The following is a 115,343-nucleotide window of genomic DNA, read 5'->3' on the forward strand; positions in this document are numbered from 1 at the left end:
CCCGCGAGCTGGCGCAGGCGCTCGCGGAAGGGCTCTGGCTCGGCGCGTACCGCATGCCGAGCTATGCCGCCGCCGGCGGGGCGCAGCCGCCCGCGCTGCGGGAAGTCGCCCTGCTGCACGGCAGGGCGGAGGCCCCGGAGACGCTCGCGGGACTCGAGCGTGCGGTCTTCGCCGCGGAAGCGCTGGCGCTGGCGACGAACTATGCCCGCGACCTCACGAACCTGCCCGGCAACTATTTGGTGCCGGAGACGCTCGCGCGGGAAGCGCAGACCTTGGCCGCCCGGTACGGGATGGAATGCACGGTGCTCGACGAGCACGGCATTCGCGAGCAGGGCATGGGCGGCCTGGAGGCCGTCGGCAAGGGCAGCGTGAACCCGCCGCGCATGATTGCCGTCCACTATCGGGGGACGGCGGAGGAGAACGCCGAAGTGATCGGCCTTGTCGGTAAAGGCATCACCTTCGATACCGGCGGCATCTCGCTCAAGAAGCCGGAAGGGATGGAAGAGATGATCAGCGACATGGGCGGAGCCGCCGTGCTGCTCGGTCTGATCCATGCGCTCGGCCGGCTCAAGCCATCGGTCAATGCGGTGATCGTCATTCCGGCGGCCGAGAACATGCCTTCCGGCTCGGCCTTTAAGCCTGGCGACGTCATTACGGCGATGAACGGCCAGACGATCGAAGTGCTCAACACGGACGCCGAAGGGCGGATCGTATTAGCGGACGGTGTGCTGTATACGAAATCGCTCGGGGCGACGCGCCTGATCGATATCGCGACGCTGACCGGCGCGGTGCTGGTTTGCTTCGGCGACGTGGCGACCGGAGCCGTTGCGAATGACGAGCCAATGCTGCAGGAGCTGCTGTCCGCCGCCAAGCGGGCGGGGGAAAAGGTGTGGCCTTTGCCGAACTATCCGGAATATCACGACATGCTGAAGAGCCAAGTGGCCGATATCCGGAACTCTACCTCGCGCGACCGCTGGGCCGGCAGTATTACGGGCGGGCTGTTCATCGGCTTTTTCGCCGGGGAGACGCCTTGGGTGCATTTGGATACGGGCGGCACGGCATGGCTGTGGAGCGAACGGGGGACGGAGCCGCTGGGCGGCACGGGGGCGATGGTGCGCACGTTAAGCGGCTATCTGTGCCATTCCGTATTGAACGGGTAGATCCAGGCGAAACGCAAAAAAGCGGATTCCGCAGCGGCGCTGTTGCGTACGCTTGGAAATCCGCTTTTTTGCGATCCAATAAAGCAGAGACTGCGGTCGCTCCGGCAATTAAGCCTGAAGCTGTTTGCCCTCGTTCGCCGTTACCGCGCCGGGCGTAACCATCACCTTCATCGCCGCTTCCTCCAGATCGGCCATCCGAATGAGCAGCCGCGACACTTCGTCGGTCGTATAAGACAGGCTGCGGGTCCGCTCGGCCAATTGCGGGAGGTCGATGCCGATCCACCCCTGCTTGCGGGGATGGAGGGACAGGTCAAAGGGAAGTACGGCCAGCGCCGCTTCGGTGCTGTCGGAGCCGCCCGCCGCTTTGGCTTCCGGCGCTCCGGTAGATTCACTACTCCCCATACTGTTTAAGTGAAAATACAGCTTGCGGCTATGATTCCAACGAATAAACCCGGGCTTGAACGCGATGGTCAGCACCGGATCGCCGCCGATGGTTTGTTTTACGAACCGGACCCCGGCTTTCGGCTTCAAGCGAATGTATTGAATCCGTCCCAAGTCTGGCAAAAATATGACGATCGCGACCGGCAGCGCGCTGGCCGCATACAAGTAGACGATGGATTCATAGTAAACCGAGAGCCCAAGCAGACCGATAAATACAATAACGGATAATACGAGCAACCACTTGTTTGATTTAAACATGAATGTAAATCCCCCAGATGATCAGGCATTTTCAAAAAAACAGCCGACACTCCTATTCTACCATAACCTTTACAGCCTTTGAAAGCGATCAGCCTGTTCGCGGATTGTCAATTTTTTGTAAGGATCGCGTCGGCACTCCGGTTCATTGCTGTACCGCCGGAGATCAATTGTAACATCAACCAACCATATATCGGGGGGACATCCGAATGAAACGCAAAATCGGCATCATCGGGCTGGGAGATATCGCCCAAAAAGTATATTTGCCGCTATTATCCGCGAGCGAGAAAGTCGATATCGTGGGGCTGTCCAGCCGTTCGATGTCGACTGTAGACCGAATCGGCGAACAGTACCGGATCTCCGGAAGATACGCTTCCCTCGCGGAAATGCTGCGTCAGGCCAAACCGGAGGCGGTATTCGTCCACAGTCCGACAGAAACGCACGATACGATCGTGACGACATGCTTAAAGGAGGGAATTCACGTCTACGTCGATAAGCCTCTCGCTTACGACATCGAAGCTTCGGAACGGATGGCGGCCTATGCCGCCGAACGCGGGCTGCTGCTTGCCGTCGGGTTCAACCGCCGCTTTGCGCCGCTGTATGTGCACGCCAAGCGATGGATGGAGGAAGGGGGCGGCTTCGATCTGGTGACGGCGGCGAAACACCGGACGAAGCTGCAAAGCCACAGCGCCAAGCACACGCTGTACGACGACTTGATTCACATGCTCGATTTATTGCTGTGGCTTGGCGGAGACGCTTTTGACATGGCGTCGTACCGGCAGCGCACCGATCAGGAAGGACGGCTTTTGTTCGGAGCGGGAACCTTGACTTTCGGCCATGGCGCATCCGCATCCTCCTCGCCGGACTCGGCAGTTGCGCAGTTCAGCATGGTACGCCAAGCGGGAGCCGATCTGGAACAGTTGGAGCTGCACGGAAGCGGCCGGTCCGCCGAAGTGCTGAACATGGAAACCGCCGTATGGAGAACAGCGGGCGCTTCCCCTCAAGAGCAAACGTTCGGAAGCTGGGATTCGATCTTGCGCCGCCGGGGGTTTGCCGATGCGGTGGATCATTTCCTGGAATGCATAGCTGACCCTTCGCGCTGCACGATTCGCGCCGACCGGACGTTACCGGCTCACCGCCTGGTGGAAAAGCTTTTCCCGGAATGAAATGAAGCGGGGACTACGTCAGGTTGACATGTCGAAGGAGGTGTCTGCTTTTTATGGAGCAAGAGTCCCTGATCAAGCACTGCTTTACCTATGCCCCCGGCGGTATTGCAATCATTTCGGCGGAGGGATATTTTATCAGGGTCAACCCCGCGTTCGGCCGCCTGCTGGGCTACGCCGAAGACGAGCTGGCGAACCGGCTGGAGAAGCAGTTTACTTATCCGAAGGACCCCGGCGTTAAGGAGGCAGCCGCCCCGCTGCTTGAGTCTGGCGCCGCATCCGGGATAGCGGTGGTCAAACGCTACCTGCGCAAGGACGGCGGTACGGTCCGGGTAAAACTCGACGTCATCCTCATCCGCGATCAAAACGGGTCGTATGCCGGTTTCTGCGCCTATGCCTCGGAATGGCCGGAAGCTGAGGAACCGAAGATGCTCCAAGCGGCGGAGCTGTACGAGATGGTCTCGGAGCATACCCGCGACGTCGTCTCTTACGGGATTGACGGTGTGCTGCAGTTCGTTTCCCCGGCTTCGCTCAAGCATCAGCTTGGCTTCGAACCGGAGGAACTGATCGGAAAGCACGCCTCCGAATTCATCCATCCGGACGATCTTGAGTCTTTGGGAGAACAAACCTTTCGGGAATCCGATTCGTTCATCTGCCGGATTCGCCACAAGCAGGGGTATTACGTCTGGTTTGAAGTTTCCGTGAAGCGGGTCGCCGACCCGGAAGGACTCCAAGTGAAAGAAATCTATATCGGCCGGGACGTTACGGAACGGGAGCGGGCGCAGGCAGCGCTTCGCCATAGCGAGCAGAATCTGGCGCAATCGCAGCGCATCGCCCGTTTGGGCAGCTTTGAATGGGACGAGCTATCCGGCAAAATGCTGTTGTCGGGCGAGCTGCGCCGCATTTTACAAACCGATCTGCATGCAAACATAACGTGCGAGGAGCTGATGGCCCGCATTCACCCGAATGACCGGGAGGCGGCGCGGCAGTCGATGCGGCGAGCGTTGACCGGACGCGAAGTTGAAGTCGAATGCAGAATTGTTCTGAACGACGGGACGGTCAAGTTCATTCGGATTCAAAGCGCTACGACATTGACCTCGAAAGGAAGACCGCTTCGGATCAGCGGGACGATCCAGGATATTACGGGCCAGAAGCTGATGCTGCAAATGCTTGAAGAAAGCGTAGACCGGTATACGTCGCTCAAAAAATATAATTTGGACGCGATCGTCTCGCTCAATAAGAGCGGGATCATCACGTCGGCCAACCCTGCGGCCGAAACCATTACCGGCTACTCCGTACTGGAGCTGATTGGCATGCCTTTTGCCGATTTGCTGGCACCGGAAGAAGAGGAAGCGCATACGCTGCTTCATAAAATCATGCACGAAGGCGCCTTGTCCGGCATGGAAATGCAGATCGTCCGCAAGTCGGGTGAGCCAGTCTATCTGGTTGCAACGCCGGCCCCGATCTACGTCAACCGAAAGCAGGTCGGCTGTTACCTTATCGCCAAGGATATTACGGAGCAGAAGCGGAAGGACGAGCTCCTGCTCAAGTCCGAGAAGCTGACGATTGCCGGGCAGCTTGCCGCAGGGGTCGCTCACGAAATCCGCAATCCGCTGACGGCGCTCAAAGGCTTCGTTCAGCTGATGGGCCGCTCGGAGCACAGCTATTCGCAATATTTGCCGGTTATGAAGGAGGAGCTGGAGCGGATCGAGATGATTATCAGCGAGCTGCTGATGCTGGCCAAGCCGCAAGCCGTGCAAATGAAAATCACCGACCTCGCCGTGCTCGTTCAAGAGGTCGTGATGCTGACGGGCGCGCAGGCGACGCTTCTTAACATCGAGATCCGCTTCTTTCCAACCTGCGAGCCGCTGCCGATTCGCTGCGATCCGAATCAGATCAAGCAGGTGTTCGTCAACTTTTTGAAAAATGCATTCGAGTCGATGCCGCGAGGGGGGACGATTGACGTAAGTATGGAGGCCGTGGGGCAGGGACTTGCCTTGGTTCGCATTGCCGATCAGGGCTGCGGCATTTCGCAGGAGCAGCTGCGGCAGATCGGCGAGCCGTTCTATTCGACCAAAGAAGCGGGGACGGGACTCGGCCTGCTCGTCAGCCACAAAATTATCGAGCATCACAAGGGCCGAATTCACATCGCCAGCGAGGTGGGCGTTGGCACGACGATTCAGGTCACGCTGCCAATCCACCGTTAGCAGTCGGCAGGTGCACTTTAAGGTGAAGCCGGTTGAGCCACCACAATGTGCAGCCCCCCTTTTACGGGTATACTAGAAGGAGAAGACGCAGCGTGAAAAGGAGGCGTAGTTTATGACGACGGATAATAAGATAGCGCAGCCGGAAGCGGGAGGACCTGCGCCGGAGCGTGTGCCTCCCGGCCAGAAGGTGACGGAAGGCTTTCCCGTGCTGCATTATGGCGAAATTCCTTACTACAACGACATGGGCAAATGGAGTCTGCGCCTGTTCGGGCTGGTGGACGAGGAGCTGACGCTGAGCTATAAACAGTTTTTGGCGCTGCCGCGCCGGGAGTTCCGCAACGACATCCACTGCGTCACGACCTGGTCCAAGCTGGACAATGTCTGGGAAGGCGTGGCCGTAGCGACGCTGATGGAGCGGATCAAGCTGAAGCCGGAAGCGCAGTACGTGATGCTGCACGCCGAGCACGGGTGGAGCACGAACCTGCCTTTGGCGGATTTCCTGCGCGACACGACGTTTCTCGGTATTCGGCATAACGGCGTGCTGCTGTCGCCGGAGCACGGCTATCCCGTGCGCGCGGTCGTCCCGCACCTGTACTTCTGGAAAAGCGCCAAATGGCTGCGCGGCATCGAATTTATGGAGAAGGACAAGCCGGGCTTTTGGGAACGGAACGGGTATCATATGTATGGCGATCCTTGGGCCGAGGAAAGGTACGATTTTGATTGACGGAGCACAAAGCTCCGAAAAGACCGGCATCTGTAACGACAGGTGCCGGTTTTACGTTTGGCTTCCTGGCTTCATCCGCGCTCTGTAATGTCTCTCATTAATCAGGCATGTACCCCTGTTGGGACAAAATTGCTATCCTTTAAAATAATCGTAAATCGTGTTCATTAAGGGATAAGTCTTTTAAGGGAGACATTTTACGATTGGCGGTGGACGGGAAAGTATGAGGAAAAAATCAATTCTGTACAAACCGATCATTGCGGTCACCGGCAGCTCCGGTAAAACGACAACCAAAGAAATGATTGCCGCGGTATTGAAGAAACGTTGGAGAATCTTCAAATCGCCCCAAAATCGAAATGCCGTGTCGGCTACCAAAAGGCATGCAAAATTGCTCCGTTCTGTTCACCGGGCCGTTGTATTGGAATATGGCATGCAATATTACGGAAATATCAAACGCCACTGCCACTATATTCGTCCTAATATAGGCGTTATCACCAACATTGGAAAGGCCCATATCGGCAATTTTGGCGGCCGAATTCAAGGTGTGGCCAAGGCAAAGTCGGAATTAATCCGTTACATGAAATCGACAGGGACCTTATGGTTGAACGCCGATGACCAGTATTCCAAACTGCTGCGAACGAAGGGATTCAAGGGCCGCATCGTGCGAATCGGAATCCGCAACAAAGCTGTTTACCGGGCGTCTCAAATCCATAACGGTAAACGTGGAATGACATTCCGGGTGAAGCTTGACGGGAAAGAACACCGTTTTTATATCCCTATTTTAGGTAGGCATAATATTTATAACGCGTTGTTTGCCATTGGCATTTCTCATCGTTTAGGTTTTACACCGAAGCAGATCCAGAACGGCCTCAAAAGCTATGAAAAGCCAAAAAGACGGCTGTACGTCTACAACTTGAGAAGAGGCATAAGATTAATCGATGATTCTTACAGCGCAAATCCGGACGCGGTAAAAGCCGCCCTTGATGTATTGTACGTTACCGGCAAAAACAAAAAAATTGCCGTACTGGGTTCCATGTCGGAATTAGGCGCATATGCAGTTAAAGGCCATAACGAAATAGGAAGATATGCAGCGCGAAAAAACATCACCCATATATTCGCAATCGGAAAACATGCCTCACAGATTATCGCTGGAGCCAAGCTAGCAGGCTTTCCCGCCAAAAGCTTGCACAGCTTCGTCTCCAGGGCGCAGCTTCACAAGGCATTGGCTCGTGTTATACAACCGGGCACGACTATTCTTGTAAAAGGGTCAAATCAGATGAGGATGGACAAAACAGTAGCGTATTTGAAGCAAATTTATTTCAGAAGCAGATAGAATGCATGAATCGTGAAATGACCGGCGTTCGTATCGGACGCCGGTTTTTGTATGGTCACATTTGGCGCACCTTATTTCTATTTTTTTCGTATGGTTGTGTTTACATTTGTATTTCCCCGTGTTGCCGCAATACTGTGATCAATGTCATTCCGATCGGGGTGGAAGAACGGTAACATAAATGATAATAGATCTCAGGGAAAGGGATGTTTTTCATGCCATATCAAAACATATTAACCGCATTCGACGGCTCGGCATTATCGGTAAAAGCGTTGGAAAAGGCCATAAAATTTGCTCAAGATCATGCCGCGAGGCTTGAAGTAATTCATGTCTGTCACATTCCCGTTCCCGTGTTCGGAGGGCCGCTGTATGCCGCACCGTTCAACGAGGAGAAAGATTACTTGCTCGCCGCCCAAGCTATGATCGATGAAGCCAAACGCTTAACCTCGCCGCTGCCTGAGGTCAACGTGATCCTGAAGCAGGGAGAGCCGGCTCTTGCCATTCTGGAATACGCCGAAGAAAGCGGAAGCGACCTGATCATTATGGGAAGCAGAGGACTAAGCGGCCTGCGCGAGTTTGTTCTTGGCAGCGTCAGCCATCATGTGGTTCAGCACTCCAAAGTTCCGGTGCTGATTGTCAAGTAGCTCGGTTCAACGCACCTGCAAGGTGCTTTTTTTATCTCTAAAAGCAGGGCCGCAGTCGATCCAAAAAGTTTACTCTCCCATGCTCATTTCCGGGTATAATGGGGATAACTAGCCAAGAAACGGGGGATGCGGATGCAGCACTTAACCTTGCTGCTCATGGAGCGGATGGGCTTGCTATTGTTGATCACGTTCATCCTTACCCGAATCCCGCAGTTCCGTTACCTGCTCGACCGGAGGCCGGATTGGAAGACCGGATTGACGTTTTCGCTCGTTTTCGGTCTGGTCAGCATCGGAGGCACGTACGCCGGGGTGACGATTACCGGAGAGAGGGTCGACTCTTCCTTTTTGGTGGCTTCCCTTCAGCCGGAGGAGGCGATGGCGGATTCGGCGCTGATCGGGGTGATGGTGGCCGGTCTGCTTGGCGGGGTCGCTGTAGGCACGGGGGCAGGTCTCATCTCCGGCATTCACGCTTACAGCCTGGGCGGAATTACTGGCATAGCCGATGCGGTGTCTACGCCGATTCTGGGGCTCTTGGCCGGACTGGTCGCCCGCTTCTTTGCCGAAGAAAGAGTCATCGCGCCGGTGAAGGCGCTGTTTATTAGCGTATTCGCTCCCATCCTGCAAATGGGCGTTGTACTGATCGTGAACGAATCTTCGCCTGCCGCGATCCGTACAGTGGATCTCATCGGAATACCGATGGTGGCGGCCACCAGCGTAGGGGTCGGCATTTTGGTCGCGATGATTCAGGCGGCGATGAAGGAGGAGGAGCGGGCTGCCGCCTCCGAGACGCAGCGGGCGCTGCATATCGCGGAAATGGCGCTTCCGTTTCTTAAGCAGGGGCTGACCTTCGAGACCGCCGAAGCGGCGGCCAATGTGCTGCGCCGCGAGCTTCGCGCCAGTGCGGTCGCCATTACGGATACGAAGCAAATCTTGGCGCATGCAGGCACAGGGATGATGCCGGGCATCCAGGGAACGCCGATCGCTTCGGAGTTGTCGAGGAAGGCGGTCCAAACCGGGGAGATTCAGATTGCCCGAACGAAGGAGCAGATTCAGCCGCATCACCCGGCGATCGGCGCGGCGATTATCGTTCCGATTCGAAGCGGGGGTCAAGTCGCGGGATTAATTAAATTGTATTATCCCGGCGTCAGGCAGATCCGCCCGGTGGAGGAGGCTTTTGCCCAGGGGCTGAGCAAGCTGATCTCGATTCAGCTCGATATCGCGATGGCGGAGCAGCTGAGAAGCTTGATGAAGGATGCAGAGTTGAAAGCGCTTCAAGCGCAAATTAACCCGCACTTTTTGTTCAATACGCTTAATGCGATCGTCACGCTGATTCGGATCAAGCCCGAAGCGGCCAGACGGGTTACCGTGCAGCTCGGGCATTACATGCGCATGAACCTGACGATGACCCAAGCGCCGCTGGTCCCGCTGTATAAGGAATTGGAGCATCTTCATACGTACCTCGGTATCGTGAATATCCGGTTCGAGGACCAGCTTTCCGTCGATTGTCAGTGCGATCCCGGCCTGGAGTCCGTATCCATCCCGCCCTCCACGCTTCAGCCGCTGGTCGAAAACAGCATCCATCACGGCTTTCAAGGGCGGACGGACAGGGGCGACATTCATGTCGAGCTCCGTCGCGTAGCGGACGGGGTTCGCATTGTGGTCAAGGACAACGGCAATGGTTTTCCGGCGGACGTATTGGAGACGCTGGGGGCTTCCCCAGTCACGGGCGGCGGGAGCGGGAGCACGGGCATCGGAGTCTATAACGTGAACCGGCGGCTGATCCACCTGTTCGGCCCGGAGGCCGGGCTGAAATTTTCCAATCCGCCCGAGGGAGGGGCGCGCATCGAATGTACGATACCTTATCAAGCGGAGGAAAGGCGTGAAGCGACAGATGAAAGTAATGATCGCAGAGGATGAGCGGCTGGCGCGGGAGGAGCTGACTTATTTATTGTCCCGGGAGCGGGATGTCGAGCTGCTGCCTTTTGCTGCGAGCGGGGTCCAACTGCTGGAGCTGGCAGCGGTGCACAAGCCGGATGTCGTCTTTCTCGACATTCACATGCCTGGTCTGGATGGGGTGCAGACCGCACACAAGCTGATGGATGTCGAGCCGCGGCCGCATATTGTTTTTGCTACGGCTTACGAGCAGTATGCCGTGGAAGCGTTCCGTCTGGAAGCGGTGGATTATTTGTTAAAGCCTTACGACGAGGAACGTCTTCGTCAAACGCTGCAAAAAATACGCAAAATGCGGACTCCCTCCGAAGGAACGGCGATCCCGCCCGCTGCCGCGACGGCTTCACTGGCTTCGGATGGGGCGATCCGGTCCCGGAGTGCATTCAAGCCGAAGTTGCTCATCGATGACGGCAGCCGTATGGTAGTGGTCGAGCCTGCGAAGATCAGCTATGCGGTCAAGGAAGAGAAGCTGACGCAAATTCATATGGCCGACGGGCAGGTGCATGCGACCCGGCAAACGCTTCAGGAGCTCGAGGAGAAGCTGACCGGGTATGCTTTTTTCCGGACGCACCGCAGCTACTTGGTGAACGTGGACCGCATCGATGAAATCGAGCCGTGGTTTAACGGCGCTTACAACGTCGTCTTGAAGGATGCCGGGCGGAGTAAAGTGCCTTTGTCCAGAGTGGCGGCCAAGGAATTGATCAAGCGGCTGCAGGGAGACTAGCAGACCGGGAAAGGCCGCCGTTCAGGACGGCTTTTATCCGTTTGAGGGACGTTTTTTGACATTTCGCGCCGAAGTTCAAGTGATCCGTACATTCCTATGCTACAATTATAAAGCGCTTACAAGTAAATTACTGGGATCTGGGACCGATGAATAAAGCATCCCGGTTCCGATAGCGCGGCGGCCGGTACTTCCGGCAGACGTTAGACCAAGAGCGACGATCAATCTTTGCAGGAGGGAAAACTAATGAAAGAACAATCCCGAAGGAATGCTTACAGCGAAATCGTACGCTCCGATACGTTTCGCAGGCTGATGGTCCAGAAGAAACGTTTTATCCTGCCGATGTCGATCTTTTTCCTCGTGTTCTACTTCGTTCTTCCGGTCCTGACCTCGTATTCTCAAGTGCTGAACACCAAAGCGGTCGGTTCGATCACGTGGGCATGGATTTTCGCTTTCGCGCAATTTATTATGACCTGGGTGCTGTGTTCGCTGTATACCCGCAAGGCGGTCGAGTTCGACGCCTTGGCCGAACAGATCAAAGACGAATCCAAAACGAGCCTGCGGAAGGTGGGGTAGCCGATGATGAATACGGCCTTTCTCTTGTTTCTGATCATCGTGGCGGGAACGCTGGTCATTACGTATTATGCGGCCAAAAAAACAAAGACCGCCAGCGAATTTTACACCGCCGGGGGCGGGTTAACGGGTTGGCAGAACGGTCTGGCCATAGCGGGCGACTACATGTCTGCGGCTTCGTTCCTGGGGATCGCCGGCATGGTGGCGCTGTTCGGCTTCGACGGCTTCTTTTACAGCATCGGCTTTCTGGTTGCGTACCTTGTCGTGCTATATTTGGTCGCGGAACCGCTGCGCAATCTGGGAAAATATACGATGGCGGATATGATCGCGGCCCGTTTCGACAACAAGAAAGTACGGGGCGTGGCGGCGTTGAATTCGATCACGATCTCGATCTTTTATATGATCGCCCAATTGGTCGGCGCCGGAGCCTTGATCAAACTGCTGCTTGGTCTCGAATATTCGACCTCGGTCTTGATCGTCGGCGCGCTGATGACCGTCTACGTCGTCTTCGGCGGGATGACAGCCACGAGCTGGGTACAGATCATCAAGTGCGTGCTGCTGATGGCGGGAACGTTCATCATATCGCTGATTGTGTTTGCCAAATTCGATTTTAATCTCCTTCATATGTTTGATGCGATGGCCACGGCCACGCCGCTGAAAGAAGCTTTCCTGAATCCGGGCAACAAGTTTACGAACGGGCTGGATACGATCTCGCTCAATCTGGCGCTCGTGCTCGGCACCGCGGGCCTGCCGCATATTTTGATCCGCTTTTTTACGGTAAAAGACGCCCCGACCGCAAGGAAGTCCGTGGTTGTCGCGACTTGGGTTATCGGGCTGTTCTATGTCATGACGATTTTCCTCGGCTTCGGCGCGGCTGCTTTTGTCGGGAAGGATGTGATCGTGCAGGCGAACGCGGCCGGCAACATGGCGGCCCCGCTGCTGGCTAAGGCACTCGGAGGAGACTTCCTGTTCGCTTTCGTCTCGGCGGTAGCGTTCGCTACGATTCTGGCGGTCGTCGCCGGTCTCGTGCTCTCGGCAGCCTCGGCCTTCGCGCACGACTTCTACAGCCATATTTTGCGTAAGGGGAAGGCGACGGAAAAGGAGCAGGTAAGGTCTGCGAAGCTGGCCTCTGTCGGGGTCGCGATTATTTCGATTATACTGGCGCTGTTTGCCCAGAAGCTGAACGTTGCTTTTCTGGTCTCGTTGGCCTTCGCCGTCGCTGCAAGCGCCAATCTGCCGGTCCTTGTGTTCACCGTGTTCTGGCGCAGATTCAATACCGCCGGCGCCGTGACGGGAATGCTCGTAGGCTTGATCAGCTCGTTGATTCTGGTGTTGGTCAGCCCCAACGTGTTTGACCCGGTCGCAGGGAAAGCAATACTCGTCGGAGAGCCGCTGATTTCGCTGACGAATCCGGGCATCATCTCGATCCCGATCGGATTCGTGGGCGCCATCGCCGGAACCTTGCTGTCCTCCAAGCGCAACGACGAGAAGTACGATGAGATTCTGGTAAAAGCGAATACGGGCATGCAAGAGGTCGTGTGAGTTGAAGAGAATAAGGTGGTTCGGGAGTCGTGCGGGCGCACGGCTCCTTTTTCTCGTTGTCCGGTTGACTGTTATACCCCTATGGGTATATTATATACCCCACAGGGTATTTAATATTTTATAGAAAAGGACTGATGATTACCGTGCCTAAAAATATTGTCATCGTTGGCGGAGTGGCGGGCGGCGCTACGGCGGCGGCCCGATTAAGACGTTTGAACGAGCACGATTCGATCACGATGTTCGAACGCGGGGAGCATATTTCGTTTGCCAATTGCGGGCTGCCTTATTATATCGGGGGGACGATTGCATCCCGCGACAAGCTGCTGCTTCAATCGCCGCGGGGGATGAAAGACCGGTTTGGCATCGACGTTAAGGTGCGAACGGAAGTGACGGCGATCGACCGGGCGGGCAAAAAAGTCCGGGTGAAGCAGCTGGATACCGGAGAAGAAACGGAATATCCTTACGATGTTCTCGTCTTATCGCCGGGGGCGAAGCCCATCGTGCCGGAAATTCCCGGCTTAACTGAGGCGGAAGCGGTGTTCACGCTGCGCAATATTCCCGATACGGATCGGATTCACGGCTGGCTTGACGAGCACAAGCCGGGTCATGCCGCCATTATCGGCGGAGGGTTTATCGGCGTCGAAATGGCCGAAAACCTGCGCCATCGCGGTCTTGAAGTGACGCTGGTGGAGCGGAACGGACAGGTGCTGGGGCCGCTTGACCCCGAGATGGCCAAGCCGGTGGAACGGCACATGCGTCTCCAAGGAGTCGATCTTGTGCTTGGTGCGTCCGTCGTCGCGATCGAAGATCGCGGGAAAACGCTGCGCCTGTCCTCGGGGCAAGTTCTCCGGACGGACATGCTGCTGCTGGCGATCGGCGTGACGCCGGAGAGTGGATTGGCCCGTGAAGCGGGGCTTGAGCTTGGTGTAAGAGGAGCCATCCGTGTAAACGAGCGGCTGCAAACGAGCGATCCGTCCATCTACGCGGTCGGCGATGCGATCGAAGTCAAAGACCGGACGCTCGGCTTCGAAACGGTGGTGCCGCTTGCTTGGGGGGCCAACCGTCAAGGGCGGCTGGTTGCAGACGCGATTCAAGGGCGGAAAGCGTCTTACCCCGGGGCTTACGGAACGGCGATTGTCCGAGCGTTCGACCTGACCGCGGCCGTCACCGGGGTGAATGAGAAGACGTTGAACAAGCTGGGGGTTCCGTATGAGGCTATCCATATCCATCCGGCCTCCCACGCCGGGTATTATCCCGGAGCTGCGCCGCTGTCGCTCAAGCTGCTGTTCGATAAAGCAAGCGGTGCGATTTATGGCGCGCAAGCTGTCGGGCAGGATGGGGTAGACAAGCGGATCGACGTGATTTCCGCGGCGATGCGCGGAGGGCTGACGGCAACCGAGCTGGCCGATCTGGAGCTGGCGTATGCGCCGCCGTATTCGTCGGCCAAGGACCCGGTTAACATGGCCGGATACGTCGCATCCAACGTGATGGAAGGCTTGGTCGAGACGATGCAGTGGCACGAGGTGGATGCGTATGTCGAGGGCGGCGGACTGCTCGTCGACGTCCGGGACGACGCCGAACGGATGGCGGGCTACATTCCGGGTTCGGTCTGCATTCCGCTGAACGATTTGCGCAACCGGCTGCACGAGCTGCCGCTCCAGCATCCGGTTGTCGTCTCGTGTCAGGTCGGTCTGCGGGGTTATGTCGCGGCCCGCCTTCTTCAGCAGCACGGGTACCGGGTGCGCAATTTGGACGGGGGCTACAGAACGTACGCCGCGATGGCTGACGAGCCGCCGCATCCCGCTCCCGAGACGGGCAGCGCTCCGTCGGAGGTACCGGCCGCATCCCCGGCCCCTCCTGTTCAACCTCAGGTTCAGGTCGACGCTTGCGGATTGCAGTGTCCAGGCCCTATTATGAAAGTATACGAAGCGGTCCGGCAGATGGCGCCGGGAGAACGGCTCGAAGTGAAGGCCACCGATTTCGGATTCGCCGCGGATATTGCCAAATGGTGCGAAAAAACAGGCAATCCGCTGGAGACGGTCGAATCTTCGCCCGAAGGCGTGCGGGCGGTGCTCGTGAAAGGGGCCGGTGCCTCACCGCAGCAATCCGTCTCGGCCTCGCCCAAAAACGGCGCGACCATGGTCGTGTTCAGCGGCGACCTGGACAAAACGATCGCCGCCTTCATCATCGCCTCGGGGGCCGCGGCGATGGGCAAGCCGGTCACGATGTTTTTCACCTTCTGGGGCTTGAACGTGCTGCGCAAGGCCGAAGCCCCGGCCATCAAGAAGGAAGGCTTGGAGGCAATGTTCGGGATGATGATGCCCAAAGGCGCGGCCGCCCTTCCTTTGTCCAAAATGAACATGGGAGGTCTTGGCGCCAAAATGATTCGCCGCGTCATGCAGCGCAAACATGTCGATTCGCTGGAAGCCTTGATGGGCAATGCGATCCGTTCCGGTGTCAAGCTGGTCGCTTGTACGATGAGCATGGATATTATGGGTATCCGCAAGGAAGAATTAATCGACGGTATCGATTATGCCGGCGTAGCGACTTATTTGGGCGATGCCGAGGATTCGGGGTTGAATTTGTTTATTTAGAAGAGGTGAGTCGGTGTGGAATATGATAATGCGGTTAAAAACCGGCTGAAGCGGATCGAAGGCCAAATCCGCGGAGTGCTCGGCATGCTGGAAGAAGGAAAAGATTGCAGAGACATCGTAACGCAGCTGTCTGCGATAAGGACGGCCGTGGACCGGACGATCGGCACGGTCATCGGGGCGAATCTGGAGCATTGTATCCGGGAGGAGCTGGAAAAAGGCAACTCGCCCGATCAAGTGATCCAAGAGGCCGTGCAGCTGCTGGTTAAGAGCCGATAGAGGGGGCCTGCGGCCTGCGCCGCACGGCACGATGGCGGGTGATCGGACGATTGGAACCATCATGTTAGGATAAGGAGGGAGAAGCCCAGGGAGGGAACCATCCCTCCGCTGCCTTATTTTCCCGAAGCGTGCTTATAGGTGCCCAGCAATTGCTCAATATGCTTCATCGCATAGCCGACATGCTTGTTGTCCCGGGTCAACCGGCTCGCCATAATGCCGCCTTCGATCGAGGAGAAGACGAAGGAAGCCACCGATTCGGTATCCAGATCGGCCCGGAATTCCCCGTCGGCAATACCCTGCTGTAAAATGCTTTGCAGAAACGACAGCATCCCGTTATAAGCCGCCAGCGCGTGCTCGCGCATGCTGGGGTACGAATGATCGCTTTCTATGGCGGTATTTAGAAAGGGACATCCGCCTTGGAGCGGAGGATGATGCACCGCGTCGCGGTATACGCCGCACATCGCCAATATTTTCTCCGTAGCGGTCTCGGAGCCTTGCATCGCCGCCGAGAAATGCTCCCACAGCACCTTCCCCGCATATTCGAACGCGGCAAAAGCAATTTCGTCTTTATTGGAGAAGTTGCGGTAAATCCCTCCTTTGGTCAAACCGGTCGCTTCCATAATATCTTGTATTGTTGATCCGGAGTATCCCTTTAGATTAAACAGCTCCGCGGATTTTTTAATGATATGGGCCTTCGTTTGTTCGCCTTTACGCATGGACAGATTCCTTTCTCGCCTTATCGTTGTGCGGATTTCAAGGGCTCGCTTGCTCGTACATATATTGTAACATTTTATGGGTGAGGTATAGTACTTGGTAATATATAATAAAAAAGAAACCGGACGGTCCGGTCTCTGAAATGGAAAGGGGATAGTTCGCATGAGAAGGCTGCAAAGCAGGAGCAAGTCGCTATATCTGCTGATGATCGTCGTTGCCGTCGTTTATATGCTTTACGTGACGTACGTTAATTTCATTCATGACCCGCAGGCAGCTGAATTTCTGAGTCATAAAACCGGCTTGAAACGTCCCGTCGTTGTCCCGGTCTGGTTAAATGTGATGTATGTTCATATTGTGTTCGCCTGCTTGGCCATGATCGCGGGGGCCATTAACTTTTCGACGAAAATATTAAGCAAGCACTGGAAGCTGCACCGGGTAAACGGCTACGTATACCTCCTGTCCGTTGCGGTTGTCGTTCTCACTTCCGGCTATATGGCCCCTTACTCGACGGGAGGAAAAATCAACAGCATCGCGTTTAATGTGATGAATCTTATTTTTATGGGATTGACCGTCGCGGCAATTGTGCAAATCAAGCGAAAACAGGTCGACGGCCATCGGAAATGGATGGTTCGCAGCTACGCTTTTTGCTTCACGAATCTATTCATCCATATGTTCACGTTTGTGTTTCATAACGGCTTCGGCATCGAATATGCGCTCGGCTATACGCTGGGAGTCTACGGCGCGTTGGTGCTGAACTTCGCACTGGCCGAATTCGTCATCCGCTTTATTTATACCAGACCTGCGGCCATCATGCCGACAGGAAATAAGAAAAATAAGGTCATTGCCTGACATTCGGCTATTTTGCCGGAAAAAAAGCACCATCCAACGGACGGTGCTTTTTTCGCTACTCGCTATTCAAGCCGGATGAATCCTGCCGGTCAAAAAGCCCCAGCTCCTGCGCCCGCAGCAGCGCTTGGGTGCGGGAGGAGACGCCCAGCTTGCCGTAGATGCGCGACAGGTATACCTTCACCGTGCCTTCGCTTAATGCATGCTCCAGGGCGATCTGCTTGTTTGTGGCGCCTTGCCGGATGCCGTTCAGCATTCTCCATTCGCTTGGCGTCAGCCCCTCCACGAGCCCGGCGGAAGAAGGGACGGCAGGCGGATCGTCCGGCTGCGGGAACCATCCGAGAAGCTTGCCCGCATAAGCGGTCAAGCGCGTTTCCGGCTCCAATGCGGCTCGCTGAGCGACGTATTGCTGAAGCAGCCGCGCCATCGCCGGGCCTTCGTCCACAAAGCTGCGGATGTACGTATAAGGCTCGGCGACGCTGAGCGCTTCGTGCAGAAAGTCGAGCGCTTGACCCGACTGTCCGCGCCGCTGCTCCATCAGCGCCTGCTGGATCGGAATCTCGATCATGCTGATCAAGCAGCCTTCCCTGCGGCCTTGCGGCTTTAGCTGCTCCAGCAGACGAAGGGCTTCGTCTTCCTTGCCCATGGCTCCCAGCAAGCGGGTAGCGCTCAGAACCTCCATTTCCCGATTATACGTCGGCTTTCGGTCTAGCGGCAGCTGCAGCAGGGCGATCTGCCCGGCGGCCTCATCGATCTGGTCCTGCAATAAATGAATTCGCGCCCGGAACGCTCGGAGCGGGCGAACCCAATAGTATTCGGCATGGCGGGACGCGAAGTCGATCGCTTCATCCATCGTTTCTCCGGCGAGCGAAAGACGGCCCTCGGCGATATCGATGCGGGCCTGCGTAATGCGGTTCGGCACGAACAAGCCAGGAATCCGTTTCGCCCGGGACACTTTCTCCACCTGCTCCGACAATTGACGGCTTTCCTCCAAGCAGTTCCACTCATACATGGACTCGGCCAACGTCTGCACGACATATTGATTGATCAGCGAATCTTTCCAGCCGCGGGCTTCGAGCATTTGCACGAACTGTCTGCCGATCTTCCCTGCTTCGTCGGACAGCACGCCCTTCAAACCGAAGGCGGTGCGGCGGACCAGAGGCTCCGATTCGTTGAAATTGAAATTGTAGAAGACCGGGTCTTCCGGCAGCAGTTCGTTCATCCGCTCGGCAAATGCATACCATTGCTCATACCGGCCGCTAGAAAACATCAGATTCGCTTTGACGAAAAACAATCCGCTGCGCACGCTGTCCCGGATTTCGGGAGCATATTCGCCGTTGGCGAGCCGAATCTCAACGGTTCGCATCTCGTCCTCGGCGCGTTCGAATTGTCCGGTCACGATCAGCAGAAAAGCATACAGCAAATGCAGCTGAGGCGGCCAAGCCGTACGGGCAGGGAAGCAGGCGAACCAGCTCAGCAGGGTGGCGAACTCTCCCCGCAGCAGCATCGTCAAGATGTGCTTGTCAAGGAGGCCCGAGGCGAGCGCATAATCTTCGGCGGCGATCGCATGGTCGATTGCGTCGTCGAACAGCCCCCGCTCGGCAAAGCCAAGGCTTGCCATCCGGTTTAACCGGGTCCATTGCTGCGGCTGCTCGTGCCTCAGACGAGTGCGCAGAAATTCCGAGAAGACATGGTGATACCGGAACCACGTATGATGGTCATCCAGCGCAACGATGAACAGATTGCGGCTGCGAAGCCGTTCCAGAAGAAGCCGGCTGTCGCCGCGAAGCATCACCGTGTCGCAGATCGAAGTGTCCATACGCTGCAGCACGGACGTTTGCAGCACGAACTCATACAGCTCAGCCGGCAACCGGGACAGCACCTCGTGAAACAAATAATCCGCGATGTTAAGATCGGTGCCGGAGAAATCTTGCACCAGCCGTTCGTAATCCGGGCGCTCTTGGAGCGAGAGGGACACGAGCTGCAAGCCGGCGGCCCAACCCTCCGTCACTCCAAGCACCTTGGCGATGTGATCGGAAGACAATGGAAGGTTCACGACTTCCCGGTAAAAAATTTCCGCCTCCTCGCTGGTAAACAGCATATGGGGCGCCGGAATATCCGTCCGTTCATCCCGCACCAGCCACTTGGCTGTCGAGAAGGGAAGCTCCGTCCGGCTCGCGATCAGCAAATGCATGTTGTCCGGCAAAATATCGATCATGTAGCTGACGCTTTCATGAATGCTTTTGTCGTACACGCAGTGGTAGTCGTCCAGAATCAAGGCCGCAGGACGGCCCAGCGAATGCAGCTCGTTTGCCATGACATCGATCATGGTATCGACGGAGCCCTGCGGAAGCGTGTGCAGCACAGGCGCCATCAATTCGGCGAATCCGGGGGCAACGGCGACGTCCACAGCGTGAACGACATAACGCCAGAAGCGGGCCAGATCGTTGTCCCTCTCGTCCAGCGATACCCAAGCGGCCGCTTGTTCGTTATGACGAACCCATTGGCAGAGAAGGGTCGTCTTGCCGAACCCCGGAGGGGCGCAGACGGTTGTGAGTCTTCCCTTCATGCCTTTGGAAATTTTGTGCAAAAGACGATCCCGCGCTACAAGCGTTTCGCGGGTAAGGGGCGGTGAAATTTTGCTTTTTAGCACGACGGGCTCTGAGTAGCGAATCATAATTCCTCCGCAGAACGGTTAAGTTGATCTCTTTTCCATTATACTTGATTCGCTATATTCAGTTCTATCCCCTGCCTCACGAAGTGCGCGCCACCGTCTGCGTTCTCCGGTACTCGCCGGGCGATAGGCCGGTACGGTTTTTGAACATCCGGTTAAACGAGGAAATATTGCGGTAGCCGACCTGCTCGGCGATTTCCTGAATGTTCGTGCCGGTTTCGAGCAGCAGCTCCTGCGCCTTCCGGACGCGGATGTCATGCAGATGGTCGGTAAAATTGACCCCGGTTTTCTCCTTAATATAAGTGGAGACGTAGGCCGGCGTCAGGTTCAGCGACCCCGCCAGCGCCTCCAGCGAGAGGTCCTCCGCATAATGCCCTTGTAGTACCCCGAGCACGTGCTCGACGATCGGATCGGAAGCTTCCTTTTTCTCCTTGATGAATACGGTGACGGCGTTCAGGAACGATTGCAGCGTGTTGCGGTATTCCTCCAGCGTGCAGCATTCCCCGAGCTGCTGGATCATCGGCTTCAGCCGCCAGGAGGTGCTTGCCTCCACCTTGTAATGCTCCACGATTTTTTGCGCCTGCGCCGAGACGGAGGAGGCGAACAGCCGGAACCGCCGGACGCTCGCTTCATCCCGGTCCAGCTCGTCCAGCCATTGCCCGACAAGGCGGACAGCTTCGGCTGCGTTGGCCGCCTGCAGCGCGGCGTTCAGCTCCTGCTCCTGCGTCAGCGTCAGCGCATAGACGGACGAATCGGTGCGGCACTCCAGCACGATCTGCATCTCCTCAAGCAGTCTCGCTTGCCGGGCCATCTCCTGCACCTGCTTGTAGGCGTGCCCGAGCTGGGCGGAATGCCCGAACCACGAGCTGACGGCCGCCGTGACAAGACAATGGCGCCGGTCGCGGTCGAGCATCGGCTTCAGCTCCTCCAGCATCGCCACCAAGCGGTCCCGTTCGTTGCCCGGCACGACGGACAGGAATTGATGCGCCTCCATCCGGAACGTATAGGAGCCGCGGAAACGCTCGTCCGTCACCAGCTTGAGGTGTTCGCCGATCGATTGGGTCGCGAGCTCCCGGTTGACCGGCATATCGACAAAAGCGGCGGAGCGGAAGCGAAGCTCGTAGAGCACGATGGTGAACGTCTCCGCATCATGCGGAATGCTGTGCCAGTCGCTCAGCTCGTGATTGATATTTTTCAATTTGGCGATATAGTCGTAGCCGTTCAACACGGATTGCTGCTGCCGCAGCTCGCCGAGGATCTCGTCTTTCTCCTTGAGCAGCGTCTGGATTTTATGGCCGATCAGGTCGAATTCGTGGATCTGGCTGTCCAGCGCCGTCTCGCCGGGGTTCGAGATGGACGAGAGCAGCTCCCGGACCGGCTTATGGATTCGTTTGCTGAACAGGACCGACAGCACGAGACTGACGATGACCGCCGCCGCCATCACAAGCAGCATAAGCTTGTTCAGCCGGTTCGCCTCTTCCGCGAAGCTTAGGCCCGGAACGGTCAGGATATACTGCAAGCCGTCCGCATCTTGTTGGCTGAAGTAGTAGTTTCCGTCCAGCACCGTGTAATCCGGCCCGCCGCCGGCTGCCGGCAGCGCGGACAGCAGCCCGTCCGGCAACTCGGGTCCGCCGGTATCCGTCCGGTACAGGACGCGCCCGTCCGGCTCCAGAATGGTCAGGTTGTGAGGGGAGCGCTCCCCGGCAATCGCTTGTCGCAGCCGTTCGGCGTCGATCATCGCGACGACCAGGTAGCTTGCCGTCGGCGGCTTGATGGAATACGGAATGAGCGTTTTTTCCTCCGGATGCTCCGCCGGGTTAAAGAACGAAGCTGCCGGATGAATGACATAGTTCGGCTCACGTTCGAACTGCGCTTTCCAATACGAAAGAGAATATGTTTCGCTTGTGAAGATTTCGGAGAACAGCCGTTCCTCTTCGGTAGCGCCCTTCTTGTCCACCAGCAGCGGAACCGGCTTGAACAGCAGCATCATATTGTCCAAATACAGCTCCGGCTCCCGTACGATCACTTGAATGTCATCCACAATCGCGCCGGTTTTGAACGAATCCTTCTGCGTCATCGAGATGATGAGGCGGTTCAGCCGAGTCACATCCTTGTCCGTGTACTGCTTGTACAGGGCGTTCTTCACCCGCTCGAACTGGGAGTGGTACCGGTCCGCCGCATGGCGCAGCGTCAACCGGTTCTGCTCGATCCGTTCGCCGTGAAGGCGATTTTTGACGAGCGAGAAGATCGCGACATCGACCAATGCGAAGATGACGATCAGGATCATAAAGCTCGTTAATATTTTGCGGAATAAAGATTGGCGAACAAGCAAAGAAATCATGAAGGGGGGCTCCTTTATCGTCTGGATGCTTCCTTTATTGTAGCGCAATACCGGCTTCCAAAGGTATGGGCACTTTTTTGGATCCTGCGCTTTTTTTACGATTTGACGCTTCACAAAAGCTTAACGGGCGGAGGCCAAGCGGTGCAAAGGATCGAAGAAGATGTGTATAGGCAGCCGGGACGCTCCCGGGTATAGTTCGGTGTGGAAGATAGATCCACCTACAAGACCAGACGGGAGTGTGCAAAGCGTGTTTAACAGGAAGTGGAAATCATGGGTTTCGGCGCTGACGGTGGGCGGTCTGCTGCTTGGACTGCTGCCTCCGGGCGGATGGGGAACGCCGGCAGCGGAGGCGGCCGGTACGCCGGATTATGGCAAAGTGCCGAAGCTGCTTATTACGGAGCTTGTCCCCGACAGCTCGAATGTGGCGGGAAAAGCCGTCGATGCGTTCGAGTTCATCGAGGTATACAACAATTCGAAGCAGACGGTCAACTTCAAGGACTACACGCTGGCCTATCTGGCCGGATCGAACGAGACGGTGTGGTCGGCGGTCTATAATAACGATATGGCGATTGCGCCGCAGCAGACGATCGTGCTGTGGGTCATGAACGCCGACAATACGAATGAGCCGACGACGGCCTTCAATGCGAATTACGGCACGTCGCTGCAGGAAAACGTCAATCTGTTCCGCGTGAACGGCGGCGGAGGCATGTCGAACAGCGCGCCACGGAGCCTGCTGGTGAAGGATAAGAGCGGCAGCGTCATTTCTTCCGCATCTTATCAGAACGACGCCCAAACCGTTCAGGATATGGGCATTGTGTATCAGTATCCAACGGACGGCAGCGTCAACATGACGATGAGCAGCGCCGGAACGACGGCGGCGTCGCCGGGCCGGGTCGAGGCCTTTCAGGTACCGGCGCTGACGCCGGACGACGTGCCGTCGGGCCCTAACCTGCAAATCAGCCATACACCTCCTGCGGAAGCGTCGAATGCGGACGATTTGCCGATTTCGGCCGTGTTTACCGGGAATCAGCAGACGGTAACGGCAGCGGTCTATTACAAAACCGGGTCGCAGTCGGCGTTCTCGTCGCTGCCGATGGCTCCGGCTCCGGGCGGCGGCTATACGGCGAAAATTCCGCGGGAATCGCTGGCCGAATCCGTGCTGCAGTATTTCATTCAAGCGAAGGACGGGAGCCGGACGGTTACTTCGGAGACATATACGGTAACGGTGAAGCTGCCCGACTTCGATTATTCGAAGCTGCCGCCGATCCTCGTAACCGAATTGCTGCCGAACAGTACGAATGTCGGAGGAGCGGACGGCTACGAATTTATCGAGATTTACAACAATACGGACAAGCCGATTAACTTCAAGGACTACAAGCTGTTCTACCGGTATACCGATTCGGGGCCGGAGGACGACGTCATCTGGCCGACGGACCGGGAAGACTTGATTCTTCCGCCGAAAAAGCCGTTCGTATTCTGGATCATCAACAGCCAAAATACGGCCAAAACCGTAGCGGATTTTAACGCGGCCTACCAGACGAATCTGGTGGAAAATACGGACATCGTCAAAGTATACAGCGACGGGATGGCCAATGGCTCCAAGCGGGGCGTTTCCATCGGAACGAATACGCACGTCGACGTGTCCGTTGCGTATTATGACGGCTCACTGCCGAACGAAACGAAAGAAAATTACGGCATTGTCTACAAGTACCCGATGGACGGTACAGGCACGATGATCAAGGCGAGCGCCGGATTGAAGACGGCTAGTCCGGGAAGCCTGGAGCCGTGGCAAGTGCCTGCGCAATCGCTGATTGTTACCCCCGATACATCGGCTCCGACGGTAGCGAACCTGACCCAGACGTCGCAAGTGGAGCAGTGGAGCAACCTGGAGCTGGTCGCCGATGCCAAGGACGACCGTCAGGTGCTGACGACGGCGCTGTATTTCCGCTCCGACAACCAGGCGGAGTACACGAAACGGTACCTGTACCAGAACTACAACGATAAAAAGTATCATTATACGGTGTATTCGCCCGATCTGATCGGTAAAACGTATATCGAGTATTATTTCAAGGTATCCGACGGAACGAACGAGACGACGTCTCCCGTATACCGGTCGAACGTAACCGGGGGAATGAATAAAGACAGCCTTCGGCTGAACCTGAAGGACGGGGAGCTCGTATCCGGCCAGCGTATCGTCAAAGCGGCTGCAGGGCAGTCCGGCCCGGATGCGGTGAAGCTGGCCATCGACGGTCAGGACCTGTCTTCCCAGACGTATGCCGCCATGGAGAGCGATGCCTATTTTGCTTTCGAGGCGGCCTCGGTCGATTATTATTTCAAAAATGCCGTGACGATCGGCAAAGAAATTATCTATACGTTCCAAGACCCGATCCCGACGTACCAGACCCTTTCGGTGCCAATCGGTGCAGACCGACTGCGGGCAGGCAGCAACGTATTTTCGATCCGGGCGGGTTCGAAGTCTTCTCCGTTCGACGATCGTCCGGAGGAGAACAAGGACGATTTCAACGTGAAAAACGTGCGGCTGGTGCTCGCCGACGGAACGGCTCTGTATGACCCCAAGTATGCCAATAAGGAAAAAGAAATTAAGATGGGCGACAGCGACGGCCGTTTCGAGGCGCTCGATTTCCAATTCAATCTGGATGCCGGGCAATTGAGAGCCAAAGCGTACGCTTGGGATACGAAGCAGCTGAGTGACGGCGTCCACCAAGTGACGGCCGCCAGCGCGGTGTACGGTACGGTGACGGCCAACGTGACGGTTGACAACACCGCTCCGGTCATCGAGCCTTCGGTTGAAAGCGGCAAGGTGTACCGGGGAGCAATCACCCTCGATGCGAAGGTAACGGATGCGCTGACGGGCGTGAAAGCCGTGGAGGCGGCGTTGAACGGCAAGCCGGTGAAGCTGCCGTATGTTACAACCTCCTCGCAGCTTGGCAAGGGGACGTATACGCTCGTGATCCGGGCGGCGGACAATGTGGGCAACAAGGCAGAGAGCACGGTCAGCTTCGAGGTGCCGGAGGAAGATCCGCATAAGCCGACGGTTGTGGCGCCTGTCGACGGGCAGACCGGTGTCGATCCGAACGCTGTGCTGAAAGTACAGGTCGAGGACCCGAACAACGACGCGATGAACGTGGCGTTCTATCGCGGGTTCCATTATGGCGGTAGCCATCGGGGCGGTTTGACCGCCAAGCGGGGCGCGGCGGATATCGAGCCGCCGAAGCAGCTGGAGCTCGCCGGGGAGAAGGCGTTCACCGAGGAAGACTACCGGAAGATCGGCGCTGTGGACGGCGACTATCTGGTCGACGACTCGGTCGGTCAATTCCCGTACCACCGTTTCGAAGCGCAGCTGGACCCGTCCGTTCAAGCAACGGATCGCGTGAAGGTGGAATGGAAGGGCAAGTCGCTCGAAGGCCGCAAGGTCAGCCTGTACGGCTGGAGCCCGAAGGCGCAGCAGTGGACGATGCTCGACAGCAAGGTGGCAGGCGCGGAAGATTTTGCCTTGACCGCTACAGTGACCGCCGGAGAGTACAATACGAACGGCACGATCCAGTTGATCGTGCAGGACGAGCTCCCGGTATCGCAGCAGCCGTATGATTTTTCGTTCTTGTGGATGTCCGACACGCAGTATTACTCGGAAAGCTACCCGGAAATTTACCGGCGCAACGTGCAGTGGATTGCCGAGAATCAGGACGCGATGAAAATCAAATACGTCGTCCATACCGGCGATATTGTGGATGAAGCGGACAAAGAGTACCAGTGGATCGAAGCGGACCGGAATATGAAGGTGCTGGAGGATGCGAAAGTTCCTTACGGCGTGCTTGCGGGCAATCATGACGTGTCCCATCAGCTGTCGGACTATACGCAGTATTGGAAATATTTTGGCGAGGACCGATTCAAGAAGCAGCCGACCTTCGGCGGGTCCTATCAGAACAATCGCGGGCATTACGACCTGGTATCTGCGGGCGGCAACGATTTTATTTTCGTCTATATGGGTTGGAACATCGGCGATGCCGAAATTCAGTGGATGGACGAGGTGCTGAAGCAGTATCCGGACCGCAGAGCGATTTTGAACTTCCATGAATTTTTGCTCGTCTCCGGCAACCGGGCCCCGATTGCGGACAAAATTTACGAGAAGGTCGTCGTGCCGAACAAAAACGTTATTGCCGTCTTGAGCGGCCACTATCACGATGCGGAAACGAAGATCGATCCGATCGATGACGACGGCGACGGCAAGCCGGACCGCACCGTCTACCAGATGCTGGCGGATTATCAAGGAGCCGAAAAAGGCGGGCTCGGCTACATTCGCCTGCTGCAATTCGATGTAAACAAGAACAAAATTTACGTTAAAACGTATTCGCCGTATTTGGATGACTACAACTACTACGATCCGAAGGAGTATCCGGGCAAGGACGAGCTCGAGCTGGACGTGAACCTGACACCGATGCAGAAGCGCGTGGCGACGGACTACATGAGCATCAGCGTGTATACGGACCAAGCGATCGGTCAGGCGGCTCAGGTAGCCGGAGGCCAGGAGGCTTCCGTCGTTTGGAGCGGTCTGCAGCCGCAAAGCTACTACCAATGGTACGTGCGGGCGGCGGACAACAACAGCGGGCAAACGCTGTCGGACATCTGGGGCTTCACGACGGGCGATTTACCGCCGACGGACGGTACGGACAAAGCGGCTCCGGTATGGCCGGAGGGAAGCGCGCTGAAGGCGTCGGATGTGACGGATACGGCGGTTACTTTGAGCTGGAGCGCCGCGACGGACAATGTGGCGGTTACCGGCTACCGGATCAAGAGCGGGGACAAAGAGCTGGTCAAGCTGTCTGGCGATAAACTGTCGTACCGCGTGACGGGTCTGAGCAGCGACACCCGCTATACGTTCCAAGTCGAGGCGGTGGATGCCGCGGGGAATTGGACGGCTGGACCGAGCGTCACTGTGCGGACGGAAAGCTCGTCTTCGAGCAGCGAAGACAACAGCGGTAGCAGCAGCAACGGAAACGGCACCGGGGCCAATCCGGGAACTACGGCTAAACCGGAGCAGCCGAAGCCGGAGCAGCCGGCATCTCCGAAGCCGGGTAAGGAAACGCCAACGGCTCCGACGCCTGCACCGGCAGCAAATCCGTTCCGCGACGTGACGGAGAGCTACTCGTGGGCCAGCGAAGCGATCGCCGTGCTGGCTTCCAAAGGAATTATTCAAGGCACCTCCGACACGACGTTTGAGCCGGGCCAAAACATAACGAGAGCCGATTTTATCACCTTGCTGGTGCGCGCTCTTGGCTTGAAAGGCGATTTCGATTCCAATTTCAGCGATGTGAATCCTGGCGATTATTATTATCAGGGCATTGGCATTGCGAAGAAGCTGGGCATTACCGACGGGGTGGGAGACAATAAATTCAACCCGAAAGAAAAAATATCGAGACAAGATTTGATGGTGCTCACGGCAAGAGCGCTGGACGTATCCAAAAAGCTCGAAATCCGGGGAGCTGCGGCAGATCTGGCTTCCTATAGCGACCAAGCCGCCGTTGCTTCGTACGCAACGAACAGCGTGGCCGCTATGGTCAAAGCCGGAATCGTGGAAGGCAACGGCAGCGGGCTGAATCCGCAAGGACAGGCGACAAGAGCCGAGACGGCCGTTATTCTGTACCGGATCTTCAAGAAGCTGTAATTCATCCTGTTAAAAAACTATATTAAATAAGGGGTTTCGCATACTAGATATATCTAATATGTGAAACCCCTTATTGTTAAATTATCGTTCTCCGTTTATTTTCGTTGATCTTCAAACTTCTTTCTCTCCCACTACTCCTTAAGTTGCCGAATCCCTTGAATAATCTGCTCCTTGACGCTCTTCCGTATCGTGTAAACCACCGGTGCCGAAGGGATATCAAACTTCAAATGAGAGTGAGGAATATCTGTCAGTAAAGCTCCAATCGGTTGACCTTGCTTATTTCGGACAACGTTCCAGAATACACGCGATCTGTTGTCTTCCGGTCCCCATTTTTCAAGTGAGTTTCGAAAAATCAAGCTTTTGCCGATGACAAAATCGTCCTCTTCAAGGGTCTCCGATACTTCGAATCCAGCCTCTTCCAGCCTCTCAAATACAACGGGCATCAATTGATCCAAGAAAAGACCGTACGCTGCATCCTCGATTTCAAGAAAAGCATCGGTCAATTGGACATACATCGAATCGTACAAGGCCCTCCATTCAGATGCAATGTATCGGTTGCCTTCCGCACCGATTTCTTCGATCGTCATGTCACAATGGTAGGTTGGAAATGGTTTACTCATCATCATACACCTCTTTCTCAAATCTACTTTCATTCTATAACATACAAGCCAATTGAGAGGTTTACCGCAAAATGAGAAGGAAAATCAAATGTAATTCCAGAAAATCTTACAACTGACTTTAATCCTGATCTTTTTAGGGGAGAGATCGCGAGTTGACAATGCGTCCCAAAAAAATGGCGGCCACATTCATGATTAGCGCCAGCACCTTACGGAATTACGAGGCCAAAGGCCTCATTCCTCCAGCAGAACGATCCGTCAATGGCTATCGTATTTATACGGACCTGCACGCAGCATATTTGGCATGTATTCAAGCTATGGCTCCGGCTTTTGGGATGGAAGTGACAACCGAAGCGCTTCATTATCTGCGGCAGGACAAGACGCATGATGCTTTGTGGGTCATTAGGGAAAAGGAAGTCGCTTTATACGAGGACAAAGAGAAATTAGAGAAGTTGATCGAGGATATTCGACGACAATTGAACGAAAATACATCTCCATATCCAATGGAACGCTTCACCATCAATAAAGTATCCGAGCTGACTCGTGTACCTAAATCGACGATTCGCTACTGGGAGCAAGCAGGTTATGTAATAGTGAACCGAGACCCTGAAAACCGTTATCGTTGTTACGATGGAGCTCATCTGCTAAAAATCAGATTGATCCAAATGCTTCAAAACACCGTTTATTCAGAGGAAACCGTAAAATTTAAACAATCAATCGCCACTGCCGAACATACGGATCTGCAGATGCTGATGAAGATAGCCGAGAAAATCCGAACTTACCAGGATAAGAGGATCGAGTCCCAAATGTGCGGGATATCTTGTTTATACAAGTTAATTCAATTGGCAAAAGCACCGATTTAACTCGGACGGAATCAAACGTTAATGGGGCCACCCGATTACATCCGCGGCGGCCCCGTGATTTGTTTTAGCACGCTTCAATTGCGGCTTCTCTCCTCATTCCATTGCTGTTCCGTACCGACGAAAAAAACATTGACTGAGAGTTCTTCCTCGGTTCCGTTTGAGCTAAGAACGTATTTCGTTTTCATCGCCTGGGTGCGGATCATGTCAAGTTCAATTTTTTTACGGTTCCCTTGCTCGTCAAGATAATAAAATTTCATTTCGCCTGCTGTTGGCGAATCCGACGTATTCAAAATCCCCGTGCGCGGAATGAGATGGACATATTCCTTCCCCTCGCGAATTAGCGGAGGACTGCCTTCCTGCTCATATCTGATTTCGACCCATCCCGTATAGCCGTCCGGTAATACATAAATGTGGCTTTTCTGATCGTTAATTCCGTAATTCCCGATAACAATTGCACCGATGGAGATTGCAAAAAAGACGACAAGATAGACCACATATAATTTTTTCAACAAACGGGCTCACCGCCAGCCGTGCCGGAGGTTTGCTCGACGAACCGGAGAAATTCGCGCATCGCGTAGGAAACGTAGCGTTCCTTGTTCCAAATGACGACGAGATTCCACGGAATCGCCGGATTCGTCATCGGCAGCACCCGAACGTCCGGGTTCACGACTTTGGAGCAGATCGCTTCGGGCAGCAGGGCGGCGCCCAATTCGGCGGCGACCATCTCCACAAGCAAATCCCATTGAGAGCTTTCGTGCGCGATGAGCGGATGAAAGCCGGCCTGGTGGCACGCTTCGAGCACGTGATGGCGGACACCGAAGCCTTTGGCGAACATGAGGAACGGCTCCCGGCTCAGGTCGGCCAGCTTCACGAGGGGTTGCTCCGCCAGCGGATGCGACCGGTGGAGCACCAGCGCCAATTGCTGCCGGATAAAAGGCATCGTCCCGAAGCCGGCCTCCTCGTCGGGAGAAATAACGACGCCCAGATCGATCGATCCGTTCAGGACCCGCTGCTCGACGTTTTTGGCGCCTTCTTCGACCATCTCGAATTGGAGACGGGGGTACAGCTTCTGAAACGGCGCGACGACGCGCGGGAAAAAAACGGAGCTGATCACGGGAGGCAGTCCGATCGTAAGCGTTCCGGTCTTCAGCTGGGAAACGTCATCCAGCGTAATATACAGATCGTTCACCGCTTGCAGGATGTGATGGATTTGCTGGATCGCCGCGCTGCCCGCATCGGTTAACTTGACCTGCTTGCCCGAACGGTCGAACAACGTAACGCCCAGCTCTTCTTCCATGCTCCGGACCAGCTTGCTTAACGTCGGCTGCGTCATATGGAGCGCTTCCGCGGCTTTGGTGAAATTTTGCAGCTTGGCGACCTCAAGAAGATAAGTCAAGTTTCGCAAATCCAAAAAACTCATCCCCACCTATAATTTTTTGGCATCGTTGTTATTCGATGTATGAATTTTACCTCGTGACGTTCCTCATTGTAAACTGGAAGAGCCGCGGGAACTTCCAATTTCGGGATGCAAAATTTCCAGAACAACACAGCTTCGGCAAACCGATGTACCGTTTTTTTTGTAATCGCTATCTTTGGAAGGGTTTGCAATGTATTCATCTTAGAGAAGAAAAGAGGACAAGCGCGAGATGATCATCGAAGTTCTGGCCATTGTGTTCGCTTTGGGACTGCTCATGTTTTTTGCTTATCGGGGTTATCCGGTCATTGTATTTGCTCCGATTTTCACTTTGCTGGCCGTCGTCATCTCGGGCAATGCGCTCATGCCCAGCTATACGGAAACGTATATGACGAACGCGGCCAACTATGTAAAAAACTTTTTCCCCATATTCCTGTTGGGGGCTATTTTCGGTAAAGTGATGGAAATGAACGGGGCGGCGGCTTCCATTGCGCAGTCCATCGTGCGGGCGCTCGGCTCGAAGCGGGCAATTCTGTCCGTTATCCTGGCCTGTGCGGTGCTGACGTACGGCGGCGTATCGTTGTTCGTGGTCGCGTTTGCGGTGTATCCGTTTGCCGTGGCGATTTTCCGGGAAGCGAACGTGCCGAAACGGTTAATTCCGGGGACGATCGCGCTTGGCGCGTTTACGTTTACGATGGACGCGTTGCCGGGCACGCCGCAGATTCAAAATATTATTCCGACCAGCTATTTCGGGACGGACGCTTATGCCGCGCCGGTTGTCGGGATCATAGGCAGTCTGATGGTATTTTTCGGAGGGCTCTGGTGGCTGGAACGCCGGCGCAAGCAGGCCGAAGCCGCAGGGGAAGGGTACGGAACGGATCATAAGAACGAGCCGGAGCTGCTGGAAAACCAGACGTATCCGAGCCTGTGGATCTCCGTGCTGCCGCTGCTGCTTGTGCTCGTCTTCAACTTTTTGCTCAGCCGCGGCTTTTTGGACGTAACGACCTGGTACAATGCGGAGCTGCTGAAAACGTTTAATATCGCCAATGTGAAAACGGTTGCATCTTCCTGGGCGCTCATTATCGCGCTGTGTATCGGTATCGTCAGCGCCCTGTGCATTAATATTCGCCATGTGCAGAGCAAGCTGGCAGCCGGACTGACGGCGGCGGCGATGGGCTCGCTGCTGGCGATTTTCAATACCGCCTCGGAGGTCGGCTTCGGGAATGTGGTCAAAACGCTGCCCGGCTTTAAATTGATTCAGAACTGGATTATGGGGCTAAGCTCGCAGCCGCTCATCTCCGAAGCGATATCGGTGAACATCCTTGCGGGTGTGACCGGCTCGGCTTCCGGCGGGTTGTCCATCGCGCTCGAAGTGATGGGTAAAACGTACATGGCCGCGGCTCAAGCGGCAGGCATCAGCCCGGAGCTGCTGCACCGGATCGCGTCCATGGCCTCCGGGGGCATGGATACGCTGCCTCACAACGGCGCGGTGATTACGCTACTGGCGATTACGGGCCTAACGCATCGCCAATCGTACAAGGACATTTTTGCGGTTACCGTGCTGAAGACGTTGACCGTGCTCATTTTGGCCGTGATCTTCTCGTTCATTTAATACATACCAGCGGAGGGATGGACTATGGGAAATTTCTTAACGAATAAAGTCGCGTTAATTACGGGGGCCGCCAGCGGCATCGGTCTGGAAATGGCCCGCACCTTTGCGAAGGAAGGGGCCCGCGTGGTCGTCTCCGACATGCACGGGGACAAAGCGGAGAGCGCGGCGGAGGAGCTGCGGAGCGCGGGCCACGAAGCGATGGGCGTGAGCCTCGACGTGACGCGGGAGAGCGATTTTGCGGCTGCAGTCGAAGCGGCCCGCGGTGCTTACGGGAGACTGGATATTCTGGTCAACAATGCGGGGCTGCAGCATGTCGCGCCGATCGAGGAATTTCCGGTGGAGAAGTTCGACTTCATGCTGAGGGTGATGCTGACCGGCGCTTTTATCGGGATCAAGCACGCGTTCCCGATCATGAAAGAGCAGGGCTGGGGCCGCATCATCAATATGGCCTCCATCAACGGAGTGATCGGCTTCGCGGGCAAAGCCGCCTATAACAGCGCCAAGCACGGGCTGATCGGGCTCACGAAGGTTGCAGCCCTGGAAGGGGCGGCGCACGGCATTACCGTCAATGCGCTGTGCCCGGGCTACGTCGATACGCCGCTCGTTCGCGGCCAGCTGAACGATCTGGCGAAAACCCGTCAGGTGCCGCTGGAGCGGGTGCTGGAAGAGGTCATTTACCCGCTCGTCCCGCAAAAGCGGCTGCTGTCGGTTGAAGAAATCGCTGAATTCGCCGCACTGATCGCCAGTGACAAAATGAAGGGCGTTACCGGGGCCTCGCTGCTGATCGACGGAGGCTACACCGCGCAATAATCCATAATTTATCGGATTTTTATGAAGGAGGAGAGGACATGGGCACTAGTAAAGTGATGGGCTCCATGGCGGAAGCCGTACGGGATATTCAAGACGGAGCCGTGCTGATCGTCGGCGGCTTCGGGCTGTGCGGCATTCCGGAGCATCTGATCGCGGCATTGAAGGAGCAGGGGACGAAGGACTTGACCGTCGTCAGCAACAACTGCGGCGTCGACGACTGGGGATTGGGGCTGCTGCTGGCCAACAGGCAAATCAAGAAAATGGTGTCCTCCTACGTGGGGGAGAACAAAACGTTCGAGAAGCAGTTCTTGAGCGGCGAGCTGGAGGTCGAGCTGGTGCCGCAGGGCTCGCTCGCGGAACGGATTCGGGCAGGCGGCGCGGGGATTCCCGGCTTTTACACGGCGACCGGCGTCGGGACTCCGGTTGCGGAAGGCAAGGAGCACAAGACGTTCGACGGGCGGACATATCTGCTGGAGCGGGCGATTGTCGGGGATTTTGCCCTAGTTAAAGCTTGGAAGGCCGATCCGATGGGGAATCTCGTCTTCCGCAAGACGTCCCGCAACTTCAATCCGATGGCGGCCACGGCCGGCAAGATTACGATTGCGGAAGCGGAAGAGATCGTAGGCGTCGGGGAGCTGGACCCGGACGAGATTCATACGCCGGGCATTTACGTGCAACGTGTCGTACAGGGCGGAAGCTACGAGAAACGGATCGAGCGGTTAACGGTCCGCAGCGTGTAAAAGAGGAGGGTTCCACATGAGCGATAGCCGAACCAGAATTGTGAAACGGGCCGTTCAGGAAATTCAGGACGGCATGTATGTGAATTTGGGCATCGGGATGCCGACGCTGGTCGCCGACGAAATTCCGGCTGAGCTGAGCGTCATGCTGCACTCGGAGAACGGGCTGCTGGGGATCGGACCTTATCCGAAGCAGGGCGAGGAAGATCCGGACTTGATCAATGCCGGGAAAGAAACGGTCACGGCGATTCCGGGCGCTTCGTATTTCGATAGCGCGGAGTCGTTCGCGATGATTCGCGGCGGTCATATCGATCTGGCGATTTTGGGCGGGATGGAAGTGTCCGAAGGGGGCGATCTCGCCAACTGGATGATTCCCGGCAAAATGGTCAAAGGCATGGGCGGTGCGATGGATTTGGTGAACGGAGCCAAGCGGATCATCGTCATTATGGAGCATGTCAACAAGCACGGGGAAGCGAAAGTGAAAAAGGAATGCACGCTCCCGCTGACCGGCCAAGGCGTTGTGCACCGGCTCATTACCGACCTCGCCGTCTTCGACTTTACGGATCAAGGGATGGTGCTGGTCGAATTGCTGGGGGGCGCAGGGCTGGACGAGGTTCGGGCGAAAACGGAAGCTTCGTTTATGGTCGATCCCCGGCTGGCGGAGGAATTGGGCGCTTGAATTATAAATGCCGTTTTAACAAAGCTTTGAGGAGGTTCACATGAATAACGATGCGGTGATCGTAAGCGCCGTCCGTACGGCGATCGGCGGGTTTCAAGGAGCGCTGTCGAGCATTCCGGCTACGGAGCTCGGCAGCCTCGTGATCAAGAATGCGCTGGAGCGGGCTGGCGTCAGCGAGGAGCAGGTCGGCGAGGTGATCATGGGCAACGTGCTGCAGGCGGGACTCGGACAAAATCCGGCGCGCCAGGCGTGGCTAAAAGGCGGCTTTTCCCATGAGGTGCCTGCGGTGACGGTGAACAAGGTGTGCGGTTCCGGCCTCAAGGCCGTCATGCTGGCGGCGCAAAGCGTGCGGCTGGGCGATGCGGACATCGTCGTGGCAGGCGGCATGGAAAATATGAGCCAAGCGCCGTACCTGCTGGAAGGCGCCCGCTCGGGGCTGCGCATGGGTGATGGCAAGCTGGTCGATTCGATGGTCCGGGACGGACTGTGGTGCGCCATGTGCGATATCCATATGGGAATCACGGCGGAAAATATCGCGGACCGGTATGAGCTTACCCGTGCGGAGCAGGACGAATTTGCCGCTTGGAGCCAGCAGAAAGCGGAGCAGGCGATCCAGTCGGGACGTTTTCGGGACGAAATCGTCCCCGTATCGATTCCGCAGCGAAAAGGCGATCCTGTCGTCTTCGATACCGACGAGCATCCGCGCTACGGTACGACGGCGGAGACGCTCGGCAAGCTTCGCCCTTCGTTCCGCAAGGACGGTACCGTGACCGCCGGGAACGCGTCGGGCATCAACGACGGAGCGGCTGCGCTGGTCGTCATGTCCGCGGTCCGGGCAGCGCAGCTCGGACTGAAGCCGCTGGCGCGGATCAGAGGCTATGCGCATGCGGCCTTGGACCCGTCGGTCATGGGACTTGGGCCGGTGGATGCGGTCCGCAAGCTGCTTGGCAAAACCGGCGTGTCGATAGACGACATCGACCTGCTGGAGCTGAACGAAGCGTTCGCCGCCCAATCGCTTGCGGTTGGACGGGATCTCGGCGTACCGCGGGAGAAGCTGAACGTCAACGGCGGCGCCATCGCCCTCGGTCATCCGATCGGAGCGAGCGGCGCGCGCGTGCTTGTCACGCTGCTCCATGAGCTGGGCAAGCGGGGCGGAAAGCTCGGCCTCGCGGCGCTATGTATCGGCGGAGGGCAAGGGGTTGCGATGTTGGTGGAGCGGGAGGCGTAAAGGCTAACGCGATAGTTGTACGTAAAAAGAGGAGCACGGGAGCGGCTCCTCTTTTTCGTGTGATATGCAAACCCGGTTCAATCGACCGCAGCAGCCAGAGCCGGTTGGTCGCCCGGTTCGGCTTTCGCTTTGGCCGACCAGACGGCTTCGATTTCCTCCAGCGATTTTCCTTTCGTCTCGGGCACGACGCGCCAGGTAAACAGGAACGTAACGAGCGACAGCACGCCGAAAATCCAGAAGGTCATCGCAGGTCCCGCGGTATTCAGCATCGGCGGGAACGACTGGGACACGATATAATCGGCTGCCCAGAGCGACATGGAAGCGATCGCTGTCGCCCGGCCGCGGATGCGGTTCGGGAAAATTTCGGACAGCAGCACCCAGACGACCGGACCGAGCGAGATCGCGAAGGCGGCGACATAGACCAAAATAAAGACCAGCACCAGCGGACCGGATGTCTGCCCGCTATGGAACGCAATGCCGATGACCAGCAGGGAGACGGTCATCAAGGCCGAGCCGACCAGCAGCAGCGCTTTGCGCCCCGCTTTATCGATTAGCCACAGAGCCAAAATCGTGAACAGGAAGTTGATCAGCCCGACCAAAATGGTCTGGACCAGCGAAGCGTTCGTTCCGGCTCCGGCTTCTTTGAAAATTTCCGGGGCATAATACATGATGGCGTTAATTCCCGTCACCTGCTGCAGCACGGCCAGCACCACGCCGACGAGCAAGGCGGTGCGCAGCCCGGGGGTGAACAGCTGGCGAAGCGAGGCGTTTTCCTGCTTGAACGACTCCTTGATATCGAGCACTTCCTGCCGGGCCAGATCGTCGCCGTGAATTTTGAGCAGGATTGGCAGCGCTTCGACCGGTCTTCCCTGTTTGATCAGCCAGCGGGGGCTCTCCGGGACGAAAAACAGCAGTACCAGGAACAGCACGCCCGGAAGCACTCCAACACCGAACATCCAGCGCCAGCCGGTGGCGATATTCCAGGCGTCATCAGCGTAGCCGGCAATGCCCGAGTTGACAAAGTAAACGAGGAAAATACCGGTCACGGTTGCAAACTGGTTCAGCGCGACCAGACGGCCGCGGTACCGGGCCGGAGCGATTTCCGCGTTATACAGCGGGCATAGGGTAGAGGTGATGCCGATCCCGATCCCGCCGATCATCCGGGCAATAATGTAGCCGGTGAACGTATCCGGGACAGCGGAGCCGACCGAGCCGATAATGAATAGCGCCGCCGCGGCAATCAGCACCTTTTTCCGGCCGAACCTGTCGCTCAGCATGCCGGAAACGGCGGCCCCGGCAATGCAGCCGATAATCAGGCTGGAGACGGCCCAGCCGACCTCCAGTTCGTTCAAATCGAAGCGCTGCTTCATGAAACCAATTGCGCCCGAAACGACAGCCGTATCAAAACCGAACAATAAGCCGCCCAATGCGGCAACGATAGAAACAAGCGTAACGAACTTCATGCTGACTTGTCCGTTTTGCGTGGTGGGAATGGTACTCATAATACATTCTCCTTTCCGTGAATCCGGAAGTGGGTTCATTATAGCACGTGAATCTGCGCGTCTTACCTCTAATTACCCGCACTTATTTGTGCTCTATCCGCATTTAATTCGGAATTCCCTTGCATCGTCCGCCGCGCAACACAGGCTAGCATTTTCTTGGTCTCCGAACGCAAAAAAGTCCATGCCTTAAGAAAGCATGGACCTCCGCATGATTCATTTATTTCGTTTGGCCCCGGTAATCGGTCGGCGTCACGCCGGTCACTTTTTTGAACACGCGGCTGAAATAGTTCGGGTCTTTATACCCTACCTCAAAGCACACTTCCTTCAGGCTTAAATCCGTCGAGGCCATCAGCTCCTTGGCTCTGCCGATCCGCAGGTTCGTGACAAAATCAATAAACGTTTCGCCCACCTGCTGTTTGAAAATTTTACTGAAATAGTGGGGATTCAGATGGACGTAATCCGCCACTTCCTCCAGCGACAGCTCTTCGGCAAACCGCTCTTGAATGTAGCATTTAGCTTTGTCGAGGACGGTGACCGTCTGCCGCTCGCGCTCCTCCCGAATGCGCTGCAGCGCCGAGATTACGTACGACTGACGCGCCGTTTCTCTGTGGGCGGACCTTGCTTCGGGCTCTTGGAGCACACCCGCCTTGTCTTCTTTCAGCTCGTCGAAAAGGCATACTTTGCCGCCCTGCTCGAAATAGGTGGAGGCAAAAACGGCCTCGAAATACGAGGTGCGTAGCCCTGCTGCTTCCTTATGGACCGACCCGATGCCCACCGATACCGCCAATTCGAGCTGCCGCTCGGTTAATTCGCACAGCTTTTCTCCGAACCGCCTGATTTTGTCCTTCCATGCGGCCTCCGAGGCTTCTTCCGGCTTCTTGCGCACGAAAATGGCCATGTGGCGGTCGATCAGCGAGCTCACAACGCAAGGCTCCCCCTGCGCCTTGACGAAGCTGCGGATGAGATCGTAAATTTTCTTCTTATCCGGTATGAAAGCCAGCTCCGGAAAAGCAACGACCATCGCGCAGCCTTGATCGAGAGGGAAGCCGAGCCATTCGGATAATTGCCCGGCGCCGGCGTCCAGCACCTGGTCTACCATGAACATCAGGGCCAGCTCGTTTTCCATCAAAGGGAGCTGCTGAGACATTTTGTCCCGGAGCTCCAATTCTTCCGTCCGCTTGCGCTTCTCCCGTTCCAGTTCCTCCACGAGCTGCTGCAAAATGCGGACGATTTGCTCCCGCTTCGCCGGCTTCACAATATATTCCTTTACACCGAGCGACAAGGCTTCCTTGGCATAAGCAAAATAGTCGTAGGCCGTGACCACGACCAGCTTCGCATCGGGCAGCCGCTCTTTGATTTCGCGCAAAGCGGCCAAGCCTTGAATGCCGGGCATGTTGACATCCATCAAAATAATATGCGGACGATGCTCTTCCGCCAGCTCAATGGCTCTTCGTCCGTTCTCGGCATGAACGACCCGGAACGTATCCGGCATCGCGCGCCGGATGATCCATTCCAGCCCTTCGCGTTCCAGCGCTTCATCATCTGCGATCATCAGTCGGTACATGCGCCGTCTCGCCCTCCTTTCCGCAGGGAATCCGGATCGTCACCGTCGTTCCTTCTCCCGGTTTGCTATCGATGTCAACCAGATCGCTACGCCCGAAAAACAGCTGCAGCCGCTTGAACACGTTGCGCGTTCCGAGCCCGGTGGATTCCTTTTTGGCCGTGCCTTGCCCGGGTCTTGCGCCGTTGTTGTCCTCCAGCCTCAGCAAGGCTTGCCGGACGTCCTCGCTCATGCCGCGGCCGTTGTCCGAGACGGTCAGACGCACGTGCTCCGGCTCGCTGCGGACAGTCAGGCGGATCACAGCGCCATGCTCCATCCGTTCGATGCCGTGCACGAACGCATTCTCCACGATCGGCTGAAGCGTCAGCGCCGGGACGGGCTCCTGCAGCGCGGATTCGTCGATGTCCGTCTCGAACCGGAATCGGTCGCGGAAGCGGGCCTGCTGAATCGTTACATATTCCCGAACGTGCTCCAGCTCTTCGCGCAGCGTCACCGGCCGGTCCAGCTTGCGCAAATTGTAGCGCAGCAGGTTCGACATCGACACGATCAGGTCGCTCGTCTGCTCCGCGCCTTCCAGCAGCGCCAGCTTGGAAAGCGCATTGAGCGTATTGAATAGAAAATGGGGATGAATCTGGCTTTGCAGCGCCTGAAGCTCCAGCTCCTTCACTAGCCGCCCCATCTCCAACCGTTCTTTGTCCTTCTCGATCAGCAGCTTGAGGTCGGCCATCATCCGCTTGAAGGCATCCGACAAAATGCCCAGCTCATCTTCAGATTGCAACGGCGGAGGCTCCGGATTCAGGTTCCCCCGGGAAATTTGCCCGGCCATCTCGACCAGCCGGTTGACCGGTCCGGTAACGCTGCGGGAGATCCAGACCGCGACCACGACGCTGAGCAGCGTATTGACGACGAATACGGCTGCGGCCAACCTATTCATGCGGTCGTTTTCCGCCTGGATTTGCTTGTAAACCGGCTGATACGAGCTTAGCTCCAGATCGACGAGATGCTGCTCTTCCTCGCGGATAAACCGGGTCGTCGTCTCCGCTTCCTCATAACGGGCCGGGGCGGCGCCGGGCAGAGCGGCGAGCGTTTGCTCCATCTGCGTATCGAGCAGATGAAGGTAGCCGGCCAGCTCCGACGTATGGGGAGACGCGCCGCTGAGCCCGACAAGCGCGACCCGAAGCTCCAGCAGCTTGGCCCGCTCCCGGTCAAGCTCCGTTTTCCGGTCTTCGCCCGGATTCAGCAAATACACATAGAGCGTCTTGAGATGATCCTCCGCTGCCTGGGCGGACTGCTTGTACAGCAGAATGCGGTTCATCATCAGATCGTAGCTTTGCTGCACGACCTTTCCGCTCTGGAATAAAAAGAACGTGACCGAGTTGACGAGCAGCACGAGCAGGGGAATAAACAGCAGCAGCTTGGTGCGGATCGTCATGGACAGCTTCCCCCGATCCCTTGGGCGCTGCGGTCGAGCACGGACGTATCGGTGTAGTGCTGCGGCTGCGGCGTTTTTCCTTGAAAATAATCGCGCAGCAGCGCTACGGCCTCGTAGCCCATTTGACGCGACTGCTGGACGATTGTAGCGGCAAGCTTGCATTGCCGGATGCCTTCCGTCGTTTCCGGCAGGTCATCGAACGCAAAAATGCGCAGCCCCTGTGGCCGGACGCGCCCCGCGGCTTCCAGCATGCCCGGGCCGTCCAAGGCGCTGAATCCGACCAGATCGCCGATCTGCGGATGCCCGAGCAGCATGGCAGCCGCTTGGTCGACCGCTTGCAGGCGCGATATGTTCGACGAGCGCACCTCGGCGATCTCCAGCTTCGGATAACGGCCGATTACCGAGCGGAAGCCTTCGAGCCGTAGCCGTTGGTTGGGCGCTTCGCTGCCGATCAGGACGCCGATCGTCCCTGTGCCTCCCGACGCCTGCGCCACAAGCTCGCCCATCCGTTTTCCTGCTTCGGTATTGTCCGTGCCGACATAAGCCAGCCGCCGGCTTTCCGGCTCGTCCGTATCGACGGCGATCACGGGAATGCCGCGATCGGCAGCTTTGTCGATCAGTCCCCGGTACTGCGTGTCGCCGATGCCCTGAAGCAGAATCGCATCGGCTTTGGCCGCGATCGCTTTTTCCAGCAGCCTGGACTGTTCGGCCGGGTTGATGCGGAACGGGCCGGTATAGTCCAGCTCCATGCCGTACTGCCGGGCCGCCTCGCGCGCGCCCTGCTCGATAGACCGCCAATACGGATTATCCAGCTCCTGAGGGATGAGGACGATACGGCGGGGGCGGTCTCCGTCCGGGGGGCCGGACTCCAGCGGCCGGACCAGCTCCCTTATGCGCAGCGTAGAGAATACAAATTGCAGCAGCAAGCAGGCAAAGACAATAAAGAGTAGAAGAAGTCCCAGATTCCATTTTCGGTTTGACATGCGGACGCTCCTTTATTCCGCGTTAAATATAGGCTCATTATACGTGACGGCTTCCCGGGAGTAAACGTAGGACTACCCGGAATTTGCAAACTTGTCATTCCCGATGGTTCGTCAAGCTTACACCTAGTATTCCCTGACAAGTCAACATTCGCTAGCGAAAAATGTTGAAACAAAAAGTTCAAAAATAGTTCTTAATGTTCTACCAGTTTTAACCATTTTGGGCTAAATTTAAAGTACAACTTGTAAGATGGTGGAGCAGCTCTTCGAAAGGAGGAGGCTGTAAATGGATTTATTTCAGGCTCTTTCTGTTCTCTTCGCGTTCGGAATGTTTATAATCACATTGTTGGGTTATATTGAAAAGAGGAAATAATCCGCTTGGTTCTTGTTTTGGTGTGAAACCATACTGACTGAGAAACATCCGCCAATTACAAGTTGATTAATGAGTTGGATCATCCGATCTGACTCATCTTTTTTGAGGAGAGAATTCGATTTCTGTTGAATAGGCTTCGGGAAGAAGCTTTTTTCATTGCGTTTTATATGACTATAAATTATTATTTAGTCATATAAAATGAATAAGAGGCGACACCATGATACAATCAAAAGAGAAAGCCACCCTCGTCGGTGGAACGGTTAAGCGGGGCTTCGAGGGCGTAAAAGAGGCGTTTGTGCGCAATTTCGAGCGGCTTGGGGAAAACGGTGCCGCGTGCGCCGTCTATTGGCGAGGCGAGAAGGTGGTTGACCTGTGGGGCGGATACGCGGACCCGGTACGGCGGATTCCGTGGGAGGAGCGTACGATGGTTCCCGTGTTTTCGAGCACGAAAGGGTTTGCGGCCCTCTGTGCCGCCGTAGCTCATTCGCGTGGTTGGTTCGGTTACGACGACCCGGTAGCGCAATATTGGCCGGAATTCGGGAAGCACGGGAAGGAGCGGATCACGATCCGGCAGCTGCTAGCTCATCAGGCCGGCTTGTGCGCACTGGATGGGCTGGAGCTCCGTCGGTACGCCGATTTGGATACGGCGAACGTCGCAGGCCAGCTGGCGGAGATGAAGCCGGAATGGGAGCCGGGCTCGGCGCACGGCTATCATACGTGGACGATCGGCTGGTTTATCGGCGAGCTGCTGAGGCGGACCGATCCGCAGGGGCGAAGCCTCGGGCGGCTGCTGCAGGAGGAAATCTGCGCGCCGCTGCAAGCGGAATTTTACATCGGGCTGCCGGACGAGGTGCCGGATTCGAGACTCGCCAAGGTGCGGGGAATTGATAGTCCCTTGGACTTATTGTTTCATCTTCATGAAATCCCGATGGCGCTGTTCGCCGGATTTTTGAATCCTAGGTCGCTCACCTCCCGCAGTATGGTGGACCGCAAGCGGTTGGTGGCCAACGCGAACTTCAATGACCGGGACATGCTGTCGATCGAATTCCCGTCAGGCAACGGAATCGGCGAAGCCCGGGCTATGGCGCGGATTTACGGCGAGTTCGCCACAGGTGGAGGAAAGCTCGGGCTGACCGCCTCTACGCTGAAGGAGCTGTGCCGGCCTGCGGAGCCACCTGCCTCCGGCTGGTTCGACCGGGTGAACCGGGTCGACCTCGGCTATTCGCTCGGGCTGTGGAAACCGATCCCTCAGCGGATGTTCGGCAGCAGCCTGCACGCGTTCGGGCACCCCGGGGCCGGAGGCTCGTTCTGCTTCGCGGACCCCGATCTTGGGCTCGGCTACGCCTATGTTTTAAACCGGATCGGCGGCTATATGGACCGCAATCCACGGGAGAATACCGTGCGCCGCGCGGTTTACGACTGTCTGAAATCAATGGGGGAGGAAGACTAAGATGCCGAAATTTCGCAAAGAGGAAAAAGAAGCGATCCGCGAATGCTTGTTGTCCAAAGGAAAGGAGCTGTTCGTCCAATACGGCTTGAAGAAGACGAGCCTGGACGATATCGTGGCCGCTTGCGGCATCGCGAAGGGCTCGTTCTACAGCTTTTTTGATACCAAAGAGGAGCTGTACTTCGAAATCGCCAAGCGGGAGGAAAGCTTCAAAGACCGTTTGCTGGCGGATATGATGTCCTCGGAGCTTCCGCCTAAAGTCCTGCTCCACGAGCTGTTCCGGACAAGCTTCGAGACGATTGATGCGAATCCGTTCCTGCAACGGGTATTCCGGCAGGACGAATGGGAGCAGCTTGTCCGGAAGCTGCCGCAGGAAACGCTGCAGCAGCATGCGGAGGAGGATACCCGCGCCGCGCAGCGGCTCTTCGAGAAATGGCAGGGCCAAGGGGCTATGCTTCCTCTGGAGCACGAGGTTGTGGCCGGGCTGCTTCGGGCGGTCGTCTTCGTCTCGCTGCACAAAGCCGAGCTCGGGGATGTCTACGAGCGGGTGGTGGAGCTGCTGATCCGCTTCGTCGTCAACGGACTGACGTCTTCGGATGGCGATGGAACGAGAGAAGGCCAATGAACCGACGTGTGGACGTTTGCCGTTTTGAAGACCAGCTACTGGAATACTCGGTTGCAGGAGAGGGCGAGCCGATTCTTGTAATGCACGGCGGGCATTCCAACTGTTACGAGGAATTCGGCTACGAGGCCTTGATCCGCCAGGGGCACTGCTTGATTACCCCGTCCCGTGCGGGGTACGGCGGCACCTCCAAGGAGCTCGGGTCGAGCTTGACCCGAGCCTGCCGGGCGTACAATGCTTTGCTGGACCGGCTGCAGCTTGGCAAGGTGCATCTGTTGGCCGTTTCGGCTGGCGGCCCGAGCGGCATCCGTTTTGCTTCGCTGTACCCGGACCGTGTCCGCACATTCACGCTGCAATGCGCGGTGACGAAGGCTTGGCTGACTCCGCAGGATAAGGAATACCGCGTAGCACGGCTGCTGTTCCGTCCTCCTGCGGAAAAGGCGGTCTGGAAGCTGCTTGGCCGCTTGAACAACCGGTTTCCACGCTTCCTTTTCCGGCAGATGGCGCCTTCGTTCAGCACGCTCTCTCGGAGCGAAATCGTCGCGAAGGCTGACGAGGGGGATTGGGAAGCGTTCCGGCGGATGAACAACCGGCAGCGGTCGGGCGACGGCTTTTTCATCGATTTGTCCCAGACCGGAGACATCACCCCGTCGGAGTTTGAAAATGTACGATGCCCGGCCCTCGTACTACATAGCAAAAACGACCGGCTCGTCTCGCTGGAGCATGCATTTCACGCGCATCGCCATCTTCCGCAGTCGGAGCTTCGGCTGTTGGACACGTGGGGCCATTTGATTTGGCTCGGGAAGGGCGCAGATGGGAGACGAACGAGGCGATGCTGGCTTTTTTGCACGGTAATCGGATATAGAGGTACGCATGGCTCATGCAACCATTTGTGCGACTTTGCGTCTAATGGTTAAAAGGAGAGGATTCCATGAACTGGAAAATACCTTTGACCTGGCTGACGCTATGGTCGATACTGCTTCTTTGTTTCCCCGCGGCCACCCAAGCGGCTTCTGGAGACAAGAAAGTGCGGCTCCCCGACTTTCCTGTGCTCATCAACGGCCAAACGCTGGATAATGCGAAGCTGAAATACCCTTTTTTCGTCTACAAGGACATAACTTATTTGCCGCTCACCTGGGAATATACCCGGGCGCTCGCCATCTCGCTTTCCTTTGATCAGGATAAGGGGCTGCAGCTCGGCATGGGCGGAGGACAATTAAGCGGACGCTTTATCGGCTGGAAAAAGGAGGCGTTCCGACCCGACTTGTCCGGGTCCAATCCGCGGAATCGCGCGTATACGGCGACCATGCCCGATTTCCCGGTAACGATAAGCAACAATTATATCGATAACGGGAGCGAGCCGTTTCCATTGCTGGAATGGAACGACGTCACTTATTTGCCGCTGACTTGGAAATACGCTCACGACATGCTGGGACTGGAGCTCGTATGGGACGAAAACAAGGGACTGAACGTCATCGGCGGACAGCAGCAGGTACTCGGGGCGATTTACTATGACGACGCGGATTACTTGTATATGTATCCCGAGCTTGTTACGGAACCGGGGCGTGGCGGCCTGAAAGTAAAAAAATCGTTGGAAGAGACGCCGGTATGGATGACCGAAGAAGAGACGGGGGAGCTGCGAAAGCGCGTCGAAGAGCTGGAGAGGAAGAACGCAGGCGAACCGGTTTCTTTGGAGATGAAGGACGACGGGCTGTATTATCAAGGGCTACGGCTGCTGACCAAGGAGCAGATTACGGTAAGTCCGGGAGAAGCGGGCATGGCGGAAATCAGGGGACTGAAGGGTACGCGTTTTGAGCTGCCTTCCGGCATAACGCTGGTGTCCGTTGAAAAAACCACGGCTTACAATACCGGCCATTCATTATATGAATATCGCACGTTCCTGATTCTTCGGAAAGAGGTATCGGAAATCAAGGAGCTGCGGCAGCCTCTGGATCGGATCATTGCAAATGACGACGGGAGTTTCTGGCTGGTTTCCAACGGTGTCGATCTGATGCGCGGGAAGCTGCTGGCCGGCTCCCGACGGATTGCGCTGTTGGACGCCAAGGGCAACGTCCGTCTGGCGAACGAGGCGCTGAGCGAATCGGGTATTGTGGTGCCCGGCGTATCGACTCCAGGACTGAAGGATTTGTTAACGGATGATGGAAAACTGCTTATTTACCGCAGCGGCATAAGCAACGACGGAAATTTTACGCCCCAGGATACGCAAGGGTATTATTGGCTGGACACCGGCTTCAACGTCTCCAAAGCGGACGCTCTGGATGCGCTGGCCAGGGAAGAGAGTTCCCCGGACCGTCCGAGCCTGAACAAGAGTGTCTACATGGGGAGCGACCGCAAATTTTACCTCTTGCGCACAAAGAACAATACGATATTCAACTACTCGGATAACAAAACGGGCAGATGGTACGATGATGAGCTGCTCGCCACGCAATAAAGGAACGGCTCTCGGAAAACGAGAGCCGTTAACTTTTCAAAAACTATTCGTAAAAGAGATATTTTCCCTTATTCCAGGTTCAACGACACGATCCCCTTTTGACTTACCAAGTTTACGCAGCTTGATCCTCATGGATACTGTCGGACAGTGGGAAATTCAAGCTTAGGGGAGGGCAACGAGAAAGAGGGGCGTTTGCGCTTTAAAACTTCGTTTGCATGAAGCATTTCAGGATGGAGGAAGAAAATACGGCTTTCATCCCGTACCGTCTATCGATATTCGTCTTCAAGAAGACTTCATCTTGACCTTTCTCGTAAACATGGTGGGCTACAGAATAAGCGATCGTAGAGTCTTTGAGTTCATCAGAGAGGCTGCTGTTGATCACGGCGTAGTGTGTATCATACAGAGAAACGTAATACCCATATATGGTATCGGGCATGGGTTGAAGATCGACCTTAAGACCCAAATGCCCGGCCAGTTCGGACGGAGTGCTGGAGTGAAATTGTTGAGTCAAGGCATACGCTTGATCTTGGATGTGACGATGTTCGATCTTCAATTTGGCTTGTCTGTTTAGAAATTGCAGCGATGAGTAATTGTTAATTGAAACATCTGCTAGGCGACGACTCACGATCATATAATCAACCTCCATCATTTACCGAAAACAGGTCCGATTTAATAAGTGTTAGAACTTAGAAGCACGACAACTGTTTTAAATCAATCAGGATGTTTTCCAGTTATTTTTTTGTAATATATAGTTCTTTTGCTTTAAGTATAACATTAATTAAAGATAATTCTAGTAAATTTTTCTCAGTCTCTGTCAGCTCTACTCCGCGGAACATCACCTTCTTTTGGGCTAAAATGCTCTCCAGATCTACTTCGTTGGAACTATTCGTCGTCACCGGTTCTTTCCCCGTAAGGATCCAATCCAAAGAAACCTCGTATAAATCTGCCAAAACACGCAAGGTATTAATGTCCGGCTCGCTGCCTCCATTTTCATAGCGGCTTAAGGTCTTGTTGTTGATTCCGGTCCGTTCGGACACGTCTTTTTGCTTAAAGTTTATTCGTTCCCTTGCATAGCGCAGTCGTTCAGAAACCGTAGACATAAAGGAATCCTCCCACTTATCAAAAAAGTAATAGTACAGGCTGCCGTCTGGCTCAATTCTCAGGTTTCGAGGTTGACTTAAAAGGTGCATGGCTTAGGTCGCTGCGGGGAAGACGGCATGTAAGCTTTTTCGTTTTTTTCACATCGAAATGGACTTGTGATTTGCAGGAACGCTTCTCAGTATACTAGAGGCGCTTTTGGCGTTCAAAGTTCAAATGACTTCGCTACCGGAATATCTCCTTATGGAAATAACTATAGCATAGCGGTCTCATTAATTGAGAAAAAAACATTGTATTCTCATTAAATGAGAATTATAATAGGCTTTGTTCGCTGATTATCTCATTAATCGAGAATTACAGGAGGTGCAGCTATTTGATGGTCATCCGCAATGTGTTGTAACTCACGAACAAACTACTGGAAAGGAAGTTTAGTATGCAGAACCTTCAACAAAGATATGAGGTCTTGGAAGCTGAGAAATCGTTATTGAACATGAACGACCAGGCAGATATGTTGAAACTTTTAGTGATTGAGAACGAACAGGAGCAGCTACAAGCGCAAATGCATGAGCAAACGAGCACTCCAGCCGAAGAAGATCGTTCTCCTGTTCTCCCTGCAGAGCATGCATCGAGCGAATTCGATCAAGAGCTGATCGTTTCCCCGCCGGATAGCGATGAAATTGAGCTGAAGTACGATTTTAACGATATTTTCGGAAACACGCAGGCCAATAAAATCATAAGCGAGCTTCTGCGAGAGCAAAAAGCCGCTTTGCAGTCACTGCATCACAATCAGTTGAGCGAACTCCAATCCGCCTACGCGGCGCAGGAAGAAGAATTGGAGTCAGGTGTTGAGCTTATTTATCAGTTTAAGCAGAAGCTGGAACAATTAAACACGAGTGCCTTGGAAAAAGAAGATTTACTGGGCAAACTGACGCTGCAAAATCAGCATCTTCAGGATCAAATGAGTCAGTTGCAGCAAGAACGCGATGAGGCGATGGCCGCGCTGGACCATTTGAAAGCCGAGTTCAGCGGCAAAGCGGAAGAGCAGCAAAATGAAATCCTGCGCTTGCGGCAGCTTTTGAAACAGACGGAGACCCGGCAAAGTCCGGAACCAAGCGTGAAAGTAACAGGGACCTCCGAAACGCTTGAGGAGCTTGTGCAAAAAGCGAAGGAAAGCGCAGCCGAAAAAGCGACGCAGCAGCTCCTTGCGAGCCATGCTGAAGTGCTGCCCCCTCTTGCGTTCCAGCCCAACGCTGTTATCCCTGTTCCTGCGTTGTCGGGACAAGCTGCGCAAACCGATGCGGTGGCTGTGGGACCTCTGCAAGAACAGATGAAAGATATGCTGGTCTGGAAAAAGGATATGGAGGAATGGCGGGAAGGCGAAGCCGCTTGGCGGGTTGACGTCGAGAAGCAGTTGTCCAGACTCAGCCATGCAACTCTGGCGTCATTGACGGCAAACGTTTAATCGAAGAAAGGGAGAGACGCATGACCAATACAGAGCGGGAAAAAGTCGTAACGCTTCTCAAAAACTATCAATCATATAAATATGCGGTAGACAACTATGTGTCGGAAAGCTCGTATACGCTCTCCGTGTCCAAGCTGGATTTTGCTCCCCGTAATGGCAGTTACGGTTCGAGGGAGCCCGGCGTGCTGACCCATAGCTGCGAGCAAGACGCGGCGGACTATCGAATGTACAGCCGGCTTGTGCAAATGATTGAGGGTGCGCTCAAGACGTTGTCGGATGTCGAATATGAAATTATTCATTATAAATGGATGAAGGGCTGGACCTTGAAAGAAATCGAGGTTCGCCGAAATTACGGCATTGATTCGACCAAAGCGATTCATCGCCGCGCGCTGGAGAAGCTGGCGATTTGCTTCATGTTCACCGAGCCGGCGGAAATCCTGCCGGTGCAAAACCGCAGCTTGCCGGGCGAAACTCAAGAGGCGTTTGCGTAAACAACCACCTTTCAACCACCTTTCCCATGATATAGTAATACCATGAGAAAGAATCGATACGAGCGAAGCCATGAAACTACTATAGATGAAACATGTAAAAGTGATGGGAGCCGGCGCCGTTTGGCGCGGTGAACATCGCTTTTTATTTTAGACGATACAGGAGGGTACATATGAGCAGTGATAAGACGAAGCGCCTGAGGTTGAATAAATGGGTCGGCTCCGACCAAGTTCTTCGTTCCGAGTTTAACGAGAATTTCGACAAGATCGATGCGTATGTCGATGACAGCCTGGCGGTGAAGACAACTTCCGTGCAGTTGAAGCAGGGCCTGCAGGTGATCGATGTGAACCAGAGCAGTCCCCTGAATAATGTAACCATTCAAGGGCGGACGTTGGTTAATTTGCTTGGGCGGGATGGGAATTGTGAGGATTTAACGAAATGGGGAACTTTCCAAGTTTCTCAGGCGCTTGATTCCAATAACAAGAGCATTGGAAACAATGCCATTAAGCTGACCTTATCAACCGGGTTTACAAGCGGCAGCATAAGCACCATTACAACCCGCACATTCTCCTTCAAAGCCGGTAAATATTACGTCGCCATCGCGGACATAAAAAATGGTACTGCGACAAATGGAAACTTTTACATTAACGGCACGACGGCAGCAAAAGGACAACACATCATTACCGCAACGGACAAATTTTATCCGGCGTGGAGGGCATATAATCCAGATGCCGACGTTAGCGGCTTGAGTATGGTATTATGCATAAACGGTGCGGCGGGACAATATGCGTATTTTGACGGCGTACGCATATATGAAATCACGCAAGCGGAATATAACGCGCTCGATAGTATGACACCGGAGCAGATTGCTGCGAAATGGCCTTACGTTGACGATATGAAAAGCGTTTATTCGCCATATATCATCAAGTATGGGGAAAACCTGTTGCCGCCGTTTATGGAGTGGAATTATGTATCTCCGACAGGGGTGTTTAAGGAACCGTACACCCTATCGATTATTGGTGGTACAAATCCTATTTCGTACAATGCATGGGTAATAGTTCCAGTCCTACGTAATACAAGTTACACATTATCTGCACAGCATAACGGTCGTATTGCTGTTTATACACAGACCGTACAACCTATCGCGGAGTATACCACATCAGGCAGCTTGACATTTAACTCGGGTGATAACAATGTAGTTCACGTATACTTTTCAGCAAATGGATCAAACGGTGTTTTTTCATTCACAAATCCGATGCTTAATCTTGGTCCAGATGCATTGCAATTCAAGCCGCGCAACGATGATCACCTTTTCTTCCCGAACCTCCAACTTGCCTCCAACGTTGACAGAACGGTTTACGATACGCTGTTTCAGCTTGACGGAAAGTACTGGAAGCAGGTGCGTTTTAAGACGATGGACTTGACGGGTGATTTGGAATGGGAGCCCTTAGGAAAAGGTCCTGGCTGGAAAAGTGTAACTACTAACGCTAATACTGTTGCTGATGCATTATTGAATTCTAACTTTGGTTTGAGTACTTTTAAAAAATTTGACGGAAAGATTCTTAGCCCGTATAGCACAACATCTGGATTAGACACGGGATGGATTCCAACCGATTACTCCGTTCGGATAGGCATTCCTAACTCGGATAGCGGGTGGGATGATGCATACCCCCCATCACCCGGCGACATTAAGGCGTATTTCAACGGCTGGCGTATGTTTCAAGAGGGGCAGGACCCAAATACATCAACTTACAAAAGTGGAACCAAGTGGTGGTTAAATCGTGGAAATGATACAACAACTACTACGCCAAATATCGTTCAATCCGCTTGGAAAGTGTCACAATCTCCGTATAAACTCCAATACCAACTTGTCACGCCGACCGTCGAAGAAGTGAGGTCCGAAGGCGGGATCACGCTTCACGAAGGGCCGAACCATTTTGAAGTTGGTGCTGGTATGATTATACACGAGCGTGTCACGCCGCATACAGATTTTGTTTCTGTGGGGATTAACAACTACTCTCCCGGGTGGGAGCGTTCCCGAACGAAGTACCGTGTAGGTAAGTTCTTCGGAGTCTACCGAAATGGTCTTCGTGATGGATGGCGTTACGATGACGTGACCACATCGGGTGGTTATGGTGGCGTCATTGCGGTGCGGTCACCACAAGGATTTAACGCTGGCGATCCGTACACCGTCACTTATCTTGCGCTCGATCAGCACGCACTAAGCTGCAATGTCCAATCAATCCAATTTGATCGCGCAGCAAATATGAAAACCGTCGTCGATACGCTGGCAGCCGGACAGTCCGACATGGTAGCGCGAGTAGGGGCGCTTGAGATTACGCGTGCTCAGCGTGCACAGCCACAGTGGATAAATGCGACTCCACTAAGTGGGTGGGTGAATTACGGTGGCTTTAACTACAATCTTTCATATATGAAGGATGAACTTGGATTTGTCCACGTACGAGGTACAATTAAGGGTGGAGCAACATACGCAGGCGCAGTATTATTTATTTTACCGAGAGGGTATCGACCAACTGGCCTAACGAGAACAGTTACAACGAACGGCCTTGTTGGAGGGGGTACAGCGCCTACATATCTTGCGGCGGAACCTTCCTACGGAAATGTCTTCATAGACATTTCGCCAATATCTAACGAGTGGTTGGAAGTTAACTTAATACCATTTTTAGCGGAGGCGCGTTAAATGAAAGAAGCCATTATCGTAGATCAATTGGGCATATACAAGGAACCGACACTCGTTGCGGATGATGAAACGGGAGTATCGTCCATTATTACATATAAGGATTCCGAAGGCGGCAAACAGACGGCAATTGTTCAGGGACATATCGTAGCCGTCCCCGTCCCGGAAGGATTGCATTTACCCAAATGGGACTTTACCCAAGAACAATGGATAGAGGGCAAGCCCGCAGATGAATTGCTGATCCTGCAGAAAGCGAGTAAACTCGCTGAACTAAAAAGACTTTGCACGGAAGCCATCGAGGGAACTTTCACCTCTTCTGCTCTGGGGGAGGAGCATGTTTATTCTTTCGATATGGAAGCACAGCTTAATTTTCAAAGCACCAAAGAATTGATGAATATGCACCCTAATTTTACACAAACATCTTGGAAAACACGCGACGCGGGCGTACTGATGCATACGAAGGAACAGTTCACCCGACTTTGGCTTGATGGACAAATGCATAAAACAAACCTGATCGAGAAGTTTAGACGACTGGAAAAAGAACTTGAACACGCCACTTCAGTGGATGCGGTCAATTCTATCCGGTGGTAGAAGCTTCTTTTTATGTATGGGAAATCTGGGGGAATCTAAAATGAGCAGCGGTAAGACATCGAATCTGAAATTGCATAATTGGACAGGCTCGGATCAGGTATTGAGGTCGGAGTTTAATGAAAATTTTGAGAAGATAGATGCTTTTGCAAGTGAGCTCATGGCCATGGGCTCGATCCCGGTTCGGTTAAACTATGGGATGCAGACCATCAACGTAGAGCACACCAGAATGTTGGAAAACGTCAGTATGAAAGGGAGAACTCTGATTAATTTGCTAGGGCGGGACGGAAATTGCGAGGATGCCTCCAGGTGGAACCCGTATACCAGTGCCATGCTTTCGCTGGACTTCGTAAAAAAAGCGTCCGGGTCGAACAGCATACAGTTTAAAATAGTCAGCGGTCAACTTTCGGCCGGCATTGTGAAAGCATACACGGTCTCAGCGGGAAAATATTACATCGCAATAGCGGACGTAGCGAACACTGACATTCAAAACGGGATCGTGTTGAACTTTGGCAGTAATAATACGGCCGAATATACTGGAACATCGTTCGTGACAAAATGGGTGAAACTGGCCCCAAGCGTGAGCGGTCAGCAACTTCTAAGCATTTTTGGGTCTGGTACACCTGACCAGACGGCCAACGTTGATAATGTCCGTCTCTATGAAATAAGCGCGGAAGACTACGCGAACATTGATCGTATGACGTCGGAAGAGATCGCCGCCAAATGGCCATACATTGATAGTATGAAGTCTGTCTACTCGCCATATATCATCAAGTACGGTGAGAACTTGCTGCCGCCGTTTACGGAGTGGAATGTGACGGCAGGAAACGGCGGAACACCGAAATTGGACATTGATGATCCCTTCTCTGCCAGTTTAATCGCCGATTTGAGCGGGCAAGCGATATATGTAGATATACCCGCCGCACCGAATACAACGTATACGTTAGCTTTAGCGTCGTTGCCTGCCAATGGTTTTATAGGGTTGAATAGTTTTGATGAAAATATGCAGTTTGTAAGTGCTTATGAAGGTTATACATCAAAAGTGAGTAAAACCGTTACAACCGAGCCGCACGTAAGATATTTGCGGGTCATGCTTGGTAATCATACCTTTGGTGCGGGGACGTATAGGTTCATGAAGCCTATGCTGTCCTTGGGTTCAACGACGAAGCCCTTCAAATCCCGCAACGACGACCACCTGTTCTTCCCAAATGTTCAACTTGCCTCCAACGTTGACGGAACGGTCTATGACACATTATATCAACGTGACGGGAAGTACTGGAAGCAGGCGCGATTCCGAACGATAGAACTGGATGGGAAGCTGGATTGGTCTTTAGCAGATGGTATCTATTCAGGATTTAAGGAAGTCAAAGTCCCTGTAATGGGGGATGTTACGAATGCTGCGGTACTTGTAAAACACGATGGAAAGCTGTTAAAAGCTAAACCGGACGGAACCAAACCTTCAGGCGGGGACGAGTTTACTTTAACGACGGGCAGCAGTCATTTGTTTATTTCGATCTCCAACTCCGATAGCGGATGGGGGGATTCGTATAAACCCTCCGAGGAAGATATTAAGGCTTATTTTAATGGCTGGCGCATGTATCAAGAAGATACGTCAGCGGCAACCGGAATATATGTGTCGGGAAAAAAATGGTGGGCGCGACGAAATGGTACCGGGTTCGATTCAGCTACGGCGGAAATCGTGCCGACCGCCTATGGTTTTATTAACGGCCCGACCCCATACAAACTTCAATACCAGCTTGCTGCGCCAACGGTCGAGGAAATCATAGCGGAAGGCGGAATCACGTTCCATGAAGAACTCAATCAAGTGGAAGTCGGCAATGGGATGATCGTCAGGGAGCATCACAACGTAGTGACCATTGGCGGTAACTCTTACATGTTAGCGGGAGCGGGGCAAAAGTACCGTGCGGATCGAGCGTTTGCGGTATATAAGGATGGTGTGAACGCGGGGTGGTCGCTGAAGCGCAGAGCAAGTTTTGATGTGAATTATGGATGGGGCTATGCCCAAACGCTTTCGTCGAATGTAGACCCATCCGGGACTTATACGGTCACTTATCTTGCCTTTGATCAACATGCTCTCACCTGCAATGTTCAATCGCTCCAAGGGGAGTATGCAGGTAATCTGAAGTCCGTTGTCGATACGCTAGCAGCCAATCAGGCGGATATATCGGAACAGATTACAGAGCTTCAAGGCGGAACGGATGCGGCCAGACAAGCGTTTGAGGAACATATATTAAGGAAGGACAACCCGCACGACGTAACTCCGGCACAGATCGGTGCAGAAACCCCTGGCGGAGCTCAAAATAAGGTCGACGCTCATGCAAACTCTACCTCGGGCGCGCATGGGGCTACATCGTCAGCGGTTGCCGGCAAGATCATTCAACGGGACGCCGCCGGGCGGGCCAAAGTAGCTGCACCGGCTGCTGCGGACGATATCGCAAGAAAACAGGAGACCGATGCCGCTCAATCAAGGGCAAACGCAAGCTTGCCGAAAGACGGCAGTGAACCGATGACCGGCAGACTCGTCGTTCCCGCGGGTCCTGGCGGCGGAATTCATTTTCCAAATGATGCATTCGGTGGAAGTGCAGATACCGCGAGCATCACGCTTCGTCAAAAATCCGGCGAAGATCAGGAATTGACGATAGAGGTTCAAAATGACCTGGCGGATACGATCAATTTTAAAACTCCGCATCCAGAAGGCGTATATGTTAATGGACACAGGGTATGGCATGCCGGGAGTATTACGCCATTAGATAGAAATGATGGTGGCACAATAATGAATAACGTCGAAATAAGAAGGAGTGGTGGGGGAAACTATGCTGAGACGAATACGAATCTAACGATCGTAAACAGTAATGATCCTTCGATCAAATTCGTAAATGCGGGGAGTAATAAGTCGGTTTGTTTGTTCATACCGGGCGACGGTTCGGATGACTTAGTTGTAGGTGGAGGAACCAAGGGCCAGAATTCCTATAAACTCATGCACAGCGGAAACAGCATTCAGTTTCGTATCAACAACAATGGCATACTCGAATATTGGAACGGAGGAGGGTGGCAAGCAGTGGGCAAATGAGGATTTAAAAGCGCTCTGACTTATTCCGTTCAGTGGTGAACAGAATTTTTTATACATTTGCAATCTAGGGGAGGGGATAACTGTTGAGCAGCAATAAAACGCCGCATCTGAACTTGCATCATTGGACAGGCTCGGATCAGGTATTGCGAACGGAGTTTAATGAAAATTTCGAGAAGCTAGATACTCGCGTAAGCCAACTCATGGCGGCGGACGCGACTCCGGTTCAGTTAAATCATGGGATGCAAAATGTTGACGTAAAGCAGACCAGTGTGCTGGAGAATATCAGCATAAAGGGCCGGACGCTGGTGAACCTGCTCGGACACGCTGGAAACTGCGAGGACGCAGCGAAGTGGAATGATTATCACACCACCCATGCGCTCAATCCCAACAATTTTGTTTACGGCAGCAACGGCTTGAAGGTCACCGTCGCAGACGGCTATACGATTGGCTCCGCTGTAACCGCGAGAGGGTTCAATTTTGATGCGGATAAGTACTATCTTCTTATGGGCGAGTTAAAGAACGGCAACGCCACACAGATGAATCTGTCTATATCCGGACAAGGCCCGCCAACGGCAACGAACGCGGTTGTAGATACTTCGAAGTTTACTCTTACTTTTGGAAAGTTTACCGGCATATCCGCAACGGATGTGGGAATAAATGTAACTGTAACCGGAGCTGCCGGGCAATTTGGGTATGCGGATGGAGTTAGACTTTTTGAAATATCCAAAGAGGACTATGATGCCATCGACAGGATGACGCCGGAGCAGATCGCTGTCAAATGGCCTTACGTCGAAGATAGGAAATCGATCTACTCGCCGTATATCATCAAGTACGGGGAGAACCTGCTGCCCCCGTTCACAGAGTGGGAAGTGATTCGTACTGACGGAGGCACGAATATCCTGGGTCCGTACAAAATTCAACAGCAAACGACGGCTAAGGATACATGGCTGGGAACGGCCAAGCTGCCGTGCATGCCATCTACGCCGTATACGTTGAGCATGATCCATACGGGCAAAATGCTTCTCCGGTTTTATAAAAAGGATGGAACATTCGTTGAAGCCGGGGGTGGCTATACCTCCGAACAGTCCGTTACCGGAACGTCTCCATCCGACGTGAGCTATATTGTCGTATACACTACTAATCCTGAGCCTGTTGGAACGTTTACGTTTGAGAAAGGGATGCTTAACGTCGGACCAACGGCGCTGCCGTTCAAACCGCGCCATGATGACATGTTACTTTTCCCGAATGTACAGCTTGCTTCAAGTGCAGATGGGAAGGTATACGATCAATTATTCAAGAGTGGCGGGAAGTACTGGAAGCATACGCGGATCAAAACGATGGTACTGGATGGCTCTAGAAATTGGAAACGCACGGGTAATTATGCCGGTTTCAAGCAATTGTCGCTTGAAAGCCCCGTTTTTCCTATCACAGGGGACCTAGGACTATTTATGAAGTACGACAAGGTACTCCCTAATCTTACGGGCATCCCGTCTGCCCCGGACAGAGGAGCTATTGCACAGGATTCGGGCATTGTTTATGTTACCGTTTCCGACGAGGATAGCGGATGGGGGGATAAGTATGAACCGTCAAAAGAAGAGATTAAGGCATATTTCTACGGGTGGAAATTAATCGACACTAGCGGAAAGCTGTGGAACGGAGGAGACCCTCAGTATAAACGTTGGTACGCCTATTGGTCGCCTGGGGCTGTGTGGAATCCAGACAAAGAAAATGAATTTACTAAAAAAACGGCTCCCAGCAATCTCGCGCCGGGTTACAAGCCTTATAGTCTTCAATACCAGCTTGCTGTGCCAACGGTCGAGGAAATTCGGGTTGAAGGCGGGATTACGCTTCACTCAGGACTGAATCAGGTTGAAGTGGGAACCGGGATAATTATAAGGGAAAGAGCGAATCCGATTGATCCGAACGGAATTTATTTGATAAATAACACGGCGGCTCCAGGCTCTAGTCTTAAGAATAGAACGAATAGGATTCTAACCGTGTTCAGAAATGATCGAATTGATCAGGCTTGGATCAAAAGAGACAGCTTTAAAAGCTCATCGGCTTACGGGGGAGCAGATGCATTCATTCCTGCTTTATCTGGAAATTACGACCCCACGGCAGTTTACACGGTCACCTATCTTGCCCGCGACCAATACGCTCTCACCTGCAACGTTCAATCGATTCAAGGGGAGTATGCAGGCAATCTGAAATCCGTTGTCGATACGTTGGCAGCCAATCAGGCGGACATGGCGTCGCAGGTCTCGGTTGTTCAAGGAATACAGGATCGACTTGAAGCAGCATTGCCGCTTAACGCCTTGTCGCGGCAAGCCATCATCAATGGCGGGTTCGATATAGCGCAACGGGGTACCAGCGTTATCCAGAACGGTAATTACGGCGCTGAAAATGCGTATGGATATGGTTTGGATAGATGGGTTGGGCAGGTATTTGCCGGATTTGGAGGTTTAGGGTCTGCCAGCTTTACGATGTCGCAGCAGCCTTTTGCATTGGGCCAGACCGCAGTCCCCGGAAATCCAAAGTACTTCGGAAGGTTAAGTGTAACTTCGGTCGGTACCAAGGGAACCAGAAGTGCATTCATGAGGATGGCACAGTTTGTCGAGTCCGTGTACACATTTGCCGGACAAAAATGTACGGTAAGCTTTTGGGCCAAGGCGAGCAGCAGTCGCCAAATCGCGGTCTCTTTGTTTCAAAATTTCGGATACGGTGGCAGCCCATCTTCAAGTGTGTCATGCCCAGGCGGTAAAACGATCAATCTGACAACGGCTTGGCAATTTTTTACGGTCACGTTCGATGTTCCATCTATTGCTGGGAAAACTTTGGGAACAAGTAAAAGTGACTATTTGGGGCTTTACTTTATTCCTTACAAACAAGATAACGAAGTCATTTCCATACCGTCCGGTGAGGTCGGTACGTATGCAACAGGAGATTTCGATTTCGCCCAAGTCCAGCTTTGTGCTGGTGACGTAGCTCTTCCGTTTCAGCCGAGACATTTTGCGGAGGAATTGGCGCTGTGTCAGAGGTACTTCTGCAAAACGTTCCCGTATTCGACGCCCCCTGCGAATAATGCCGGACGTGGCGGGGCTCTGGGGGTGAGATTGGCAGGATCCACCGAGCCGATCGTACGCTGGCAGTACCCCGTTCCGATGCGCATATCGCCGTCATTTGTACTTTATTCTCCCCAAGGAGGGACAACGGGTCAATGGAGGAATGACTACAACTCTACGTCATCCGCTAACGCGATGCCATTTTCCGGATCAGAAAAGAGTGCGGGGATCGGAAACTCAGAATTTAGTTTGCCAGCGGGATATTACGAGATTCATGCAGTCGCAGACGCCGAAATTTAAAGAAAGGGGTATGCCTGTGAACGCCTACAAACACTACTTACGCACGGACGCGGCCGACCTCGTCATTCACGGATTTTCATCCGCGTTCGAGATCCCGGAGCGGACGGACATTTGCATTGACGAAAATGCCGGCAGGCATTTTACGATACAACTGCGCAACGAGCGCTTGCAATGCAAATATAAGTGGCTAAGCGGAGAACTTGCCGAACGAAGCCAAGAAGAGTTGGATGCCGAGTGGGCTGCCCGACCAGTTGCGCAAATGACGCCTGAAGAGAAGATTGCTTCGCTGACTGCGCAATTGAAAAAACAAGAAGAACAGGCGGCAGCCGTCAGCGCCGACTTGCAGGCATTCATGGAATATTTCATGAGCAAAGGAGAGTAGGCCCGCCATGGCAAATTTACCTTTTCTTGTCTCCACTTATGCACGTAACATTACCATGTTTGGTAACGAACGTTTGACACCTCGGGATGGTTTCAAAGGGATACCGGAAAGTTACCGCTCGGACGTGAAAAGCTATGCTGCCCGCAATTATGATTACGACGAGCTTGACCGCGCCTTAGATAAAGGCTGGATCAGTCGGCAAGAGCATGACGACATTATGGCTTTAAAAACGGAAGCGGATCCCATCAACAAGCTGGCAACTAAAGTTTTTGAAGTCGGTCCTTTGATTCGGCCGTAGCGCGATGAATAATTTCTTCGCGCTATTTTATTTGGAAGTGAGGGGTTATTGATGAGCGGCAATAAAACTTCAAACTTAAACATGCATCATTGGACAGGCGCTGATCCGGTCTTAAGGACGGAATTTAATGAGAACTTCGAGAAGATAGATGCCTTTGCGGGTCAACTGCTGGCAGAGGAGCCGGCCCCGGTGCAGCTAGGCTATGGGATGCAAGTTGTAAATGCGAAGCAGACCAGTATGTTGGAGAACGTCAGCATCAAAGGAAGGACCTTGGTGAACCTGCTCGGGCGGGAAGGAAACTTTGAAAATAGCGGCAAGTGGACTGAAGGTAATGGGGATCTCATCATTGATGCTACCGTTCGCAAGTTTGGAAACTCAAGTGGTAAGATCGATAATTCAACTGGCACAGGGGAAAAGGTACGATATAATTCTCAGCCGCTTTATTTGGCCGGAAAATATGTGCTTTATGGGGTATGGGCAAAGTCTGCGGCCGGGACACCTCAAGGAGAACTATTCTTAATCGTCAGAAACGCAGACGGGACAGTAAAATGGACAAATACCGTTGATAACGGACATCGATCTTTTTATATCAATGCTACTCCCGAATGGCGGTTCTACTATCAGGTATTGGATTTAACCGGTTCGTCGGTACCGTATTATACGGCAAGAATCGACGTCAACACTTTCGGAACCGCTAATGATATCATCTATTATGACGGACTTGTTGTTTACGAAATTTCGCAGGACGAATTTACGGCTTTTCGTGAAAATAAACTCAGTTACGACCAGGTTGTAGCGAAGTATCCTTATGTAGACGATGTAAAGCACGTAAATTCGCCTTATGTTATTAAATATGGCGACAACTTGCTGCCGCCGTTTCACGAGTGGATACTGAATCCCAACGCTACCGCAATTGACCCTTATAAATTGAGACTGGTAACCAATACAGTCGATTCTTACAGTACGGCGAGAGTTGCCGTTTTACCGGGAAGGCATTACACATTAAGCGGAGATCCCGGGTCTGGAAACTACGAGGTTTACGCCTGTGATTCGGACTATAACTTTATAAAGGACTTTGGTCAATTTCTTGCTTCAAACAGTTCTATAACATTCAAGACACCGAGCACAGCAAGCTATTTGGATATTCGCGCGACGAACAGAAACACCGCGAGCATTGCGACTACATTCAGTCAGCCTATGCTTAACCCTGGTACGGCGGCAAAACCATTCCAACTACGCAACGACGATTACTTGTTCTTCCCGAACGTCCAACTCGCCTCAAACGTTGATGGGACGGTCTACGATACGCTGTTTCAGCGTGACGGGAAGTACTGGAAGCAGGCGCGATTCAAGACGATGGACTTGGATGGGAGCTTACCGTGGAAATTTCACAACGATGGTACAGGGTTTAAGCAAGTTCGTATTGAGAACCTATACACAAATGCGCGAAATAAAACGGTGATAAAGCATGATGGTAAAATCTTGACGGTTACGCCTACCGCCATATCTTTGGCCGATAGCGTTTATCACAATCCTACTAATTCTATTACGTTAAATAATCTGTATATCTCCATTGCCGACACGGACAGTGGTTGGGGGGAGTCATATGAGCCTTCGCCAACGGAGATACAAGCCTATTTCAACGGTTGGAAAATGTTTGAATGGGGCAAATTCAACAATACTACTTATACACGAACTGACAACGCGTTAAAGGCTTGGGTACAAATCGGGGAAACGGATTACGGCAGTCCAAAAAATACGACAAGAACCACACCGTCTACGACTATGGCGACAGCGTTTAAATACAGGCCCTACAGGCTTACTTACGAACTTGCTGCACCGGCAGCCGAAGAAATCTCATTTGAAGGCGGGATATCGTTCCGCGAAGGGCTGAATCAGGTTGAAGTCGGTAATGGGATGATCGTACGGGAAAAGGCCCCACTAGCTATCAACGCTGGTGTAGCCGTAGCTATGGGTGATGTTTCTTCACCAAGCGCGTATGTTATGCGACAAATTAGGGCCGTTTATAAAAATGGACAGCACGATCCTACATGGTATGAGTCTACACTCAATCCTATTGGATTGGTTAAAGCTCGTTTAGACTGGATGAATTACGACCCCACCGCCACCTACAACGTCACTTACCTGGCACTCGACCAGTATGCGCTCACCTGCAACCTTGAATCCATCCAAGGCGAGTATGCGAGTAACTTGAAAAAGGTTGTCGATCAACTGGCAGCCCATCAAGCAGACGTAGAGGCCCGGGTCAGTACAGCGGAAAATTTGGCCCGACAAGTACATATCAGCCAGAAAGGCGTTGTTAACCCTTGGGGAGATAACAACAGCGCGATCAGCAAAGCCATCAACGGCTATCAAAAATTGCCGAGCGGTCTCATCCTTCAATGGGGTACGGCAGCGATATCCAACTCCGGAACGGTAACGTTTCCCGTTGCGTTTCCTAACTATGTGATGCATATTTTTGGTCAAGTGGAAACATCGGCAGCCTCGCAAACCGTTGGCATTGGAAGCTACACGAACACGCAGTTCATGGCATGGACGGTAGCAGGGTCACAACAAACTATCCACTGGTTTGCCATTGGTTACTGAGGAGGGGACTTCAAGTGGCTCAATATTATGCGGAGTTTGATGCGAGAGGAAATATCCTTGCTTTTTACAATGACGATGTATGGGATACGGATAAAATACCTTCCACGGTTATTCCGATCACTGAAGAGCAATGGAAGGATGCCGTCAGCGAACAAGGTAAGTACGTTGTTCAAAACGGCCAATTCTGTATGCCATCAGAAGATCAGAGGAAGAAGTGGCTCGCTATCCAACATCTTTATCCGACCGCCGTGCGAATGGTTGATTTCGTCGTACAGGACGACTTGGATGGCAAGGGGGCCTACATTGCGCAATGGAACCTTGACGCTCCGAAACCAACTAACGAGGAGTTGCAAGCTGCGTTGGAAGCGATGCAGCCTAAAGAGTCAGATGATTCCATAGAACAAAAGAAAGCCAAAAAGCTGCGTTACCTGGACAAGTGCTGCTCGCAAGCCATTACCGGAACTTTTCTGTCTTCTGCTGTCGGCGAAATGCACGAATATTCGTATGACTTGGAAGCTCAAATCAATATGCATTCTTTGAAGGAATTGTTTACGACGGACCCTGCTTTGAAAGAAGCGAAATGGAACACTCGTGATGCGGGCGTTATCGTACATACCAAAGACCAGTTTACACGGTTATGGACGGACGGCATGATGCACAAGATCGCCCAGTTGGACAAACTAAGGTTTCTTGAATCCAAGCTTCAAGCGGCGAGCACATCTTTCGAGATAGAGCAAATCAAGTGGTGTTGACCCGGAGCGCAATGGAACATGCAAGATTAGGGCCGGACCAGCCCGCTGGAAAGGAGGTGAACTCCAATGAAACGCACAAGGAGGCTGAAAACATGAGAGCTGAAATTCAAGCGCGCCTGATCGCACAATTGCCTGAGATCGGGGGGCGATGTTACCAGCTTCACGAGGTCAGTTCGTCCACGCCGAAGCCGTATTTGGTACTGCTTCAGCGCAAGGAGGAGCAGGAGGAGCCGTGGAGGGGGCTTGTCCGCCATTACGAGGTGCGGTGCTACAGCGGAATGACATCGTTTCACGAAGTCGATGCGCTGATGGCTAAAGTCAAACAGGCGCTGGATGGACAGCGCTTGACGGAAGGCGGCGCGGGCGGCGCTTCGTTCACATGCCGTTACGAGGGCACGCATCGTTCAGATGAAGTGGATACGACGCTGTCGGCTATATCAAGAAGCGCCAGATTTTCCGTACAGATCAAGCCTTCCGGAGGGACGGATGCCGCAACCGCTGCAGACCCGTGGGTGGAAGCGCTGGCCAAATGGACAAGCCTTCAATTGCCTTCCGAATGGAAGGTGTACCGCAACACTTGGCCTGTCGATTACTCCGCTCCATCGATCCTGTGGAGGATGACCGACTTCGAGATGCAGGATCAGGGCAGCGTCCTGTGCCAATTGAAGAAAAAGATGACAGGGCATGTTCTGGGCCGCACCTTGGCGGAACAAAATTCAAAGGCCGCCGAGATGGTAAGCAAGCTGATCGGCGCCAAAAAAATCATGCTGGATGAAGCGAACAAGAGGTACGTCACGATTGTCGCTCCCGCCTTGCACACGCCGAAGGACGAAATGATCGAAGGTCAGCTGACGCTGACATTGAGCAGAATGGTGGATCGCCGTTCTCAGGACGAACCAACGGCTGTGTTGATTGGCGGCGTTAAACCTAACGCAATCATTGAATAACTTTTAAAGGAGAGAATGAATCATATGTCGATGTATACTCGCGAAGAGTTAATGGCGAACGCCTTAACTGTATTTGGCGTGTCTCCGGAAGCGGTTATCGGAGCGTTGTTCGGAGCAGAGGAAGAAACGTTTTCGGTAGAGGAAGCACGGGAGCGCATTGAACAATTTATGAACAGGAGAGTGAATGAGTAATGGCAGGAGGAACTTGGAGTACGGTAGATAAGTCGGTTTTGCCAGGCATGTATGTGAATTTTCAGGCGGCGGCCCTGGCTTCGATTCAATCGGGCGCGCGGGGCGTCGTTGGCGTTCCGGTTAAGGCGCACTGGGGTCCGGTACGCAGCTTTGTCGAAATTACAAGCGAAGCGGGCATTTTGGAGAGCTTCGGAGGCGACACGGATGGCAACGCTACCGCTTTGACGACGTTGAAGCTGGCGCTGCTGGGCGGAGCGAAAAAGGTGGTCGCATACCGTCTGGCCGATAACACGGCAGCCGCTTCCGCTTTGACGCTTCAAGATACGGCAGGAACGCCGAAGGATGTTCTGAAGTTGAATGCCAAATATCCCGGCGCGCGAGGCAACAACTTCAAGGTAACGATTCAACCGGATATCGCGGACGCGACTAAGAAAAATATGAAGCTTTTTGAAGGTACGAAGCTTCTGAAAACGTTTGTCTTCGCCAGCGGGAAGATTCAAACGGCTGTCGATGCCATCAATAACGACAGCGGCAACGTGTGGGTGACGGCGACTAAGCTGGATGACGGCAGCGGCGAGCTCAAGGATGTCTCCAACGTGGCGCTTGCGGGCGGCAATTCGGGAATTGGCGGCGTGACGGCGACCGATTACACGAATGCGCTAACGGCTTTTGAAACGCGCGATTTTAACTATTTTGCACTGGACGGCGTTTCGGACTCGGCTATTCAAGCCAGCGTTGTGGCATGGGTGAAACGAGTTCGCTCCGAAGGCAAAGGGGCGGTTGTCGTGCTCGGAGGCAGCCTCGCAGACGATACGGCATCGGATGCCGTGAACAAGGCGAGCGTGCGCAGCACGGCGAACTTCAACCATGAGGGTGTTATCAACGTAGGGACAGGCGTGATCTGGAACGGCGTGAGCTATAGCTCCGCTCAAGTATCTGCGTACGTTGCCGGTGTGATCGCCGGACAGAAGCTTAGCGAATCCGCGACATATGCTGCTTCGCCATTCAGCGATGTCGTTCGCAGATGGACGCGCAGCGAGCAAGAGCAGGCGGTGACGAACGGCGTATTCTTATTTTACCATGATGGCCGAATCGTAAAGGCGCTTAGAGCCGTCAACTCGCTCGTCACCTTGCGTCAAGGCCAGAACAGCTCTTGGAAAAAAATTAGAACGATTCGCGTTATGGATGCCATTAACAGCGATTTGATGCAGGCGGCCGAGAACAACTATATCGGCAAAGTGAACAATACCGAGGAAGGCCGTCTCGCCCTTATCGGCGCATCGAAGCAATATATGCAATCGCTGGTTCAAGGCGGTGTCATTGAAGCTACCGGCTGGGATGTGTATTTGAACCCGCTCTACTATGGTTCGTCGGCAACGATCACTCCGGCTCCGGATCAAGTTTATATTCAGTGGGAAGCGCGGTTAACGGACGCGATGGAGCAAATTTTCGGAACCTTTATCGTGCTGTAAGCCGATGCATTCGAAGCAAATTTTTGCGATAACCTAAGGAGGACTAACAAATGTCATTAGATGCGAGCAGAGTCATACTTGGAACGTACGGTCAAGTATTTATCGACGGGAATTGGCAAGCGAATTTCAACCATCTGGAAGCCAAGGTAGAGGTTCAGAAGAAAGAGCTGAATCTCTCCGGAGATTCCTGGGTTCGCCATAAGCTGGGTGCGAAGAAGGGAACGGGAACGGTCAGCGGATTTAAAGTGACCAGCTTTATGCTGGAAAAAGGCTTTACTAAATTCGAGATTATTTCCAAATTGGCAGACCCGGAAAGCTACGGCTTCGAACGCGTGCGTCTGGTCAATGTCATTCCGGACCGCCTGCAGCTCGCCAACTGGACGGCCGGCGAAGAAGTGAAGGAAGAAATTTCTTTCACGTTTGAAGGCTACGAGCTTTTAGACCCGATTAAAGCGTAACGACAAAAAGTAACGGTAAAAAGGAGAAGATAAACGATGATGGATGAACAAATTTTGCAAAGACTGCTGGAAGCGGACCGTATCCCGGAAAAAACGGTAAACCTGTCTCGTCTGGGAGTTCCTGTCACGCTGCGCGGATTAACCGGCAAGCAAGTTTACTTGCTTCGCGAGCGCTGCACGGAGCGCACGGAAAGAAAAGGGCAGATGGTGGAGCGTCTGGATGAAGAGCAGTTCAACGTAGCTTTGATCGCGGCCTCTACGGTTTCCCCCAATTGGGGGGACTCCCGTTTGCTGGCGAAATACCAGGCGAGCGGAGCCGAGGAGGTTATCAAGCGGATTTTGCTGGCGGGTGAATTGTCTGCGCTCGGCGACTCCGTGCTCGACGTTAGTGGCTTCAATACAACGCTGGAAGAAGTAAAAAACTAATCGTCTCCGGCGGACTTGGAGGAATGCTCCATGCCATATGGGTAAGACATCACCTCCGCCCCGGAGAATTCTGGAAGCTCCCTCGCGGGGAACAGCTCTTCCTGCTCGCCAGTATGGAACTGGAGCTTGAGCATGAAGAGAGAGTTCGTCAAATGAGAGAATGAAAGAAGTGAAGTGCAGATGGCTGAAGCTGCTTTGGGGCGAATCCAGCTATTACAGCAAATGCAAGAACGGCTGCGCCAGTCATTTGGCCCTATAAGCTCTGCGATTCAAGCGGTTGAAGATAAGATGAACCGTGCGGGAGCGGCAGCAAGCGCCCTAAGCGCCATGAAGATTACGCCGAAGATCGAATCGATCGTCGGCATTCGGGTCGAAAGCTCGGGAGGAGCTTCAGGGTCGGGCGGGGGCTTGGGCAATATGGGCAAGTCCCTCATGACCGGCGTGGCCGATGGATTGGGCGACGTACAAAAGGCGCTGTCAGGCTTGGGGCCGTCCTTTTTGGGCGGAGTCTCCGCCGGCGTCGAGGATCTTGGCAAGTCGCTAAACAGTCTGGGTTCGGACGCTCTGGCGGGAGTGAGCACAGGCGTGAAGGAGCTCGGCGAAGCGCTGAAAGGGATGGGCACAGATGCCTTCGGCGGCGCGAGCGAGGGCGTGAAGGGGCTCGGCGAAGCGCTGAAGGGTATGGGCACGGATGCTTTTGGCGGTGCGAGCGTGGGTGTGCAGGGGCTCGGCGAGGCGCTGAAAGGCATGGGCCTCGATGCGTTTGGCGGCGCGAGCGCGGGCGTGAAAGAGCTCGGTGAGGCGCTGAAAGGCTTTAGCACGGACGCTTTTGGTGGCTTGAGCACGGGCGTGAGGGAACTCGGCGCAGCGTTGCAAGGCTTCGGCACGACCGGCCTAGTCGGACTGAGCGCCGGTGTAAAGGAACTCGGCGTAGCGTTCAATGATTTCGGTACAACCGGCTTGGGCGGCGTGAGCGCGGGCGTGAAGGAAGTCGGCGCGGCGTTCAATGACTTCGGTACAACTGGCTTGGGCGGCGTGAGCGCCGGCGTGAAGGAACTCGGCGCAGCGTTCAAAGACTTCGGCACGACCGGGTTAGGCGGCGTGAGCGCCGGTGTGAAGGAAGTCGGTGCGGCGTTCAATGACTTCGGCACGACCGGCTTGGGTGGCGTGAGCGCCGGCGTGAAGGAGCTCGGCGCAGCCCTTAAGGATTTCGGCACGACCGGCTTGGGCGGCATAGGCAAGGGCATCAAAGAACTCAGCGGAGCCATCGGGGGTATCGGTACGACCGCTTTGGGCGGCATAAGCAAAGGCATCAAAGAAATGAACGAAGCCATCGGAGGTATTGGTACAACCGCCTTTGGCGGCCTGAGTAAAGGCATCACAGAATTTAGCGAAGCCATCGGAGGTATCGGTACAACCGCTTTTAGTGGCCTGAGTAAAGGCATCACAGAATTTAGCGAAGCCATCGGGGGTATCGGTACGACCGCCTTTGGCGGCCTCAGTAAAGGCATCACAGAACTGAGCGAAGCCATCGGAGGTATCGGCACAACCGCCTTAAGCGGCGTCAGTAAAGGGATCAAAGATTTAAGCGGATCTTTTGACGGTGTCGGTACCGGGATTAGCACGGTGGGCAAATCGCTGACGGACCTGGGCAAAGGTCTGGTTGATTTGGGGAAAGGCATTGTTGACGTCATTACCATGATTGGCGGAGCGCTGAAAGAGCTTAAGGGAACCGGAGCTGCCGCAGCAGGCGGCGGGGGAAAAGGCGGCCCGGAGCGTGGAAGCGGGAAAGGCAAAAAAACGAAGGGTCGGGCATCTGCAAGCCTCAGCTCGGCGGCTGACAAAGTGAAGAGCTCCTCTAAGTCATCCGGCAAGAGTACCAAAGGCGCAGCGTCCACAATCATGAACTCGGCGGCTGATGGAGTGAAAAGCTCTGCTAAAGCCTCTGCAAGCAAAGGTCCGAAGTTGGGCGGAAAAAAAGGCGGCCTTTTAGGCGCTCTTGCTTTAGGAGCCGTCGGGGCAGCCGGCGAAGATAGTCCAATGGAGGCGGTGAAGAGTACGGCGGGCGGACTGCTATCCGAAGGGCTGGGAAAGTTAACCAAGCTTCCGGGAGTCAAGTCGATTGCCAAGAAGATTCCCGGTTTGAACGTCTTGTCGGGCGTGATGGATGTTGCCACCTCAGACAACAAAGCTGCTGCAGCGACGAAAGCGACCGGCGAGTTGGCCGGCGGCGCGATCGGCGGGACGATTGGCGCAGCCATTGGAACGGCGCTGCTGCCTGGCATCGGAACGGTAGCAGGGGGCTTCGTAGGCAACATGGTGGGCTCGATGGCCGGAGGCTTCCTGGCGGAAAAGGTGTCCGGCTTCGCCAGCAAATGGTTCAAGAAAGAAGAGAAGCCCGCCGTGAAAACGGAACCGCCTGCGCAGCCGGCTATTTATCCGGGCACTAATCCGGCGCTGGCATCCGGCAGCGCGCTTTATCCGATAGGAAATGGAGCGCCCGCGGTCGTAGAAAAGCCGGTCGGACCGAGCCCTCTCAATGTCTCCGTTTCCGGTATCAATGTTCGAGTTGAAGACAAATTAAACGAAGACGACTTGGCGCTGCGTATCGGCCAGAAGATCGTCAAGGATGTCAGACTTGCCATGGAAAACAGAGTTTAAGACAAAGTGGTGATGATGCGATGGACTTTATACTGATGGACCCTGCGGGAACCAAGCTCCATTTTCCGGTTAACCCTCAAGAGGTCAGCATTCGTCGCGAGAAAAAATTTGAAACGGTTAATATCCTAAGTTTGGGAGAAATTGATTTTCCGCAGGGAGAGAAGGTAAAGGAAATTACCTTCTCTTCTTTTTTTCCTAAAGAATATGACATGAGCTATTGCCGGTACGAGCCGGTCCCGGACCCGCAGTTTGCGATGAATCAGCTAAATACGTGGATGGTGGACAAGAAGCCCGTGCAGTTGATTATTACCGATACGGCCGTCAATGTGTTCGTGCTCGTCTCTTCGCATGTCAGCACGTTCCGCGGAGGAGAACCGGGAGACGTCTATTTTGACCTGACTTGCCGGACCTGGAGGGAAGTGAAGATTCGGACAGCTACCGATACTTCGCCTTCCCAGAGAACGGATTTAAAGCCCGTACCCAAAACCTATGTGGTAAAATCCGACGATTCCTTATGGAAAATTGCCAAATTGAATCTTGGATCGGGGAGCAGATTGGGTGAAATTTATGAGTTAAATAAAGACCTCATCGGTCCAGATCCAAATCAAATTTATCCCGGGCAAGAATTAGTGATGCCTTAACAAGCTCGCACCACATGTAGGGAGGTTTAATTTTTGGATAGTCCGTTTAAACAACTTGCTTCTCTGCTCGATACGAGAATTTCCGGCCACACGTCGCAAGCGGTGGCCGGATTGCAGGCCGAGATGGGAACGATGACGACAAGCGGGTTAAAACTGGACAGCTACAAATATGAAATTCAGGATTATATGACGGCAGACTGGCGAGTTGAGCTTGAACTGCCGGCATTCAGTTTAACGGGAACGATCAATGGTGGCGGCTCGGCCAAGATCGATTTTGAAACCGCCCGAATCCCTGATGTCAAAATTCATTTCAAAGAGGGCCTGCAGCCGGGAGACCGGGTTTTGGTGCAGCCCGTGAATAACGGCAGTGATTTTGTCGTTTTATGCAAGGTGGTGGTGTAGATGGCAAGTTTATTTCCAAGCTCGCCCGTATTGCCGGAGGCTTCGGAATTCGCCGTGCGCACCATCGGCTTCGGACGCAGCTGGAAGTTCGATTATGCAGCGGGAGAATTTGTTACGACGCCGACGGGGAAGGTGGCGGAGTCCAGAGGGGTTGAGGCCTGGCTGGAATGGTGCAACAAGGCGCTTTCGACAGCCCGTTACCGGTATTTGGCTTACACCCGCAACTACGGTCAGGAGTTCGACGACTTGATCGCCAAGGGACTGAATCGTTCCGGAAACGAAAGCGAGATTAAACGGATTGCAACCGAATGCTTGACCGTCGACCCTCGCACGGCAAGCGTGAGCAATTTTCAATTTAACTGGCAAGGCGAAACCTGCATGTTCACTTGTGAGGTAAGAAATATTCATGGAACGACAGGCACTTTAACGGGAAGTGTGGTGGCCAAGTAGATGACAGTGTTGCCTGATTATTTAAAGGATCAAACGGAAGAAGCGATTATGCAAAGAATGCTGGACGCCCTGCCCTCCGATCTGGACAAGGCTGAAGGCAGTTATATATGGGACTCTCTGGCCCCGGCTGCCATTCAATTAGCACAAGGAGCCATTTGGGCGAGAGAAGTTTTGCGCAGGGGGTTTGTCGGCTCCACCTTTGGCGAATATTTGGATTTGCGCTGCGCAGAGCACGGCATTACACGCAAGGCAGCGGTAAAAGCACGGGGCGAAATTCAATTCAAAGGAGCGGCGGGGGCGGAAATCTCGGCCGGAACGATTGTGGCTACGCTGGCCGATTCCGCTATTGGCGAGCCGTCGATTGAATTCAAGACGCTGTCCAAAGTCGTGTTGGACCCAAGCGGTGCGGGGACCGTCAACATTGAAGCGATCGTCGGCGGCAAAAGCGGCAACGTCTCTGCCAGGGCGATTCAACTACTGGTATCGCCGCTCTCGGGAATTTCCAGTGTGACCAATCTGAAGGAAACTTCCGGCGGTCTCAATATGGAAGATGACGCGGCCTTGCAGCTTCGTTATTTGCAGCGGGTACGCTCTACATCCGCCGGAGGAAACAAAGCGGACTATATGAATTGGGTCACCGAGGTATCGGGAGTCGGCGGTGCTGCCATCATGCCTGTCGATGAAGGTCCCGGCACCGTAGGCATCTATGTGGTGGATACCTCCATGAAGCCGGCGTCTTTGGCTATTGCGGAAGCGGTGCAGCATTACATTGCGCCCCCGTATACCTTGGTGGAAGAGGACTCCGTGCTGGCACAAGGGGGAAAAGGCGTATCCACAGATACGTCCCAGCAGGATGCCAGAAACAAGTCTGCCCTCCAGTTTGCGTATAGCTCCGACGGCATAGGTACGGCCAAGCGCACGGAATTGGATACGGCTCTGCCGAAGCAAGCAGGCATATGGAGAGTGAGGCCGCATTTCAAAGTGAGCAGTACGGCGGGGACCGCGAATTTGGTTGAATTCGGGATATGGAATCATTCCCGCAACGGATGGGCGAAAACGGGACCAAGCAGTACCGTGGATGCCGTACAAGTGAAATCGGCTAAGGATTTGCTCAGTTTCTTCAAATATTCCGGCTCCGTTGACCCTATCGTTGCTTCGCGGGATTGGCCGGTGTGGGCCGACTTTTACTGGAACGGGGAAGACCATCTCGAATTGCGAATCACCCGTCTGCAGAGCGATACGACCACGACGCTTTGGCTGGATAATGTCGTATACACGTCTGCATTTTCCAAAAATACAGGGGAAGGCAAGGCGCCGATCGGCGTTCGGGTCTCGGTACGCCCTGCCATTCAGATACCGATCGACATCAAGGTAACGCTCAATGTGCTGCCAGGCAGCAATGTGACCGCCATTCAGAACGAAATCAAGCAAAAGTTTGACAAATATCTCACATCGCTTTCTTTCAAAGAAAATAACGATGTGCTCTATACCCGTCTGGGGCAAATCATTTTGGATACACAGGGCGTCGTGGATTACGATCAAACGAGCTTTTTTATTAATAACAGCCAGAAAAATATCATTGTGTCCGCCAATGAAGTGGCTGTGCTGGGAGATGTGACGTTCCGATGAAGTATCAGCTGACGAGTCCCAGGGCACAAACGATGATGGACTATTTGCCCGAGTATTACGGCACCTCCGCCATTATGGGCGCCATTGTCGATCAGCAGGCGGCTGAACTCGATAAGTTATACCAGACTTTGGACGAAGTATTGAAGCAGTATTTTGTGCAAACGGCGACGTGGGGACTTGATTTATGGGAGATGGAGCTTGGGCTTCCGGTCCGGTATCAGCTGCCGGACAACGAACGAAAGGGCTTTATTCTTTCACGAATCCGCGGCATTGGCACAGCGACCCGTTCTACCGTGGAACAAGTGGCCGAATCGTTCGGGAACGGAAGCATGGATATCATCGAAGATTTCCAAGCGTACCGGATCATCGTACGATTTGCCGAAAAAACGGGGATTCCATCGAATATTCAGGACCTGCAGACGGCTTTGCGGGAAGTGGTTCCCGCTCATTTGGATATTCAGTATGAGTACAATCATTTGACCTGGGACAATCTGGAGTCCAAGCATGTAACGTGGGACACGATCGAAAACCTTCATCTGACATGGGATCAATTTCAGGAATATTTGTAATCATACATCGTGGATGGGATCAATTGGGATATGGCGGATATTTTGCATCACCCTATTAGCTTGGAGTTCTTGAAGGAAAAGAAGCTGAGACAGCTGCGGCTGCAGTGCGAGAATCGGATTTTATCCGGTTTTTCTTCGGTCCGGACGAAGCATAAGTACTCTTATAGCGTTTATGATCAGATTAATACGACAGGGCAGATCGTAATGCTGTTGGCCGATAACAGCATTACGGATGTCGTCTGGAAAACGGAGGATCAAGGATTCGTCACGCATACCCGGGAAGAGTTCATTTCCGTTGCATCCGAGGCCGACGCCCATAAGAAAAGCTGCTTGACCCGGTATCAGCAATTAAAAGAGCAACTGCACGTTGCGCGGAACGTGGAGGAGCTTGAACATATCCAGTGGGAGTAGCGAGCCGGGACATTTTGATACGAATTGGTTGTGATATGGATGATGAAGGTCATTGAAGATTTCATTGTGTGGCTAGTGGCGCATTGGAAAGAGATCAGTCTGCAAGCTGCGCTGACCTCTCTGGCGGTCATTTGGACCAAACGCGTAGGAATCAAGCAGGTGAAGAAATACCTGACGCAGGTGGCGCCCAAATACTTCAAAGATGAAGACAATATGGTGGAGCTGCTCAAAACGCAAAGCGAAATCATCAAAGAACTGCATTTTCAGGTCAATAGCTTGGAGAAAGAGTCCGCAGTGACCCGACAATACGTGGAAGGAAAAATTCGCGAAATCAATATGAAGATGAAAAGCAGCTAGGTGAAACTTAGGAAAGGGAAGATGGCCGTGCTGAAGCAAAAATTGGGCAGCCGCAAATTTTGGGCCTTATTGGCGGCGGTGATCACAAGTGCTCTGGTCCTGTTCAATGTTGATAATAATACGATCGCGAAAGTCGTCGCCTTAGTAACGAATGTAGGAGCGATTGCGACGTACATCTTGGTCGAGGGTTACATTGACGGCAAAAGGATCGCCAAAGAACAGACAGGAGGTGCCGAGAATGGGGAACCCGACTACTCTAAGAGCGATTCAACTGGTTCAACTGCCGTATAGCGTCAAGCCTATTCTCGACATTACGGATTCTCTGTTGACTAGTTCGACCAATCCGTACAAAATGCGCCGGTTTGAGGATATCACGCATATCAGTGTCCATCACTCCGCGGTAGAAGGCGGAACGCCCGAAGGCTACGCGAGAGCGCACGTGAACACGAACGGCTGGGGCGGCATCGGCTATCATATCGTGATTAAGGGCGATCAAATTTACCAGACGAACGATTTGCTCACGTTCAGCTATCATACGTCGTCGAATAATGCTTATACGGTAGGCATTTCCGTCTCGGGGGACTTGTCCAAACGCAATTTGACCTCGCAAGAGCGCGAGTGTCTGTACGCCGCGATTATGACGGTGCGCTCCATATTCAACATTCCCGTCGAGAACGTGATGGGGCACAACGAGTATCCGAACAACAACACGGCTTGTCCGTGCATTAGCATGAATCAGGTGCGGGCGGACTTGAAAGATTTGGACATGAAGCTCAAATATATGGGCAGCAGCGAAAGTAAAAGAAAGAACGCCTATGCCATCGCCAATCAAATTCTGTACATGTACAACATGGCGCAAGGCAACGATGGAAACGCAGAGTGGGCGCTAAACAAAATTATTCAGTTGGAGCCGAAAATGAAAGAGCTGGGCTTGTTATGAGGACATACCTGACCGGGTATGTCTTGAGCTTGTTGAGAAACCCGCTTCGCGTAGAAAACTCTCTGCATACGCCGGTGGGGTATATCCCTCCAGCCGCTCTTGAAACCCGTGAATTGGATTAGAATTAGCGGTATTTTCACGGGTTTCAAAGGCGGACGTAAACTCTTACGGGATATACCCCGCCTCTATTTGGCTGAGTTTTTCTACTACCAGGGTTTCTCAACACTCTGAGGACATACCTAATACAGGTATGTCTTTTTTTGTATTTACCTTCGAGAATGCTTAGGGATTAGGGGGATTTGGAATGAGCAAAAGATCGCCGAGCGATTTTATTTTGATGCTGATGTGTAATGAGGTATATGATAAAACATTATTTGTTGGAAAATATTTAGAAAATTTCAAAAAATTAAATCAAATGATAGGGAAAGTGGTTTTGTCTGATTGGGAAATCTTTCAGCTCCCGGTACAAGAGGAAGCACAATATGGCTTTTATGCGGCAATATATTATAACGAAAGGACAACTGAATTTGTCGTTGCCATGAGAGGGACTGACGGGTGGTTCGAAGGACTGCCTGAGGACTGGAATAAGAACGATTTATTAGAAAATATAACTCCTAGTTGGATTTCAAAAGAAGTTTTATTCGGAGCTAGACCTTTTTTAAATCGTTTCTTCAACGGTGAACGTTTCCAACAAATTATTAGCGACGCTTCGGATTACAAGATTGTATTTACTGGTCATTCCTTAGGTGGAAAATTAGCTCAGGTTGGTTATTGGGATACACGTACGGGGATTTTTGGAGAATGGATTGAGCCAGCGTCTTTGTCTCATGTTGTAACATTTAATTCAGCTGGAGTCTTTATTGACGGTACTGTTCCTGAATTTTTGCACCTTCTAAAAATAAAAGATTCTCTTCCAATACGGAATTATGTAGTCAATGAAGAGATTTTACATCATGTTCCAGGCTGGCGCTTAGGTACCAGAATAATACTGCCATTTTCGCATAAAGAAGGCGACTACACGTTTGATCCGATAAAGAGGCATAACGCGCTATATTACGATAATTATTTTCAATATTACATGGATGAAGGCGGCAATTTCAGCGATCATTTTATTAACCTGAATGGCTCGAATGGAGCGGCAGACTTTTTATATGGCCGTGATCATGTCGATTATATGTATGGATGGGCAGGAAACGATAAACTGTATGGCAACGGAGGAGACGATCAGTTACTTGGCGGCACAGGAGATGATCTCTTGGAAGGAGGCCTTGGCAACGATCTCTACTTTTTCAAAAAGGGAGACGGCAATGATGAAATTGCAGAATACGGCAAGGATCAAGCCGACAAGATTAAACTCATCGGCTTTGGACTGGATGAAATTAAAGTTAATTTTAATCGCGACGGTTATGAAAAGTCACACACCGTTAAAGTAACACTCAGCTTTACTAGCTCATCCGACACACTCACGTTCTTGCATTCCTACGGAGATTGGAACAATATCGAATTCATTCAAATTTGTGACAAATATCATAATATTATTAAAACGGTAAACATCAAAAAATTGGCAGATTTTATCACGATGGAAAACAATTGGTTCAATAACGAGGATCAATTTTCGCTCACCTATCTGCTTGAGTTAGGGAAGAAGTACGGGCAGGCTTTTGAAGCTTCGGACCCGATCGTAATGGATCTGGACGGAGACGGTCTGGAAACCATAGGCATTGAAAAAAGAGTGTTTTTTGACCATGACAGCGACGGGAAGAGCAGCTTGACGGGCTGGGTGGGTCCGGACGACGGCTTGCTTGTGCGCGATTTGAACGGCGATGGAGTCATTAATAACGGGACCGAGCTGTTTGGCGAATATGCCTTGATGAAAGACGGTTCGCGTTCTCAGAATGGATATGCCGCCTTATCGGAATTGGACGACAACCGCGACGGTACAATCGACAAGAACGATGCCGGATTTGCCCAGCTTAAGGTTTGGAAAGATTCCAACAGTGACGGAAAGTCCACCCCGAACGAATTGTTTACGCTACCGGATTTGGGTATTACCGCGATTCATACGAAATACTACGATATCGGCTCCGGCAACGAATCGAACGACAATATTTTGATAAGGGAAAGCGATTATATCAAGCAGGACGGCTCATCCTGGGCCATGGGCGAATATTTTTTCGAGTTGGCAACGAACCGAATCGACCCTGAACAGTTCAAGCAAATCATGAAGCGTCAAGAAGAGCCGGTTTTTGAAAAAAAAGAGCCTCCGATCATACACTCCAACCAATACGAGGTCATCTTGGCTAATCAATACATCATCACGGACATGGTCGAAAAAATCACATTGGAAGAGTCGCTGGACGAAATCGCTTATCGGGCGACCATCGATTTGGTCATCACGGACGATTTTCCCGCCATTGGGCCCGGTCAAGAGATCCGTATATCGGGGATTGCTCCCCAGGGCACGAGTCTGGTCTATCTTTTTCACCCCGGGGTGATCTGGGAGTGCAGCAGCCGCAACAGCGGGCAGAAGCATTTGACGGTAACGGCTTACGACAAGACCATTTACTTGAACAAATGCGAGGACGAGTATTTGCTTCCGGCGGGCCAAACGGCGTCACAAAGGCTGAAACGGTATGCGGCGGACTGGAAAATTCCGTTAGGCCATGTGGCGGAAACGGGAAAAAGTCTTGCCAAAGGCGTCTACCGGTCCCAGACGATTTTCTCCATGATTTTGAACGATTTGAAGGATACGGTATCTCGCGACGGCTTGATGTACCGGGCTCGAATGACCCCGAACGGGCTGGAGCTGTACGAAATAGGGAGCAATTCGCCGGTTTGGATGCTGGACATGGATCAGAATGTCGAGGAGATTACACAGAAGCGGACGCTGGAAGGCGCCGTCACCCAAGTGAAAGTGCTGGGCAAGGCAAAAGAGGAAGACAAGCCGGTGCCGGTGTTAGCGGTAGAGAAGGGGGAAACGGAAAAATACGGCACCCTGCAGCGCATTATTCAAAATAGCAATATTGAAACCGCCAGTCAGGCGAAGAAAGCGGCTCAAAAGCTTCTGACCGGGATGCAAGAAACGATTACGGTGACGGCCATCGATATCAACACGATTCGGGCAGGCGATAAGGTTCAGATTAAGGATTTGGCTTTCATTGTGACCAGCGTCAGACATGAATTGGGCATGCCGGGAAGCATGACGTTGGAGTTGATGCATATCGATGCGGTTCGAAGGAAGTATTTTATGGCGGATTAGGATGATGCGATAGGAATTTAAGCGCTCATGACTGCTCTAGCCCCAGTCTAACAATCCGGACTGGGGCTTTTTGCGGAACATTGCCCGAAAAAGATTAATAGTGTGTAAACTTACGGGAGTCAGAGGGTTTTGGCGAAATATGTCGAATTTTATTTGGTACATTCCTCTAAATCTGCATCCAAAGGGAGCTGCCTTCATGAGACTTCGAAGCGTCAAAGCCAAAACGTTCCTCTTGTTTATGCCCGTCGTGCTTGTTTTGTTTGCTGCCGTCCTAGTCGCCGCTTATGTTTATGCCAAAGGGATCATTCTCGACGAGAGCCGGTATGGCATGAACGAGCAATTGAAAAGCATCGCGAACGACATCGACACCCGGCTCGTTGCGCATACGAGGTTGCCCGAGATGATCGCCCATTCGGTCGAGGATACCTATACGAAGCTCACGCTTCAGGATTACCAGTCCATGACGAAGGGCGGGTTGCAAGTGAACGGGGAGACGTTCGGTCTCGGGATTTTTTTCGAACCCGGCGCCTATAACGCGAAAACAAAATATTTCTCCACGTATGCCTTTCGGGATAAGGACAGCATCAAATCGACGGAAGACTACAACGATCCCAACTACGATTATTTGAGCAAAAACTGGTACAAAGCCGGCGTCAATCAAAAGGCTGCCGTTTATACCGATCCGTATTACGATGAAATAACGAAGGTGTCCATGGTGACGGCGTCGGCTCCCGTCTATAATGCCGGGAAACAGTTTATCGGCGTGGTGACGGGCGATATCGATCTATCCACGCTGCAAAAGACCGTGTCGGACATGAAGGTCGGGGCCACGGGCTGGGCGTTACTTATCCATAAGGACGGCACCTATTTGGCCGGCCCGGATCAAGGGAAAGTCATGAAATCCAAGCTCCAGCAGGACACCGACTCCGCCTTGGCCGGTTTGGGTCAAGAGCTGCTGCAAAACAAAAACGGGAACACGACGTACGCAGGCGCAAACGGCGTGAACCACGTGTTCTATAAAGAAATTCCAAGGACGCAGTGGATTCTCGCGGTCGTGATGCCGGACAAGGAATTGACGGAGCCGCTTACGCAACTGCTGTTCAAGCTCTGTCTGATAGGACTGGCCGGGATTTTGCTGATCGCAGCGGTCATTCTGGTCTACAGCCGCGGGATTACCGTCCAAATCGCCAAGCTGAACAAGCTGTCCGAGAAGCTGGCGGCCGGGGATTTCACGCATCACATTACAGTCTCGAGCCGAGACGAATTCGGGCAAATGTCCGAGCACTTTAACCGGACGACCAGCGAGCTTAGACAGATGCTGAATAAGGTGTCCGAGCATACGCTGCATGCCGCGTCCACCTCCGAGCAGTTGTCCGCCAGCGCCGAGCAGACCAGCAAGGTGGCGGAAAACATTTCCGCGACGATTCAGGAGGTCGCGATGGGTTCCGATGTGCAGCTTCGCGGAGCGGAAGAGACCGTCCGGGCGATGGATGAGCTGACGCTCGGGATTCAGCGCATTGCCGAGTCGTCTTCTTTAGTTCGCGATTCCTCCGAGGAGACGACGGCGAAGGCTTCCGAGGGCAATGCGAAAATCCAGGAAGCGGTAACCGGCATGAGTCAGGTGAACGAGAACGCCAAGCAGACGGCCGACATCATCCGGCAGCTTAACGCGCGCTCCAGGGAAATCGGTAAAATTATGGAAGTGATCACCGGGATCAGCAACCAAACGAATCTGCTCTCGCTGAACGCGGGGATTGAAGCGGCCAGGGCCGGGGAGCACGGCAAAGGGTTTGCCGTGGTGGCCCACGAGATCCGCAAGCTGTCCGAGCAAACGAAGCAATCCGCCGAGCAGGTCGGAGAACTGATTGGTCAAATCCGGAGCTTCGCCGCGGAGGCCGCCGCCTCGGTGGAAACGGGCGCTGAGGAGATGGAGCGGGGGACCCGCCTGGTCGGTCAAGCGGGCGAGGCGTTCCAGGCTATTCTGCACCACATTCATGCGATGGACGAGCAAATCCAAGAGGTTTCCGCCGCTTCCCAGCAAATGTCCGCCAGCTCCGAGCAGGTAAACGCAACGACGCAGGAGCTGTCCCGTATTGCGCGGGAGGCTGCGCACAATGCGCAGCATGTGGCCGCCTCCAGCGAGGAGCAGCTCGCGGCGATGGAGGAGATTGCCGCCTCTTCCGAATCGCTGACGCTCATGGTCGAGGAGCTGCGGGAGCTGATGTCCCGGTTTAAGGTGTGACCCGCAGAGCGGGATTAGCGAATTCGAACGATTTCGCGCCAACAGCCTTCCACCGTCGTCATGCGTCCTGAGCTGGATGCCCGCCGGACTCGCGGCTCAGAATCTGCATTAGCGCCAGTACGAGCGTCTGTCCGTAGTCGTCCGTGCCGCCGTCATCGCTTCGCCAAGCGACAAAGCCGTCCGGACGGACCAGCACGGCCCCTCCGGGACTCAGCCTGAACGCCTGCTGTCCGAGGCCGTCGGGGTCCGCCAGATCGCCATCCGGCCCGAGCAGATAGCAGTCGATGCCGATCCCCAGACGTCCGCGGGCCGTTTCGGCAGCCGCACGCCATGACGCCCCGTCGGGTCCGGCCACAAGCACGAAGCTCCGTTCGAACAAGTCCAGCGTGGAGATTCGGCCGCTCCGATGCCCGACCCAGACGTGCGGAGCCCGGGTACCGGGAGCTGCGTGAAACTCCGGCTGGTCTTGCGGCGCTTCGCTGTCGTCGCTCGCAAGCACGGCGGTCGACTTGTAACGGTACCCCATGGCGGTGACGAGCACGTTGGCGGGAGTTCCCTCCGTTCTCCCTTTGAAAAAAGACAGCATGCTGTTCGCCGCAATCAAGCCGGCCTGCTTCGCCGTAAACCGGGCGACGGGCCGGCGTTCGTCTTCATACGTTTCCAGCAGCCCGGGGCCCGCATGGCCGCGCAGCACCGCCGCCAGCTTCCAAGCCAAGTTATGCGCATCCTGCACCCCCGTATTCGCACCGAAGCCTCCGGTCGGCGGCATGACGTGCGCCGCGTCTCCGGCGAGAAACACGCGGCCCGATTGGAACCGCTCGGCGACGCCTTCGGCGGCTTCCCAAGGCAGCACGCTGAGTATTCGAATGTCGAGGCCGGGGAACCCGAGCGCTTTGGCTAATAGATCCTTGCACCGCTCCGGCGTATAATCCTCCGGCAATTCGTTCTGCGGGTCATAGGGGGCATGGAAGCACCAGCGGTCGCTGTTGTTAATGGCGACGAGCATTCCGGTCGCTTCCGGATGCAGGATGTTGCAGATGCTGAATTCGTGCCCCTGCACCATATCGCGGAGATCCGCCTGAAAGTAGATATTGATCAGAAAACCGTGCGAGTACTCATCCGTCATGGAAATGCCTAGCGCTTGCCGGACCGGGCTTTTCGCTCCGTCGGCGGCGATCAGGTAGCGGGCTCTGACGGTTGAGGCCGTTCCGGTGGCCCGATCGACCAGCTCGGCCGTGACTCCGTCGATATCCTGCCGGAAGGAACGGAGCTCCGTCGAAAAGCGCAGATCGCCGCCGCGGTCGCGTGCGGCCTGCAGCAAGAGCGGCTCGACGACGTCCTGAGTGCAGCGGTTTCCTTGTGTGGGACTGATGTCGTCGTTCGGAACGAACGGGTTCATAAGGCGAAGCGTCGATTCGGGCACGCCGTTTTGGGGCAGATCCAGCTCGGCGGAGGCCAGCGTTTCGGCCGTAAACATCCCCTTGCTTTTCGACAAGGATGCGCCGGCCTCGCGGATCGCCTGCTCCAAGCCTAAGTTCCGGTACAGCTCCATCGTGCGCAGATTGAAGCCGCGGGACCGGGGATGGATGGAAGTGCCGGAATGCCGCTCCGCCAACAGATAAGAAATGCCCTGCCGGTTTAGAAACAAGGCGGCGGACAAGCCGACCAAGCCACCTCCGACGATGATTACAGGTACGCTGTACGTTGTCATCAAAATGACTCCTTTCCCTAATTGGGATTGAATGTAAAATGTAAAAAATGATTCTGCGCTTAAGCTTACTGCACGTTTTTAAATACAGTGTAAATAAATTACAATTTGTTTTCAGCAAGCTGGCGTCAATGGTAATCGGCGCCGGCTTTTTTTATCCCTAAGCCCCGAACTATTTAATCCTGGCATCAATGAGATGGCGTCAAACTTCCGTATGATGTTATATACATCACATTTTCCCCCCCGTTATAATAGCTTCAAGGGATCGCAAAATTAAAATTTGTCATGATTGCGTTCATGGATCGTCTCCGTGAGAGGTCCCTAACAAGAACAGGGGGTAATGATCTTGAAGAAATGGACAACATCGCTCGGACTGCTTTCTTTGTCCGCGTTGGTAGCGCTTACGGCATGTGGGACGCCGGCGTCCCCGGGAAAAGAAGGCAAGGATGCCGCAACCGGTGAAGCGGCTGCGGACGGCGGCAAGAAGACGCTGACGATCGCGACGGTGAACAACCCTGATATGGCCATCATGCAAAAGCTGGCCAAAGACTACGAGAAAGAAACCGGGACCACGGTGAAGTTTTCGGTGCTGCCGGAAAACGATCTCCGCAAGCAGGTGACGGTCGATGTCTCCATGGGCGGGGGCAAATACGATATTGTGACGATCGGCAACTACGACGCGGCGATCTGGGCCAAAAACAAATGGATCGAGCCGCTTACGACCTATTTCGACGGCATGTCTGCCGATGCGAAAACGAAATATGATCTGGAAGATATTTTTCCGGCTGTCCGCGACGGCTTGACTTACGACAAACAATTGTATGCGCTTCCTTTTTACGGCGAAAGCAGCATGCTCTACTACAACAAGGACATGCTGGCCAAAGCCGGCGTGACGATGCCGGAGCATCCGACCTGGGAGCAGGTGGCGGAGATTGCCAAAAAAGTAAAGGCCGCCAACAACGTGCCGGGGATCGTGCTGCGCGGGCTTCCGGGCTGGGGCGAGGTGCTTGCGCCGCTCAACTCGATCATCCATGCGTTCGGCGGCTCCTGGTACGACATGAACTGGAACGCGAAGCTGAACAGCCCGGAAACGGTCAAAGCGGTGAAGTTTTACGCGGACCTGCTGAAGGAAGCGGGACAGCCCGGAGCGACGACAACCGGCTTTACGGAAGCGCTCACGCTGATGTCGACGGGAAAAGCGGCCATGTGGTATGACGCGACGGTGGCGGCCGGATTTTTGAACAATCCGAAAAACTCTCAGGTCGTGGGCAAAATCGGCTATGTAAAAGCGCCTTCGGCTGCTAAAGACAACACTGGCTGGCTGTGGTCCTGGAACCTGGCGATCGAAGCGGCGAGCAAAAACAAAGCGGAAGCGTTCAAGTTCATGACGTGGGCGACAAGCAAGGAATACATCGCCAAAGTCGGGGAAAGCGAAGGCTGGGTCGTCGCGCCTCCGGGCACGCGCAAGTCGACGTACGAGAATCCGAAGTACAAGGAAGCGGCGCCGTTCGCCGACATCGTGATGCAGTCGATGATGTCCGCGGACTACAAGAAGCCGGCCAAAGATCCGGTGCCGTACCAAGGCATTCAATTCGTGTCCATTCCGGAGTTCCAGCAGCTCGGCACGGAGGTCAGCCAAGACATCGCCTCCGCGCTGACCGGCAGCATCAGCGTCGAGGACGCAATGAAGAAGGCGCAGGAGAAAGCGGAAAAAGTCGCCGTCAGCGGCGGATACAAGAAATAAACCCATCCGGCGAAAGGGGAGCGGCCGGTCCGTTCCCTTTTGCCGCACTACATCACGCGAGGAGAGGCGAATGAACACGGTAGAATGGAGTAAAGCCGATATGAAACCTTATACCGCGAAAGCCAAGCGAACGGACGATACGTCCGCCGCGGCAAAAGGGCTATTGTGGCCGGGCATCGCTTTTGTCGCTTTAATTACGCAGATTCCTTTTCTCGTCACGCTGTATTTAAGCGTCCATCAGTGGAACCTGATGCGGCCGGATCAAGGCATTACGTTCGCGGGGCTGTCCAATTTCGTTGCGATTTTGGGCGAAGCGGCGTTCTGGGAAGTGTTGAAAAATACGTTTTTGCTGACGATTCTTTGCTTGGCGTTATGTCTGGTCGGCGGCATGGGGCTGGCGCTGCTGCTGAACCGCGATTTTTTTGGCAAGGGGATTATTCGTACGCTGTTTGTGTCGCCCTTCTTCATCATGCCCGCCGTGTCCGGCATCGTATGGAAGACGGTCATTTTAAATCCGAATTTCGGCTTTAGCGCGTATTTATCTGCGAAGCTGGGCCTGCCTCCGGTCGATTGGCTCGGACAGTATCCGCTAGAAACGATTATTTTCGTCGTCGCTTGGCAGTGGATACCGTTCTTCATGCTGGTGCTGCTTGCCGGCCTGCAGTCGGTTTCCCCCGATCTGATGGAAGCCTCCGTCCTGGACGGCGCCAACCGGATTCAGCAATTTTTCCATGTGACTATTCCTCATCTGTTGAGATATATAGAGGTGGCTTTGCTGCTCGGCCTGATTTTTATTATGGGAACGTTCGGCGAAATTTACGTGACGACGGCGGGCGGCCCCGGCTACGCGTCGACGAACCTGCCTTTCTATTTGTACCGGATCGGGTTCCAGGGCTGGGATATCGGCGGAGCTTCGGCGGTCGGCGTCATGATCGTCATCCTGATGACGGTGTTTATGACCGTGCTGTTTAAGTTTATGCGCAGAACGTTTGGAGGGGAATTGTCATGAGACGACCGCTGTCTATGCTGCTGACGGCCGGAACGTATGTGCTCGCGCTGATCTATTTTTCCCCCGTGCTGTGGCTGCTGATCACCGGCTTCAAGGAGGAGGGGGATGCGGTGGCGATGCCGCCGTCGCTCGTGTTCCAGCCGACCTTGGACAATTACCGCTTGATCTGGGATTCGGGCGCGGGCTCGTTCATGGGGCACTCGGCGACCGTCTCGATCGTCTCCACGATCTTGGCGCTCGCGTTCGGCGTGCCGGCCGCATACGCGCTCGCCATGTTCAAGATCAAGAAGGCGGACGACATTTTGTTCTGGTTCATCTCGACCAAAATGCTTCCGGCGGTCGGCGTCATCATTCCGCTTTATCTCGTATTCAAGCAACTGCATTTGCTGGATTCGCTAACGGCGCTGATCGTGCTGTATACGGCGATGAACGTGCCGCTCGTCGTCTGGATGATGCGCTCGTTCTTCAAGGATATTCCTTACGAGACGATTGAGGCGTATCAGGTGGACGGGGCGACCGGGCTGCAGGGCTTTTTCAAGATTACGCTGCCGCTGGTCCGGCCGGGGATCGTCTCGACGTCGCTGCTCTGTCTCGTCTTCGTCTGGAACGAGTTTTTCTTCGGCGTCAGCCTGACCTCGACGGATGCGGCCACCATGCCGGTCTATATGTCGTCGTTCATGACGCAAGAAGGGCTGTTCTGGGCCAAAATGTCGTCCGTCGCTACGCTGGCCGTTCTGCCTGCGCTGGTGTTGGGCTGGTTTACCCAGCGGCAGCTGGTCCGCGGCTTGACGATGGGCGCAGTGAAGGGCTAGGAGCCAGACGAGAAGCTATATATAAATTTCCAAATTCGGAAAAGGGAGAACTCTATGCAAAAGCAAATGATGAAAGCGGCGGTGCTGGACCGCCCGTTATCGATTGAAGTCAAGGACGTGCCGGTGCCCGAGCCGCGCCCGGACGAAGCGCTGGTGCAGGTGCACTGCATCGGGATTTGCGGCTCGGACGTGCATTATTACGAGCATGGCCGGATCGGCCGGTACGAGGTCAAGCAGCCGATCATCCTCGGGCACGAGGTGGCCGGCACGGTGGTGAAGGTCGGCAGCGCGGTGACGAATGTCGCGGTCGGCGACCGGGTCGCCGTGGAGCCGGGCGTGACGTGCGGACGGTGCAATTACTGCAAGTCGGGCCGGTATAACCTGTGCCCGGACGTCGTCTTCATGGCGACGCCGCCCGTGGACGGGGCTTGGGCGGACTACGTCGCGGTGCGCAGCGACTTCCTGTTCAAGCTGCCGGAGGCGATGAGCTTCGAGGAGGGAGCGCTGCTGGAGCCGCTGTCCGTCGGCATTCACGCGATGACCCGGGGGCGCGTCAAGCCGTCCGACCGCGTGCTGGTGACCGGACTCGGGCCGATCGGCCTGCTGGCGCTGGAAGCGGCCAAGCTGTTCGGCGTGACCGAAATTTACGGCAGCGACGTGATGGAGAGCCGCCGGGAGCTGGCGCTGGAGATGGGCGCGGCCGGAGTCCTCAATCCGGCGGGTGCGCCGGTGAAGGAACAGCTTGACCGCTTGACGGGCGGCGAGGGCGTCGACGTCATCGTCGAAACGTCCGGCAGCGCCCGAGCGATCGCCGATACGATCGGGCTGGCGAAGCGGGGCGGGCGGATCGTCCTGGTCGGACTGCCGACGAGCGACGCGATTCCGCTGGATATTCCGGCGTTGGTCGACGCGGAGCTGGACGTGTACGGCGTGTTCCGCTATGCGAATACGTACCCGGCGGCGATTCAATTGCTCAGCCGCCGCGAGCACGGCATCGCCAAGACGATTACGCACCGGTTTCCGCTTAGCCGGATTCGCGAAGCGGTGGAGACCGCGCGGACGCAGAAGGATACGAGCATCAAAATCATGATTTACCCGAATGAGAACGAATGAAGAAATGGAACCGAATAGGGGGAAGCTTAACATGAAAGCTCTGGTCATCGAAGGGCCGCGCCGGGCCGTGGTCAAGGAAGTGCCTTATCCGGCGCCGAAGCGCGGCGAAGTCACGATTCAAGTGAAGAACGTCGGGATTTGCGGCACCGATTTTCATATTTTCGAGGGCGAGTTTATTTCCCCGTACCCGATTATTCCCGGACATGAATTTTCCGGCATCGTGCACGAGGTGGGCGAAGGCGTCACCGGCCTGCAGCCGGGAGACCGGGTCAGCGCCGATCCGTCGCTGTTTTGCGGCGCCTGCGAATTTTGCCTGACCCACCGGAGCAACCAATGCGAAAATTGGCAGGCGCTCGGCAACACGGTGAACGGCAGCATGGCCGAATACGTGGCTGTTCGGGCAGGCAACGTGGTGAAGCTGCCGGACACGATGTCGTTCGAGGAAGGCGCATTCATCGAGCCGCTGGCCTGTGTCGTGCACGGCATGAACCGGCTGCAATTGCAGGTTGGCAGCCGCGTGCTGCTGTTCGGCGCGGGCGCGATGGGGCAGCAGCTCATCCAGGCGATGGCCCGGGCGGGAGCGTCGGAGCTGGTCGTCGTGGATGTGGCGCAGGAGAAGCTCGACATGGCTTTACGTTACGGCGCGACGAAGGGCGTGCTGAGCCGCAATCTGGAAGCCGAGCTGGGCAAGGACACGTACCCTTACGGGTTCGACGCGGTGGTGGACGTGACCGGCATTCCGGCGGTGATTGAGCAAGCGTTGAATTATTTGGGACCGACGGGCAAGTATCTGCAATTCGGCGTGACCGCGGAAAGCGCGAGCATCCGGATCAACCCGTTCAAGCTGTATAACAAGGATTGGACGCTGCTTGGCTCGATGGCAATCAACCAAACGTTTATCCCGGCGTTTCACTGGCTCAAGGAAGGCCGGATCGACGTCCGCCCGCTCATTTCCCGGACGATCACGCTGGAGGAGACGGTCGAATTTCTGGAAAAGCCCAAAGCGCCCGATCTGATGAAGGTGCAAATTGTGATATAATCGATTTCAAGACAACGAAGGAACGGAGGAGGTACGCTGCCATGGAGCCGCGCTTAACGTTAAATTCCAGACAGAAGCAAATGTTGGCGCTGCTTCTGCAGGCTTCGGCTCCCGTTACGCTGAAGGAGATGGCGGGGGAGCTGGGGCTCAGCGTACGTACCATGCAAAGGGAACTGGAAGGGATAAGCCGGAGGCTTGTCCCTTTCGGCGTCACATTGATCAAAAAGACGGGCGTCGGCCTGAGCGTCGAAGGAAGCGATGCGGCCAGGAAGCAGCTGCTCCAGCAGCTGTCCGTCAGCCCTTCGCTCAAAATTTTTTCCCCGGAGGAGCGCAGGCATCTGCTGATCCGGCTGCTGCTGACAAAGCGGGAAGCGGTCAAGCTTTTTTACTTCAGCAGCAAGCTGGACGTGACGGAAGCGACGGTCAGCAACGATCTGGACAAGCTGGAGCCGTGGTTTGCGAAGCATCGGATCGCGCTGGTTCGGAAGCCGGGTCTGGGCGTCTACATCGAAGCCGACGAGAAAAGCATCCGCGCCGCAATGATCGATCACCTGTACGAGCATTTGTCGCAGGAGCAGCTGATGGACATGCTGTCGTCGTATTCGCTGTCGTTTACGAACCAGCGCAAGCTGGAGCTGTCCATCCGCAATCACCTGCTGCATTTTATCGATCCCGGCATCATCGGCCAGATCGAGGAAATCGTCCGCAGCAGCGAAATGCGGCGGGGTTACGAGATGACGGATAGCGCCTACGTCGGCTTTGTCGTGCATATTGCGCTGGCCGTGCAACGGCTCAAGAGCGGGGAAAACATCTCGATCGACGCCGAAGCGCTGGGCAAATTAAAGGCGGCGGGCGAGTTCAAATGGGCGCAGCAGATGGCGGAAGAGCTGAGCGCCCGCCTGGACATCGACATCCCGGAAAGCGAAGTCGGCTATATCACGATGCATTTGCTCGGGGCGAAGGGAAAGCGCATACTTGCGCCGGCCGGGGAGCCGCAGGAGAGGGGGGCGGAGGCTTACGCCGCCCGGATGATTCGAATCGTGGAGAACGAGCTTAAGCTTACGCTGGAAAACGATCCCTCCCTGTACGAGGCGCTGCTGGTCCATTTGGAGGCTGCGATTAATCGCATCCGCCTGCACATGGAAATCCGCAACCCGCTGCTCACCCATATCCGCGAGACGTACCCGGATATTTTTGAAGCCGCGGCGAAGGCGTCCCGGTACCTGCAAGAGGAGCTGCAGGCCGAGGTGCCGGAGGAGGAAATCGGCTATCTGGCGATGCATTTCGGAGCGGCTGTTGTCCGCACGAAGACGACCTCGCCGCAGCGCTTCCGCGTGCTTCTCGCCTGCAGCAGCGGCATGGGCACCTCCCGGCTGTTGGCCGCTCAGATCGGCAAAAGCTTTCCGCATGTTCATATCGTCGATACGGTGTCTTTGCTGCATTTGGAGGCAGCCATCCGCAAGCATTCGCCGATCGATCTGATCGTCTCGACCGTGCCGTTCGAGCATGATAAGCATCGTGTCGTAGTGGTCCATTCGTTTTTGGAGCAGGACGATATCGAGCTGATCGAAACGCATTTGCACGGGCTGCCGCTCATCGGGACCGCGGCCCGTGAAGCTTATACAGAAATCGAGGATACCGTAATGACCGTGAATCGTTATGGCGAAGGCGTCGTTCAATTGACGAACCATCTGTTTTTTGCCGACGGGCTCGAAGCGGCGTCGAAGAGGGAAGCCATCGCGGCAGCTGCCGCTTTTGCCGGTTCGGTCGTGCCCGGCATTCCTGTGCCTCAGCTTGAAGGCGACTTGCTCCAGCGGGAAGAGCTCGGAGGCATCGTCGTGGAAGAAAGCAAGCTGGCGATGCTGCACTGCCGCAGCACGGCCGTCCCGGTGCTGATGGCTTGCGTGCTGCGGTTCGCGCAGCCTCTCTCCTGGCAGGCGCCCGGGCAGGACGCCGCCGTCCGGACCGTGCTGCTGCTGCTCGCTCCGCGATCTGCGCCGAAAGAGCATATCGAGATGATCGGTGAGATCAGCGCGATGCTGATTGAGGAAGACTTTTGCGAGACGGTGGCCGGCGCTCCCTTCGACTTGGTGCAAAAGGAGCTGAAATCGGCGATCGGGCAAGGATATATGAATCGAACCGGCGTCTTCTTTCGGGGGACGCAATGAATCGCATCAATCGCATCGGCCGCTTTTTAAGCTATCTGGTGTTTCAAAATATCGCCGGTCTGATCGGCTTGGGCCTCATCCGCGTTCTGTTCGGGGAGCGTGGATGGTTCCCGAACCCGGCGGTGCAGGACATTATCAGTCCCGTTTTAAAATATTTTCTGCCGCTCCTGTTCGCCTACACCGGGGGGCGGATGATCGGCTCGCACCGCGGCGGCGTGATCGCCTCCTTCGTCATGATCGGCATGATCGCCGGAAACACGTCGGATTACAGCATGCTGATGCCCGCCATGCTTGTCGGACCGCTGACCGGATGGATCATCGCCCGTACGGACCGGTGGCTGACGGACCACATTCCGGTAGGGCTCGAGCTGCTGTGCTATAATGTAGCTGCGGGTTTGATCGGCGTCGCGCTGTGCCTGTTCTGTTATGCGGAGGTGGCCTATTGGTTCGTCCTCGGCATGCAGGGCATTCATGGCGCGGCCAAGCTTGTGCTGGAATCCAACTATTTGCCTTGGGTCGCGCTCGCGGTAGAGCCGGGCAAGGTGATGTTTTTGAACAATGTGATGAATCACGGCATTTTTGAGCCGCTGGGCATCCAGCAGACGAAGGAATTCGGCCAATCCGTGTTCTTTTTGCTGGAAACGAACCCCGGTCCCGGGGCCGGCCTGCTGCTGGCCTATTATATGCTGCTGAAAAATAAACCGCGGGACAACGCCCGCTCGTCGCTGCTCATTCAATTTGTCGGCGGCATTCACGAGGTGTATTTTCCGTATGCGCTCATGCGACCGCTTGTCATTGTGCCGCTAATCGCGGCGGGACTGGCTGGCAACTGGGTGTTCGTGCTGCTGCACGCCGGATTGGTCGCGACCCCTTCTCCGGGAAGTCTCATCGCGCTTATGCTGATGGCTCCGAAAGGGATGCACCTCCCGGTGCTGGGCGGGGTGCTGGCTTCCGCCGCGGTCAGCTTTGCGGGCTGCTACCTGGTCCTTTCGTGGAAGGGCGGGCCGGCTTTCGACGATCCGGCGGCTTTGGCAACGGTTCATCAGCTATCCGAGAAATCATCCGAGGACGAGGTTTCATTGAAAGAAGAGCCACAGCGGAAGACGATCCGCAAAATTTATTTTGCCTGCGACGCCGGCATGGGCTCCAGTGCGATGGGGGCTGCTCTGCTGCGCAAAAAAATAAAGCAAGCCGGCCTGCCCGTCGAGGTAAGCAACTGCTCCGTGGACGGCATTCCCGCGGATGCGGATCTGGTCATCTCGCAAGCGATGCTGACGGCAAGAGCGCAAGAGGCCGCGCCCCGTCCGGAGCATCTGTCGATGGTCTCCTTCGTCGACGCCGCGTTTTACGACAATCTGATCGACCGCCTTCGCAGCGAGGGGTTGCAGGGCCGCTTGGACGAGCAGGAAATCGACGGAAGCGGGGCGCTGTTCACGCCGGACCATGTGCTGATCGGGGCGCAAGCCGACGACAAGTGGGAGGCGATCCGGCAGGTTGGCGGCCTGCTTGTTCGGCTGGGGCTTGTCCGCGACGATTATATCGATCGGATGATCGAGCGGGAGCGGGTGCTGTCCACCTTCATCGGCAACGGCGTCGCCCTGCCTCACGGCGTCGGGGCTGCCGATCCCGGCATCCTGAAGCCGGGGATCGTAATCGCGCAGTACCCGGACGGGGTGACGTTTGACGAAGGGAGCAAGGCTTATTTGCTCATTGCGGTGGTCGGCGGGGAGCAGCAGATGGGGCTGGTTTCGCGGATCGCTTTTATGATCGAGAATCCGGACACCGTCCAAGCTCTCGTGCGCGCTGGAAGTCCTCTGGAAATGCATCGTCGGGTCTCCGCCTTTTTGCAGGAGCCGGCAAGCGAAACGAACGAATGAAAGGGGAAGGGGCATGGTTACAGAAGGAGTCACCGTGAGATGCCAGGCAGGCCTTCATACCCGCCCCGCCAAGCTGTTTGCTCTTGCCGCTCAACGGTTCCGCGCGGACATTACGGTGGAGTTCGAAGGACGGCAGGCGCAGGGAAAAAGCATCATCAGCCTGCTTCAGCTAGGAGCGCCAAAAGGGAGCCGTCTGTGGGTCAGCGCGGAGGGCGAGGATGAGCGGGAAGCGGTCCGGGCGCTGTGTGAGCTGCTTCGGGGCTGCGACTAACAGGCCGGAGGAGGCGACGGCCGCGCGATGCGACGTCGCCACGCGCGCCCGGAATGAAGTGCCGCGGCCGACTTAAGGGGCTCTACGCTTGAACTTGCTTTATCGAGCCTGACTTGCGGCAGGCTGGCAGGACGCCCTGCAAAATTAGCGGAAGTACAGGTGCGCTATTTGGCTCGGTTTGCCGCTTTTCAAAAGTTAGAGGAACTGGGATGTGCTAACAAGCCGATTTCGAGGGGCACGAACATTTTTCGACACGATTAAAGCATCTGAGTTCCTCTAAGAATCGTCGTACGATAGAATCGCTTCGGTTAGCGCATCCTGTTTCCTTTATTTCAAATTGCGGAGGGGTCAAATCCAGAAACCTCGCGGAAATTTGGGCTGTTCTTTTCCCAAGGTGCAGTCCGAGAGGAGTTCGCAGCAGGTTTGTTCATTGGCTCCAACCCGCAGCACAGCAGAAGGCCGGGCATGCGTCCGGCCTTTTTCGCATTGCGACAATCCGCAGGAGGGGGATCGCACAGTGTCCTTCGCCATGGACCGCTTGACCGGCGTCGCTATCGAGCGCTTTGGCGAGTCTGTCAGCGATCCGCCTTCCCGTCGTGCGCTTCGACGGCATGTCACCTCGCGATAAGCAGCGACAAAATCCCCGCCGCGATCAGCGGTCCGACCGGGACGCCCCGGAAAAAGGTCACGCCGAGAATCGTCCCGAGCAGCAGCCCCGTGACGACGGTCGGCTGACTCGCCATTAGCGCGGCGCCGCGTCCGCCCAAATAAGCGACCAGCACGCCGACGCCCACGGCCAGCAGCGACTTCCAGTGCAGGAACGAGTGCAGCAGGTCCTGCAGGCTTGTCTTGCCGGAAGCGATCGGTGTCAGGATGCCGATGGTCAGGATGACGATTCCCCAGGTCAGCCCGTACTTTTCCAGCCAGGGAAACGTTTGATGCAGGTTCGTTACCCGCAACAAAAGCAGCATGAGCACGGCAATCGTGATGGACGAATTGCCGCTCAGAATCCCGAGGGCGGCAAACAGCAGCAGCACCAGGGAAGACGTATCGAAGGGAGACATCGGCGGCCACGCTCCTTTGTCGAGGGATTTTCTTTGTTCCGATGAAGTGTTAAAATCAAAATTGCTGAAAAATCGAAATACCGTTTTCCGGATCGCCAAAGTCTGAAAAACGATACCCGAAAATGGCTTGAAGGAGTGTTCCGGAATGTCGTACGAACTGGACGTGGCGTTCGGCCCGGCTAATGAGCTATTGAACAGCCTCCATACGTATCTTTGCAAAAAGTTCTATAAAAAAACCGACCTCGGCTCCACATGGGCGGGGCAAACGGAGCGGAAGCTCAGCAAGCCGTTCGCCTCGGCGCTGGCCGAAACCGAAATTTCGGCGGAGTGGAAGCTGATGTATTTATTTCTGTACCTGTGTCCGCACAAGCAAAACGCGGAGCGCTTCTTGGCCTGGTTCGAACGGATGACGGCGGGCGAAATGTACGAGCTGCTGGCCCCGTATATGAGCTCGTTCCCCGGCGAGCTGGGAGCGATCCGGGACCGGTGGCTGCACCTGCTGTCCGAATGGAACCGCCAGTATTTCGCGGACACCGACCCCAAGCTGCTGGAATGGCTGAGCGAGGACGCCGCACGCAGACGCGCGCAAATAGGAGCGCTGCCGCCGGACGCGCTGGCCGAACAGATCACGAACGGGTTGTACTTCGAACCGGGGACCGAGTGCGATAAGCTGGTATTATCGCCGCAGTATCATTTTCAACCGGCCAACATTATTTATACGTTCGGCGGCTTGACCGTTTGCCAGTATGCCGTCGACGGCTCCTACGACGACCCGGCCGACGAGCCGTCCCGCCGCCTGTACCGCCAGCTTCGCAGCCTCAGCGAAAAAAGCCGCCTGCGCATCCTGCGCTATTTGAACGCCGGACCGCGCAGCTTTACCGAAATTGTGCGCTATATCGGCATTTCCAAAGGAATTACGCACGACCATATTTTCAATCTTCGTTCCGCCGGTTTGCTGCGCGTTCACATGTCCGGCGAATCGGCTGTAGCTTACAGTCTGCGGAAGGAAGCGATCGGCGGGCTGCAAGAATCTCTCCTGGGCTATCTGCTCGCCGATTGACGGCAGGCTGCAGCCCCTGGTGCCTTTGGCCCGAACCTTGCGATGATCCATCGGAAGGTTCTTTGGCGTTGGCCTACTCCCGAAACGGGGCGTTTGTTACCCAGTCCGCAAACCCCATGCGAAGCAGCGACGAGCTCAAATTATCCGGGAGCAGGGATTCTTTCAACCCGGCATCGTATTGAATCAGTTGAATCATCGCTTGCTTGAAGCCAAGTCTAGGGTAAGTTTCCACAATGTAAAGGAACGCTTCCTCCGGAATATCCTCTTGGCGCAAACCCAGAACATCCATCCCCGCTCCGAAATGAACCAAGGCGATTTCCGGCTGCTTTGCTGCGGCGATTTCCGAGGTGTGCCAAATAATAGCTTCCCGCACCAACTCGATTTTATCTTGAGCAAAACCGTGGGCATGAAGGAAACGCTCCGCGTGATCGGCGCCCTCGTGCTCAAATGAATGTTTGCGGCACACGTGATCGGTCAGCCCGACATCATGCAGGATGGAAGCAAGATAAAATAGCTCCCGGTCGTACTTGAAGCCGTAACGCTCCCCTAAAGCTCCGCCAAATGCATAGGTCCTCATGCAATGATTATAAAGAAATTCCGGTGAAATATCATATACCAATCGAGTTGCTTCTTGAGCCGCTTTACTGTCGGGAATCGCCAGATTATACATCCTTTCTCCTCCTTTTACTAAGAACATCGATATTAACAAAAAAAGAAACCAATTGGTCTCTTTTTAATGTAAACCGTTCGATCCGAAAACACTAGCCGCAAATGTTACAAAATTCCAACAAGGGTCAAGCGAAAGGTGATGTAAGGCGTCTGCTTAGTCTTATTGGCTTTTCCTTCGCTGCTCCTCTTCTTTTTAATCGCTCTTCGTCATAAATTCTTCACGTAAAGAAAATTTTTGTTGTTCTCTATTTACAGAACAAAGTAAAATATCTATAATGATGCTTATCCATAGCAAAACATATTATACATATCGGAATTATAAAATTAAAGGGGAGCAGGGACTATTTCCTTCTTCCCGATCATGCCGGAGGGGATCATTTATGAAGAGAAGAAAAGCTTGGACGCTATCCGTGTCGGCGATTGTCGCCTGCTCGCTGCTTCTGTCCGCTTGCAGCGGCCAAGATGCGGCGGCGCCAACCGGAGGCGGCGATGCTAAAGGCACGGAAGCCGTAGGAACGCCTGGCGCGGGCCAGAACGGGATAACCGGCATTAAGGATGGCTTGATACCGGCCTCCGACAAATCGAAAATTCCAGAGGCTGCGAAAAAGCGTACCGATACGTTCGTCGTCTCGCTCACCGAGCCGGGCGGCATTTTCAACCCGTACTTTTATCAGAACGGCTATGACGGCAACGTCAACTCCGTCCTGTTCGCCCAGCTCGTGGACATCGACAAGAACGGCAAGCCGATTCCCGGGATGGCCGAGAAGTGGGAGCTGTCGGACGACCAGCTGACGTATACGTTCAAGCTGCGCGCGGGGCTTAAATTCAGCGATGGCTCGCCGCTGACGGCCGACGATGTTGCGTTCACGCTGACACTGTTGCACGACCCTGCGTACGACGGGCAAACCGACATTGCCCAAGCCGCCGTCAAAGGGGGCAAGGACTACAAAGAGGGCAAAGCTGCGACGGTCGAAGGCATCCAGGTCGTCGATCCGCAGACGATCAAGATTACGACGGACAAGGTCAACGCGCAAGCCTTGTATCTGCTCGGCGGACAAGTGCTGTCCAAAGCTTACTACGGCAAAGACTACAAGCCCGGCAAGCTCGACTCGATCAAGCAACTGCACAGCAAGCCGCTCGAATCGGGCCCGTACAAGCTGGAGAAGTTCATTCCGGGACAGGAAGTCCGGTTCGTGGCCAACCCGAATTTTTATAAAGGAAAACCGGCCGTCGAGCACTTCATCTATAAAACGACGGAAGGCGACGCCACCCAGTTTTTCCAGACCGGCGAGACGGATTACTCCGGCTTTACGGGCAACCAGGATAACATGGAGCTGCTCCAGACACTTGGCTTTGCCAATATCGACGTCTATACGGCCAGTTCTTACTCGTACATCAAGTTCAACCACTCCAAGCCGTTCTTCAAAGACAAGCGGGTAAGACAGGCGTTCATCTACGGGCTGGACCGTCAAAAAATCGTCGACACCATTTACCAAGGTTACGGTCAGGTGGCGAATGTGCCGGTGTCCCCGATCTCCTGGGCCTATACGGAAGAAGGCGTCAATCCGTATCCGTTCGATCAGGAGAAAGCAAAGAAGCTGCTGGACGAAGCCGGCTGGAAGCCGGGCAAGGACGGCATCCGCGAGAAAGACGGACAGCGTCTGACGGTCCGCTTCTTCGGCTCCAAAGGAAAAGTAACCGATATTTTGATCCCGATTGCCAAAGAAAACTACAAAGCGGTCGGCATCGATTTCCAGACCGAATTGATGGATTATAACGCCCTGCTGGCCAAATCGAAAAAAGGCGAGCACGATCTGGTTTCGTTCTCGACCGCGATTCTGATCGACCCGGACGACGGCGTGCAATCGTTCAACTCGAAATATAAAGGCAGCTTCACGGACACGAACGGTTACAGTAATCCAAAGGTCGACGAGCTGGTGGCCAAAGCGGTCGGCACGCTCGATATCGAGAAGCGGAAGCAGGCCTACAAGGAGCTGTACAAAGAGCTCAGCGACGACCCGCCGTATATTCTGCTGAACTACCGCAAAATTCTCGGCGCTTCGAACAGCCGCATCAAAGGACTGGAGTTGAACGGCTTCAACAGCGTGAACGCCAGCCTGCCGACGGTCCAAATCGAGCCGTAACCGTGATTTTTACGCCCAGCCGGTCAAGGCTGGGCTCACTTTCTTGGGGGGACGATCATGAAATCGTATATCGTTCGCAGGCTGCTTTTGATGATCCCGATGCTGGTGGGGGCGTCGCTGCTTATTTTTGTCGTCTTCGCGATGACGCCGGGGGATTTTGTGGATACGAATCCGAAGCTGACGCCCGAGCGGGCGCAGGAGCTTCGGACCCTTTACGGGTTGGATAAGCCCGTGCTGGAACGCTATTTTATTTGGCTCGGTAACTTGCTAACGGGCAACCTCGGCTACTCGATGCAGTATCAGGAGCCGGTGTCGGATCTTCTGGGCAAGTTCATTTGGAACTCATTCATGATTGCGCTGGTGTCGATGATTTTGACGTGGACGATCGCGCTGGTCGTCGGCGTGTTCTCGGCCGTGAAGCAGTATTCCTGGTTCGACGGGCTCGTGACGCTGGGAGTGTTTGCGGCGATGTCGTTCCCGTCCTTTTTCCTCGGGCTCCTGATGATCAAAGTGTTCGCGGTGGATCTCGCCTGGTTTCCGGTCGGGGGCATCACGAATACGGGCAGCCAGACCGTAGGTTGGGCGCGCGTCTGGGAAGTGGCGCATCATATGATCTTGCCCGTGACGGTGCTGACGCTGCTGAGCGTCGGGTCGCTTACGCGGTATTTCCGTACGAACATGCTGGAGGTGATCCGCCGCGATTTCATCCGGACCGCCCGGGCCAAAGGCTTGAAGGAACGGGTCGTGCTGTTCAAGCACGCGCTGCGCAATGCGCTGCTTCCGGCGATAACGCTGCTCGGCTTCGAACTGCCGGGGCTGTTTGCGGGCGCGATCATTACCGAGAAAATCTTTCATTGGCCGGGCGCCGGCTACATTTATTTCGGGGCGCTCAGCGTGCGGGATTATCCCGTGCTGATGGGCTTCACCATGTTTCTCGCGCTGCTGACGGTAATCGGCAATTTGCTCGCGGATCTGCTCTACGGGGTGGCCGATCCCCGGATTCGGTTAAAGTAGGGGGACGTCATGATGATCGATGCAAAAAGAACGGCCGGTCCCGGATTGCCTGGCGCTGCGGCACCCGCCCGGAAGACCGCGGCGGATTCGCCGTGGAGGCAAGCGGCGCGCCGGCTGCGCAAAAACAAGCTGGCTTTGTTCGGCCTGGCGTTTTTGGTGTTTATGATTTTGTTTTGCTTCCTTGGTCCTTATTTGTCGCCTTACGCGAACGGCAAGGTCGACGTTGCCCGGCTCAACAAGCCGCCCAGCGCGCTGCATTGGCTCGGGACGGACGGTCTGGGCCGGGACGTGCTGACCCGGCTGATGCAGGCCGGTCGCATCTCGCTGACCGTAGGCGTGGCCTCGGTCGTGTTGTCGGTGGCGGTCGGCTCGGTGCTCGGCGCGCTCGCCGGCTTTTACCGCGGGATCGTCGATCAAGTCATTATGCGTTTTGCCGATGTGCTGCTGACCATTCCGAGCCTCCCGCTGCTCATTATTATGGGCGCGGTCATGTCGGAGTGGAAGGTGCCGTCGGATTACCGGATTTATATCGTCATGCTGATGCTGAGCTTCCTCGGCTGGCCGGGCTTAGCGCGGCTCGTCCGCAGCGAGCTGCTGGTGCTGCGGGAGCAGGCGTATATGCAGGCGGCGGAAGCGCTGGGGCTGCGGGACCGGCGCAAAATGTTCCGGCACCTGCTGCCGAACACCGTGCCGACCCTGATCGTGGTCGCTACGCTGCATGTTGCGGGCGCGATTATCAGCGAATCGACGCTCAGCTTCCTCGGACTGGGCGTCGTTCCGCCGACGCCGTCCTGGGGGAATATGCTCGATGCGGCGAACTCGCTCATCGATTTCCAGAAGCGGCCGTGGGTATGGATTCCGCCGGGCGTGGCGATTTTGACCACCGTCATCGCCATCAACCTGCTTGGCGATGCGCTTCGGGACGCGCTCGATCCCCGAATGAAAGGAAGGTAAGCGGCATTGAACAAAACACTCGTCGAATTCAAACACGTACATACGTATTTTCATACGGAGTCCGGCGTCGTCAAGGCGGTCAACGATGTCAGCTTCCGCATTCGGGAAGGGGAGACGGTCGGCATCGTCGGCGAATCCGGCAGCGGCAAAAGCGTTACGGCGCTGTCGCTCATGCGGCTGGTCGCCGATAACGGGAAGATCGAAAGCGGGACCGTCGAGATGGACGGCCGCGACCTGCTCTCGCTGAAGCCCGAGGAGATGCGGAGACTTCGCGGCAGCGAGATCGCGATGGTGTTTCAGGAGCCGATGTCGTCCCTCAATCCGGTGCTGACGATCGGCGAGCAGCTGATGGAGCACCGGCTGCTCAGCCGCAAGGAAGCGAAGGCGGAAGTCCTATCGCTGATCGGAAAAGTGGGCATACCCGACGCACCGCGTGTGTTCGCCGCCTATCCCCACGAGCTGAGCGGCGGCATGCTGCAGCGGGTCATGATCGCTTCGGCGCTCGCATGCAGTCCGAAGTTGCTCATCGCCGACGAGCCGACGACGGCGCTCGACGTGACGATCCAGGCGCAAATTCTCGATCTGCTGCGTCAAGTCAAGGAGCAGTACAATACAGCCATTCTGCTGATCACGCACGATCTGGGCGTCGTTGCCGAGACGGCGGATTACGTCGTCGTCATGTACGCAGGCAAAGTGATTGAGGAAGCGCCGGTAGTCGAGCTGTTCCGCCATGCGAAGCATCCGTATACGCAAGGCTTGCTGAAGTCGAAGCCCGTCATCGGCGAGCGGAAGGACCGGCTGTACTCCATCCCCGGTCAGGTGCCGAACTTGATCGGCTTAGGGGATTCGTGCTATTTCAGCGACCGGTGCGAGCACTGCATGGACATCTGCCGCACGAAGCAGCCGCCGATGCGGGCGCAAGGCGCGGAGCACCGGGTCGCCTGCTGGCTTTATGAGGGGGAATCGCGATGACGGACGCTCTGCTGAAAGTTCAAGAGCTCAAAACCTACTACCCGATCAAAGGCGGCGTCTTCGGCGGCCGCGTCGGGGACGTGAAGGCGGTGGACGGGGTCAGCTTCGCGATCCGGCGCGGTGAGACGTTCGGGCTCGTCGGCGAGTCCGGCAGCGGCAAGAGCACGATCGGCCGTACCGTGCTCCGGCTGACGGAGAAGACGGCGGGCGACGTCTATTTCAAAGGGACGGACTTGTACGGCCTGTCCCGCGACGAGCTGCGCAAGCTGCGGCCCTCGATGCAGCTCGTGTTCCAAGACCCGTTCAGCTCGCTGAATCCGCGGATGCGCGTCGGCGAGGCGATCGGCGAAGCGCTGATCGACCACGGGCTGGCGTCGAAGGCGGAGGCGAGGGAGCGCGTGCGGGAAGTGCTGGCCGTCTGCGGCCTGCTTCCCGATCACTACGACCGGTACCCGCACGAATTTTCCGGCGGCCAGCGGCAGCGGATCGGGATTGCCCGGGCGATCATCCTGAACCCGGACTTCGTCGTAGCCGACGAACCGGTGTCCGCGCTGGACGTGTCGATCCAGGCGCAGATCGTTAACCTGTTCAGCGACCTGCAGGAGCGCAGCGGGGTGACGTATCTGTTCATCTCGCACGACCTCAGCGTCGTCGAGCATCTGTGCACGCAGATCGGCGTGCTGTATCTCGGCACGATGGTGGAGCAGGCGCCGCGGGATGAGCTGTTCGCCCGCCCGCTGCATCCTTACACGCAGGCGCTGCTGTCGGCGGTGCCGGTGCCCGACCCGACCGTACGGCGCGAGCGGATCGTGCTGAAGGGCGACATTCCAAGTCCGGCGAACCCGCCTTCGGGCTGCAAGTTCCACACGCGCTGCCCGCTGGCGCAGCCGGTCTGCCGCGAGCAGGTGCCGGATTACCGCGATGTCGGCGGCGGCCATTACGTGGCCTGCCATCTTGTGTGAGTGAGAGAGGGGAGCGGGGGGGATAGAGCACTGCGGATGCGTTATTGCGGCAGGTAAGCCTCCGCACTGCGTAATAGAGGAACCCCGATGCGCTAAGGGGGCAGGATTTGGGCTTTATTATTTTTTTCGACACGCATAGGGAATCTGAGGTGCTCTATTTTTCCACTAGGCCGGACCTCAAGAGGCTTAGCGCATCTCTGTTCCTCTATGCTGCTCAAATTGTCTACGATACGACTATTTCGGATATTGTTCAGGATCGTCTCCCGGGGGAGGCGGTTCTTTTCGTTTGCCGAAAAGGGTTGAGGTGATTCCGAATACGGCCTCACCAGCCAGGCGCCGCCACAAGGGCTCGTCCGCCCAGGTTGCGTATGCCCGCCGCCACAAGGGCTCGTCCGCCCAGGTCACGTATGCCCGGCCCCGCAAGGGCCCTTCCTCCGGACTGCCCTTGCTGTGCATCGCCCGAGAGGGGGCCGTCCGTCCTCTTTTACAAGCTTTCCCCTCACGGATTTCGCGGGAAGGCTCCCAGCGGCAAAGTACCCGGTCACCAGAAGCCCGCCTTCACGAGCTTTTGGTCTGCGTCGCCACGGGGGCTCTGCGCTTCGTCCGGGAGGAGGGCAAGGTCGCAAACGCAATGCCCGCAAAGACGAAGGCGATCCCCAGAAAATGGTACCAGTAAAACGACTCATGCAAAAACAACGCCGACATGACGATGGTGCTGAGGGGCATCAATGCGGTAAAAGCCGCCGACGAGCCCGCCGAAATTTTCGCCATCCCCTGGTTCAGCAAAATCGTGGCGATGACCGTAATGACGACGCCCGTGTACAGCACAAGCAGCCAGTCCGTCGTGCTCACCGCGGCAAAATCGAAGCTTGCCGCATTGTATGCCGCAAACGGCAAAAAAAACGCCGAGCCGAGCAAGCTCGTCATCGTCGCGATGGCGATCGGGCTGACCTGCTTGGAGACAAGCTTGCCGAACGTCAAGAACACGCCTTCCCCGGCAACGGCCAGCAGCACGAGCAGGTTTCCCCACAGCGTATGCAAGCTCCAGGACGCGTTGAACATGCCGCCGAAAATATTGATGGCGAGCGCTCCGAGTACGGCGCACACGATGCCTGCGGTTTGATTCCACCGGAGCCGTTCCCTGAAAAACAACAGCGAGATCAGCCCGACCATCACCGGGGTCATGCTTGTAATGATGCCGCTCTCCAGCGCCGTCGTGTAGGTTAGGCCGTACAGCATAAAGAAGCTGAACAGAAACACGCCGATAAACGATTGGAAAAATAAAACGACCCAATCTCTCTTCGTCAGGGCCGGAAAACGTCCTTCGCGGGCGAGCAGAAGCAGCGTCATAATGATGGCGCCGGTCAACAGCCGAAGCTCGGAGGCCAAAAACACGGGAAACGTGCGGATAATGATTTTATTGACGATGACGAAGCTTCCGACGATCAGCATCGCCGCTGCGACTTGCAAATAAGGAACTGCAGATTTCATGACTTCTCGATACTCCTCCATAATTTGGTACTCATTGTATTATGGATCTTGAAGAGGACGTTGTAAAGAAGCAGCGTCGTTTGTCACAGCGATCCATGCCCGTCTTCCTTTTGCCTGCTTGCCTTGTTTTCCCGTATGGTCCTCCCACAAGCACCCGCAAAAAAATCTTGCCTGTAATCCCTTTCATCGCATAAACTGAAACGATGCGGCTGCAAGAAAGGTAAAAGGAGGTTCGGAATTTTAAATCATGAAATCGACAGACAAGCTATCTCAAAAAATAAAACAATTGTTCGTCATTTTGCTTCCCATCCTGGTGACGCAGCTTGCGATGTTTGCGATGAACTTCTTCGATACGTTCATGTCGGGGCATGTGAGCGCCAAGGATTTGGCGGGGGTGGCGATAGGCACCAGCATCTGGATTCCGATACAGACCGGACTCAGCGGCATCTTGTTTTCCGTTACGCCCATGGTCGCCCAGCTGGTAGGGGCGGGCCGCAAGGAGGAAATTCCTTTTAAGGTCGTGCAGGCGCTTTACTTGGCCGTCGCCGTATCGGCTGCGGTGCTGTTGGCCGGAGCGTTCGCGCTGAATCCGATTTTGGAGAACATGAACCTGGAGGAGCCGGTGCGCCGAATCGCCCGCTTGTTCCTGATTTCGATTGCGTTCGGCATTTTGCCGCTGTTCTTATATACGGTATTGCGCTGCTTTATCGATGCCCTGGGCCACACGAAGGTGACGATGTTCATCACGCTGCTGTCGCTGCCTGTCAACGGGGGGCTGAATTATGTGCTGATCTACGGCAAAATGGGGCTCCCCGCATTGGGCGGCGCGGGAACCGGCGTCGCTTCGGCGATTACGTACTGGGTCATTTTTCTCGTAGCTTTGGCCGTGGCCGCCCGCATGCAGCCGTTCGCCGCGTTCGGCATTTTCCGCAAGCTGTACCGCGTGTCGGTGTCCGTCTGGAAAGAGCTGCTGAAGATGGGCGTGCCGATCGGCTTCGCCATTTTGTTCGAAACGAGTATTTTCGCCGCGGTCACGCTGCTGATGAGCAACTTCAACACGGTAACGATCGCGGCGCATCAAGCGGCGATCAACTTCGCCTCGTTCCTGTATATGATTCCGCTCAGCATCTCCTTGTCGCTGACGATTCTGGTCGGCTTCGAAGCCGGGGCGGGACGGTACAAGGACGCCAGACAGTACGGCTATCTGGGCATCGGCCTCGCGGTGGGGATGTCGCTGCTCTGCGCGTTCGTGTTATGGCTGTTTAACGAGCAGGTGGCCGGGATTTACACCAGGGAGCCGGATGTGCTCGCTTTGACCCAGCATTTTCTGATCTACGCGATTTTCTTCCAGCTGTCGGATGCCATCGCCGCCCCGATTCAGGGCGCGCTGCGCGGCTACAAGGACGTGAATGTGACCTTCATCGTCGCCCTCGTTTCGTATTGGGTTGTCGGTTTGCCGGTCGGCTACGGGTTGGCGAATTATACCGATCTCGGCGCTTACGGCTATTGGATCGGTCTGATATCCGGCTTGGCTCTGGGTGCGTTCGGCTTGTTCGCCCGGCTGGCGAGCGTCCAACGGAAGGCTCGGCTCGGCCTTGCGGCTTTCGCCAAGTAACATCAATTGGAACGTGTATCTTAGAATAGGTGGAGGATCGCATGGAACAAAAACCGGTATTGCAGCGTCGGCTGAAGCTTTGGCATATTGTGGCGATGGGGGTCGGCTATATGGCCCCGATGGCCGTATTCGATACGTTCGGCATCGTCTCCGAAGTGACGGCGGGGCATGTTCCGGCCGCGTATCTGCTTACGATTGCGGCAGTGCTGTTCACGGCGATGAGCTACGGCCACATGGTGAAGGTGTACCCGTCCGCGGGAAGCGCCTATACGTATACCCGGCAGACGCTTGGGCCGCATGCAGGCTTTATGGTCGGCTGGGTCTCGCTGCTCGACTATTTGTTTTTGCCGATGATGAACGCGCTGCTCACCGGGATTTATTTGTCGTCGGCGTTCCCCGATGTGCCGCAGTGGGTATGGGTCGCCGGGTTTGTGGCGCTGATTACGACGCTGTGCTTGTTTAACGTTAACGTCTCGGTCTCGGTGAATGCGCTGTTCGTGGCGTTTCAATTTCTTGTCGTGGCGCTGTTCGTCGTGCTGGCCGCGTACCGGCTGAGTGCGGGCGGAGAGGCACTCGTATCGGCGCAGCCGCTGCTGTCCGCGGATGCGAGCTGGGGAGCGCTGCTTACCGGAGCGTCGATCCTGTGCTTTGCCTTTCTCGGGTTTGATGCCGTGACGACCTTATCCGAAGAAACGGTAGAGCCCCGCACGACGATTCCGAGAGGCATTCTGTGGATCACGATGCTCGGCGGCGGATTGTTCTTCACCGCCTCGTACTTCGCGCAAAGACTGTTCCCGGACGTGTCCGTATTGAACAACCCGGAAGGCGCGTCCGCCGAAATCGCGCTGGCGCTCGGCGGCGTCTTGTTTCAGTCCGTGTTCCTGGCCGCTGCGCTTACCTCCACACTCGCCTCGGGACTCGTGTCGCAGCTCAGCGGATCGCGACTCCTGTTCGCGATGGGGCGCGACCGGACGCTGCCGGGTCCGGTGTTCGGCTACATCCACCGCTCGCTTGGCACGCCGGTGTTCAACATTGTGCTGATCGGCCTCATTTCGCTGACGGCGCTCGTGCTGGATCTGCTCGTCGCCACGTCGTTCGTCAATTTCGGCGCGCTGACGGCATTTACTTTTGTGAATTTATCCGTCATCATCCACTATATATTCCGGGAAAAGCAGCGGTCCTGGCTGGCGCTCCTGCGCTACTTGCTGTTTCCGCTGGCCGGCATCGGCTTCGTCTTGTTTTTCTGGACGCATCTGGAACGCAATTCGCTGCTGCTCGGCGGCGCTTGGACGCTGTTTGGCCTGTTGTACCTGCTCTGGATGACGCGCGGCTTCCGCCGGGAGCCGGGAACGATTCGCTACGAAGCGGCCGAGGGCAGCGGCTGACTTACGATTCACTCACGATTCAAGAAACAAAAAGAGCTTCTTCTCCACATTCCGGACGTGAATCACGGACTGTACCTTCGCCAGCTCCGGCTCTCCGGCTTCGATCGCCAGTAAAATATTTTCGTGCTCGTTGTAGACAACTTGCTTTTTCCGTTTCAAGCCGATGTTTTGCTTGAGCGTAATTTCGAGCGATTTGCGGTACAGCGAGGACAGACTTTCCATCATACGGATCAGGATCGGATTGTTCGTCGCTGCAATAATCGAGCGGTGAAATTCAAAATCCGCTTCCTGCGCCGTCCCTCCCTCCGTGTTCAAATCGTCCTCCATTCGTTTCAACGCCTCGCGGATGCTCGCGAGCTGCTCCGGCGTCCGTCTGGCCGCGGCGAGAGCGGCGGCTTCCGGCTCCAAAATTTTGCGCATTTCAAACAAGTGCCGGATGCTTTCGGCATCGGCATATTGAATTTGAAAATGCTGGAGCAGGGAAGAGGGGATGGCGTCTTCCACATAGCTTCCGCCGCCCTGCTGCGAGGAGACGATCCCCATCGCCTGAAGCACGCTGAGGGCTTCCCGGACCGGCAGTCGGCTGACGCCGAAATGCGCAGCCAGCTCGGTTTCCGTAGGCAGCTTGGAGCCCGGCGGAAACCGTCCTTCCTCGATCATCGCGAGCACGTCGCGCACAATTTTTTGCGAAATCTTCTCTTTTTTGGCCATATCGTTTCCTCATCCTTCTTACCCTACGGCATAGGGCATGGAATGCTTCGGCTCCGGAATGCGCTCGCTGATCGACTCTCCGATGGCAATCGATGCGGTAGCGGCCGGGGAGGGGGCGTTGAGAATGTGGATGGAGCGCTCATTCTGCACGATCAGAAAATCGTCGGCGAGCTTTCCGTCCTTCGTTAACGCCTGCGCGCGCACGCCGTTCGCGGACGGGATCAAGTCTTCCTCCCGAATTTCCGGAATCAGCCGCTGCAGGCTGCGGACGAACACGGCCTTGCTGAACGAGCGGGCGATTTCCTTCAAGCCTTCTCCCATGTTCTGCTTGGCGATTTTCCAGAAAGCCGGGTACGTCATCACTTCCATAAAATCGCGGAGGTCAAAATCCGTCTTCCGGTAGCCTTCCCGCTTGAGGCTCAGCACGGCGTTCGGCCCGGCGTGAACGTGGCCGTCGATCATCCGCGTAAAATGCACGCCCAGAAAAGGGAAGTTCGGATTCGGCACGGGATAGATCAAATGCTTCACCAGCCCGTGCTTCTCCGGTTTCAATTCGTAGTACTCCCCGCGAAAAGGAACGATCTTCATGCCGGTCGCTAGGCCCTGCATGGCCGCGATCCGGTCGCAGTGGAGGCCGGCGCAGTTGATCAGATAATGCGTCCGGTAAGTCCCGTTATTACATTCGACCTCGATCCCTTCGCTTCCTTCCCGGATGCGCTGGGCCTCGGTATTCAAGAGGACGTCGCCGCCCCGCTGCCGGATGACGTCCGCGAACGCCACAGCCACTTTTTTATAATCGACGATCCCGGCTGCATTGACGCGAATCGCCCGCAGACCGGCGGCGTGAGGCTCGATGGCGTGAAGCTGCTCGGCGTCGATCAGCTCCAGATCCAGCTTGTGCTGCAGGCCGCGCGCGTACAAGTTTTCGAGCAGCGGCAGCTCCTCCGGCTCCGTGGCTACAATCACTTTCCCGCACATCTCGTAAGCGATCCCGTGCTGGTCGCAAAAGCGGCGCAGCGCATCCCCGCCTTCTTTGGAAAAACGCGCCTTCAGGCTGCCGGGCTTGTAATAAATGCCGGAGTGGATGACGCCGCTGTTATGCCCGGTTTGATGAAAGGCGAGCCGGTCCTCCTTTTCCATAACGAGAATTTTCGCTTGCGGATAACGGCGGGTGAGCGCATACCCTGTCGAAAGTCCGACAATGCCGCCGCCAATCACAATGTAGTCATACATATTTTGCCTCTCCTCTCGACTCGTTCATTCCGATGTCCTCGTAAGTTGTTATACAAAAATGGATTTTAAATTGGCTATAGACAAAATGAAAACGCTTTTGTATGATGTGATTGTGAAATTTGTCATACACATATCGCTATCATACGCGATGGTTTGTCGAAAATGCAAGTGTTTTGTGGATGATTTGTATAACAACTTAGGTGTGGTCTGATGGTTTTGTTCAACAACGAAGAAGGTGGGGGACATTATGAAAAAGTTTGGAATCGCGTATCAAATCTTCGCGGGGCTGGTGGCGGGAATTATCGTCGGCATCATTTTTTACAAAAACCCTGGGGTGGAGACGTACTTGAAGCCGCTTGGCGACATGTTTCTCCGGCTGATCAAAATGATTGTCGTCCCGATCGTCATCTCCAGCATTGTCGTTGGCGTCGCAGGGATGGGGAATGCCAAACGGCTCGGAACGCTCGGCTTCCGCACGATACTCTATTTTGAAATCGTCACGACGCTGGCGATCGTGGTCGGCTTGTTTTTCGCGAACTTTTTCCATCCCGGGGCCGGTGTCAACATGCAGGAGCTGACCAAAGGGGATATTTCCAAATACGTCGAGACGACGAATCAAGTCGAGGCCAAAGGGCATTTCGATATGCTGATCAACATCGTCCCGACCAATATCGTCGATTCCATGGCGAAGGGCGATTTGCTGGCGATCATCTTTTTCTCGGTTATTTTCGGGCTGGGGCTGGCAGCGCTCGGGGAGAGAGGCGCACCGCTGGTCGCCACGTTCAAGATGGTGTCCGAAACGATGTTCAATGTCGTCGGCTATGTGATGAAAGCGGCTCCATTCGGGGTGTTCGGACTGATCGGGGTAACGGTGTCGAAATTTGGCGTACAATCACTGCTTCCATTAGGCAAATTGATTCTCGTGACCTACGGCGCGATGGCTTTCTTTGTCGTCATTTGCTTCGGGGCGGTGGCCAAGCTGGTGAACATCAAGCTGTTCGCCTTGCTGAGCCTGCTGAAGGACGAGCTGATCCTGACCTTTTCCACAGCCAGCTCGGAAACCGTGCTGCCTAAGTTGATGGAGAAGATGGAAAAGTACGGCTGTCCGAAATCGATCGTCTCCTTCGTTATTCCGCTCGGCTATACGTTCAATCTGGACGGGTCCACCTTGTATCAGGCGCTTGCTTCCATCTTTATCGCCCAGCTCTACGGCATTCACATGTCGCTTGGCGAGCAAATCTCGCTGCTGCTTGTGCTGATGGTCACTTCGAAAGGCATCGCGGGGGTCGCCGGCTTGTCGTTTGTCGTGCTGCTGGCGACACTGAAATCGGTCGGACTTCCCCTTGAAGGGTTGGCGTTCATCGCGGGCATCGATTTCCTGCTCAATATGGGCAGAGCTACCGTCAACGTGATCGGCAATGCGCTGGCTACGATTGTGGTTTCGAAATGGGAGAAGCAGTTTCAGCCGCAGATGAGTGCTAAGCTGGTCCGGCAAAAAAGCGCGTAACAAAAAGTGATGAAGAATAGAGGTGTACGAGGGGGTGGGGTATCCACTTCCAACCGCTGCTCCACCCCGCAAAGTGAAGTTGAAGCAGGGAAGCTTAGTCGGAGTACTTTGCGGGGACCCCGGGTCTTCGGGAAATTTGATTGGAAGCCGCTTAGTAGCGGACATTTCCCGAAGACAAAGGCGGCCGCTATCGCTTCTCCAGTGGATACCCTACCTCCGTTTGCAGCTCTATTTTTGTCAAAACCACTTTCTCAACGCTCTGGCCGCTAAGTTTGCCTAGCGTCAATTCTCTATTTACCTATCGCTCGATCTGTCTTGTGCCATCTCAAGCCGCTGCGGACTCTTCGGATTCGTCCGCTTTTTTGCGGAACGCGATGATGATGATCAGACACGGTATCAGGCAGAACAAGCCGCACAGGAAGAACGCGCCGTTGGCCCCGTAATGATCGGCCGCGTAGCCGGCGAACAGGTTGCCGACCGGCGTCGAGCCGGCGAAGACGAGCGAATATACGCTCATGACCCGGGCCCGATACTCTTCCTTGGAATGAATTTGCAGCGACGAGTTGCAGTTGGTCGAGAACAGGATGTTGCAGAAGCCCTGCAGTGCCAGAAGCAGGCCGAACGTGTACACGGAACCCGCCATCCCGTTCAACAGCAGGAAGACCGAGATGAGAAGGCAGCAAGTGATGATCACGGACAGCCGGGGGCCTTTTTTGCTGCGGAACGACATGGTCAGCGCCCCGAGCAGCGACCCGGCGCCGAGGCAGGACATCATCAGCCCGTACGTTTTCTCCTGCATATGCAGCACGTCTTTCGTGAAGACGGGAATGAGCACGCTGAAGTTATAAGCCATGGTGCCGACGACGGTAACGAGCAGCAGCGTGCGCGCCAACAGCCGGTCCTTGGAAATGTACACGATGCCGTCCTTGATCTCCTTGAGCAGCCCGGTGTCTTTTTTCTTCTCGCGGACGTAAGGCGTCGTACGGATTTGCAGCAGCCCGTAGATGACGGCCACAAAGCTGAGCCCGTTCAGCAGAAAGCACCACCCGGCCCCGAGATAAGCCATCATACCGGCGCCGATTGCCGGCCCCACGATGCGGGCCAAGTTGAAGGTCGTCGAATTGAGCGCGATCGCGTTCATAAGGTCTTCCTTGCCGACGATTTCGATATTGAACGCCTGCCGCGTCGGCATGTCGAACGTGTTCGTCAGCCCGAGCAGGAAGGCGAGGACCAGAATGTACCCGTACTTGACGGTGTCCGTAAAAACAAGAGCGGACAGGATCAAGGCCAGCAGCATCGATACCGTCTGGGTCACGATCAGAATGTTCCGTTTCGGAAACTTGTCGATGAGCGCTCCCGCAAAGAGCGAAAAGCAGGTAATGGGCAAAAATTGGATCGTCCCTACGAGCCCGAGCAGCAGGGGCGAGCCCGTCAGCGTCAGCACAAGCCAGGATTGGCCGATGTTTTGCATCCAGGTGCCGATCAGGGAAACGCATTGTCCAAACCAAAAGTAACGGTAGTTTTTATGGGTCAGGGCGTGAAAGTTGTTATTGACGACCCTCATCCCCGCATGCCTCAGATTCACAAGCGTTCACCTGCCTCCAAATGTAATTTCGCTGCTTAAGCTTTTGGCGTCTTGTCGTTTTCCTCGTTAAACCGGGCCGCATTGCCGCCCATCTTCTCCAGCAGCTCCAGGGCGAGCCGCTGCTCCTCCTCCGTCAAGCCGTCGGACAGAATGTGCCTCCAGTCGGTGAGCACCCCACGAACCTCGTCCTTGATCCGCCAAGCCTTCTCCGTCAAAAAGACGCGGTAAGACCGCTTATCTTCCTTTCGTACCTGCCGGAGCACATAGCCTTGCGCCTCGAGTTTTTTCAGCGCTTTGGCCGTCGTTCCTTTATCGATTTTCAAATAGCTCGACAGCTCCTCTTGACTGAGGCCGTCTTCTTTATACAGCGCGTTCAAAAAAATATGCTGGCCTTTGCCGATGCCATGCCCTTTGAGCCGCTCGCCGATGTACATTTGTCCGTAACGGTACAGGAGCGATACCCACCTTGTAATCGTATTGCGCTGATCGATCATCCGGCTTCCTCCCGCTCTCAAAATAGTTGCACATGCCACTAATTACAGTATAGAAATAACTTGCCGCGTTGACAAACCGGACATACGCCGAATTTTACCCTTTTCAGCGAACAGGCCCCGAATTATCGAAGAAATTAGCCGTCTCCCTTAGGGCCATCCGGTTGGATAAAATATTTCCAGCCAGGGAAACATGTGTACAAAACCCGCATCAGCGAGAGAGGATCTGCCGTGAATTTATTTTCCAAGCTCTTTTCGAAGCGGTCCGGCTCTTCTCGGCAAGCGGCTGGGATGCAGCAAGGGCCCGCAATGCGGACGGACGAGCTATCGCTTAGTCTGGCGGACAACCTGGAGACGTTAACCGCGCTGTACGAAAATTGTGCGGATGTCATTTTTCATCGCTTTCTCGTCTACGGGCAGACAGATGCCATCCTGATCTTCATCGAAGGCATGTGCGATACGGGGATAGTCGACGAGCACATTTTGGCGCCGCTTAAACAGGACACCGGGCAGCCGGAAACTCCGTTCATGAAGCGGCTCGCGATTTCGCATGCCCAGCAAATCAGTACGATAGCGGAGATCAACGATCATATCGTGAACGGCAATCCCGTCCTGCTTGTGGACGGAGAGAAGGAAGGCGTTTCACTGTGCGTAGCCAAGTGGGATAAAAGAAGCATCGACGAGCCCGTGGCCGAAGCGGTCGTCCGCGGTCCGCGGCAGGGGTTTATCGAGACGTTGGCCGTCAATACCACTTTGATCCGCCGTATCATCAAAACGCCCGCCTTAAAAATAAAAAAGGTCAAGATCGGGCGTTACACGCAAACGAAAACCGCCATCGTGTATGTCGAAGGCTTGGCCGGCGCTTCTTTAATCGATGAGATTGAGAAACGGCTGCGGCGCATCGACATCGACGGCATTCTGGACAGCTCCTATATCGAAGAGCTGATTGAAGACAATCCGCGGTCCGTGTTTCCGCAGCTTCTGTCGACCGAGCGTCCGGACGTCGTCTGCGCGAATTTGCTGGAGGGCCGGGCCGCCCTGTTGATTGAGGGCAGTCCGTTTGCTTTGGTGATGCCGGTTACGTTGTTCTCGCTGATGCAATCGCCGGAAGACTATTACGCGCGTTTCTGGGCGGGAACCTTGATCCGCTGGCTCCGCTACATCTTCCTGGCGATCGCGCTGATCATTCCGTCGTCATATGTAGCCGTTCTGACCTTCCATCAGGAGATGATCCCAACGACTCTGCTGCTGAGCGTCGCCAGATCGCGGGAAGAAATTCCGTTTCCGGCTCTGGTAGAAGCGCTCCTGATGGAAGTGTCGTTCGAGGCGCTGCGCGAAGCCGGTGTCCGTCTGCCGAAGCAGGTCGGCGCCGCCGTCAGCATCGTTGGCGCGCTAGTTATCGGCCAAGCAGCGATCGCCGCAGGGCTCGTTTCCGCCCCGATGGTCATGGTGGTGGCCATTACGGGCATCGCATCGTTTACGATTCCGCGGTACACGCTGGGTATTTCGGTCCGGCTGCTCCGGTTTCCTCTCATGTTCCTTGCCGGCATGCTCGGGCTTCTCGGCTTGATGCTCGGAGTCATTTCGATTGTTGTCCATATGTGCGCGCTGCGCTCCTTCGGCGTTCCGTATCTGGAGCCGGTTGCCCCGATGAAGCGGGATGTCTTCAAAGAAGTATTGTTGCGGGCGCCGTTATGGACGCGCAACACGAGGCCGCATTTGACGGGCAGCTACAATCCGGTCCGGCAGTCTTCCGGACTGAAGCCGGGGCCGGACCAAGGGGAGAACAAGCATGATTGAACGCGGGAAAATATCCGCTTTTCAGATGGGACTCCTGATGTACGCAGCGATTTTGGCTACGGCCATTCTGATCGTGCCCTCTCTCACGATGGAGCGCGCGGGCCGCGACATGTGGATCTCCCCGGTCTGGGGCCTTTTTCTCGGGCTCGCGCTGATCTTAACGACGCACCGTTTGCATGCGATGAACCCGGGCCGGACGCTGATTGCCATCGGTGACCGGGTACTCGGCCGGCTGCTTGGCAAGCTGTTCGGCTTTCTGTTTTTTTTCGCTTATTTGCACGACCTCGGTTTTGTAACCCGGGAATATGGCGAATTTGTCGTAGGGAGCTTTTTGCCCCGGACGCCGACCATCTTCGTGATCGGCTGTATGGTAGCCGTGTGCGCTTATGCAGTCCGCGGCGGCTTGGAGGTCATCGCCCGATGCGCCCAGCTGTTTATTCCGTTTTTCGTCTTTTTTCTGCTGCTGTTTATCGTTTTGATGATCCCGGACTTTGACCCGAAGCATATGCTTCCGATACTGGAAAACGGCATTAAGCCTTCCATAAAAGGCTCGCTCGTGCTGCAGAGCTGGTTTGGCGATTTTTTCATCCTTTCTTTTCTATTCCCTTACGTGGCCGACCGCCCGAAGGGCCTGCGCTGGGGGCTGCTATCGCTTCTCGCCGTCACGGGGACGATGGTCGTTACCAATATTGCAGTCTTGCTGCTGTTCGGCGATATTACTGTGGGATTTACGTATCCGTTGATGATTGCGACCCGCTATATCGCGCTGGCGGATTTCCTCGAGCATTTGGAAGCTTTCCTGATGGCGATTTGGCTGCTGGGGATGTTCGTCAAAATTTGCATTTACTATTACCTGCTGGTCCACATTGCTGCGGAATGGCTAGGTCTTTCCGATTATCGTCTGATTGTGCCGCCGCTCGGACTGCTGGTAACGGTATTCAGCGTCTGGGTCACGCCCAATTTACAGGTCATGGCTCATTTCTTCGCAACGAGCGGGGCGATTTATTTGTGGGTGGTTAAAGGGGCCCTGCCGATACTTCTGCTGGTCGTGGCTCTTGTACGGCAAAAAGCGGCAGGGTAACCGCCGAACGAATCTGTGCCAAAAAGGAAGGAGGCATATCCCATGGTACCGGGAGCCGGTTGGAAGGGGCTCAGGCTTGTGATGACGGCATCGGCTGCGCTGCTGCTCTTGCTGCTGTCCGGCTGCTGGGATCGGAAGGAGGTCAACGATCTGGCGATTATTATGGCCGCCGGTTTGGACAAGGCCGAGGGCCGGCTCGTCAAGCTGTCGGTTCAGCTCTTCGTTCCGCGAGGGGGCGGAGGGCAGGATAGCGGAGGCTCCGGGGGAGGCGGCAAGACGCCCACCGGCGGGCAAACGATACTCCGTTCGGCAACCGGCTATACGCTGGCCGATGCGATGACCAAGCTGCAGGAGAAGCTGTCGCGGCGCATATTTTGGGGACACGGCGAGGTGTTCGTTTTTGGCGAGGCGCTAGCGAGAGAGGGGATTCGCGAGAACATCGATTTTATGATGCGGGACCCGGGTCCGCGGGAGCGGGCGGAGATGTTTATATGCAAAGGGCGTGCGCAGGACATCTTAACTCTGCTGCCCCCGCTGGAGCGAAGCTCGGCCGAGTCGCTCAGGGAAATGGCGAAGTCCCAGACCGGACTTAAGGTCACGGTCAAAGATTTTGCGGAAATGCTCGTTAGCGATGCCGGAGCGGCGGCCCTTCCCTGGATCGAAGCTTTGCCGGCGCAGCCCGGAAGCGATCCGAAACGGACGGATGCGTACATTAACGGCTCGGTCATACTGAAGAAGGACCGGATGGTCGGCTTCATCGACGACCGGGTAACCCGGGGACTGCTCTGGCTCCGCGACGAGGTGGAGGCGGCTACTGTTACCCTTGCTCCCAAGGAAGGAAAGGGGCACATCTCGTTCAAAATTTTGAACAGCCAGACAAAGCTGCTTCCCCTCATTGAAGGGGACCGATGGAGTGTGACCGTCCGGATTCAAACGGAGGATGACGTCCTCCAAAACACGACAAACATAAACCTGGTGGACCCGAAAGTGACGGAAAGCTTGGAAAAGCAGCTGTCCGCGGAAATCGAGAAGCGTATCCACGTCGCGCTGGTTCATCCGCAAAAGGAGCTGCACGCGGATATATTCAATTTCGCAGAAGCGTTTCACCGCCGCTATCCGCAGCTCTGGAAAAAAGAAAAGCACCGCTGGGAGGAACGTTTTCCGCAAGTCGAGGTACGTATCGAATCAAGGGCGCGTATTGTCCGCACCGGCATGGCTACGGTTCAGGCAAGCCGGCCCAAAGACGAGGTGAAACCGAAATGAAATGGGGAGCTGCCGTAGCAGTGACTTTCGCCGTCTTGTTTATGATCGGATACGAATGGCCTAAATTCCGGCAATATTCCAAGCGGGAAAAGCGGACTTTCGCCATGCTTGCGGCATTTGGCTGGGTGTTGACCTTGCTGCTTGTTCTCTTTCCGGATCTGCCCGGGCCGACGCAGCTTGTCGATTTCCTTTTCGGCCCGCTCGGCAAGCTGCTGGAGTGACCGGGGGAGGTCCATAGGCCCCGAGTTGAGACAAAAGGGATATTTTTATATTAATTAATAAAAAAACTATAAAAGTAATATTTTATTCAAAAAGTAATTTACAACCATGCCCTCATGGTGTATATTATGTTTCAAGAACTCCTCAATCGAAAATGTTAATTAAGAGACTCGACAATAGGCAGACGAATTGATAGGAACTCCCCTCGTCGCTTTTTTTTTAAACCTCAAATGGAAGCGATTACATTTTCGTTCGCAACGATGCGCCGAATGGATTTGGATTATACCAAGGAGGGGAATCTATGAAGCTGCTGATCGGAGCAAGCGCCTCTTCGG

At 54.9% G+C, this 115,343-nt stretch carries 94 protein-coding genes and 1 pseudogene (1 of these 95 running past the window's edge); 74 read left to right on the top strand and 21 right to left on the bottom strand.

Going from position 1 to position 115,343, the window contains the following annotated elements; translation table 11 throughout:
* Positions 1-1,160, top strand: a 1,160-nt coding sequence (locus KQX66_RS11005; protein WP_216792514.1) for a leucyl aminopeptidase, incomplete at its 5' end; no start/stop codon positions are given.
* 108 nt (positions 1,161-1,268) lie between these two features.
* On the opposite strand, the gene KQX66_RS11010 is transcribed toward KQX66_RS11005, so the two are convergent.
* A complete protein-coding gene (locus tag KQX66_RS11010) occupies positions 1,269-1,859 on the bottom strand; it encodes a hypothetical protein (RefSeq protein ID WP_216792515.1) in 591 nt (196 codons plus the stop codon).
* Between the two features lie 206 nt (positions 1,860-2,065).
* Here KQX66_RS11010 and KQX66_RS11015 point away from each other — a divergent pair, with 206 nt between their 5' ends.
* The 11 genes from KQX66_RS11015 to KQX66_RS11065 all read left to right on the top strand — a co-directional run bounded on the left by KQX66_RS11015 (position 2,066) and on the right by KQX66_RS11065 (position 15,577).
* Positions 2,066-3,022 (top strand): Gfo/Idh/MocA family protein, encoded by a 957-nt coding sequence (locus KQX66_RS11015; RefSeq protein WP_216792516.1) that lies wholly within the window; start codon positions 2,066-2,068, stop codon positions 3,020-3,022.
* 53 nt (positions 3,023-3,075) lie between these two features.
* The gene (locus KQX66_RS11020) at positions 3,076-5,226 is read left to right on the top strand and encodes a PAS domain-containing sensor histidine kinase (RefSeq protein ID WP_216792517.1); all 2,151 of its coding nucleotides are present in this window, start codon (positions 3,076-3,078) and stop codon (positions 5,224-5,226) included.
* A gap of 112 nt (positions 5,227-5,338) precedes the next feature.
* A complete protein-coding gene (locus KQX66_RS11025) occupies positions 5,339-5,950 on the top strand; it encodes a sulfite oxidase-like oxidoreductase (protein WP_216792518.1) in 612 nt (203 codons plus the stop codon).
* Between the two features lie 220 nt (positions 5,951-6,170).
* Positions 6,171-7,280 (top strand): UDP-N-acetylmuramoyl-tripeptide--D-alanyl-D-alanine ligase, encoded by a 1,110-nt coding sequence (locus KQX66_RS11030; RefSeq protein WP_216792519.1) that lies wholly within the window; start codon positions 6,171-6,173, stop codon positions 7,278-7,280.
* A 212-nt stretch (positions 7,281-7,492) separates the two neighbouring features.
* The gene (locus tag KQX66_RS11035) at positions 7,493-7,921 is read left to right on the top strand and encodes a universal stress protein (protein WP_216792520.1); all 429 of its coding nucleotides are present in this window, start codon (positions 7,493-7,495) and stop codon (positions 7,919-7,921) included.
* 132 nt (positions 7,922-8,053) lie between these two features.
* Positions 8,054-9,838 (top strand): LytS/YhcK type 5TM receptor domain-containing protein, encoded by a 1,785-nt coding sequence (locus KQX66_RS11040; protein WP_306665872.1) that lies wholly within the window; start codon positions 8,054-8,056, stop codon positions 9,836-9,838.
* Complete coding sequence (locus tag KQX66_RS11045) at positions 9,813-10,595, top strand: LytR/AlgR family response regulator transcription factor (RefSeq protein ID WP_216792716.1); 783 nt, start codon at positions 9,813-9,815, stop codon at positions 10,593-10,595. The genes KQX66_RS11040 and KQX66_RS11045 overlap by 26 nt, the downstream gene beginning before the upstream one ends.
* Positions 10,596-10,838: 243 nt before the next feature.
* Positions 10,839-11,168, top strand: a complete 330-nt coding sequence (locus KQX66_RS11050) for a DUF485 domain-containing protein (RefSeq protein ID WP_216792522.1) — start codon at positions 10,839-10,841, stop codon at positions 11,166-11,168.
* Between the two features lie 3 nt (positions 11,169-11,171).
* Entirely contained in the window at positions 11,172-12,707 is a 1,536-nt protein-coding gene (locus KQX66_RS11055; RefSeq protein ID WP_216792523.1) for a solute symporter family protein, read from the top strand.
* A gap of 143 nt (positions 12,708-12,850) precedes the next feature.
* Positions 12,851-15,301 carry a CoA-disulfide reductase gene (locus KQX66_RS11060; protein ID WP_216792524.1) on the top strand — a complete coding sequence of 817 codons (2,451 nt, stop codon included), beginning with the start codon at positions 12,851-12,853 and terminating at the stop codon, positions 15,299-15,301.
* Between the two features lie 15 nt (positions 15,302-15,316).
* On the top strand, positions 15,317-15,577 hold the full coding sequence (locus KQX66_RS11065; protein ID WP_010493553.1) for a metal-sensitive transcriptional regulator: 261 nt from the start codon (positions 15,317-15,319) through the stop codon (positions 15,575-15,577).
* 113 nt (positions 15,578-15,690) lie between these two features.
* Here KQX66_RS11065 and KQX66_RS11070 read toward each other — a convergent pair whose 3' ends face one another.
* Entirely contained in the window at positions 15,691-16,293 is a 603-nt protein-coding gene (locus tag KQX66_RS11070; protein ID WP_216792525.1) for a TetR/AcrR family transcriptional regulator, read from the bottom strand.
* A gap of 160 nt (positions 16,294-16,453) precedes the next feature.
* On the opposite strand from KQX66_RS11070, the gene KQX66_RS11075 reads away from it, so the two are divergent.
* Positions 16,454-17,140 carry a DUF2306 domain-containing protein gene (locus KQX66_RS11075; protein ID WP_216792526.1) on the top strand — a complete coding sequence of 229 codons (687 nt, stop codon included), beginning with the start codon at positions 16,454-16,456 and terminating at the stop codon, positions 17,138-17,140.
* A 55-nt stretch (positions 17,141-17,195) separates the two neighbouring features.
* Here the strand turns inward: KQX66_RS11075 and KQX66_RS11080 are convergent, their stop codons facing one another.
* Positions 17,196-19,814, bottom strand: coding sequence for a winged helix-turn-helix domain-containing protein (locus KQX66_RS11080; protein ID WP_216792527.1), 2,619 nt, complete (start codon positions 19,812-19,814; stop codon positions 17,196-17,198).
* 76 nt (positions 19,815-19,890) lie between these two features.
* Complete coding sequence (locus KQX66_RS11085) at positions 19,891-22,152, bottom strand: AraC family transcriptional regulator (RefSeq protein WP_216792528.1); 2,262 nt, start codon at positions 22,150-22,152, stop codon at positions 19,891-19,893.
* A gap of 247 nt (positions 22,153-22,399) precedes the next feature.
* Here KQX66_RS11085 and KQX66_RS11090 point away from each other — a divergent pair, with 247 nt between their 5' ends.
* The gene (locus KQX66_RS11090) at positions 22,400-27,835 is read left to right on the top strand and encodes an S-layer homology domain-containing protein (protein ID WP_216792529.1); all 5,436 of its coding nucleotides are present in this window, start codon (positions 22,400-22,402) and stop codon (positions 27,833-27,835) included.
* Positions 27,836-27,966: 131 nt separating this feature from the next.
* Here the strand turns inward: KQX66_RS11090 and KQX66_RS11095 are convergent, their stop codons facing one another.
* The gene (locus tag KQX66_RS11095) at positions 27,967-28,455 is read right to left on the bottom strand and encodes a DUF6022 family protein (protein WP_216792530.1); all 489 of its coding nucleotides are present in this window, start codon (positions 28,453-28,455) and stop codon (positions 27,967-27,969) included.
* Between the two features lie 158 nt (positions 28,456-28,613).
* Between KQX66_RS11095 and KQX66_RS11100 the strand changes: the two genes are divergently transcribed.
* A complete protein-coding gene (locus KQX66_RS11100; protein ID WP_306665873.1) occupies positions 28,614-29,315 on the top strand; it encodes a MerR family DNA-binding transcriptional regulator in 702 nt (233 codons plus the stop codon).
* A 74-nt stretch (positions 29,316-29,389) separates the two neighbouring features.
* Here the strand turns inward: KQX66_RS11100 and KQX66_RS11105 are convergent, their stop codons facing one another.
* The gene (locus KQX66_RS11105) at positions 29,390-29,827 is read right to left on the bottom strand and encodes a DUF6843 domain-containing protein (protein WP_216792532.1); all 438 of its coding nucleotides are present in this window, start codon (positions 29,825-29,827) and stop codon (positions 29,390-29,392) included.
* On the bottom strand, positions 29,821-30,726 hold the full coding sequence (locus tag KQX66_RS11110; protein ID WP_216792533.1) for a LysR family transcriptional regulator: 906 nt from the start codon (positions 30,724-30,726) through the stop codon (positions 29,821-29,823). Before KQX66_RS11110 ends, KQX66_RS11105 begins: the two co-directional genes overlap by 7 nt.
* A 235-nt stretch (positions 30,727-30,961) precedes the next feature.
* Here KQX66_RS11110 and KQX66_RS11115 point away from each other — a divergent pair, with 235 nt between their 5' ends.
* Genes KQX66_RS11115 through KQX66_RS11135 form a run of 5 tightly spaced genes read left to right on the top strand, consistent with a single transcriptional unit; the run spans position 30,962 to position 35,795 of the window.
* On the top strand, positions 30,962-32,341 hold the full coding sequence (locus tag KQX66_RS11115) for a GntP family permease (protein WP_216792534.1): 1,380 nt from the start codon (positions 30,962-30,964) through the stop codon (positions 32,339-32,341).
* A 24-nt stretch (positions 32,342-32,365) separates the two neighbouring features.
* Positions 32,366-33,151, top strand: coding sequence for a 3-hydroxybutyrate dehydrogenase (locus tag KQX66_RS11120; RefSeq protein ID WP_216792535.1), 786 nt, complete (start codon positions 32,366-32,368; stop codon positions 33,149-33,151).
* A 38-nt stretch (positions 33,152-33,189) separates the two neighbouring features.
* Positions 33,190-33,891, top strand: a complete 702-nt coding sequence (locus KQX66_RS11125) for a CoA transferase subunit A (RefSeq protein WP_010493529.1) — start codon at positions 33,190-33,192, stop codon at positions 33,889-33,891.
* Positions 33,892-33,907: 16 nt separating this feature from the next.
* Positions 33,908-34,567, top strand: coding sequence for a CoA transferase subunit B (locus KQX66_RS11130; protein WP_216792536.1), 660 nt, complete (start codon positions 33,908-33,910; stop codon positions 34,565-34,567).
* A gap of 40 nt (positions 34,568-34,607) precedes the next feature.
* Positions 34,608-35,795 (top strand): acetyl-CoA C-acetyltransferase, encoded by a 1,188-nt coding sequence (locus KQX66_RS11135; RefSeq protein WP_216792537.1) that lies wholly within the window; start codon positions 34,608-34,610, stop codon positions 35,793-35,795.
* Between the two features lie 77 nt (positions 35,796-35,872).
* On the opposite strand, the gene KQX66_RS11140 is transcribed toward KQX66_RS11135, so the two are convergent.
* From KQX66_RS11140 to KQX66_RS11155, 4 genes are all read right to left on the bottom strand, one after another.
* Positions 35,873-37,297, bottom strand: coding sequence for a sugar porter family MFS transporter (locus KQX66_RS11140; protein WP_216792538.1), 1,425 nt, complete (start codon positions 37,295-37,297; stop codon positions 35,873-35,875).
* Between the two features lie 217 nt (positions 37,298-37,514).
* A complete protein-coding gene (locus KQX66_RS11145; protein WP_216792539.1) occupies positions 37,515-38,861 on the bottom strand; it encodes a response regulator in 1,347 nt (448 codons plus the stop codon).
* The gene (locus KQX66_RS11150; RefSeq protein WP_216792540.1) at positions 38,836-40,290 is read right to left on the bottom strand and encodes a sensor histidine kinase; all 1,455 of its coding nucleotides are present in this window, start codon (positions 40,288-40,290) and stop codon (positions 38,836-38,838) included. Before KQX66_RS11150 ends, KQX66_RS11145 begins: the two co-directional genes overlap by 26 nt.
* Complete coding sequence (locus KQX66_RS11155) at positions 40,287-41,273, bottom strand: substrate-binding domain-containing protein (protein ID WP_216792541.1); 987 nt, start codon at positions 41,271-41,273, stop codon at positions 40,287-40,289. Before KQX66_RS11155 ends, KQX66_RS11150 begins: the two co-directional genes overlap by 4 nt.
* A gap of 283 nt (positions 41,274-41,556) precedes the next feature.
* Between KQX66_RS11155 and KQX66_RS37345 the strand changes: the two genes are divergently transcribed.
* The 5 genes and pseudogenes from KQX66_RS37345 (at position 41,557) to KQX66_RS11175 (ending at position 46,164) form a co-directional block, all read left to right on the top strand.
* Positions 41,557-41,643: a putative holin-like toxin gene (locus tag KQX66_RS37345; protein WP_220388992.1), complete on the top strand. Its 87-nt coding sequence runs from the start codon at positions 41,557-41,559 to the stop codon at positions 41,641-41,643.
* Positions 41,644-41,860: 217 nt separating this feature from the next.
* A complete protein-coding gene (locus KQX66_RS11160; RefSeq protein WP_216792542.1) occupies positions 41,861-43,093 on the top strand; it encodes a serine hydrolase domain-containing protein in 1,233 nt (410 codons plus the stop codon).
* 1 nt (position 43,094) lies between these two features.
* Entirely contained in the window at positions 43,095-43,715 is a 621-nt protein-coding gene (locus KQX66_RS11165) for a TetR/AcrR family transcriptional regulator (RefSeq protein WP_054972721.1), read from the top strand.
* Positions 43,712-44,577 (top strand): annotated as a pseudogene (locus KQX66_RS11170) (alpha/beta fold hydrolase). Before KQX66_RS11165 ends, KQX66_RS11170 begins: the two are co-directional and overlap by 4 nt.
* Before the next feature lie 66 nt (positions 44,578-44,643).
* Entirely contained in the window at positions 44,644-46,164 is a 1,521-nt protein-coding gene (locus tag KQX66_RS11175; RefSeq protein WP_216792543.1) for a hypothetical protein, read from the top strand.
* A 199-nt stretch (positions 46,165-46,363) separates the two neighbouring features.
* Here KQX66_RS11175 and KQX66_RS11180 read toward each other — a convergent pair whose 3' ends face one another.
* Positions 46,364-46,795, bottom strand: a complete 432-nt coding sequence (locus KQX66_RS11180; protein ID WP_216792544.1) for a hypothetical protein — start codon at positions 46,793-46,795, stop codon at positions 46,364-46,366.
* 100 nt (positions 46,796-46,895) lie between these two features.
* Positions 46,896-47,264: a helix-turn-helix domain-containing protein gene (locus tag KQX66_RS11185; RefSeq protein ID WP_063179965.1), complete on the bottom strand. Its 369-nt coding sequence runs from the start codon at positions 47,262-47,264 to the stop codon at positions 46,896-46,898.
* Between the two features lie 506 nt (positions 47,265-47,770).
* On the opposite strand from KQX66_RS11185, the gene KQX66_RS11190 reads away from it, so the two are divergent.
* The 27 genes from KQX66_RS11190 (at position 47,771) to KQX66_RS11320 (ending at position 80,047) form a co-directional block, all read left to right on the top strand.
* Positions 47,771-48,724 carry a hypothetical protein gene (locus KQX66_RS11190; protein WP_216792545.1) on the top strand — a complete coding sequence of 318 codons (954 nt, stop codon included), beginning with the start codon at positions 47,771-47,773 and terminating at the stop codon, positions 48,722-48,724.
* Between the two features lie 20 nt (positions 48,725-48,744).
* Complete coding sequence (locus KQX66_RS11195; protein WP_216792546.1) at positions 48,745-49,215, top strand: RNA polymerase sigma factor sigma-70 region 4 domain-containing protein; 471 nt, start codon at positions 48,745-48,747, stop codon at positions 49,213-49,215.
* A 170-nt stretch (positions 49,216-49,385) separates the two neighbouring features.
* The gene (locus KQX66_RS11200; protein WP_216792547.1) at positions 49,386-51,914 is read left to right on the top strand and encodes a hypothetical protein; all 2,529 of its coding nucleotides are present in this window, start codon (positions 49,386-49,388) and stop codon (positions 51,912-51,914) included.
* Positions 51,915-52,502, top strand: a complete 588-nt coding sequence (locus KQX66_RS11205) for a DUF4376 domain-containing protein (protein ID WP_216792548.1) — start codon at positions 51,915-51,917, stop codon at positions 52,500-52,502.
* 40 nt (positions 52,503-52,542) lie between these two features.
* Entirely contained in the window at positions 52,543-55,590 is a 3,048-nt protein-coding gene (locus tag KQX66_RS11210; RefSeq protein WP_216792549.1) for a hypothetical protein, read from the top strand.
* Positions 55,591-55,673: 83 nt separating this feature from the next.
* A complete protein-coding gene (locus tag KQX66_RS11215; RefSeq protein ID WP_216792550.1) occupies positions 55,674-58,952 on the top strand; it encodes a hypothetical protein in 3,279 nt (1,092 codons plus the stop codon).
* A 16-nt stretch (positions 58,953-58,968) separates the two neighbouring features.
* The gene (locus tag KQX66_RS11220; protein WP_216792551.1) at positions 58,969-59,334 is read left to right on the top strand and encodes a hypothetical protein; all 366 of its coding nucleotides are present in this window, start codon (positions 58,969-58,971) and stop codon (positions 59,332-59,334) included.
* 7 nt (positions 59,335-59,341) lie between these two features.
* Positions 59,342-59,632, top strand: coding sequence for a hypothetical protein (locus KQX66_RS11225; RefSeq protein ID WP_216792552.1), 291 nt, complete (start codon positions 59,342-59,344; stop codon positions 59,630-59,632).
* 51 nt (positions 59,633-59,683) lie between these two features.
* Positions 59,684-62,239, top strand: a complete 2,556-nt coding sequence (locus tag KQX66_RS11230; RefSeq protein ID WP_216792553.1) for a gp53-like domain-containing protein — start codon at positions 59,684-59,686, stop codon at positions 62,237-62,239.
* A 14-nt stretch (positions 62,240-62,253) separates the two neighbouring features.
* A complete protein-coding gene (locus KQX66_RS11235; protein ID WP_216792554.1) occupies positions 62,254-62,991 on the top strand; it encodes an XkdW family protein in 738 nt (245 codons plus the stop codon).
* A 92-nt stretch (positions 62,992-63,083) separates the two neighbouring features.
* On the top strand, positions 63,084-63,938 hold the full coding sequence (locus KQX66_RS11240; protein WP_216792555.1) for a DUF3168 domain-containing protein: 855 nt from the start codon (positions 63,084-63,086) through the stop codon (positions 63,936-63,938).
* Between the two features lie 24 nt (positions 63,939-63,962).
* Positions 63,963-64,130 carry a YqzN/YkzM domain-containing protein gene (locus tag KQX66_RS11245; RefSeq protein WP_163852416.1) on the top strand — a complete coding sequence of 56 codons (168 nt, stop codon included), beginning with the start codon at positions 63,963-63,965 and terminating at the stop codon, positions 64,128-64,130.
* Entirely contained in the window at positions 64,130-65,602 is a 1,473-nt protein-coding gene (locus KQX66_RS11250) for a phage tail sheath family protein (protein ID WP_216792556.1), read from the top strand. The genes KQX66_RS11245 and KQX66_RS11250 overlap by 1 nt, the downstream gene beginning before the upstream one ends.
* A gap of 50 nt (positions 65,603-65,652) precedes the next feature.
* On the top strand, positions 65,653-66,060 hold the full coding sequence (locus tag KQX66_RS11255; protein ID WP_063179992.1) for a phage tail tube protein: 408 nt from the start codon (positions 65,653-65,655) through the stop codon (positions 66,058-66,060).
* A 36-nt stretch (positions 66,061-66,096) separates the two neighbouring features.
* Positions 66,097-66,486, top strand: a complete 390-nt coding sequence (locus KQX66_RS11260; protein WP_063915641.1) for a phage tail assembly chaperone — start codon at positions 66,097-66,099, stop codon at positions 66,484-66,486.
* 180 nt (positions 66,487-66,666) lie between these two features.
* A complete protein-coding gene (locus KQX66_RS11265; RefSeq protein WP_216792557.1) occupies positions 66,667-69,147 on the top strand; it encodes a glycine zipper domain-containing protein in 2,481 nt (826 codons plus the stop codon).
* Positions 69,148-69,167: 20 nt separating this feature from the next.
* Positions 69,168-69,788, top strand: a complete 621-nt coding sequence (locus KQX66_RS11270; RefSeq protein WP_216792558.1) for a LysM peptidoglycan-binding domain-containing protein — start codon at positions 69,168-69,170, stop codon at positions 69,786-69,788.
* A 33-nt stretch (positions 69,789-69,821) separates the two neighbouring features.
* A complete protein-coding gene (locus tag KQX66_RS11275; RefSeq protein ID WP_063179998.1) occupies positions 69,822-70,190 on the top strand; it encodes a DUF2577 family protein in 369 nt (122 codons plus the stop codon).
* Positions 70,191-70,640, top strand: coding sequence for a DUF2634 domain-containing protein (locus tag KQX66_RS11280; RefSeq protein ID WP_216792559.1), 450 nt, complete (start codon positions 70,191-70,193; stop codon positions 70,638-70,640).
* A complete protein-coding gene (locus tag KQX66_RS11285) occupies positions 70,641-72,269 on the top strand; it encodes a baseplate J/gp47 family protein (RefSeq protein ID WP_216792560.1) in 1,629 nt (542 codons plus the stop codon).
* Positions 72,266-72,838: a putative phage tail protein gene (locus KQX66_RS11290; protein ID WP_216792561.1), complete on the top strand. Its 573-nt coding sequence runs from the start codon at positions 72,266-72,268 to the stop codon at positions 72,836-72,838. The genes KQX66_RS11285 and KQX66_RS11290 overlap by 4 nt, the downstream gene beginning before the upstream one ends.
* Positions 72,839-72,868: 30 nt before the next feature.
* Entirely contained in the window at positions 72,869-73,249 is a 381-nt protein-coding gene (locus KQX66_RS11295) for a DUF4376 domain-containing protein (protein ID WP_216792562.1), read from the top strand.
* A 39-nt stretch (positions 73,250-73,288) separates the two neighbouring features.
* The gene (locus tag KQX66_RS11300) at positions 73,289-73,606 is read left to right on the top strand and encodes a hypothetical protein (RefSeq protein WP_108530156.1); all 318 of its coding nucleotides are present in this window, start codon (positions 73,289-73,291) and stop codon (positions 73,604-73,606) included.
* Positions 73,607-73,627: 21 nt separating this feature from the next.
* On the top strand, positions 73,628-73,897 hold the full coding sequence (locus KQX66_RS11305; RefSeq protein ID WP_216792563.1) for a hypothetical protein: 270 nt from the start codon (positions 73,628-73,630) through the stop codon (positions 73,895-73,897).
* Complete coding sequence (locus tag KQX66_RS11310; RefSeq protein WP_216792564.1) at positions 73,845-74,546, top strand: peptidoglycan recognition protein family protein; 702 nt, start codon at positions 73,845-73,847, stop codon at positions 74,544-74,546. The genes KQX66_RS11305 and KQX66_RS11310 overlap by 53 nt, the downstream gene beginning before the upstream one ends.
* 304 nt (positions 74,547-74,850) lie before the next feature.
* Entirely contained in the window at positions 74,851-77,805 is a 2,955-nt protein-coding gene (locus KQX66_RS37990) for an SPM autocatalytic domain-containing protein (protein ID WP_216792565.1), read from the top strand.
* 196 nt (positions 77,806-78,001) lie between these two features.
* The gene (locus KQX66_RS11320) at positions 78,002-80,047 is read left to right on the top strand and encodes a methyl-accepting chemotaxis protein (protein WP_216792566.1); all 2,046 of its coding nucleotides are present in this window, start codon (positions 78,002-78,004) and stop codon (positions 80,045-80,047) included.
* Between the two features lie 58 nt (positions 80,048-80,105).
* On the opposite strand, the gene KQX66_RS11325 is transcribed toward KQX66_RS11320, so the two are convergent.
* Complete coding sequence (locus KQX66_RS11325) at positions 80,106-81,758, bottom strand: FAD-dependent monooxygenase (RefSeq protein ID WP_216792567.1); 1,653 nt, start codon at positions 81,756-81,758, stop codon at positions 80,106-80,108.
* Between the two features lie 337 nt (positions 81,759-82,095).
* Between KQX66_RS11325 and KQX66_RS11330 the strand changes: the two genes are divergently transcribed.
* From KQX66_RS11330 to KQX66_RS11365, 8 genes are all read left to right on the top strand, one after another.
* Positions 82,096-83,499 (top strand): ABC transporter substrate-binding protein, encoded by a 1,404-nt coding sequence (locus tag KQX66_RS11330; protein WP_216792568.1) that lies wholly within the window; start codon positions 82,096-82,098, stop codon positions 83,497-83,499.
* A 70-nt stretch (positions 83,500-83,569) separates the two neighbouring features.
* Positions 83,570-84,508, top strand: coding sequence for a carbohydrate ABC transporter permease (locus KQX66_RS11335; protein ID WP_216792569.1), 939 nt, complete (start codon positions 83,570-83,572; stop codon positions 84,506-84,508).
* Positions 84,505-85,320 carry a carbohydrate ABC transporter permease gene (locus KQX66_RS11340; protein WP_216792570.1) on the top strand — a complete coding sequence of 272 codons (816 nt, stop codon included), beginning with the start codon at positions 84,505-84,507 and terminating at the stop codon, positions 85,318-85,320. Before KQX66_RS11335 ends, KQX66_RS11340 begins: the two co-directional genes overlap by 4 nt.
* A 54-nt stretch (positions 85,321-85,374) precedes the next feature.
* Positions 85,375-86,433, top strand: coding sequence for an NAD(P)-dependent alcohol dehydrogenase (locus KQX66_RS11345; protein WP_216792571.1), 1,059 nt, complete (start codon positions 85,375-85,377; stop codon positions 86,431-86,433).
* Between the two features lie 31 nt (positions 86,434-86,464).
* Positions 86,465-87,472, top strand: coding sequence for a zinc-dependent alcohol dehydrogenase family protein (locus tag KQX66_RS11350; protein ID WP_216792572.1), 1,008 nt, complete (start codon positions 86,465-86,467; stop codon positions 87,470-87,472).
* Between the two features lie 41 nt (positions 87,473-87,513).
* Entirely contained in the window at positions 87,514-89,640 is a 2,127-nt protein-coding gene (locus tag KQX66_RS11355; protein ID WP_216792573.1) for a BglG family transcription antiterminator, read from the top strand.
* A complete protein-coding gene (locus KQX66_RS11360) occupies positions 89,637-91,517 on the top strand; it encodes a PTS sugar transporter subunit IIA (protein ID WP_216792574.1) in 1,881 nt (626 codons plus the stop codon). Before KQX66_RS11355 ends, KQX66_RS11360 begins: the two co-directional genes overlap by 4 nt.
* 13 nt (positions 91,518-91,530) lie before the next feature.
* Positions 91,531-91,788 (top strand): HPr family phosphocarrier protein, encoded by a 258-nt coding sequence (locus KQX66_RS11365; protein ID WP_163859678.1) that lies wholly within the window; start codon positions 91,531-91,533, stop codon positions 91,786-91,788.
* 614 nt (positions 91,789-92,402) lie between these two features.
* Here KQX66_RS11365 and KQX66_RS11370 read toward each other — a convergent pair.
* Positions 92,403-92,852: a DUF441 domain-containing protein gene (locus KQX66_RS11370; protein WP_216792575.1), complete on the bottom strand. Its 450-nt coding sequence runs from the start codon at positions 92,850-92,852 to the stop codon at positions 92,403-92,405.
* 145 nt (positions 92,853-92,997) lie between these two features.
* Between KQX66_RS11370 and KQX66_RS11375 the strand changes: the two genes are divergently transcribed.
* Positions 92,998-93,912, top strand: coding sequence for an ArsR/SmtB family transcription factor (locus KQX66_RS11375; RefSeq protein WP_216792576.1), 915 nt, complete (start codon positions 92,998-93,000; stop codon positions 93,910-93,912).
* A gap of 73 nt (positions 93,913-93,985) precedes the next feature.
* On the opposite strand, the gene KQX66_RS11380 is transcribed toward KQX66_RS11375, so the two are convergent.
* Entirely contained in the window at positions 93,986-94,582 is a 597-nt protein-coding gene (locus KQX66_RS11380) for an HD domain-containing protein (protein ID WP_216792577.1), read from the bottom strand.
* 379 nt (positions 94,583-94,961) lie between these two features.
* On the opposite strand from KQX66_RS11380, the gene KQX66_RS11385 reads away from it, so the two are divergent.
* From KQX66_RS11385 to KQX66_RS11405, 5 genes are read left to right on the top strand one after another with little or no spacing between them, the layout of a single operon-like run.
* Complete coding sequence (locus tag KQX66_RS11385) at positions 94,962-96,725, top strand: ABC transporter substrate-binding protein (protein ID WP_216792578.1); 1,764 nt, start codon at positions 94,962-94,964, stop codon at positions 96,723-96,725.
* Positions 96,726-96,782: 57 nt separating this feature from the next.
* A complete protein-coding gene (locus KQX66_RS11390; protein WP_216792579.1) occupies positions 96,783-97,739 on the top strand; it encodes an ABC transporter permease in 957 nt (318 codons plus the stop codon).
* Positions 97,740-97,751: 12 nt separating this feature from the next.
* Positions 97,752-98,693, top strand: a complete 942-nt coding sequence (opp4C, locus tag KQX66_RS11395) for an oligopeptide ABC transporter permease (protein ID WP_253957078.1) — start codon at positions 97,752-97,754, stop codon at positions 98,691-98,693.
* 6 nt (positions 98,694-98,699) lie between these two features.
* On the top strand, positions 98,700-99,665 hold the full coding sequence (locus KQX66_RS11400; RefSeq protein ID WP_216792580.1) for an ABC transporter ATP-binding protein: 966 nt from the start codon (positions 98,700-98,702) through the stop codon (positions 99,663-99,665).
* On the top strand, positions 99,662-100,627 hold the full coding sequence (locus KQX66_RS11405; protein WP_216792581.1) for an ABC transporter ATP-binding protein: 966 nt from the start codon (positions 99,662-99,664) through the stop codon (positions 100,625-100,627). The genes KQX66_RS11400 and KQX66_RS11405 overlap by 4 nt, the downstream gene beginning before the upstream one ends.
* A 558-nt stretch (positions 100,628-101,185) precedes the next feature.
* On the opposite strand, the gene KQX66_RS11410 is transcribed toward KQX66_RS11405, so the two are convergent.
* A complete protein-coding gene (locus KQX66_RS11410; protein WP_216792582.1) occupies positions 101,186-102,118 on the bottom strand; it encodes a DMT family transporter in 933 nt (310 codons plus the stop codon).
* 247 nt (positions 102,119-102,365) lie between these two features.
* Here KQX66_RS11410 and KQX66_RS11415 point away from each other — a divergent pair, with 247 nt between their 5' ends.
* Positions 102,366-103,733, top strand: a complete 1,368-nt coding sequence (locus tag KQX66_RS11415; protein WP_216792583.1) for an MATE family efflux transporter — start codon at positions 102,366-102,368, stop codon at positions 103,731-103,733.
* A 41-nt stretch (positions 103,734-103,774) separates the two neighbouring features.
* The gene (locus KQX66_RS11420; protein ID WP_216792584.1) at positions 103,775-105,118 is read left to right on the top strand and encodes an APC family permease; all 1,344 of its coding nucleotides are present in this window, start codon (positions 103,775-103,777) and stop codon (positions 105,116-105,118) included.
* Between the two features lie 12 nt (positions 105,119-105,130).
* Here the strand turns inward: KQX66_RS11420 and KQX66_RS11425 are convergent, their stop codons facing one another.
* Entirely contained in the window at positions 105,131-105,829 is a 699-nt protein-coding gene (locus KQX66_RS11425) for a FadR/GntR family transcriptional regulator (protein WP_216792585.1), read from the bottom strand.
* Positions 105,830-105,847: 18 nt separating this feature from the next.
* Positions 105,848-107,062 carry an L-2-hydroxyglutarate dehydrogenase gene (lhgD, locus tag KQX66_RS11430; RefSeq protein ID WP_216792586.1) on the bottom strand — a complete coding sequence of 405 codons (1,215 nt, stop codon included), beginning with the start codon at positions 107,060-107,062 and terminating at the stop codon, positions 105,848-105,850.
* A gap of 247 nt (positions 107,063-107,309) precedes the next feature.
* Between lhgD and KQX66_RS11435 the strand changes: the two genes are divergently transcribed.
* A complete protein-coding gene (locus KQX66_RS11435; RefSeq protein ID WP_216792587.1) occupies positions 107,310-108,569 on the top strand; it encodes a cation:dicarboxylate symporter family transporter in 1,260 nt (419 codons plus the stop codon).
* A 325-nt stretch (positions 108,570-108,894) separates the two neighbouring features.
* On the opposite strand, the gene KQX66_RS11440 is transcribed toward KQX66_RS11435, so the two are convergent.
* Both KQX66_RS11440 and KQX66_RS11445 read right to left on the bottom strand, forming a co-directional pair.
* Positions 108,895-110,154: an MFS transporter gene (locus tag KQX66_RS11440; protein ID WP_308647224.1), complete on the bottom strand. Its 1,260-nt coding sequence runs from the start codon at positions 110,152-110,154 to the stop codon at positions 108,895-108,897.
* Between the two features lie 35 nt (positions 110,155-110,189).
* Complete coding sequence (locus KQX66_RS11445; protein ID WP_216792588.1) at positions 110,190-110,648, bottom strand: MarR family winged helix-turn-helix transcriptional regulator; 459 nt, start codon at positions 110,646-110,648, stop codon at positions 110,190-110,192.
* Between the two features lie 288 nt (positions 110,649-110,936).
* Between KQX66_RS11445 and KQX66_RS11450 the strand changes: the two genes are divergently transcribed.
* From KQX66_RS11450 to KQX66_RS11470, 5 genes are all read left to right on the top strand, one after another.
* Positions 110,937-112,445: a spore germination protein gene (locus KQX66_RS11450; RefSeq protein WP_253957093.1), complete on the top strand. Its 1,509-nt coding sequence runs from the start codon at positions 110,937-110,939 to the stop codon at positions 112,443-112,445.
* The gene (locus KQX66_RS11455) at positions 112,438-113,526 is read left to right on the top strand and encodes a GerAB/ArcD/ProY family transporter (RefSeq protein WP_216792590.1); all 1,089 of its coding nucleotides are present in this window, start codon (positions 112,438-112,440) and stop codon (positions 113,524-113,526) included. The genes KQX66_RS11450 and KQX66_RS11455 overlap by 8 nt, the downstream gene beginning before the upstream one ends.
* 42 nt (positions 113,527-113,568) lie before the next feature.
* Positions 113,569-114,789, top strand: coding sequence for a Ger(x)C family spore germination protein (locus KQX66_RS11460; RefSeq protein WP_216792591.1), 1,221 nt, complete (start codon positions 113,569-113,571; stop codon positions 114,787-114,789).
* Complete coding sequence (locus KQX66_RS11465) at positions 114,786-115,010, top strand: hypothetical protein (protein ID WP_216792592.1); 225 nt, start codon at positions 114,786-114,788, stop codon at positions 115,008-115,010. Before KQX66_RS11460 ends, KQX66_RS11465 begins: the two co-directional genes overlap by 4 nt.
* Before the next feature lie 299 nt (positions 115,011-115,309).
* Positions 115,310-115,343: the 5' portion of a flavoprotein gene (locus KQX66_RS11470; protein ID WP_054974656.1), read on the top strand. It continues 527 nt past the right edge of the window; only the first 34 of its 561 coding nucleotides appear in the window; its start codon is at positions 115,310-115,312; its stop codon lies off the right edge, out of view.

Origin of the sequence: Paenibacillus oleatilyticus (genome assembly GCF_018998565.1) — a bacterium.
Taxonomy (GTDB): domain Bacteria; phylum Bacillota; class Bacilli; order Paenibacillales; family NBRC-103111; genus Paenibacillus_G; species Paenibacillus_G oleatilyticus.

Excerpts from the sequence above, each read along its gene's own strand:
- KQX66_RS11415 (WP_216792583.1), top strand. The coding sequence starts at position 102,366 with ATGAAATCGACAGACAAGCTATCTCAAAAAATAAAACAATTGTTCGTC.
- KQX66_RS11160 (WP_216792542.1), top strand. The coding sequence starts at position 41,861 with ATGATACAATCAAAAGAGAAAGCCACCCTCGTCGGTGGAACGGTTAAG.
- KQX66_RS11345 (WP_216792571.1), top strand. The coding sequence starts at position 85,375 with ATGCAAAAGCAAATGATGAAAGCGGCGGTGCTGGACCGCCCGTTATCG.
- KQX66_RS11115 (WP_216792534.1), top strand. The coding sequence starts at position 30,962 with ATGATCATCGAAGTTCTGGCCATTGTGTTCGCTTTGGGACTGCTCATG.
- KQX66_RS11355 (WP_216792573.1), top strand. The coding sequence starts at position 87,514 with ATGGAGCCGCGCTTAACGTTAAATTCCAGACAGAAGCAAATGTTGGCG.
- KQX66_RS11080 (WP_216792527.1), bottom strand. The coding sequence starts at position 19,814 with ATGATTCGCTACTCAGAGCCCGTCGTGCTAAAAAGCAAAATTTCACCG.
- KQX66_RS11210 (WP_216792549.1), top strand. The coding sequence starts at position 52,543 with ATGAGCAGCGGTAAGACATCGAATCTGAAATTGCATAATTGGACAGGC.
- KQX66_RS11120 (WP_216792535.1), top strand. The coding sequence starts at position 32,366 with ATGGGAAATTTCTTAACGAATAAAGTCGCGTTAATTACGGGGGCCGCC.
- KQX66_RS11310 (WP_216792564.1), top strand. The coding sequence starts at position 73,845 with ATGGGGAACCCGACTACTCTAAGAGCGATTCAACTGGTTCAACTGCCG.
- KQX66_RS11270 (WP_216792558.1), top strand. The coding sequence starts at position 69,168 with ATGGACTTTATACTGATGGACCCTGCGGGAACCAAGCTCCATTTTCCG.
- KQX66_RS11100 (WP_306665873.1), top strand. The coding sequence starts at position 28,614 with ATGCGTCCCAAAAAAATGGCGGCCACATTCATGATTAGCGCCAGCACC.
- KQX66_RS11030 (WP_216792519.1), top strand. The coding sequence starts at position 6,171 with ATGAGGAAAAAATCAATTCTGTACAAACCGATCATTGCGGTCACCGGC.
- KQX66_RS11195 (WP_216792546.1), top strand. The coding sequence starts at position 48,745 with ATGACCAATACAGAGCGGGAAAAAGTCGTAACGCTTCTCAAAAACTAT.
- KQX66_RS11385 (WP_216792578.1), top strand. The coding sequence starts at position 94,962 with ATGAAGAGAAGAAAAGCTTGGACGCTATCCGTGTCGGCGATTGTCGCC.
- KQX66_RS11300 (WP_108530156.1), top strand. The coding sequence starts at position 73,289 with ATGATGAAGGTCATTGAAGATTTCATTGTGTGGCTAGTGGCGCATTGG.
- KQX66_RS11445 (WP_216792588.1), bottom strand. The coding sequence starts at position 110,648 with ATGATCGATCAGCGCAATACGATTACAAGGTGGGTATCGCTCCTGTAC.
- KQX66_RS11055 (WP_216792523.1), top strand. The coding sequence starts at position 11,172 with ATGATGAATACGGCCTTTCTCTTGTTTCTGATCATCGTGGCGGGAACG.
- KQX66_RS11260 (WP_063915641.1), top strand. The coding sequence starts at position 66,097 with ATGATGGATGAACAAATTTTGCAAAGACTGCTGGAAGCGGACCGTATC.
- KQX66_RS11045 (WP_216792716.1), top strand. The coding sequence starts at position 9,813 with ATGAAAGTAATGATCGCAGAGGATGAGCGGCTGGCGCGGGAGGAGCTG.
- KQX66_RS11070 (WP_216792525.1), bottom strand. The coding sequence starts at position 16,293 with ATGCGTAAAGGCGAACAAACGAAGGCCCATATCATTAAAAAATCCGCG.
- KQX66_RS37990 (WP_216792565.1), top strand. The coding sequence starts at position 74,851 with ATGAGCAAAAGATCGCCGAGCGATTTTATTTTGATGCTGATGTGTAAT.
- KQX66_RS11295 (WP_216792562.1), top strand. The coding sequence starts at position 72,869 with ATGGCGGATATTTTGCATCACCCTATTAGCTTGGAGTTCTTGAAGGAA.
- KQX66_RS11330 (WP_216792568.1), top strand. The coding sequence starts at position 82,096 with ATGATCTTGAAGAAATGGACAACATCGCTCGGACTGCTTTCTTTGTCC.
- KQX66_RS11205 (WP_216792548.1), top strand. The coding sequence starts at position 51,915 with ATGAAAGAAGCCATTATCGTAGATCAATTGGGCATATACAAGGAACCG.
- KQX66_RS11175 (WP_216792543.1), top strand. The coding sequence starts at position 44,644 with ATGAACTGGAAAATACCTTTGACCTGGCTGACGCTATGGTCGATACTG.
- KQX66_RS11010 (WP_216792515.1), bottom strand. The coding sequence starts at position 1,859 with ATGTTTAAATCAAACAAGTGGTTGCTCGTATTATCCGTTATTGTATTT.
- KQX66_RS11410 (WP_216792582.1), bottom strand. The coding sequence starts at position 102,118 with ATGAAATCTGCAGTTCCTTATTTGCAAGTCGCAGCGGCGATGCTGATC.
- KQX66_RS11350 (WP_216792572.1), top strand. The coding sequence starts at position 86,465 with ATGAAAGCTCTGGTCATCGAAGGGCCGCGCCGGGCCGTGGTCAAGGAA.
- KQX66_RS11370 (WP_216792575.1), bottom strand. The coding sequence starts at position 92,852 with ATGTCTCCCTTCGATACGTCTTCCCTGGTGCTGCTGCTGTTTGCCGCC.
- KQX66_RS11305 (WP_216792563.1), top strand. The coding sequence starts at position 73,628 with ATGGCCGTGCTGAAGCAAAAATTGGGCAGCCGCAAATTTTGGGCCTTA.
- KQX66_RS11245 (WP_163852416.1), top strand. The coding sequence starts at position 63,963 with ATGTCGATGTATACTCGCGAAGAGTTAATGGCGAACGCCTTAACTGTA.
- KQX66_RS11020 (WP_216792517.1), top strand. The coding sequence starts at position 3,076 with ATGGAGCAAGAGTCCCTGATCAAGCACTGCTTTACCTATGCCCCCGGC.
- KQX66_RS11265 (WP_216792557.1), top strand. The coding sequence starts at position 66,667 with ATGGCTGAAGCTGCTTTGGGGCGAATCCAGCTATTACAGCAAATGCAA.
- KQX66_RS11285 (WP_216792560.1), top strand. The coding sequence starts at position 70,641 with ATGACAGTGTTGCCTGATTATTTAAAGGATCAAACGGAAGAAGCGATT.
- KQX66_RS11460 (WP_216792591.1), top strand. The coding sequence starts at position 113,569 with ATGGTACCGGGAGCCGGTTGGAAGGGGCTCAGGCTTGTGATGACGGCA.
- KQX66_RS11365 (WP_163859678.1), top strand. The coding sequence starts at position 91,531 with ATGGTTACAGAAGGAGTCACCGTGAGATGCCAGGCAGGCCTTCATACC.
- KQX66_RS11185 (WP_063179965.1), bottom strand. The coding sequence starts at position 47,264 with ATGTCTACGGTTTCTGAACGACTGCGCTATGCAAGGGAACGAATAAAC.
- KQX66_RS11025 (WP_216792518.1), top strand. The coding sequence starts at position 5,339 with ATGACGACGGATAATAAGATAGCGCAGCCGGAAGCGGGAGGACCTGCG.
- KQX66_RS11450 (WP_253957093.1), top strand. The coding sequence starts at position 110,937 with ATGCAGCAAGGGCCCGCAATGCGGACGGACGAGCTATCGCTTAGTCTG.
- KQX66_RS11035 (WP_216792520.1), top strand. The coding sequence starts at position 7,493 with ATGCCATATCAAAACATATTAACCGCATTCGACGGCTCGGCATTATCG.
- KQX66_RS11465 (WP_216792592.1), top strand. The coding sequence starts at position 114,786 with ATGAAATGGGGAGCTGCCGTAGCAGTGACTTTCGCCGTCTTGTTTATG.
- KQX66_RS11320 (WP_216792566.1), top strand. The coding sequence starts at position 78,002 with ATGAGACTTCGAAGCGTCAAAGCCAAAACGTTCCTCTTGTTTATGCCC.
- lhgD (WP_216792586.1), bottom strand. The coding sequence starts at position 107,062 with ATGTATGACTACATTGTGATTGGCGGCGGCATTGTCGGACTTTCGACA.
- KQX66_RS11040 (WP_306665872.1), top strand. The coding sequence starts at position 8,054 with ATGCAGCACTTAACCTTGCTGCTCATGGAGCGGATGGGCTTGCTATTG.
- KQX66_RS11165 (WP_054972721.1), top strand. The coding sequence starts at position 43,095 with ATGCCGAAATTTCGCAAAGAGGAAAAAGAAGCGATCCGCGAATGCTTG.
- KQX66_RS11360 (WP_216792574.1), top strand. The coding sequence starts at position 89,637 with ATGAATCGCATCAATCGCATCGGCCGCTTTTTAAGCTATCTGGTGTTT.
- KQX66_RS11190 (WP_216792545.1), top strand. The coding sequence starts at position 47,771 with ATGTTGAAACTTTTAGTGATTGAGAACGAACAGGAGCAGCTACAAGCG.
- KQX66_RS11015 (WP_216792516.1), top strand. The coding sequence starts at position 2,066 with ATGAAACGCAAAATCGGCATCATCGGGCTGGGAGATATCGCCCAAAAA.
- KQX66_RS11230 (WP_216792553.1), top strand. The coding sequence starts at position 59,684 with ATGAGCGGCAATAAAACTTCAAACTTAAACATGCATCATTGGACAGGC.
- KQX66_RS11340 (WP_216792570.1), top strand. The coding sequence starts at position 84,505 with ATGAGACGACCGCTGTCTATGCTGCTGACGGCCGGAACGTATGTGCTC.
- KQX66_RS37345 (WP_220388992.1), top strand. The coding sequence starts at position 41,557 with ATGGATTTATTTCAGGCTCTTTCTGTTCTCTTCGCGTTCGGAATGTTT.
- KQX66_RS11085 (WP_216792528.1), bottom strand. The coding sequence starts at position 22,152 with ATGATTTCTTTGCTTGTTCGCCAATCTTTATTCCGCAAAATATTAACG.
- KQX66_RS11325 (WP_216792567.1), bottom strand. The coding sequence starts at position 81,758 with ATGACAACGTACAGCGTACCTGTAATCATCGTCGGAGGTGGCTTGGTC.
- KQX66_RS11095 (WP_216792530.1), bottom strand. The coding sequence starts at position 28,455 with ATGAGTAAACCATTTCCAACCTACCATTGTGACATGACGATCGAAGAA.
- KQX66_RS11255 (WP_063179992.1), top strand. The coding sequence starts at position 65,653 with ATGTCATTAGATGCGAGCAGAGTCATACTTGGAACGTACGGTCAAGTA.
- KQX66_RS11405 (WP_216792581.1), top strand. The coding sequence starts at position 99,662 with ATGACGGACGCTCTGCTGAAAGTTCAAGAGCTCAAAACCTACTACCCG.
- KQX66_RS11050 (WP_216792522.1), top strand. The coding sequence starts at position 10,839 with ATGAAAGAACAATCCCGAAGGAATGCTTACAGCGAAATCGTACGCTCC.
- KQX66_RS11250 (WP_216792556.1), top strand. The coding sequence starts at position 64,130 with ATGGCAGGAGGAACTTGGAGTACGGTAGATAAGTCGGTTTTGCCAGGC.
- KQX66_RS11075 (WP_216792526.1), top strand. The coding sequence starts at position 16,454 with ATGAGAAGGCTGCAAAGCAGGAGCAAGTCGCTATATCTGCTGATGATC.
- KQX66_RS11200 (WP_216792547.1), top strand. The coding sequence starts at position 49,386 with ATGAGCAGTGATAAGACGAAGCGCCTGAGGTTGAATAAATGGGTCGGC.
- KQX66_RS11420 (WP_216792584.1), top strand. The coding sequence starts at position 103,775 with ATGGAACAAAAACCGGTATTGCAGCGTCGGCTGAAGCTTTGGCATATT.
- KQX66_RS11390 (WP_216792579.1), top strand. The coding sequence starts at position 96,783 with ATGAAATCGTATATCGTTCGCAGGCTGCTTTTGATGATCCCGATGCTG.
- KQX66_RS11155 (WP_216792541.1), bottom strand. The coding sequence starts at position 41,273 with ATGTCAAACCGAAAATGGAATCTGGGACTTCTTCTACTCTTTATTGTC.
- KQX66_RS11380 (WP_216792577.1), bottom strand. The coding sequence starts at position 94,582 with ATGTATAATCTGGCGATTCCCGACAGTAAAGCGGCTCAAGAAGCAACT.
- KQX66_RS11240 (WP_216792555.1), top strand. The coding sequence starts at position 63,084 with ATGAGAGCTGAAATTCAAGCGCGCCTGATCGCACAATTGCCTGAGATC.
- KQX66_RS11135 (WP_216792537.1), top strand. The coding sequence starts at position 34,608 with ATGAATAACGATGCGGTGATCGTAAGCGCCGTCCGTACGGCGATCGGC.
- KQX66_RS11180 (WP_216792544.1), bottom strand. The coding sequence starts at position 46,795 with ATGATCGTGAGTCGTCGCCTAGCAGATGTTTCAATTAACAATTACTCA.
- KQX66_RS11125 (WP_010493529.1), top strand. The coding sequence starts at position 33,190 with ATGGGCACTAGTAAAGTGATGGGCTCCATGGCGGAAGCCGTACGGGAT.
- KQX66_RS11130 (WP_216792536.1), top strand. The coding sequence starts at position 33,908 with ATGAGCGATAGCCGAACCAGAATTGTGAAACGGGCCGTTCAGGAAATT.
- KQX66_RS11435 (WP_216792587.1), top strand. The coding sequence starts at position 107,310 with ATGAAAAAGTTTGGAATCGCGTATCAAATCTTCGCGGGGCTGGTGGCG.
- opp4C (WP_253957078.1), top strand. The coding sequence starts at position 97,752 with ATGATCGATGCAAAAAGAACGGCCGGTCCCGGATTGCCTGGCGCTGCG.
- KQX66_RS11280 (WP_216792559.1), top strand. The coding sequence starts at position 70,191 with ATGGCAAGTTTATTTCCAAGCTCGCCCGTATTGCCGGAGGCTTCGGAA.
- KQX66_RS11290 (WP_216792561.1), top strand. The coding sequence starts at position 72,266 with ATGAAGTATCAGCTGACGAGTCCCAGGGCACAAACGATGATGGACTAT.
- KQX66_RS11455 (WP_216792590.1), top strand. The coding sequence starts at position 112,438 with ATGATTGAACGCGGGAAAATATCCGCTTTTCAGATGGGACTCCTGATG.
- KQX66_RS11225 (WP_216792552.1), top strand. The coding sequence starts at position 59,342 with ATGGCAAATTTACCTTTTCTTGTCTCCACTTATGCACGTAACATTACC.
- KQX66_RS11150 (WP_216792540.1), bottom strand. The coding sequence starts at position 40,290 with ATGACGATCCGCACCAAGCTGCTGCTGTTTATTCCCCTGCTCGTGCTG.
- KQX66_RS11335 (WP_216792569.1), top strand. The coding sequence starts at position 83,570 with ATGAACACGGTAGAATGGAGTAAAGCCGATATGAAACCTTATACCGCG.
- KQX66_RS11145 (WP_216792539.1), bottom strand. The coding sequence starts at position 38,861 with ATGTACCGACTGATGATCGCAGATGATGAAGCGCTGGAACGCGAAGGG.
- KQX66_RS11140 (WP_216792538.1), bottom strand. The coding sequence starts at position 37,297 with ATGAGTACCATTCCCACCACGCAAAACGGACAAGTCAGCATGAAGTTC.
- KQX66_RS11375 (WP_216792576.1), top strand. The coding sequence starts at position 92,998 with ATGTCGTACGAACTGGACGTGGCGTTCGGCCCGGCTAATGAGCTATTG.
- KQX66_RS11425 (WP_216792585.1), bottom strand. The coding sequence starts at position 105,829 with ATGGCCAAAAAAGAGAAGATTTCGCAAAAAATTGTGCGCGACGTGCTC.